Raw genomic sequence first — 115343 nt, forward strand, 5'->3', positions numbered from 1 at the left:
CGCAAGTGGCTTTAACATCTATCCACGCGAAGTGGAAGAGGTATTATACGAGCACCCTGCAGTTCAGGAAGCGGCAGTTGTTGGGGTGAAGGATTCCTATCGCGGGGAAACAGTGAAGGCTTTTATTGTATTAAAAGAAGGAGCACAAACATCTGAAGATGAGCTGAATAAATATATGAGGGAGCGAATTGCCTCATTTAAAGTACCGCGAATATATGAGTTCCGTAAAGAATTGCCAAAATCGGCAATTGGCAAAATTTTAAGAAGAGAATTGAAAGAGAATGGAACAGAAGAAGGGAGATAGTGGGGATGAACATCATCGTCTTGCTTTCCATCGTTGTGGAGGCAAATCAGCCAATCACGATTGAAAACGGGCAGATTTTGGACAAAAACATAAAAGAAGCAATTAATCCACCAGATGAGGCTGCACTTGAAGAGGCATTACTGCTGAAAGAGACTTATGGAGGAAGTATTACCATTATAGCAGTACATCATCAGGATGCAGAGAAGCATCTTAGAAGAGCACTTGCAATGGGGGCAGATAGCGCACTTCTTATACAGACAGAAGGAAGCTTGGAGCCGTCTTCCATTGCCAAAATCATTGCCCAGAACATAAAGGACCTATCATTTGACCTAATCCTAGCAGGCGATTTCTCCACTAATGGAGGGTCTGGACAAGTGGGACCAAGAGTCGCAGCCATTTTAGAGCTGCCTATCATAACAAAGGCAGAAAGAATCGAATTAGATAAAGGGGCTGTATTTGTCACAAAGGAAAGCAACGGTGATTTAGAGACATACAAAGGCTCGTTCCCTGTTTTGCTAACAATTCCACAAGGACTGCATAAACCGCGATTGCCAAAACTCGCAAACATTATGAAGGCTAAACAAAAGCCATTAGAAAAAAGAACCGCTTCATTAGAACAGACTGATATCCAGTCACATAGCTTTCATTTTCCGGTTGCTGACAGAAAAAGGATCATACTGCAAGGTGAGCTGCCCGAACAGGTGAGTGAATTGGCCAAACTGATGAAAGAGCATATACAAGAGTGACGGGAGGGGAAGTATAATGGATGGGAAAATTGTTATTATCGCAGAAAAAAGACGGGAAAAACTTCATCCTGTCACATTGGAATGTATAGAAGCAGCTAAGGAAATTTCAGGTACTGGCGAAATCATTGTCCTCGTTTTTGGGGATGAGGAAGAAGAGGAATTGGCTGAAAACCTTTTATATCAAGATGCAGACAGAGTCCTGTATATGAAAAACAGCCGCCTATCACGATTAGAGTCAGAAAGCTTGCTTCCATTAATCCAGCAAACAGTTGAAGCGGAGCAGCCTTCCTTCCTGCTGTTTGGCCAAACAGATTTAGGTAAAAATCTTGCTGCAGCTTTATCAGAAAAAATCAACCTTCCTCTTGTGTCCAATATAGTGGAAGTAGAAAAAACAAACGCATTATTAGTCACTAGGCAAATTCTTTCTGGCAATGTCCTAGAAAAGGTAGAAACAAACACACCTTGCATTCTCAGCATAAAGCAAAAGGCTTGGAAAGCAAATAACAGGCTTCAAGAGAAAAAGGGGAAATTAGAAACAATCCATCCGACTGTTAAGCAACCTTCCTTTTCCTTAGTCAGGCTTGAGAAAAAACATACTGGAAAGGAAGAACTGGCAAATGCTAAAGTAATTGCAGCTGCAGGAAGAGGCGTGCAAAATGAGAAAGGCTACAGCCTTGTTCAGGAGCTTGCAAAAACTTTAAAAGGAACAGTTGGAGTGTCCCGCGGAGCTGTTGAAATTGGAGTTTGTGATGCCGCTAATCAAATTGGGCAAACAGGAGAGACGGTTGCACCAAAGATGTATATTGCGTGTGGAATATCTGGAGCCATCCAGCATCTTGTTGGTGTAACAGCTGCTGAAATGATTATTGCTATTAATAACGATGCGGAAGCACCGATTTTTCAAAACGCGGATTACGGAATTATTGGGGATGTTTTTGAAGTTCTGCCCTTATTGAAGAAAGAGCTAGATTTATTATAGAGATGCAAGCGCTGGTTAAAAGGTCTGAATAGATGCTGAAGCAGATGGGAAAAATGATGGACGAAACAAATTATTAGCATCATCATGCAAACGGTGGTATACTTTGGTTTATTATCAGGTATAACACTACTTAGGAGGCATATAAATGGCTATATCACATGCAACAGATCAAAACTTTTCAGAAGAAACAGGTTCAGGCGTAGTCCTTGCAGACTTTTGGGCACCTTGGTGCGGACCATGTAAAATGATTGCACCAGTATTAGAAGAATTGGATACAGAAATTGGCGATAAAGTTAAAATCGTAAAAATCGATGTTGACGAAAACCAAGAATCTGCTTCTAAATTCGGCGTAATGAGCATCCCAACATTGTTGGTATTCAAAGACGGAGAAGTTGTCGATAAAGTTGTCGGCTTCCAACCTAAAGAAGCTCTTTCTGAACTATTGGCAAAACACGTTTAATGCAAAAACAACCCCTGGGACCTTCCTTGGGGTTCTTTTTTTTTGAATTCAGCACTCCTTTTGGAAAAATCCTCATTCCCTTCCTTCAAATTACAAACGCTCATAGTTGCCGAATTCAAGCTTCTGCCCTATCATATATAATAGTACTTATGTTCTGTATTAACAGGTGCGTTCAGGGAGGGACTGCAATGAACGATACGATAAAAAACAAACTGATGCTTTTGCCTTATCAGCCAGGATGCTATTTAATGAAGGACAGACAAGGAACGATCATTTATGTAGGAAAAGCAAAGGTGCTAAAAAACCGCGTCCGCTCGTATTTCACTGGCTCTCATGACGGGAAAACCTTAAGGCTAGTCAATGAAATTGAAGACTTTGAATATATTATCACCTCCTCTAATATAGAGGCACTTATCCTTGAAATTAACTTAATTAAAAAGCATGACCCAAAATACAATATTATGCTTAAGGATGATAAGACCTACCCTTTTATTAAGCTGACTGCGGAAAGACATCCACGATTAATTACGACACGCAATGTAAAAAAGGATAAAGGCAAGTACTTTGGACCATATCCGAATGTACAGGCAGCGAATGAAACGAAAAAGCTGTTAGACCGCATTTATCCGCTGCGCAAGTGCACGACACTGCCTGATAGGGTATGTCTTTATTATCATTTAGGACAATGTCTTGCACCATGTGTAAATGAAGTGCCGAAGGAAGAATATCGAAGAATGGTCGATGAGATTACGAAGTTCCTTAATGGCGGGTATAAAGACATAAAAAAAGAGCTCACAGAAAAAATGACAGCAGCAGCAGAGGAGCTTGATTTCGAACGAGCAAAGGAATTCAGAGATCAGATTGCTAATATTGAAGCTACAATGGAAAAACAGAAAATGATGATGACAGATCTTGTTGATAGAGATGTATTTGGATATGCAGTAGACAAAGGCTGGATGTGTGTTCAAGTCTTTTTCATCAGACAAGGAAAGCTGATTGAGCGTGATGTAAGCATGTTCCCCATTTATCAAGAGCCGGAAGAGGAAATGCTCACATACTTCGGACAGTTTTATTCTAAGGCTAATCATTTCAAGCCGAAGGAAATTCTTATCCCAGATTCTGTTCAAGGAGAATTAGTGGAGGAACTGCTTGATGTGAAGGTTATCAAACCGCAGAGAGGACAAAAAAAGGATCTTGTTCTCTTAGCAAATAAAAATGCTAAAAACGCCCTGCATGAGAAATTTGCTCTAATTGATAGGGATGAGGACCGCACAATAAAGGCAGTCGAAAATTTAGGCAGGCAGATGGGAATTTATACACCACATCGTATTGAAGCATTTGATAACAGTAATATTCAAGGGACAAATCCCGTTTCTGCGATGATTGCTTTCGTAGATGGAAAACCTGCGAAAAAGGATTATCGAAAATATAAGATTAAGACTGTTCAAGGACCAGATGATTATGAATCAATGCGCGAGGTTGTCCGAAGAAGATATCAGCGTGTATTAAAAGATGGGCTGCCAATGCCAGATTTAATTTTAGTTGATGGAGGAAAAGGTCATATTGAAGCAGTAAGAGAAATTCTCCTTGATGAGCTGGCACTCGACATTCCAGTTGCAGGCTTGGCTAAAGATGATAAGCATAGAACTTCCCAGCTTCTTTACGGCAATCCGCTCGAAATCATACCACTGGAAAGAAATAGTCAGGAATTTTATTTGCTCCAACGCATTCAGGATGAAGTCCACCGTTTTGCAATCAGCTTTCACCGCCAAATCCGTTCAAAAAATGCTTTCCAATCTATGCTTGATGATATTTCAGGTATTGGAGAAAAGCGACGCAAGCTGCTGTTGAAAACGTTTGGGTCTGTCAAAAAAATGAAGGAGGCATCCATTGCTGAATTCACAGCCATTGGAATTCCTGCTGCTGTTGCCGAGGAGCTTATAGAAAAATTAAAAGACTGATTGTATTTTTATGCAAAAAAACAAAAAACATTATTGTTAACTTAAAAACGGTATGCTATAATGATGGCAACTTATAACTTAATAAGTGAAGGTAGAGGTGCGAGCTTCAATAGTAATAATTCGGAGAAGAATGAGCTTCCGTGAAGAATTATGAAAGGGAAAATCGCCGAAGTGAAGGGATAACTCATCATTCCTTTGCTGGTTTTGCATTGAATAAATGTAAGACTGTCAAAACAAGGAACTGTTTTGGAGAGCTATCTCGCTGTTTGTGCACATTTAGTATGTATTTACCTGCACGGCAATGAGATGTTCTCATTGCCTTTTTTGTTGTTTCTTTTAAGAAATAAGGCAATAGAACAAAACTTCTAAGAGGAAAAGGGGAATAGCTGTGGGATTAGTAGTACAAAAATTTGGCGGAACATCTGTAGGCAGTGCTGAAAGAATCAAGCATGTTGCGGAAAGAGTAATCGAAGAAAAAAATCGTGGAAATGATGTCGTTGTTGTCGTTTCGGCAATGGGAAAAACAACAGACTCATTAGTGAAGCTTGCTGGTGAAATAACAGATACGCCGAGCAAACGTGAAATGGACGTGCTTTTGACAACAGGCGAACAAATCACAATTAGCTTACTGGCGATGGCTTTAAACGAAAAAAATGTTGAGGCAATTTCATTCACAGGCTGGCAAGCAGGAATGGAAACAGAAGCGGTACATGGAAATGCCCGCATTTTAAATATAAAAACTGAAAGAATCGAAGAGCATTTGATGGATGGAAAGGTTGTTATTGTCGCAGGCTTCCAAGGAATTACAGAAGGTGGAGACATCACAACACTTGGCCGCGGCGGCTCTGATACAACAGCGGTTGCACTTGCTGCAGCACTTAAAGCAGATAAATGTGATATTTATACAGATGTTACTGGTGTATATACAACAGATCCACGCTATGTGAAAGAAGCACGTAAGCTGCTTTCCATTTCATATGACGAAATGCTTGAGTTGGCAAACTTGGGTGCAGGGGTGCTTCATCCACGTGCAGTAGAATATGCGAAAAACTACCAAATGCCGCTTGTCGTTCGTTCAAGCATGGAACAAGAAGAAGGAACTATCATCGAGGAGGAAGTATCAATGGAACAAAATTTAGTAGTGCGCGGAGTAGCATTTGAAGATAATATTACGAGTGTAACGGTGTTTGGCTTGAAAAACTCATTAACAAGTCTTTCAACAATCTTCTCAACATTGGCATCCAATCACATCAATGTCGATATTATCATCCAAAGCTTGACAGAAAGCCAAGCAACAAATCTGTCTTTCTCTATTAAAGACAGTGATTTGAATGAAACAGTTAAAGTGCTTGAGGAAAATAAGGCAGTACTAGGCTACGATAAAGTCGCTTCAGAGCAAGGTCTTGCGAAAGTTTCAATCGTTGGTTCTGGCATGATTTCAAACCCAGGTGTAGCAGCAGACATGTTTAAAGTTCTAGCAGAACAAGACATAGTTATTAAAATGGTAAGCACATCAGAAATCAAAGTTTCTACAGTTATTGAAAAAGGCAATATGGTGAAGGCTGTTGAAACACTTCATGATGCATTTGACTTGAGCAACCTGCCTGTGATAAATGCTTAATAACATAACAGAATAAGATTTCTAAATGATAGGATTATACTTAAATTCACATATAAAAAACGCTGTTGAATGTACAACAGCGTTTTTTATATTATTCTTGGAAGAACTTCTTTCATATATCCTGTGTTCCACTTTCCCTTGGAGCCAAAATATAGCGAGAATATACCTCGGTTCCCGTTTTTAATTCCTCATCCATTAATTCAAAAACATCAAGAACCTTTACTAGCTTCCAGCATACTGTTTCCTCATACTGATTTTTATAATCGTGTTCCGCTTCTTGTCCTAGTTTTTTACCAAGCAAAGTAGCATCTTCAGATGATTCTGCCTTAACTAATAGATGGCTTTCCTCATACGTTTCAGTTGAGTTGTCATAATTCTCGTCTACTTGTTTTGGCTCCCCATTATGAACAGATTCATACAGAAGTGCAACGACAAACCACTTTTTGTTAGACATTTTCGGACCTCCTCTAAGTCACAAGTGATTTTATCTTTATTTTACATGGGATATATCGCTGCACAACAAGTATTAAGAAAATTGCAGGTGAATGTAATTGTTAGAAAAATAGCGTCCCAATAAAAAAGCGTGAAATTCAATGAAGAATTCACGCAGAAGTCTGTATCGTACTATCGGTTTTTATTATGCAGGGTCTTTACTATCCCAGCGGACTGTAATCGTGATTTTTTTACCGCGGCGTTTTGGATCTTCAAACGCTTCTGCAACTACTTCTCGTATTTGTTCATGCTGCTGTGCTAAATAGCCTGCTTCGAGCTGAAACGTGCATTTCCCTTTTTCCTTAAGCCTTTTCTCAATTAAAGGGCTTGAGAGAGCATATTCCATTTCGTTTTTATTTGCTTTAACAATTTCGAGATGACCCCAGCCTGCTTTTTCAAAGTAAGCAGCTGCCTCTTCCAAGTGTTCCAGTGGAAATGTTCGGGCAATTCTTTTGCCGGCCCAATATAAGATGTCAGGAGTGTCTCTCCCAAGCAAGTCAGGTATTAGAATTTCACGCAGCAATTCGTATCCGTATGCAGGTACTGTAAGAGAGTCTTCCTCCACTTTCGTTATTTGTTCTTCCGTTGTAATCTCGCTCAATTGTCTCTCTCCTCTTTCTACAATTCTATAAATATATGTTAATAAATTCTGTATATGCTTCGTAATTTCGACAAAAAATATATCGCTTTAATAGTATACTGTAAAATCCGGAAAAAAACATAGCAATAAGGGAATAATAACAGGAAAATCAGGTCTATTTTATTAGTTCTGTATGGCAAAATAACACATGATAGATAGCTTTTCGTTTCTTAGAAAAATTTAAGTGGAAAAAAGCTCAGGTCCTTCTGGCATCTGGTCTATTAGCTTCTTTTATTTTTCCTGTACGCACTTGTTTCTATGCTAGAAAATAAAGTAGAAATTTTTCCAAGAGCAAAATCATATAATAAAAAAGGATAAATAAATCTAGAATAAATGTATCCGTTTTCTTGACCGAGATTTTTATTGGGGGTACAATGAAATTGTCACAGAATTGTAAGTTTTCTATCTTGTAATCGCTTTTATGAGTAAAAAGAACTATTTCATCATTTGGGGGGGAAAAGTATGGCAAAAAATCGAGAGTTTCTGTTCAGAAGATTACATTCTTTACTGGGGGTCATACCAGTAGGTGTATTTTTGATACAGCACTTGGTTGTTAACCACTTTGCTACAAAGGGACCGGAATCATTTAATAAGGCAGCAGGCTTTATGGAGCAATTGCCATTTCGTTACTTTTTGGAAATTTTCGTGATTTTTTTACCAATCATTTATCATGCTGTATACGGTATTTATATTGCTATTACAGCCAAGAACAATACAAAAAACTATGGGTATTTCCGAAATTGGATGTTTTATATCCAAAGGATCACTGGAATTGTGACATTGATATTCATTGTATGGCATGTTTGGGAAACACGGGTAGCGGCTCAAATGGGGAAAGAGGTCAATTATAACATGATGGAGGAAATCTTAGGGAATCCTTGGATGTTTGCCTTCTATTTAGTTGGTATTGTCTCTACTATCTTCCATTTCTCTAATGGTTTATGGTCATTCTGTGTCAGCTGGGGTATTACTGTTACACCTAAATCTCAAAGAATCAGTACATACGTTACGATTGGAATATTTATTGTTTTAACAACAATTGGCGTTAGGGCACTTTTAGCTTTTGTATAAAGTTTTAGATTAATAGAGCAATAGATTAAGGGAGTGGAATAAATGAGTAAAGGGAAAGTAATCATTGTAGGCGGCGGTTTAGCAGGACTAATGGCCACAATTAAAGTAGCGGAAACTGGGACACCTGTTGAATTGTTTTCCCTTGTGCCTGTTAAGCGTTCCCATTCTGTTTGTGCACAAGGCGGCATAAATGGTGCGGTAAACACGAAAGGAGAAGGAGATTCTCCTTGGGAGCATTTTGATGACACAGTATATGGCGGAGATTTCTTAGCAAACCAGCCGCCAGTTAAAGCAATGGCAGAAGCTGCACCTGGAATTATCCATTTGCTTGACCGTATGGGCGTTATGTTCAACAGAACACCAGAAGGTTTGCTGGATTTTCGACGCTTTGGAGGAACGCAATACCACCGAACAGCATTTGCTGGAGCAACAACAGGCCAGCAGCTTTTGTATGCATTAGATGAACAGGTGCGCAGATACGAGGTAGATGGACTAGTTGTCAAGTATGAAGGCTGGGAATTTCTTGGGGCAGTTCTTGATGATGACGGTGTTTGCCGCGGTATTAAAGCACAGGATTTGAAAACAATGGAAATCAAAGCCTTTCCTGGTGATGCTGTCATCATGGCAACAGGCGGGCCTGGTATTATCTTTGGAAAATCGACGAACTCTGTTATTAATACAGGTTCAGCTGCCGCAATTGCTTATCAGCAGGGCGCTTATTATGCAAATGGTGAGTTTATTCAAATTCACCCGACAGCTATTCCTGGTGATGACAAGCTGCGCTTAATGAGTGAATCAGCTCGTGGTGAAGGTGGAAGGGTTTGGACATATAAAGATGGGAAACCATGGTACTTCCTTGAAGAAAAATACCCTGCCTACGGCAATCTAGTGCCAAGGGATATTGCAACAAGGGAAATTTTCCATGTGTGTGTAGATCAAAAGCTTGGTATTAATGGCGAAAACATGGTGTATTTGGACTTGTCCCATAAGAATCCAAAGGAGCTAGACATTAAACTAGGCGGTATTATAGAAATTTATGAAAAGTTCATGGGAGACGACCCACGTAAAGTGCCGATGAAGATTTTCCCTGCCGTTCATTATTCTATGGGTGGATTATGGGTCGATTATGATCAAATGACAAATATTCCTGGCTTGTTTGCAGCTGGAGAATGTGATTATTCACAGCATGGTGCAAACCGTCTAGGAGCAAACAGCTTGCTGTCTGCTATTTATGGCGGGATGGTTGTTGGTCCGAATGCAGTTAAGTACATCAATGGTTTAAGCAAAAGCGCTGATGACCTATCATCCGTTCTGTTTGATAAGGCAATACAGGAAGAGCAAGGAAAATGGACTGACATCATGAAGCTTGATGGAACAGAAAATGCTTATGTATTGCATAAAGAATTAGGAGAATGGATGACAGATAATGTCACAGTTGTTCGCTATAATGACAAACTTCAGGAAACGGACAACAAAATCCAAGAATTACTGGAACGCTATCAAAACATCAATATTAATGATACGGCGAAATGGAGCAACCAAGGAGCGGTCTTTACTCGTCAGCTTCAAAATATGCTGCAACTGGCAAGGGTTATAACAATTGGAGCATATAATCGTAATGAAAGCCGCGGTGCTCATTATAAGCCTGATTTTCCAGACAGAAATGATGAAGACTTCTTAAAAACAACTATGGCCAAGTTCGTATCAGAGAAGGAAGCGCCAAGCTTCCATTATGATGAGGTTGATACATCACTTATCAAGCCTAGAAAGCGGGATTATTCGAAACAAAAAGAAGGAGTGAAATAAGATGGGGGAAGCAAGTACGGTTACATTTCTGATTACAAGGCAAGATGATCCTGATACAGCACCATATGCAGAAGAGTTTAAATTGCCTTATAGACCAAATATGAATGTCATTTCTGCCTTAATGGAAATACGAAGAAACCCGGTTAACAGCAAAGGCGAAAAAACAACTCCTATCTCTTGGGATATGAACTGCTTGGAGGAAGTATGCGGTGCTTGCTCAATGGTCATTAATGGCAAGCCAAGACAGTCATGCACAGCGTTAGTAGATCAGCTGGAGCAGCCAATCCGCTTGGAGCCAATGCGCACATTCCCAGTTGTCAGAGACCTGCAGGTTGACAGAACTCGTATGTTTGACAGCTTGAAAAAGGTAAAGGCTTGGATACCAATCGATGGAACTTATGACCTTGGACCAGGACCAAGAATGCCTGAGAAGAAAAGACAATGGGCATACGAATTATCTAAATGCATGACATGCGGCGTCTGCCTAGAAGCTTGTCCTAATGTTAACAGCAAATCAGACTTTATGGGACCAGCCCCATTATCTCAAGTACGACTCTTTAATGCTCATCCAACAGGAGCAATGAACAAGTCTGACAGACTTGAGGAAATTATGGGAGATGGCGGTCTTGCGAATTGCGGTAACTCGCAAAACTGTGTTCAATCATGTCCGAAAGGCATACCATTGACAACATCAATTGCAGCACTGAACAGAGATACTACCTTTGAAGCATTCAAAAGCTTTTTTGGCAGTGACAGTGTTTAATAAAAAGGAGATGGCTGATAAAGACAGCTATCTCCTTTTCCTATCCTTAATGTTGCAAAAAGGAGGACGAAATGCAAAAGAAAAACATCTTCCTTGAGATGTTTTTTATTTGTATATTATGGCAGGTGAACTGATTTTATATGGGTTAGCTTCCAATAAACAGGAGTTCCCTCAGCTGTAATTATCTCTATAATATTATTGGAAATATTTTTTACTAATCCAATCTTGTCAGGCGAATCTCCGAGATCAAATACAAGTAATTGGTCAGTATATTTTTTTAATTGCTCTTCAAAAGTGCGGGCTAAAGGTATATTGGAGGGGACAATGGGAAGATTCGCATTATTCAATGTGTATGGTGTTAAATTAGAAGTGTATGGAATAAGCCATTTGATATGATGCATGGAAATAAGAATAGTTTTAAAAACTGGAGAATAAAAAACAATATAGTCATTTAAAATATTAGTGATATAGCCATGAATAGACTTATTGCCAGTAACGAATAATTCTATAAATTGTCCCTTTGCATTATTTAAAATTTTACGATAGGAAATGTTTTCATTATCATCCTGAAATGGCAAATCTCCATTAGATGTATCAATGGTGAATTCTGTTTCTCCTTTTAGCGATTTCTTTATAGTATGAACATGGTTAAGTGGAATATAAAGGTACTTTTCTCCATCGTAAATCACGATAATATCCAGGCCATTGTCCAAAAGAATTCCAGAAAACACAGTTTTTCCTGATATTTCAACCTTTACATACTCATTTTTCAATTTTTTAAAGCTATCCATCTTTTCACTTCCTTAAAAAAGCAAGTAATTAAAATACACTAATCATTTCTTTGTTTTTCTTAGACGTTCTTCCCTGATTTTCTTGTACATATATTCTGCATGTTTCATTAAGGAAAAATATTGTTTCTCAAGTGCAAGTTTCTGGTCTTTTGCATCAATAATCTGTGTTTTTATTTCTGTTTTTGTATTAATTTCATTGTTTAATGGCACTTCTGGATTTTCCGTTTCCATTTTATCTAGTTCCGGTTGCTTTTTTTTGCTTCTTAAAGAGGATCCTAAGGGATTAAGGGGGTGCTTAAAGACACTATCACTTAGGTTATTGTTCTCCTTTTGTTTCACTTCTTTTTTCGGAGAAACTTGATCACTTTCGGCTTTAGGAGATTTATCCAAAGTATCAGCACTTCCTTTGTATTTTTGTGTTAAAACATCTGTCAAAAAGTCATGGAGAGTATCATCTTGCTTCTTACCCTTGCTTGCTGGTATATCGGCAAAAACATTGTTTGTTTCACGAACTTCACTTTTAATATGGTCTGAGTTCTTTATGACCGCACCTGGATCTCCTGTGACTATAGTATTTTTCATTATCCCCATCATAGAATCATCAGTTATTGTTTCTGCTTTAGAATCAGAGACAGTATCTACAAGAGGGTCTATGTCAGAATCAGAGACAGTATCTACAAGAGGGTTCGTGTCAGAATCAGAGATTGTTTCTACAAAAGGGTTCGTGTCAGAATCAGAGATCGTTTCTACAAGAGGGTTCGTGTCAGAATCAGAGATTGTATCTACAAGAGGGTTCGTGTCAGAATCAGGGATCGTTTCTACAAGAGGGTTCATGCTAAAATCGTAGACCTCGCTTTTAGCTGGTTCCATACTGTCCTTATAGTCAGCATTATCTCTTGTTTCTGTGTCAGAACCTGTAGCAGATTCCTTAATCAATTCGCTGCTTTCCGTAATTTCTTCTAAATTTGCTTTAGAATCAGAGGAATTATCTTCATTATTAGACGATTGCTCCTGCTTAGAATCGGAATGATCATTTTCATGCAGGCCATTAAAGATATTTATTATCGAGGTTTTAAGGATATACATTTGTTCTTCCTTATTAATTAAAATCAAGAAGTCCTCGGTAACTTTACTTAGCATTCCTTTAAAAACCTGATTGGAATTACAGGTAATTGTCACCCAGCTGTATCTCAACTCCTCTAATAAAGCATTCAAATCTTTTTTTGTCTCAAGTGGAAATTCTAAGGATAATGGATTATTGTCTTTAGCATTCTTTGTAATAGCATGAATCTGGTCTAATGCAAAATAATAGATTTTCCCATTCATTTCAAGCATCAAATGATCTTCTTTGACATCGAGTAATGTGCCTTCCACATATTGGTCTTTGTCTAGGAAAAGCCTTATCTTGAATCTTTTTAGTCTATCAAGTGCATTGGAAAAAGTGAATTCTCCCAAAAGAACCACCTCCTAAATGATAGTCGCTTCTTCTAAAAAAGAAGCGACTAATCATAATGATTATTTTTCACTGCTCTTTTCTTCTGTTTTTTCTTCCTTCTTATCATCCTTCTTTTCTTCTTGTTTCTCAGATTCCTCTTTCTGCGGCTTTTCAATTTTAAGTCCATAGCTGATATTGTGGATGTGGAAAGTGGCGATTCTGATAATTTCTTCATGATGAACAATTGTAATATGCTCTAAATTAATGTCGTCCAATACGCCTTCGACGGACTCCTTACCACCGCGATTGATCTTAACCCAATTGTATTTTAAGCTTTCCATTACTTCAAAAAGCGTTGGAGCAGTTACAAATTCAAATACTTCAGGTATTTCAAGTTCAAATGGAAGGCCTTTTTTTGTGTTTTCTGTCAAACTTTTAATGTGGTGTGTTAAATAATAAACGACACCATCTGCTTCAGTAAGAATAGTGAAATGGTCTTCGCTAACCGCTAGTAATTTCCCGACGCGGGATTCAGGACCTCCTCTATCCACTTTAATTGTTTTACCTACTAATGTCTGTAATACTTCTTTATTCATCTCCAAATAACCTCCTAGTTATGTTTTCCTTGTATGTATATGTGTCGGGGGAAGACAACGTACTATGTTACCTGCCTATTTATGTAAATGCGTTTTTTTAGTGCGTGTATCAATAGTTTTTCTTTAGATAATTTTCCTGGTGTTGGACAAACGTATATTTTCATGTATGAAAGGAAAATTCCGAACAAAAAGAATGACGAATCCATAAAATGTAACAAAAAAAGGAAAGCGGTGAACTTTGTGGGGGACATTAAAAAGACTTTTTGTGATAGTTTAAAGAAATGGAAAGAAGGAATAACTATTTCATTAGAGATTAACATTAATAAAAAATTGGATAGTCAAGAAGAAAACAAGGACGCTCTTTTGGTTAAAGCAGACGACCAAAAAGACGACAAAAAGCATGATGATAAAAAGGACGATATAAAAGACGACAACAAAAAGCATGATGATAAAAAAGACGATCAAAAAGACGACGAAAAGCATGACGATCAAAAAGACGATCAAAAAGACGACGAAAAGCATGATGATAAAAAAGACGATCAAAAAGACGACAACAAAAAGCATGATGATAACAAAGAAGGTAAAAAAGACGACAACAAAAAGCATGATGGTAAAAAAGAAGGTAAAAAAGACGACAAGAAGCATGATGGTAAAAAAGAAGGTAAAAAAGACGACAAGAAGCATGATGGTAAAAAAGAAGGTAAAAAAGACGACAAGAAGCATGATGGTAAAAAAGAAGGTAAAAAAGACGACGAGAAGCATGATGGTAAAAAAGAAGGTAAAAAAGACGACAAAAAGCATGATGATAAAAAAGAAGGTAAAAAAGATGACAAGAAGCATGAGAAAAAGGATAGCAAAGATGACGACAAGAAAGGGACGCATAAAAAATAAGTATTACTTTGTATAGGTTTTGTCAATCTGCATAGCAGAAAAAAACTGGGATATAGTCTAACTATATTCTGATTTTTTTTGTGTGTGAAGAAATATTATAGTGTTTCTGCTATTTATTGATTGATTATTATTAGTGGTACTTTGTATTCTTTCTGATTTCCTTATAAAAAACAATATATAGTTTAAAAGTACTATGTTATTCTAATATTATTGGCAAATTTTACGAAAGTAAAAGACGCAAAGCCACGGGCCTAATGTGAAAGCAATGGCAGCCGGGTTGCCGAGACAAAAGCTTGTCTTGATTAATAAATTACTCCTTTCCTTTAAGTTTGCCAAAGTTAGAACTAGGAGTGGTTATATTGGAAGTCAGGGTTGTTATAGCAGACGACTCTTTATTTATGAGAATTTACATAAAAAATTTATTAAAAAACAGCAAATTCAAAGTCATAGGGGAAGCCTCTGATGGATGTGAGGCTGTGACTATTTACAAAGAGCTTAAGCCGGACATACTACTCCTTGATTTAACGATGGAATGTATGGACGGTATGACAGCATTGCAGAGAATTATGGAATTTGACCCATGTGCCAGAGTTGTTATCTGTTCGGCAATGGGACAAAGCAGGAATGTCATTGCTGCCCTTTCATACGGCGCAAAGGATTTCATCGTTAAGCCTAATTTTGATAGGATTCTGCTTACATTAAATAAGATATTTTAAGTATAAGGATGCCGCTTTTGGCATCCTTTTCCTTATACATAAAATTGTGTTTAGGGTAAGTGTCACGCTTTTAGCCGATTCTCATACAATACGTTGTAGTACTTTATAAAGAAATGGGGACTGTATGCGATGCCAACTTCCTATATGGACTATACGAAACCAGATGTCAGCTATTTTTCAGACGTGAATAAAAACCGTCTAAATACTCGCAATGCTGATAACTATATCAACCGATTAGGCAGGGATGTCTTAAACACTCTCGGTGAGGTTTCTTTATTAGATATTTATTTAAGCAACGGAAGGGTAGTCGAACCACATTATCATCAAAACGCGGCAGAGCTTGTTTACTGCATCTCTGGGTCTGCAGTCGTTTCCTTGATTAATCCTTTCACAAACAAAGTATCCAATATTCCCATAAGGCCAGGCCAAGTGGCCAACATCCCTCAAGGCTGGTGGCACTGGGAAATAGCCTCGGAAGATAAAACCCATTTGCTTGCCATCTTTGATGCCCCGTACCCTGAGTATATATTTGGTTCTGATATTCTTGCTAAAACACCAGTCGAAGTGCTCGCACACACGTATTGTCTTGACCCCGACCAACTGAAAAAAACCCTTGCTCCGCTGAAAAATGAAACCATTGTGATAGGACCTACAGATGAATGTTTGCATAAGCAGCAAAGGCAACAATCTACTTCTGACTATCATTATGGCCGAAATAATCCATACAGCACGCAGCAGCCATTCTATCCATATGGCTACTACTGAGCAAATCTACAAATAAGAAAAGTAATGCCTTACCTGCAATGGAAAGGGATACACAGTAAAAATGAAGCAGCCATTTCTAGAAAAAAACGCAGTCCATTTTCAGGAAATACAGTCACTACAACGCTTTTTCTCACATAATATATTCAGACTATAATATATACCCATCCCATAGTTCATAGCTGGCAAAGGCAAGGAGGGTTACACTACTTGAAGGAGAATGAATTTACTCACAAGCCATTATTAACAAAAAGGGAAAGAGAAGTATTTGAACTCTTGGTTCAAGACAAAACGACCAAGGAAATCGCGAGTGATTTGTTCATCAGCGAAAAAACAGTTCGCAACCATATTTCTAATGCGATGCAAAAGCTGGGCGTAAAGGGGCGTTCACAGGCTGTTGTAGAACTCCTAAGAATGGGAGAACTAGAGCTATAATTTCCGAAAGGTGACTTTAAAAAAGCTTTCAGAATCCTGTCTATGGGAGGGAGGACTATGGCTTTTAAAGTCACCTTTTTCTATATTAAATAAGTTGAATATACGGCAGATTTTTAGACTGAGTGACAGCAGATAGTGCTGTCTTTTTTTAGTTGGAAGCTTCCAGAAAAGGCATTTTAGCCTATACGTTTACGATTTGCTCAATCTAGACTATAATTATTATTAAGTAATGTGGATGATAGATAAATTGGACAGATAATAGGAGATGTAGCAATGAATGTAGAAGAAAAAAACTCAAAAGAGTATTCAGATATGATAGCAATCATTGAGAAAGATATGAGATACATTTCTGGCATCATCAAACAGAAGGGCCGGGAAATTTTAAGCAATTATACAATTACACCGCCTCAATTTGTTGCATTGCAATGGCTTTTTGAAGATGGAGACATGACAATCGGTGAATTATCGAATAAAATGTATCTAGCCTTTAGTACGACAACTGATTTGGTGGACAGAATGGAAAAGAACGAATTGGTTCAGCGAGTAAAGGACCCTAATGACCGTCGTGTTGTACGTATTCATTTATTAGATGAAGGCAAAAGGCTGATTGATGAAGTAATCAAAAAAAGACAAATGTATTTACAGGAAGTTTTGGGTAATTACTCACTGGAAGAAGTTGCACATTTAAAAGACAACTTCATTAGATTGCATCAAGAAATGCGGGAAAAATGAGGCGGTAAGTTTGGAAAGACCAATTGGTGTTATTGATTCAGGTGTTGGCGGATTAACTGTTGCAAAAGAAATTATGAGACAGCTGCCTAACGAAAAAATCATTTATTTGGGAGATACGGCAAGATGTCCGTATGGACCAAGATCTGGGGAAGAAGTAAAAGCATTTACATGGGAATTGACGCGGTTTTTGCTGCGGAAAAATATTAAGATGCTTGTCATTGCTTGCAACACAGCAACTGCTGTCGCCCTCGAAGAGATAAGGGAGCAGCTATCTATTCCAGTCATCGGTGTGATTGTCCCTGGGGCAAGAACGGCGATTAAAGTGACAAGAAACAACTATATTGGCATGATTGGAACAATCGGAACAGTTAAAAGTAAAGCATACGAAAAGGCGCTGAAGCAGATAAACAAAAAGGTGCGTACAGAAAGTCTAGCATGTCCAAAATTTGTTCCTCTTGTGGAGAGTGGAGAATACGATGGGCCTGTCGCAAAACGCATCGTAAAACAAACTCTTGCTCCATTAAAAGGAATTGGTATTGATACACTTATACTGGGATGTACACATTACCCTCTTTTGGAAAAGGTTATCCGAGAGGAAATGGGGGACAAGGTTAAGGTGATCAGCTCTGGAGCAGAAACAGCTCGGGAAGTAAGCACCATACTTGCGCATAGTAATCAGCTTGCCTTGCCAGATGATAGTAATGAGCACGAGTTTTATACAACAGGCTCAAGCGATATTTTCGCAAGGATTGCTTCAGATTGGCTCCATGAAAAAGTGGAAGCGGTCGAGACAATTAAGCTGATATAAAAGACTAAGCATAAATTGCTTAGTCTTTTTTCTATGGATTTACTAATTAAAAAAATATTTTTGGAGAGCTCGGTCTAATTTTGGAAATAGCTCGTATATATATTAGTACAAACTGTCTTAGGAGTGATTAATGATGTCTAAGAATAAAAAGCTTACCATTTTGTCTGCTGCACTCGTATCAACTGTTATGCTATCTGGCTGTGGTTTATTTGGAGGAGAAAATGGCAAAGAAAATGTCGACCCACCGCAAACAACTACATATAGTGATAATGCGGCAGAGGAAACAGCTGCAAAGGCTGGGGAAGAGACAGCAGGTTCCATGCCAATTGAGTTATATTTAGTGGATAAAGATGGATTTGTTGTTCCGCAAACATTAAATATCCCGAAAACAAACAGTGTTGCAAAAGAAAGCCTTGAGTATTTAGTGAAGGATGGTCCTGTCACAGAAATGCTGCCGAACGGCTTCCAAGGAGTCTTGCCTGCAGGTACAGAGGTTTCTGTCAATATTAAGGATAAAGTAGCTACAGTCGATTTCTCGAAGGAGTTCAACGATTATGATGCGAGCGATGAGTCTAAAATCATGCAATCAGTCACATGGACATTAACACAGTTTGATTCCATTGATTCCGTTAAGCTGCAGGTTAATGGCAAGGAGCTTGCACAAATGCCTGTCAATAAAACGCCTATCCAAAGCGCCTTAACAAGAGAAATGGGTATTAACTTAGATACAAAGGATGTTGCTGATATTACTAACACTAAACCGCTAACTGTTTATTATGTGGGCGGAGAGGCTGGCGAATATTATTATGTTCCAGTAACAAAACGTGTCAGCAACGCGAAGGATAATAATATTGCTGCAGCAGTTGGCGAGCTTGCAGAAGGACCAGGAACTGGGTCTGCCTTGGCAACCTTCATGGAGCAAGACGTGAAGCTGTTGGACGATCCTGTTGTGGCAGATGGAAAGGTTACATTAAACTTCAATGAGTCGATCTATAATAGTGCAGACGGAGAGGAAAAAACCGTTTCTGATGATCTGTTAAACTCTCTTGTGCTTTCTTTGACAGAGCAGGAAGGTATTGAGAGTGTTGCCATCACAGTGAATGGCGAACAGGACCTTGTGAATGAGGAAGGCAAAAGCCTTACTGAGCCAGTATCACGTCCTGAAAAAGTTAATACTGGAAGCTTCTAATAGACAAAAGGCTGCACTATGCAGCCTTTTTTGTGTGTAAAGGAAGACATTTTATATATGATTGGACTGTCCAATTTTTTGATAGTAAAATGTAAGAAGAAGTAAATATGTCTACATAATTAAAAATGCACGCAGCAGGAAGTGGGAGCAAAATGAAAGAAATTATTATCGCAACGAAAAACCGAGGAAAAGCGAAAGAGTTTGTAGAGATGTTTGAGCCGCTTGGCTACGCTGTCAAAACATTGCTTGATTACCCGGAAATTGAGGATGTGGAAGAAACAGGCACAACCTTCGAAGAAAATGCAGTTTTAAAGGCTGAAACAGTGGCAAAGCTGTTAGGAAAGGTTGTTATTTCTGATGATTCCGGCTTAATGGTTGATGCACTTGAAGGCAGACCTGGCGTCTATTCTGCACGATATGCAGGAGAACAGAAGGATGATCAGGCAAATATGGATAAAGTGCTTGAAGAATTAAAAGGAGTTCCTGTGGAAAAACGAACAGCACGCTTTTGCTGCACATTAGCAATCGCCAATCCTGCAAGCGGGACACAGACGTTTACAGGCACTTGTGAAGGTGTAATATTAGAGGAGAGAAGAGGAGAATACGGCTTCGGTTATGATCCGATTTTCTTTGTAGTGGAAGAGGACAAGGCAATGGCAGAATTGCCGCCAGAGAAGAAAAACAGTATCAGTCACAGAGCGAATGCACTTAAAAAATTAAAGGAACAGCTTCCGCAAGTTCTGTAAGGAGAGTGTTGAACAATGAAGGTTCTAATCGTCAGTGATAGCCATGGCCTTGTCAATGAGCTGCAGGTGTTGAAGGAAAGGCATAAAGAAGAAGCAGAACTGTTCCTTCATTGTGGAGACTCTGAGCTCCCTATCGATGACAAAGCCATCTCTGGGTATGTCGTAGTTCAAGGAAACTGCGATTATTACGCAAAATATCCAGAAGAAACAATTCAAGAAGTGAACGGAAAAAAACTCCTGATGGTGCATGGCCATCTATATGGCGTCAAATCATCTGTCAGCAGACTGTTATACAGGGCAAAAGAAGTCGGCGCCCAAATTGCCTGCTTCGGACACAGCCATTATCTTGGTATGGAAATGATCGAAGATGTATTATTCATCAACCCAGGCAGCCTGCGTTTGCCAAGAGGAAGAATGGAAAAAACATATGTCATTCTATCCGTAGAAGACAAAACATTAAAAACAGAAGTGTACGATTTTGACAAAGGACTGCTTCCAGAATTGACAGCAGAGTTTCCTATTTAATAACTTTCTTGAAGAGAAAATAACTTAATTTTCTCTTCAAGAAAAAAAGTTTGAAAAAGATGTTGACTTTATATTGCCTAGAACATATAATAAATATTGTCCTGATGAGGACGTTAAAAAAACAAAAACATGTCCCAGTAGCTCAGCCGGATAGAGCATACGCCTTCTAAGCGTACGGTCGGGAGTTCGAATCTCTCCTGGGACGTCCCATAAAAAGCACTTGCAAATGTTGATTTAATCAATGCTTGTGAGTGCTTTTTTTTATGTTTTCAACGAATAACGAATAAAGAATAAAAATATTATTTACACATCTTTTATACATGAAGAGGATTAATGATTGATCAATATAAATCTTATGGACTTTTGTGAACACACAGGTTATGAAAGAGGCGAGAAATAAACGAACTTTGAGAAGAGAGGTATTTGTAATTAGTGGGAACACAAACTAAAAACTATATTTTGACTTGTCTCAGCCTCTTTAGACTTATCTATCGTTTTGTGATTGCGTATTATTTTTAAAGTGTATAAACAAAAAGATAAATGGTTACAATAAAATAGTAACAGTTTTTTGCACAACACTGTTAAATGCCTTACTCTTCGGAGTAGGGCTTTTTTTTATATTTGCCAAGACATTGCACTCATCAAAGCAAACATAGCTGCTTTCCCTGTCTAGAAATACTTTTCCAACCTCCTAAAACATGGTAACATCAAATTACCACAAAAAGGAGAATAATCATATGAAACATATAACAGCAGCTATCTACATCTCAGTAGGCTTTTTATTAGTATCTTTTAACAGCTTTGACGGCTTTTATCCTGTAGCAGGCTATAATTTTATTGTCTTTTTTATTTTTCTTTTAGGAATTGTTTATCTTGTTTCTGCTATTAAGGATTATTTGAGAAAACATTATTCAACAGAAGAGAGAAAAGGGTAGTTTTATTTTTAACGCTAGAGTATGACAAGTCCTAAAGGGAAGAAGGTATCTTCTGAATGGAACACCTAGTGATGTTAGAATCTCATTTTTCCTATTCACCAGTTTATGTATGACAGGTTCATATTAAACGAAAAAAAAGCATCCGATGGGTGCTTTTTTATCTTTGCGTCTTCAAAAAATATAAAAACCATACCGCATGATTTTGTTCATCCATCGCTGCTCTTTTAAATGATTCTTTAATAAAGTCATTGCTTGTGCTGTCAGCGATTGTTAAATAAAAATCTACGGTCTCCTGCTCGTCATGAAAAGCAAAATCAATACCTGAATGATAGTTATTAGGGCAAGTTTCTGTAATGACTGCTGAATGTTTTTGGCCTGTTAGCTGGGTGTAAATCGAGGAGAACACATTATAATGGTTGATTTCATCCTTACGTATTTCGCTGATAATTTGTCTTTCTCGTTTTGTCGGTGCTAATGTTTCCAGTTTTTTATAGCAGTGGATTGCAGCAAACTCACCATCTATTGCCTTTTCGATCTGTGCAGCGAGCTCCTTTGCACGCTGTTGATATAAACCATAATAATGATTCAAGTTATTCAGCTCCTAGCGGTTGTTATAGCTTACATTATGAAATTTATAAATATAAGGAACTTGTCTTATGTAAAAAAAGGAGCTCATGAAACGAGGAGTATTGATGAGGGTTTTCTTTTTTTCTTACTTTGCTGTTTTTAATGTGCGTACAAACTTAATGTTAGAACCTTTCACCTGCTTTTGAACTTTTTTAATCCCTTCTGTACCAACTACACTGCCAAGCATACTGATGACGATACTCGAACAAATCCATTGCAAAGTATAATAAATACCAGAACCGACTAGTATATCAAGAAGCATTATTCGCTTGATAACAGTACCCTCAACTACCACAACAAGAAATGTCTTTTCGGTCTTTTTTGCCAAATAGATCACATCCTTCCTATTAAGCTTATGTGCCTGTATGCTTGGTCTATTCAATAATAAATCATCACTTTTCATGCAGAGTGATGACCTAGTTTACTATTTTTTAGTTAAATGTAAATATATAACAGGAATTAACAAAAAAAGAAGGAAATATAAAACGAGAAGCTTTTTCATATTTTTAGAGAATGGGTGGGAACTGTTATGGAAATAAGGACATCAAGGCTGTTGATTCGTGAATTCAACAAAAGTGATTGGCCAAAAGTATATAGCTATACTTCAAACAGTGATGTCATGCATTACATCCCAGAAGGTGTAATGACAGAGGAGCAAACACAGCAATTTATACGTGATAATCAAGGCGAAAATGCGGAATATTTTGCTGTGATGCTAGCAGAGGAAAAGGAGCTAATAGGCCATATAGCGTTTTTTAAATATTTTGGAGTGCATACATATGAAATTGGGTGGGTGTTTCATCCTGATTTTTTTAATCAAGGCTATGCAACCGAAGCGGCAAATGCTGTTTTAGCCTATGGGTTTGAAAGTATGAAGCTCCATCGGATTATCGCCACATGTCAGCCTGAAAATGTTCCTTCTTACAGAGTGATGGAGAAAATTGGAATGAGAAGAGAAGGCTTTTTTAAAAAATGCATACCTGCAGGAGACAGTTGGTGGGATGAATATTATTACGCAGTATTAAAAGAGGAATGGGAGGGCAACTATTAAGGCTGGATGTTTAAAGGGGCTGCATAAACAAGCTCAAGGCTTAACGTGCATGTAACCCCTAGATCCACCAGTTACAATGGAAAGCTACTTACTCTGTGTTGCGCATTAAATAGTAAATGAGCAGCTTTTGAGTATTGCTTTTCAAGCTTGTATTGTCAAAACGGTGAGGCTCATGTGCTCCTTTATAATAAAAGTTATACTCTGTAGAAATGCCGTCATTATGGCCACGCTGTACATGAAGCTGGTTCCTTTGCATATCTTTCTTGATTTTCTTTAAGTCTGATTGAACTTTCTGCATGGTATGTTCAATGAGATTTACATAGACATTTTTGATTTTGAAGGATGTATCTTCAATCTTTTTGCGGTCATATTCGAGTACTGCTAATACAAGTGCTAGATACACGGATTGACTGATGATTTTGCGGTCGGACTCTAAAATAGCGTGCATCTCTCGAACGCTCCTATTCCGCTTTTTTTGCTGAAATAAGATTTTGGAATGGCACAAAGTGAATAGAGTGCTCCATCCCCTTTATCCGAAGCTCTTTTTTGACATAATCGATGAAAATAGTCGTTCCATATAGCGAATAAATCGATTCCTCAACCTTAATTCTGTATTCAAGTGACCAGTTGTATTCCATCGCTTCATGTATAAGCATGTCAGTATCAGTGGAGAAAGCTTTAGGTGATTCTGCTTTTGTCTCTTTTACCCCTTGTTTTGGCTGTTGCGGAAATACCATTGCAGTCCATTTTAATTTACTTTCTTTAATCATAACATCCATCTCCTTTTGTTCTTTTAATATATCAGAACAAACGTTCTTAATCAAGGTTGATTTGGAACGTTTGTTCGTATATAATATATGCAAGAAAGGAGTGAAATATTAGATGAATCGTCAGTTAGAAAGAGCACTCAAGGAAAATCGGGCAATCGAAATCATTTATTTGAGCGGAAATGAATGTTTCTCGAAGAGGACTATTCTTGTGCGGGAGTTGAAGGGAAGCTATATTAAGGCATATTGCCTGCAGAGAAAACAGCCAAGAATATTTAAGCTGGATTCTATCCTCGCTGTATCCTTTGCAGGCACAGACAGAAAAAACGCCTAAAAAAAATGCTTGGCCGTCATTTTTTTCTTGCGATGCGAAAGCCATTGTCGATATTTTCAAAACCAACATGAGGATAATATGACATCGCATCAGGAGCCGCGAGGAGAATAAGGGCGACTTCCTCTCCGATACGCTCTTTTAATAGCTGGAGTAAAGTTTTGCCGATGCCTTCCTTTTGATAGCTTTTATCGACTGCTAAATCAGATAGATAGCAGCAGTAGCTAAAATCCGTTACTGCCCTTGCTACCCCTACTAATTGAACCCCATTCCATGCCGTAAAAAGTATATCAGCATGATTAATCATTTTCTGTAGCCGCGGATAGTCATCTGTGGGACGAATAAGTTTTGATGCAAGAAATACCTGGGAAAGCTGTTCTGGTGTTATTTTTTCATTGTATTTGTATTCAATTACTGTTAGTGGATCCATATATTACCTCCTGCAGCTTTTTCTTTATTATAAAGTGAAAAAACCAGTTATCAGCAAAAAAATGATAAAATTTCTTCAATCGGCTGAAATATTATATCGATATAATAAATGTTTTGGTTCTCAAAGGTGAACTGTATGTAAATATACACTATCCTTATATGATGAAATCTCTTAAAACATCGTTTGTCAGTTTTTCTAATAAGTAATTTTAGATAGTAACGACAAAAAATAGGAAAAAAGGTTAGTGTAAACGGTTAAGAAATCGGTAAATGGTTATATTGAAGATATCAGCCCTATCGGTTTTGTAAAAAAGTTCACAAATTGTACACAAAAATGTTGGAAACGCTTACTGATTATAGTGTATACTATACATATAGTAAATTCTAACTATAAACAATTGCAGTGAAATATAGATGAAACAGATAGGAGACTATGTAAAGGAGAAGGAAAAGATGATTTTAAAAGAGTTAGCTAGAAACCGGAAATTAGTCATTAATTACTATAAAAATGGACTTTTACAAACATGCAAGGGCAGTGTAGAGTTGTTGAACCTTCACGAGCAAACATTAAACCTGAAGGATGAGAAAGAGAATATCCTCCAAATTAAATTATCATGGATTCATGACATTGCACCAACAGCTGGTTAAGTAAATCTAAAAATGGAACCGCTTTCCTTAGAGGGAGCGGTTTTTTTAAAAAAGGTTGTCAGGAAATCTGACAACTTCGTATACGGAGTTCACATTATCGTATTATAATGAATTATCCATGAAGTATTGTACTTGCTCGTACTGTGAAAAATTAGGAGTAAAAATTCAAGGGACCTGTTAAAAAAAATTTTTAGATTTTTACAAAGTACAGGCGTTATTTATTTATCAATATTGTAAGCGGTTACCATCACTTTGTTTTTGTTTGAATTATCGAACAATTCTTAAAAAGGGTGTTGACTCTTGTTTCAAATCGGCGTAAGATAACCTCAACAAAAGCAAAACAGAAAATAAAAAACACAGCTTAGAAAGCTATTGAAACCATTTGAAATACCGTTGTTAAGTAAGCTTATTACCTAAATAAAAGATAATGAAAAATACGATGATGAGGATAAGTAGTTCTTGATTTGGGATTCCACAGAGAGCCGGTGGTTGCTGAGAACCGGTGAAGCCGATCAAGAATGAACTCACCTCTGAGTGTTGGCTTGAAACACATTTGTGCAGTAGAGCTAACCGAGTGACACGCCACTCGTTACCAAAAAAGGAACGAACTGTTCATTGAGTGCATACATGTTTTATTGTATGAATGAGGGTGGTACCGTGGAAAAGCTAAAAAAAGCCTTTTCACCCCTTTTGTCTACTTAGTTAAGTAAACATTGGGGGTGTGAAGGCTTTTTTTATGATATAAATCCATTTAATTACTGGTGCTGCTGGCGAAATCATTGTAAAAATTAAATCACCTTAATAAGGAGGTTATATTGATGATACAGAAAACCGCCTTTGAAGAGACGAAGGCTCAAACAAAGCCATTAACAGGGGCAGATCTTTTACTGCAAGCTTTAGAGCAGGAAAATGTGGAGTATATTTTTGGCTATCCGGGAGGCGCGGTTCTTCCTATTTACGATAAAATATACGATTCAAAAATATTCCATGTCCTTCCGAGACATGAACAGGGCGGAATACATGCTGCTGAAGGCTATGCCCGCATATCTGGAAAACCAGGAGTAGTTATTGCCACATCAGGCCCTGGTGCCACAAATATCGTGACAGGACTTGCGGACGCGATGATGGATTCCTTGCCGCTCGTTGTTTTCACTGGACAGGTAGCGACAGGCGTTATTGGGACAGATGCATTTCAAGAGGCAGATATTCTTGGTATTACAACACCAATCACGAAATATAATTGTCAAATCAGAAGCTTGGAAGACATTCCAAGAATTGTAAAGGAAGCTTTCTTTATTGCAACAAGCGGAAGACCAGGGCCAGTATTGATTGACGTGCCTAAGGATATTGCTGCAACTGTGACAGAGGTGCCTCAAGAGCAAGAAGTGGACTTGCCGGGCTATCAGCCCACTACAAAGCCAAATTATTTGCAAATCCGTAAGCTGACAGAGGCTGTCAGTGCTGCTAAAAAACCAGTAATTCTGGCAGGAGCAGGGGTTATTTTCTCAAAGGCGTCAACTGAGTTGAAGGAATATGCAGAACAGCAGCAGATTCCTGTTGTGCATACATTGCTTGGCTTAGGTGGTCTTTCGGAGGATAACAGCTTGTTTGTCGGAATGGGCGGAATGCATGGCTGTTACGCGGCTAATATGGCATTGTATGAGTGTGATTTACTTGTAAATGTTGGTGCAAGATTTGATGACCGCTTAACAGGTAATTTGCAGCATTTTGCTCCAAATGCAATTAAGGCACATATTGATATCGATCCAGCTGAGATTGGCAAGATTATTCCGACCAAAATTCCAGTCGTAGCAGATGCGAAAGAAGCGTTGACAGAGTTAATCAATCAAAATGGAAAACGTTCCGAGCATGACGAATGGTTAAAAAAGATTGAAAATTGGAAAAACGAATACCCTTATTATTATGATGAAGATTCCGACAAGCTGAAGCCGCAGCAAATTCTTGAGCTTCTTCATACAAAAACAAATGGGGAAGCAATTGTAACAACAGACGTTGGACAGCATCAAATGTGGGCAGCACAATACTACCGCTTTAAGGATCCTAATAAATGGGTAACTTCAGGTGGATTAGGAACGATGGGGTTCGGCTTACCATCAAGCATCGGTGCACAAATTGCCGACAAGGATGCAACCGTTCTTTCCATTAGCGGTGATGGCGGTTTCCAAATGTGCAGCCAAGAATTAGCTCTTATCAGGGAGTTGAACTTGCCGATTAAAATCATCATTTTCAATAACCAAGCATTAGGAATGGTAAGGCAATGGCAGGAATTCTTTTACGAGTCACGCTTCTCTCACAGTAAGGAATCTGTGCAGCCGTCCTTTGTCAAGCTTGCAGAGGCATATGGCATTAAAGGCTATCAAATTTCTAATATTGAGGATGCAGACAAAATATTGGATGAAGTCCTTCATAACAGGGAGCCAGTTGTCCTAGACTTCCGTATTGATCCTAATGAAAATGTTTATCCGATGATTGCACCAGGCAAAGGTTTACATGAAATGGTGGGGATGAAACCATGAAAAGAATAATCAGTTTAACAGTCATGAATAAATCTGGTGTATTAAACCGGATTACCAATTTGTTTTCAAAAAGAAACTATAATATTGAAAGCATTTCGGTTGGTCATACGGAGCAAGAAGGTATATCCAGAATTACATGTGTTGTTCATGTAGAGAGTGAGAATGTCATCGAGCAGGTGACAAAGCAGCTCAATAAACAGGTCGACATTTTAAAGGTTGTGGATATTACTGACCAGGCAATTGTGGAAAGGGAGCTTGCCTTAATTAAGGTACTGGCAACACCAGCCACTAGAAATGAGCTGTACTCCTTAATTGAGCCTTTCCGAGCATCTGTAATTGATGTGAGCAAAGAAAGCTTAGTCATTCAGATTACTGGTGAAGCATCTAAGATAGAAGCATTCATTGAGCTGATAAGACCATACGGAATCAAAGAGATTGCGAGAACTGGCACCACCGCATTCCCGCGTGGGTCTCAGAAAAACTCTAGTCAAAGAAACCATTACTCTATTGTTTAATTAAATTTATATAAAAACAAATCTACTAAAAAGGGAGAAATTTAAAATGGCGAAAATGTACTATAACGGAGATGCAAGCTTAGGATACTTTGAAGGAAAAACGGTTGCTGTAATTGGATACGGATCACAAGGCCATGCACATGCACTAAATATGAAGGACAGCGGAGTAAATGTAATCATTGGTTTAAGACAAGGAAAATCATGGGATAAAGCAGCGGAAGACGGCTTTGATGTTTATTCAGTTGGAGAAGCGACAGCTAAAGCTGATGTAGTGATGATTTTGCTTCCGGATGAGCAGCAAACAAAGGTTTATAATGAAGAAATCAAGCCGAACCTAACTAGCCAAGCATTAATGTTTGCGCACGGCTTCAATATTCACTTCAGCCAAATCGTACCACCAAGCTCAAGTGACGTATTGTTAGTAGCTCCAAAAGGTCCTGGCCACTTAGTAAGAAGAACGTTTGAACAAGAAGCTGGCGTGCCTGCATTATTTGCAATCTACCAAGATGTTACGGGAGAAGCAAGAGAGCTTGCATTAGCATACGCAAAAGCAATCGGCGCATTGCGTGCAGGAGCTTTGGAAACAACGTTTAAAGAAGAAACAGAAACAGATTTGTTCGGTGAGCAGGCAGTATTATGTGGTGGCTTGACTGCACTTGTAAAAGCTGGCTTTGAAACATTGGTGGAAGCTGGTTACCAGCCTGAATTGGCATATTTCGAGTGTTTGCACGAGCTGAAATTAATCGTTGACTTAATGTATGAAGATGGAATGGCTGGCATGAGATACTCTATCTCTGATACTGCACAATGGGGCGATTTTGTAACAGGACCAAGAATCGTAACAGAAGATGTGAAGAAGGAAATGAAAGCAGTATTAACAGATATTCAAGAAGGCAAGTTCGCAAAAGGCTGGATTTTGGAAAACCAAGCGAACAGACCTGTCTTTAATGCAATCAATGCAAGAGAAAGTGAGCATTTAATCGAAACAGTCGGCAAAGAGCTTCGTTCTATGATGCCATTTGTAAAAAGCTCAAGGAAAAAAGAAGTTGTAGGCAGTGGCCAAAAATAAGACCTTTTATAAATAAACTACTATCTTATAAGCAGTAAAAAGGACGGTGCAGGAGTTAAATCCTGGGCCGTTCTCTAAAAATAAGCAATCGCAGGCTTACAGATGAGCATGGAGGTCATTAGTAAATGGAGAAAAAAATTGCCGTATTGCCTGGAGATGGCATCGGTCCAGAAATCATTAAAGGTGCAATCGATGTATTGCAGGTAATTGAAGCGAAATTTGACCACTCTTTTGAATATAATTATGCAAATATTGGCGGATCTGCTTTTGATGAGGAAGGAACACCTTTATCAGACAAAACGATTGCATTATGCAAATCGAGTGACGCGATTATGCTTGGCGCAGTTGGCGGGCCGAAATGGGATGCTCTTCCTGTTTCATCAAGACCTGAACAGGGGCTGCTTCGCATCAGGAAGGAGCTTAACCTTTTTGCAAATTTAAGGCCAACTAAATATTTTCCAAGCTTGGCACCTGCGTCTCCGCTGCGCCAAGAAGTTATCGAAAATGTTGATTTAATGATGGTTAGAGAGCTGACAGGCGGCATTTACTTCGGCACACCTAGTGAAAGAACGACAATTGGCGGAAAGGCTGGAGCTGTTGATACACTTCTGTATACAAAAGAAGAAATCAACCTCGTTTTGAAAAAAGCATTCGAAATCGCCAAAACTAGATCGAAGAAAGTAACTTCTGTCGATAAGGCAAATGTATTGGAATCAAGCAGACTGTGGAGAGAATGTGCTACTGAGATGGCGGTGCAATATCCGGATGTTAAACTAGAGCATATGCTTGTTGATAATGCGGCAATGCAGCTTATCAGCAATCCAAGACAGTTTGATGTAGTTGTCACAGAAAACATGTTTGGTGATATCTTAAGTGATGAGGCAAGTGTGTTGACAGGATCGCTTGGAATGCTCGCATCAGCAAGTATTTCTGAAGCAGGTCCATCGCTTTATGAACCAATACACGGTTCAGCTCCAGATATTGCTGGACAAAATATTGCCAATCCGCTGGCGACTATCCTGTCTGCAGCAATGATGCTTCGTATATCCTTTGAAATGGAACAGGAAGCACAATTAATAGAAAATGCAGTTGATGCAGTTTTAAATAAAGGCTATCGAACAAAGGATATCCTGTCTGCAGATACTACATTGCTTACTACTTCACAAATGGTTGAGCAGGTTAAAGCCGAAATGATGGCGGCGCTTGAAACAGTAGAAGCACGATAAATAGAGAGAAAACGAAAGAAAATTGGACAGATAAACAGGATAAATAATATATAGAAGAAAAAAGACAAAAGGAAGGGGAGGGCCATAATGGGCAAATCCATTATTGAAAAAATCTGGGAAAAGCATATTGTTCATCGCGAAGAGGGAAAGCCGGATCTCCTGTACATTGATCTTCATTTAGTGCATGAAGTGACATCCCCACAAGCATTCTCTGGGCTAAGAATGAAAAACCGCAAAGTCCGCCGCCCTGATCGTACCTTTGCAACAATGGATCATAATGTTCCAACAATCAATCGCTTTCAAGTGGATGATGAAGTAGCTTTAAATCAGATGACTACATTAGAAAAAAACTGTCTCGAGTTTAATGTTCCATTGGCAAATTTGGAGAGTCCAGAACAAGGAATTGTCCATGTCATTGGTCCGGAATTGGGATTAACACAGCCGGGAAAAACAATCGTTTGCGGTGACAGCCATACATCGACGCATGGTGCTTTTGGTGCATTGGCGTTTGGAATCGGAACTAGTGAGGTTGAGCATGTATTAGCAACACAGACTTTGTGGCAAACAAAACCCAAAACCTTGAAAATAGAAGTGAACGGTAATTTAGCAATGGGTGTTAACGCTAAGGATGTTATCTTGTATGTTCTTTCCAAGTATGGTGTCAATTTCGGAACAGGACATGTTATTGAATATACTGGTGACGTTATCAAACAATTGAGCATGGAAGAACGAATGACAATCTGCAATATGTCCATTGAAGGTGGCGCTAGAGCAGGGCTTGTGTGTCCAGATGAAACGACTTTCAGCTATATGCGCGGCAGAAAATATGCTCCTGAAAACTTTGAGGAAGCAGTTAAAGCATGGGGAGAAATCGTATCAGATGAGGACGCTGTCTATGATAAAGTGATCGAAATAGACGGCAATGACATTGCACCAATGGTCAGCTGGGGAACAAATCCATCAATGACAGCCAAGGTAGATGACAGTATTCCGACTGAAAATGATTTTGCGGACGAAACAGATCGTCGTGCCTTAAAGAGTGCTTTGCAATATATGGGGCTTAAAGAAGGACAGCAAATTAAAGATATCGCCATTCAGCATGTCTTTATCGGCTCTTGTACAAATTCAAGAATAGAAGATTTGCGCCAGGCTGCAAGTGTTATTAGCGGGCAAAAGGTGCATCCAGGTGTCCGTGCATTAGTTGTTCCAGGTTCCCAGCAGGTGAAAAAGAAAGCAGAACAAGAAGGTCTTGATAAATTATTTACAGAAGCAGGCTTCGAGTGGAGAGATGCGGGCTGCAGCATGTGCCTGAGTATGAATAATGATGTTGTTCCAAGCGGAGAACATTGTGCATCCACTTCAAACCGTAACTTTGAAGGCCGACAAGGGGCAGGTGCAAGAACACACTTAGTCAGCCCGGCAATGGCAGCAGCTGCGGCGCTTAATGGTCACTTTGTTGATATACGAAAAGGAAATGTAGCAGAACTTGTATAAGGAAAAGGAGGGGACGTCCCATGGGCGGTTTTAAGAAATTGGCCGGAAAGGCTGTGGCGATGGATCGTGTAAATGTGGACACAGATCAGATCATCCCTAAACAATTTTTGAAAAGAATTGAAAAAACAGGATTTGGACGCTTTGCATTTTATGATTGGCGATATAAAGAGAATGGTGAGCTTAATCCGGAGTTCGAATTGAATTTCCCAGAAAATCAAGGTGCGAATATTTTGATTGCAAACAAGAACTTTGGCTGTGGTTCATCAAGAGAGCATGCTCCTTGGGCACTAAATGATTATGGATTTCAAGCTGTTATTGCACCATCCTTCGCTGATATCTTTTATCAAAACTGCTTGAAAAATGGCATGCTTCCGATTGTTCTAGAAACTAGTGATGTTGAATATTTGTTAAAGGCAGCTAAAGTGCAGCCTTATAAACTTCATATTGATTTAGAGGAAGAAAAGGTAGAGGATGAAAGTGGCTTCTCAGTAAACTTTACAATCCATCCATACTGGAAAAAGATGCTTGTGAATGGATGGGATGAAATCCAAATTACCCTGCAATATGCGGATAGTATTAAAGAATATGAAAATAATATCAATACATTTGAATTAGTAAAATAACAAAGAAGAGGGTTTTCGAACCGTGAAATGCTTGTAATGTGCAGGGGAAAGCTGGACCACAAAGCATGATACGGAAGAAAGCTCCTTTTTCTTTTTAGAAATATTTAGCAATGTTGCAATGAAAACACCAACCGTGCTAAACTAGCAAAAAATAGAATAATTAGGGTGTTATGACATGAAAAAACGGGATTTGACCAAAAAGGGCAATATCATCCTTTTCCCTGATCTAGACCAAAGATACTTAGAAAGGGGCTTGGAGGCCGTCCAGAACAAAAACTTTCAAGAGGCTGTTTCCTGCTTTGAGAAGGCAATAGAAATTAACCCTGATAACAGTGAGATTAAAACAGGGCTCGTCCTAAGCTATTATGAGCTAGGCATGCTACAGGAATCAAAGAAAATGGCAAAAAGCATGCTAGAGGAAGGTCAAGGAGATTATCTTCAAGTTTTAGATTTATATATGATGATTCTTGTTCAGCTCCATGAATATGAGGAGATTGCGACAACGATCGAAGTACTCCTTGAGGACAAGCATATTCCGGCAGGGAAAATAGAGCATTTTTCCAAGCTGCTTGATTTCAGCAGGAAAATGGCTGCATTAAGTGGCACAATGGAAGAGGAGTATGCTGTTGAAGACTTTGGCGAAAGCGGTCTTGATTTGGCTTCCATCCAAGATCAAAATGAAATGCTGCTGCTTGCTGCAAAACTAGAAAAGGCAAATGTGCGGCAATACATAGACGAAGTAAAGGAATACATAGGAAATCCTCAGGCAAACCCGTTTTTCCAGTCAATGCTTTTAAATATTTTAAAAGAGCAAGAGTATGAACAGCAAGTACTCGTAAGGAAAATGGACAGGGAGATGAGCGTCGTTCCCAAAACCTTAGAGGATGTACGACTTCAGGAGCAAACGGTTGAAATTATAGCAATCCTGAAAGAAAAGCTGGAGCATCAGAATCCTGTTTTGCTCGAGAATATTGTAGCCCTGCTGGAACGCCATTTCTTTCTTCTTTATCCATTCACATTGGACGGGAAGAGCAGCGGTAGTTGGGCAGCTGCCTACCATTCTATCGTGCAGGATTACTATGGCATGCATGATGAAATGGGTGAGGATATAAGCGAGCTTTATCACGTTTCTGCTAGCGAAATAGAGACAGCAAAGGCGATAATTGCTAGTTTAGAGGAAATTTCTTATCCTAATATGTAGCTTGGATGTTGAAACAACTTGAACGTATGATATAATGTAATGGTTGCATTCGTAAAATGCGAGCGTGTATAACATTAGTAGATACCTGCTTTTAGTTATATAGAGCTGACATCTGCCGTTATTGGGGATGTCCGTATCAATATTCTCTATTAAAATAAAAGTACTATCTAAACAACTGTTAGAAGTATTGAAAAGTAGAATAGATTGTTGGAGGGAAATATAGTTATGTCAGCAAAATGGGAAGCATTAGAAGGGAACCGTGGTGTTCTTACAATTGAATTGGATGCTGAAAAGTTAAACGAAGGTTTAGACCTTGCATTCAAAAAAGTAGTTAAGCAAGTTAATATTCCTGGATTCCGTAAAGGGAAAATTCCTCGTGGAATGTTCGAACAACGCTTTGGTATCGAATCTTTATACCAAGATGCAATCGATATTCTATTGCCAGAAGCTTATGCTAACGCAATCGACGAAGCAGGCATCGAGCCAGTTGATCGTCCAGAAATCGATGTAGAGCAAATCGAAAAAGGAAAACCTGTTATCTTTAAAGCAACTGTAACGGTTAAACCAGAAGTTACTTTAGGCGATTACAAAGGTCTTGAAGTAGAAGCTGTTGACACAAACGTTACAGACGAAGATGTAGATGCAGAAATTAAAGCATTGCAAGAAAAACAAGCTGAACTTGTTGTTAAAGAAGAAGGAAAAGCTGAATTAGGCGATACAGTTGTTATCGACTTCGAAGGTTTCCAAGATGGAGTTGCTTTTGAAGGCGGAACTGCTGAAAACTTCTCTCTAGAACTTGGTTCAGGTCAATTTATTCCAGGATTCGAAGAGCAATTAGTTGGTCTTGCTTCTGGAGAAAGCAAAGAAGTAGAAGTATCATTCCCAGAGGAATACCATGCTGCTGAGCTAGCTGGAAAGCCTGCTACATTCAAAGTTACTGTTCAAGAAATCAAAGGCAAAGAACTTCCTGAATTAGATGATGAGTTTGCTAAAGATGTTGATGCTGAAGCAGAAACATTGGCAGAACTTAAAGAAAAAATCAAAACTCGTCTAGAAGCAGACAGAAAGCACCAAGCAGAACATGCTGTTCGTGACACAGTAGTAGAAAAAGCTGCTGCTAACGCTACAATCGATGTTCCATCTGCAATGGTTGACACAGAAATCGATCGCATGATGAACGAATTCGAACAACGTTTGCAAATGCAAGGTATGAACCTTGAGCTTTACTTCCAATTCTCTGGTCAAGATGAAGCAGCTCTTAAAGAGCAAATGCAAGAAGATGCAGCACAACGTGTTCGCGTTAACTTGACTCTTGAAGCAATTGTAAATGCAGAAAACATTACAGTTTCTGAAGAAGAAGTAACAGCTGAGCTAGACAAAATGGCAGAAATGTACAACATGGGCACAGATGCTATTAAACAAGCACTTGGTGGCGTTGAAAACCTACAAATGGATCTTAAAATCAGAAAAGCAATCGATTTCCTTGTAGAAAACAGCAAAACTGTTGCATAATAGAAGTAAGCAAAATAACTAAGGCGCGAAGTATCGTGCCTTAGTTTTATATTAGCGATTACCAACATATAATAAGATTTAAAGAGAGCTTGATTTCCCTTTTTTTCTTGTACAGGAATTCATACATATAAAAAGAGTGGTGTAACCAGACTTAAAGCAGGCAAAACTGGTTATGCTTAATAGAAGCACTTACGTTTTACCGCGATAGGATTATTTGGAAAGGTTCATCCAAGTTGTATCATTTCCTGTACAAACATCAATATGGTACAATGCAATACATAACTGTTGTAAAAAAAAGATAAATAGATGATTAACTTTTTAATCCGTGCGGTAAAACATATATATAAGAGTACTTAAGGGGTGAACATATGTTTAAATTTAATGATGAAAAAGGTCAATTAAAATGCTCCTTCTGTGGTAAAACTCAAGATCAAGTCCGCAAGCTTGTTGCAGGACCTGGCGTGTACATATGTGATGAATGTATTGAATTATGTACAGAGATAGTCGAAGAGGAGCTTGGCACAGAAGAAGAAGTGGAGTTCAAGGATGTACCAAAGCCGGCAGAAATCCGCGATATACTTGATGAGTATGTTATCGGACAGGAGCAAGCAAAAAAATCCTTGTCTGTAGCCGTTTATAATCACTATAAACGCATCAACTCAAACAGTAAAATCGATGATGTAGAATTATCAAAGAGTAATATTGCCATGATTGGACCAACAGGAAGCGGTAAAACGCTATTGGCACAAACACTTGCTAGAATCCTGAATGTTCCTTTTGCAATTGCTGATGCTACTTCATTAACTGAAGCAGGTTATGTTGGTGAGGATGTAGAGAACATTCTCTTGAAGTTAATTCAATCTGCTGACTATGATGTGGAAAAAGCGGAAAAAGGTATCATTTATATCGATGAAATCGATAAAGTGGCACGTAAATCAGAAAACCCGTCTATCACGAGAGATGTATCTGGTGAAGGTGTGCAGCAAGCATTGCTGAAAATCCTTGAAGGAACTGTTGCAAGTGTTCCGCCTCAAGGAGGAAGAAAACACCCGCATCAAGAATTTATCCAAATTGATACAACTAATATTCTTTTCATTTGCGGCGGTGCTTTTGACGGAATTGAACCGATTATCAAAAGACGTCTTGGTCAAAAGGTAATTGGATTTGGCGGAGAAACAAAAGTAGAAGAAGTCGAAGATAAAGACTTGCTTTCAAAGGTCCTTCCAGAAGACTTGCTGCGTTTTGGACTTATCCCGGAATTCATCGGTCGTCTTCCAGTTATTTCAAGCTTAGGACAGCTTGATGAAGAAGCGCTTGTTGAAATTTTGACAAAGCCAAAAAATGCTTTAGCGAAACAGTACAAAAAAATGCTTGAGCTTGATAATGTTGAATTGGAATTTGAAGACGATGCCTTAAAGGAAATTGCTAAAAAAGCAATTGAAAGAAAAACAGGTGCTCGTGGACTTCGTTCCATCATTGAAGGCATTATGCTTGATGTAATGTTCGATCTTCCTTCACGTGAAGATATCGTTAAATGCATTATCACTAAAGAAACAGTCGCGGATAACGCTGCTCCAAAGCTTGTTTTAGAAGATGGAACAGTTGTCGATAAAGAAACGAAAACATCTGCATAACAACAGTTAGCTTTAATAATTAGGGCTGGAATCATATTGATTCCAGCCCTTTGTTTTTGTCTTATAACACATACCTTTTGCTAAAGGTAAATACAAAATCCTAAAACATTCCATGATTTTTCCATGAAATATTGTTTATTCCAACTCTAGGAAGGAGATACTACTTTCTATCAGCAAGATTTAATTCAGGAGGTAATAATATGAGTTGGACAGAGATTGCTTTATTTGTACAACTATTCTTTGGCATCATAATTGGCCTGTATTTTTGGAACCTTTTAAAAAGTCAAAGAACACAGAAAGTATCAATTGATCGGGAATCAAAAAAGGAAATGGATCAACTGAGAAAAATGCGTTCGATCTCTTTGACTGCACCGTTATCTGAAAAGGTCAGGCCAACAAGCTTTGAAGATATAGTTGGACAAGAGGACGGCATAAAGGCATTAAAGGCAGCCCTTTGTGGTCCTAATCCTCAGCACGTCATCATATACGGGCCGCCTGGAGTTGGAAAGACAGCTGCAGCGAGACTAGTATTGGAAGAATCCAAACGAAATTCAAAATCACCCTTCAAAAAAACTTCCGTTTTTGTTGAGCTTGATGCAACAACAGCGAGATTTGATGAAAGGGGTATTGCAGATCCTCTTATTGGTTCTGTTCATGATCCAATTTACCAAGGTGCCGGTGCAATGGGACAAGCGGGTATTCCACAGCCTAAACAAGGCGCTGTCACAAATGCACACGGAGGAGTACTTTTTATTGATGAAATTGGGGAGCTTCACCCAACGCAAATGAACAAGCTGCTCAAGGTTTTGGAGGATAGGAAGGTATTTCTCGAAAGTGCTTATTACAATGAGGAAAACACGCAAATTCCAACACATATCCACGACATTTTCCAGAACGGACTGCCAGCAGATTTTAGGCTGATTGGTGCTACAACTCGGACGCCAAACGAGATTCCGCCAGCCATTCGTTCTAGATGCATGGAAGTCTTTTTCCGGGAATTAACAGCAGATGAAGTAGTGAAAATAGGGAAAAAGGCTGCCGATAAGGTGCGTTTGGATATCAGTGAACAAAGCTTAAACACGCTTGCTGAATATGCACGCAACGGGCGCGAAGCTGTCAACATCGTACAAATATCAGCTGGGCTGGCCATAAGCGAAGATCGTACATATATAAAAAATGATGAACTAGAATGGGTTATTCATTCAAGCCAGCTCTCTCCAAGAATGGAACGGAAAATCAATGATGAATCGCACGTAGGAATTGTGAATGGACTTGCAGTGCAAGGTCCGAATATGGGCGCACTTCTTGAAATTGAAGTTACGGCCATTCCAGCTGAAAAGGATAAAGGCTCTATTAATATTACGGGAATTGTGGAAGAAGAAAGCATTGGAGGCCAAGGAAAGTCAATAAGAAGAAAAAGTATGGCAAAGGGTTCAATCGAAAATGTCATTACAGTGCTTCGGTCTATGGGTGTTCCAGCAGATCAGTTTGACATCCATGTTAATTTTCCTGGCGGTGTACCAATTGATGGACCATCTGCCGGTATCTCCATGGCTTCAGGCATTTATTCAGCCATTTACAATCAACCGATTGACAGGAAGGTAGCCATGACTGGTGAAATAAGTATTCATGGTAAGGTAAAACCTGTCGGCGGTGTGTTTGCAAAGGTGAAAGCTGCTCAAAAAGCAGGAGTAGAGAAAGTGATTATCCCAGAGGAAAATATGCAGTCTGTTTTGAAAGAAATCACAGGAATTACGATTATTCCAGTGTCATCCTTCCAGCAAGTATTAGAGCTTGCTTTGTTGAAGGAAGGGGAAGCGATACCAGCTTCGATTGATATATCTAAAAAAGAAAGCGTATAAAAACAAAGAAGCAAGCCCTGCTTGCAGATGCTGGCATATAAATGCCAGCATCTGCTGTAGAGCTTTTTTCATTATGAAAAAGAAAAGGTATTGCTTGAATGTCAATTCATTTATAAGATGGCAAAGATGATTTATAATGTAGGCTAGAACTGGATGTTAATTCTTTTGCAGAAAGAGGACATAATACAGGCCATTTGTTAAAATAATAACATTATGGGATAAAAGAAAGCTTATAAGCAACACCACTCGTTAAATAAATGGTTTTAATAAGAATAAAAGAACATCGTATAGATGCTTGCAATTTAAAGTGAATAAAATAGGGAGTCAATTAGTTCTAATTCCTTTTTCTCTATAATAACCCTAGTTAATAGACACTTTTTCCTAAATAGGATAGAATTGTACAAAGTATGAAATGCGATGCTGGAGGTGCAACGTCATGGAGGAAAAAAAGAATACACTAGTACCCCTCCTGCCGCTTCGAGGATTACTTGTTTATCCAACAATGGTATTACACTTGGATGTTGGTAGAGAAAAATCGGTGCAGGCACTTGAAAAAGCAATGGTTGATGACCATCTGATTTTTCTAACAATGCAAAAAGATATTGATATTGATGATCCTGCTGAGGAAGAATTGTACAAAATCGGGACTTTGACTAAAGTTAAGCAGATGCTGAAGCTTCCAAACGGCACGATCCGCGTATTGGTGGAAGGGCTGAAAAGAGCCAAATTTATTGAATTGACAGAAGAAGACGGGTATTATGCCGCTACACTAGAAATAATGGAAGAGGATACTTCAAAGGATGTAGAAGATGAAGCGTTAATGAGAACAATGCTTCAGTATTTTGAGCAATACATAAAGATTTCCAAAAAAATCTCTAATGAAACGTATGCTACAGTTTCTGATATGGAAGAACCAGGGCGCATGGCGGATATTATTGCATCACATCTGCCAATAAAGCTAAAGGAAAAACAGAAAATACTGGAAACATTAGATAACAAGCAACGTATGAATCAAGTGATTGACATCATTCATAATGAAAAGGAAGTCTTAAGCCTAGAGAAGAAGATTGGGCAGCGTGTGAAGAAGTCCATGGAAAGAACGCAGAAGGAATATTACTTGCGTGAACAAATGAAAGCAATCCAAAAAGAGCTTGGTGATAAAGACGGTAAAAGCGGTGAAGTAAGCACGCTTGCCGAAAAAATTGAACAGGCAGGGATGCCGGAGCATGTTAAAGCCACTGCCTTAAAGGAACTGGATCGTTACGAGAAGATTCCTTCCACTTCTGCAGAGAGCTCTGTTATTCGTAATTATATTGATTGGCTGCTTGCATTGCCATGGAGCAATGCAACTGAAGATGACTTGAACATCAAAAAGGCTGAAAAAATATTGGATCAGGATCATTATGGTCTTGAAAAGGTCAAGGAGCGCGTGTTAGAGTATTTAGCAGTGCAAAGCTTAACTAATTCGCTTAAAGGACCAATCCTTTGTCTTGCTGGACCTCCAGGCGTAGGTAAAACAAGCTTAGCTCGTTCTATTGCCAAGTCACTTAACCGTAACTTTGTGCGTATTTCCCTTGGCGGAGTCAGAGATGAATCCGAAATAAGAGGACATAGAAGAACATATGTAGGAGCAATGCCTGGTCGCATCATTCAAGGAATGAAAAAGGCAGGTACTATCAACCCTGTATTCCTATTGGATGAAATCGACAAAATGTCCAATGATTTCAGAGGTGATCCATCTTCCGCAATGCTTGAGGTTTTGGACCCAGAACAAAATAGCAACTTCAGTGATCATTATATTGAAGAAACATATGATCTTTCCAATGTTATGTTTATTGCAACAGCAAATAACTTGGCAACAATTCCGGGACCGCTTCGTGATCGGATGGAGATTATCTCTATATCTGGATATACAGAGCTGGAGAAAATCCATATTGCTAAGGATCATTTATTGCTTAAGCAAATTAAAGACCATGGTTTGACTAAAGGGCAGCTGCAAATAAGAGAGGATGCCATCCAACAAATTGTTCGCCACTATACACGTGAAGCTGGAGTAAGAAGCTTGGAACGTCAAATTGCGACGATTTGCCGCAAAACCGCAAAAATGATTGTATCAGAAGAAAAGAAAAAAATAATTCTGACAAGCAAAAATGTGGAGGAATTCCTTGGTAAGCCGATTTTCCGATACGGTCAGGCTGAATTGGAGGATCAGGTCGGTGTTGCAACAGGGCTTGCTTACACAACTGTTGGCGGCGATACATTGCAAATTGAAGTAGCGTTGGCACCAGGAAAAGGGAAGCTTGTATTAACAGGGAAATTGGGAGATGTAATGAAGGAATCAGCACAGGCTGCTTTCAGTTATATCCGCTCCAAATCGGAGGAGCTTGGAATTGATCCGAAATTCCATGAAAAATTTGATATTCACATTCATGTACCAGAAGGAGCAGTTCCAAAGGATGGTCCTTCAGCAGGTATTACAATGGTAACAGCACTTGTATCTGCATTGTCTGGCAAGCCGATTAAAAGAGAAGTTGGCATGACAGGGGAAGTAACTTTGCGCGGCAGGGTTCTCCCTATCGGGGGTTTGAAGGAAAAATCACTGAGTGCACATCGTGCAGGCTTGACGACCATTATTGCACCAAAGGATAATGAAAAAGATTTAGATGATATACCAGAAAGTGTTCGCGAGGAACTGAACTTTATTCTTGTTTCTCATGTGGACGAAGTATTAAAACATGCTCTGAACGGAAGTGTAAATTCTTGAAAGTAAATAGTGCAGAAATAGTGATAAGTGCAGTAAAGCCGCATCAATATCCGGATACGGATATACCGGAATTCGCGTTAGCAGGAAGATCAAATGTTGGGAAGTCTTCGTTCATCAATAAGATGCTCGGAAGAAAGGCTCTTGCCCGCATTTCCTCCAAGCCAGGTAAAACGCAGACATTGAATTTTTATTTAATCAATGAAATCCTGCATTTCGTAGATGTTCCTGGTTACGGATACGCAAAGGTATCAAAAAAAGAGCGAGAAGCATGGGGTAGAATGATTGAAACGTATTTTACATCAAGAGAACAGCTTAAAGCTGTCGTCTTGATTACAGATTTACGGCATGCCCCTACTAAGGACGATGTCATGATGTATGAATTTTTAAAGCATTATGGCATTCCGGCAATTATTATTGCCACAAAGGCGGACAAGATTTCAAAATCGCAATGGCAAAAGCATTTGAAAGTAACAAGGGAAACATTAGATCTTAGTAAGGATGATCACCTTATTCTTTTCTCAAGCGAAACAGGTGAGGGAAAAGACAAGGTTTGGTCTTTGCTGCAGTATCTTGCGAAAAACTAAACAAAAAAAAGCTGAATCAACTGTGATTCAGCTTTTTTTTGTTTATAGAGAAAAGACAGCAATAATAGGGCTTTTTTCCGGGTAAGCTAACAGTAAAACATGCAGTAGGAGGAAGTTTCTTGTGACGAATGGAAATCCGATATCTATATTTGCACTTGGTGGATTAAATGAAATAGGAAAAAACATGTATGTAATAGAATATGATGATACAATCTTGGCGATTGACTGCGGTAATAAATTTCCTGATGAAAGTCTGCATGGAATTGATTTAATTATCCCTGATATCAGTTATTTAGTGGAGAATAAAGACAAGGTAAAGGGACTAATTGTCACACATGGACATGAGGATCATATCGGCGGTATTCCATATCTCCTTAAACAATTGAATGTTCCTGTCTATGGAACTAGGTTTACACTTGGGTTAATAGAGCTAAAGCTGAAGGAGCACGGACTTGTTCGGGATACGGAAATGATTGAAATTAACAATACTTCACAATTGCAATTCGGTGAGATTAAAGCCGAGTTTTTTAAGGTGAATCACAGTATTCCTGATTGCATAGGTATTGTGTTCCGTACTCCACAAGGAAATATTGTGCATACAGGAGATTTCAAATTTGATTTAACACCTGCTAATAAGGAAAACTCCGATATTCATAAAATGGCACAAATTGGGTCAAAAGGTGTGCTGCTGCTTATATCTGAAAGCACAAATGCAGAACGGCCTGGTCTTTCCCCTTCTGAGCAGTTAGTAGGGCGCCATATCCTTGAAGCGTTTCAAAAAGCAGACAGGAAAGTGATTTTATCAACATTTGCCTCGAATATTAACAGGGTACAGCAAGTAGTCGATGCAGCAATGGAGACGAATCGCAAGCTGGCGCTTCTTGGCAGGAGTATGCTTAATGTGGTGGAGGTAGCAATGGAGCGGGGGTATTTACAGGTACCTGAGGGCTTGCTTATTGATCAGGGCGAAATTGAGCTTTTTCCTCCTGAAAAGGTAGCGATACTTTGTACAGGCAGCCAAGGCGAACCATTAGCAGCCCTTGCCAGATTATCGACTGGAAATTTTCGAGGAGTTGAAGTTCTGCGAGGTGATACTGTTATTTTTGCAGCTGGCCCAATACCAGGAAATGAGCGATATGTTTCTCGTGTTGTTGATAATTTCTTTGCAATCGGTGCGAAGGTAATTTACGGATCCGGCACTACGTCAGGCATGCATGTATCTGGACATGGCTATCAAGAGGATTTAAAATTGATGCTCACATTAATGAAGCCGAAATATTTTATTCCGATCCACGGTGAGTACAGAATGCTCAATCAGCACCGCAATCTAGCCGAAGCAGTCGGTGTAGAAACAGGCAATACTTTTATTATCGGTAATGGCGATGTTGTCGACATTCAATCGGAAAAGGCTAGATTCACAAGAAAGGTTCATGCAGGCAATACCTACATCGACGGAATCGGAATAGGAGATGTCGGTGAAATTGTATTGAGAGACCGTAAACAGCTTTCAGAGGATGGAATGCTTGTCATTGTCCTGACAATGAGTAAGCAGGAAAAGAAACTAATAGCAGAACCAGATACCATCTCAAGAGGCTTTGTTTACGTTCGAGACGCTGAAGACCTTATTCGCTCCGTAAACAGTGTCATTAAAGAAGCGGTCTCCACTGTTGATGCAAGAGGCAGAAATCAGTGGGGTGCAATTAAGCAAGAAGTCAGAAAAGCGGCAGGGCAGTATATATTTCATCAAACAAAACGTAAACCGATGATTTTACCGATTATTATAGAAGTATAAAAGGATGAGACTCCTACAGCTAGTCTGCAGGAGTCTCATCCCTGTATTCAATAATCAATATCCTCTAGCTTTTAAGTGTCGGATTACTTCCATATATAAAACCTACTTTAAGCAGATTTTTCATTTCCGCTTAGAAAGCAAAAAATACCCGCCAATAAGCAAAAACAACAGTGGTGTAAGAAACTTAAGTGTTTCCTGCCCTACTTGAATGAAAGTAATCGAGTCTATAATATCTTCATAAAATAGCAGAAAACCTGCCAAAAGCAGAAACAGTACACCATTCATCAGCCCAGATCCTGCCTTTTGGTGGAAAAGAATAAATCCTAAGGCGATAATCAGCAGAAAAGTTCCTGTATCATTTGGCCAAATGGCTAGTTTATTGACAAGTTGAAAATGAAGGCCGAACCCAGTCAAAATCACCCCAGGCAATATCGAGCTATAATCCTTGCCTAAAAACCCTTGAAACAGAAACGCTAATCCAACGATTATAAGCAAGGTAGGCCAGGAATAAAAAGACTCAAAAGGAGTTACCTTCAGCACTTTAAGCAAAAAGTAAATTCCAAACCCAACTAGTGCAACACCAGTAAATAACTTATGAGATTTCATATTTCCTCCGTTTCCAGTAATACAAACTTGAATCCAAATGATATCTTTGTTAATGTACTTGAGTGGATAGCATTGCATATGCTATTAGGACAGTACATTTAACGAAATAAATTCCAAAAAAACAGCTGTTTTCATAGATAATTTTGGCATGTATGTATACACTATTACTAGTAAGTAAAGATAGTATAAAACTGACTTTGCCAATAATACTATATGTTAACATATCAATTCACAATTTGTTCACAATTATAGTCATATTTGTTGCACATTATCGTTTGTTTTTTGTTATAATAAATACATGTTTAGAATAATTATAAATAAAGAATCGGATTTTCATTGAAATCTTTGGGGGTATCAATTACTTATGCATATAGTTGTCGTTGGACTAAATTATAAAACGGCCCCAGTAGAAATTAGAGAACGTTTAACATTTGACTCTTCTGCACTCGGGGAAGCAATGAGTCAATTGCAAAAGAAAAAAAGCATTCTGGAAAATATCATCATTTCTACTTGTAATCGTACAGAAATTTATGCTGTTGTCGACCAATTGCATACTGGTCGTTACTATATAAAAGAGTTCTTATCTGAATGGTTTGAGATTGACCAAGCAGAATTTAGTCCATATATATTTATTTACGAACAGGATGGAGCAATGAACCATCTTTTTCAAGTTGCATGTGGTTTAAATTCTATGGTCGTAGGAGAAACTCAAATTCTTGGGCAGGTTCGTGCAAGTTTCCTAGAGGCACAAGCCATTGAGTCTTCAGGAACAGTATTTAATCAGCTATTTAAACAGGCTGTTACACTAGCTAAAAAAGCACATACAGAAACAGACATTGGAGCAAATGCCGTTTCTGTCAGCTATGCTGCTGTAGAATTAGCAAAAAAAATATTCGGTACATTAGACAATAAGAATGTGCTGATATTAGGTGCAGGGAAGATGGGCGAGCTTGCTATTCAAAATCTGTACAGCAATGGGGCGAAAAATGTAACGGTAATAAACCGGACATTTGAAAAGGCACAAAGCTTGGCAGAGCGTTTTGAAGGTCAGGCGAAATCCTTGAGCGAGCTGCAATGCGCATTAATTGATGCTGACATTCTAATCAGCTCAACAGGTGCTAGTTCGTTTGTAATCACGAAAAGCATGATGAATACAGTGGAAAAGATTCGCAAGGGAAAACCGTTATTTATGGTTGACATTGCTGTACCACGTGATTTAGATCCTGCACTTGCAGAATTAGATAGTGTATTCTTATATGATATTGACGATTTAGAAGGCATAGTCGAAGCAAACCTTCAAGAGCGCCAAAGAGAAGCAGCGAAAATTATGCTCATGATCGAACAGGAAATTGTCGAATTTAACGAATGGCTTCATTTGTTAGGAATCGTACCAGTCATTTCAGCACTTCGCGACAAAGCGTTAGCAATTCAAGGCGAAACGATGAAAAGCATCGAACGAAAGCTGCCGCATTTAAGTGACCGTGATAAAAAAGTCTTGAACAAACATACGAAAAGCATCATTAACCAAATGCTGAAGGATCCGATTCTTCATGCAAAAGAGCTTGCTTCTTCAGATAATCGCGAACAGGCAATGGAGCTATTCGTGAAAATATTCAACTTGGAGCAGGATGTCCAAACTCAAACAACAGTTGTGAAGGAAGAGAAAAAAGTAGTGTCTTCTTTACAGCCCAACTTTCAGGGCTAATTATTGACCTTAAAGCTAGATTGTTTAAAAGAGTTTTGGCATTATAGTATATGAAGTAACATTTTTCTCAAGGTTTTAACTGTTAAAGGGGAAACATATATGACAGATGCTTATTTAACTAGACTTCATGAATTTACGATTATTCTTTATGCAATATCTGTGCTCTTATACTTTTTTGATTTTATGCATAATAACCAGAAAGCCAATAGAGCAGCTTTCTGGTTACTTTCATTTGTATGGCTCTTGCAAACCGCCTTCCTGCTTATTTATATGGTGGATACGAAGCGGTTTCCTGTGCTTACAATCATGGAGGGGCTGTACTTTTATACATGGGTGCTTGTTTCCTTCTCGCTTTTAATCAACAAGCTTTTGAAAATTGATTTTATTGTCTTTTTTACAAATGTGCTCGGTTTTATCATTATGGCCATACATACATTTGCGCCAATCCGAGAGGGGACGGAGATTGCCACACAAGTAATTTCAGAGCTGCTCCTCATTCATATTACGGCAGCATTGCTTGCATACGGAGGTTTTTCGCTGTCGTTTATTTTTTCTCTTTTGTACTGTGTTCAATTTAATCTGTTGAAAAAGAAAATATGGGGAAAACGACTGAGGCGGATTCCTGATTTAACAAAATTGGAGAATATAGCTTACCTTTTTAACGTGTTCAGCGTTCCTTTATTGCTGATAGCTCTCATTCTCGGCATTCAATGGGCTAGTGTTCAGGCGCCAGGTTTTGTCTGGTATGACCCAAAAATACTGGGATCCTTTCTTGTCCTTTTTATTTACGGATGCTGTTTATATGCAAGAGTAACGCATAAACTAGTAGGGAAAGGCATTGCTTACTTCAATATTGCATGTTTCTTAATACTGTTGATTAATTTCTTTTTGGCAGGGAATTTTTCAACGTTTCACTATAAATAAATGCTACATAAAGCCGGTGAAATGCGGCTAAAAGTTTAAGCTGGAGGCATACGGATGCGAAAAATTATTGTCGGTTCAAGACGAAGCAAGTTAGCTATTACACAAACAACATGGGTTATTAATCAATTGAAAAAATTAGACCCATCCTATGAATTTGAAATTAAGGAAATGGTTACAAAAGGTGATGTTGTGTTAGATGTGACATTATCGAAGGTCGGCGGAAAAGGACTATTTGTTAAGGAAATTGAACAAGCAATGCTTGATAAAGAAATTGATATTGCGGTACACAGCATGAAGGACATGCCTGCTGTACTCCCACCAGGTTTAATCATCGGTTGTATTCCGCAAAGGGAGGACCACCGTGATGCGCTAATCAGCAAAGGTCATATCCCATTGAAGGACTTGAAGGAAGGTGCTGTTATTGGGACAAGCAGTCTCAGACGCGGTGCACAGCTATTAGCAGTAAGACCAGATTTGGAAATAAAATGGATTCGCGGCAATATCGATACAAGATTGAAGAAGCTAGAAACAGAAGATTATGATGCCATTATTCTCGCTGCGGCAGGACTTGCAAGAATGGGCTGGACAAGCGATGTTGTCACAGAATTTCTTGACCCTGAAACTTGTTTGCCGGCAGTTGGTCAAGGTGCATTATCCATTGAGTGCAGAGAAGATGATAAGGAAGTGCTTGAGCTATTGAGCAAGCTGTCATCAGAGGAAACGACGAAGACCGTTTATGCAGAAAGAGCCTTCTTAAACAAAATGGATGGCGGCTGCCAAGTTCCGATTGCAGGCTTTGCCCAAATGGTGGGCGATAAGGAGCTTACGTTGACAGCTCTTGTAACCTCTCCTGATGGCAAAACAGTATATAAAGAGGTACTAACAGGCACTAACCCAGTAGAGCTTGGTGAACAGGCCGCAGAACTGCTCACAGAGCGGGGAGCAAAGAAATTGATAGACAGCCTGAAAGATGAGAACATTATTGATGCATAACCCATTGCAAGGAAAAAGCATTCTGATACCGCGGGCGAGGAACCAAGCAGCAGCCCTTTCTGACAGGGTTAAGCTTTTAGGAGGAACACCTGTCGAAATTCCGCTGCTTGCCTTTCGCAGCCTGCCTTTGACTGAAAAAACCAAGGAGAAGCTTCTCGGAGGCGGATTTGCTTGGCTTGTGTTTACGAGCAGTAACGGAGTGAATGCTTTTTTTCAAGCTTGGGAGTTTAAAGCTCCAGAACATCTTAAAATAGCTGTCATTGGGGACAAAACTGCTGAAACATTGGCACACTATGGCTATAAAGCAGCATTCATTCCATCCTCCTTTGTTGCCGAAACGTTTGCAGAAGAATTTTCGCAGCAAGTGGCAAAACAGGAGGAAGTACTTATTGTGAAGGGAAGCTTGGCGAGAAATGTATTATACAGCTCCTTAAGGGAAGCTGGAATTGCCGCAGAAGAAGCAATTATCTATGAAACATATTTTCCTGAAAAGAGCGAATCACTGCTAGTCAAGGTCTTAAGAGAGCAGAAATTGGATGTGCTCCTGTTTACAAGCTCATCTACAGTGGAATATTTTATGGATGTGGTCCATACATATGCGCTTCAACAATCAGTTAAGACCTGTACAATTGGATGTATTGGCCCAATAACGAAGGAAAAGCTAAACGATTATGGTATAAATGTTGATATTTATCCCGACAATTTTACAGTAGACAGTATGCTTGATCGATTAGTTGAATTTTTACAAGAATAGGGGAGAACGAAATGTCATTACAATTTAAACGTCACCGTAGACTGCGTCAATCTGCAAGCATGAGAGCATTGGTAAGGGAAACTCATGTGCATGTGGACGATTTGATTTATCCTATTTTCATTGCAGAGGGTGAGAACATTAAACGGGAAATCTCATCAATGCCTGGAATTTATAATCTGTCCATTGACCGTTTGAAGGAAGAAATGGATGAAGTACAAAGCCTTGGCATTAAATCAGTCCTATTATTCGGCATTCCTTTAGAAAAGGATGAATGCGGTACACAGGCATTTCATGATCACGGCATTGTCCAAGAAGGAATTCGCTTCATCAAAAAGAATTATCCGGAGATTGTCATTATTGCTGATACATGCCTTTGCGAATATACAAGCCATGGACATTGCGGTATCGTGGAAGAAGGTCGTGTATTAAATGACGAATCATTGGAATTGCTTGTTAAAACAGCTGTAAGTCAAGCAGAAGCTGGTGCAGATATCATTGCTCCATCTAATATGATGGACGGTTTTGTAGCTGCTATCCGCAAGGGTCTTGATGAAGCAGGCTACATAGATACACCAATTATGTCATACGGAGTGAAGTATTCTTCCGCATTTTATGGACCATTCCGTGAAGCAGCGGACAGCACCCCGCAATTTGGAGACCGTAAAGCATATCAAATGGACCCTGCAAACCGTCTCGAAGCATTACGAGAAGCAGAATCAGATGCGGAAGAAGGGGCAGACTTTATGATTGTCAAACCTGGTATGCCGTATTTGGATATTGTTCGTGATATGAAAAATACCTTGAAGATGCCAATCGTTATTTACAATGTGAGCGGAGAATACAGCATGGTAAAAGCTGCTGCACAAAACGGCTGGATTGATGAAGAGCGTATTGTAATGGAAATGATGGTCAGCATGAAACGTGCCGGAGCAGATTTAATCATGACTTACTTTGCAAAAGATGTTGCACGCTGGTTGAAAGAACAATAAGAAAAGAGGGATAGCATGCGTTCATATGAAAAGTCAGAAAAAGCATTTAAGGAAGCAGTCGAATTAATGCCAGGCGGGGTTAACAGTCCTGTTCGCGCTTTTAAATCGGTAAAGCGGAATCCTGTGTTTATGGAATCAGGAAAAGGCTCTAAAATTTACGATATTGATGGCAATGAATACATTGATTATGTACTTTCATGGGGTCCCCTTATTTTAGGACATGCCAATGATCAAGTTGTGGAAGCAATTAAAAAGGTCGCAGAACAAGGGACAAGCTTTGGTGCACCGACTCTAATAGAAAATGAACTGGCCAAGCTTGTAAAAGAAAGAGTGCCAAGCATTGAGATTATTCGTATGGTATCCTCTGGAACAGAAGCTACAATGAGTGCAATCAGGCTTGCAAGAGGCTATACAGGCAGAAATAAAATTATTAAGTTTGAAGGCTGCTACCACGGCCATGGTGATTCTCTCTTGATAAAAGCAGGTTCAGGTGTTGCAACACTTGGCTTGCCAGATAGCCCAGGCGTTCCAGAAGGAGTTGCTGCCAACACGATCACGGTAGCGTACAATGACCTTGAAAGCATTAAATATGCCTTCGAAAGCTTTGGAGATGATATTGCTGGTATTATCGTTGAGCCAGTTGCAGGCAATATGGGGGTTGTACCGCCTAGAGATGGCTTCCTGCAAGGGCTGCGTGAGATTACAGAACAATACGGAGCATTACTGATCTTTGATGAGGTTATGACAGGCTTCCGCGTTGATTATGGCTGTGCACAAGGCTATTTCGGTATTACTCCTGATCTTACTTGTCTTGGAAAGGTTATTGGCGGAGGACTTCCTGTCGGCGCATATGGCGGAAAAGCAGAGATAATGAATCAAGTTGCTCCAAGTGGACCAATCTATCAAGCAGGAACATTATCAGGAAATCCGTTAGCGATGACAGCAGGCTTCCAGACATTGTCCCAGTTGACAACTGATAGCTATCAACAATTTATTCAAAAAGCAGATAAGCTAGAAGCAGGCTTGAAAGCAGCGGCAGAAAAATATGAAATTCCATTTACAGTTAACAGAGCAGGCTCTATGATTGGCTTCTTCTTCACAAATGAAGAGGTTGTTGATTATGACAGTGCAAAAACATCTAACTTAGACTATTTCGCTGCATTTTATAATGAAATGCTTGAGCAAGGTGTGTTCCTGCCTCCATCCCAATTTGAAGGCTTGTTCTTATCTACAGCTTTAAGTGATGAGGATATTGCACATACAATTAAAGCAGCAGAAATCGCATTTTCAAAATTAAAATGACTATGAAAAAAATCCAAAGTACCTGATAAAGGCTTTGGATTTTTTTTTTGTTTTTGCTGTTTTTCTAAATTCTTAAACTTTAACAGTAAAGAAGTATTCATAAAAGGGAAATGAAGTTCATAAATTGTAATTGACATAGTGATTAAACGTAAAAGGAATGAAGGGAGGAGTCGCTTTGTCTCAAGAAAATTCGTCTATTTTACGGTTTTCATTGGAAGAGTCAGTCTGGTTTCAAAAAGGACAGGAAGTAGATGATCTGCTTTCCATTTCACTGGACCCGAATATTACCATCCAAGAAAACGATCAGTATATTACCATTCAAGGATCATTAGAATTGACAGGTGAATACAATCGCACACAAAACCTCCAGTCTGAAGAAGAAGAGGTATTTAAGGCTCCGAAATTAGTTCATTCTGTTTTGGAAAGGGAAGAAGGGGTTTATGAGTTTTTACATCATTTCCCTATTGATATTACCATTCCGTTCTCACGCGTCCAAAGCGTCGATGATATCGAGGTGGAAATTGAAACATTTGATTATGTATTTCCAGAAAGAAGCTGCTTGAATCTTACTGCTGAATTATCAATTGCAGGCTTAACAACTGACGAGCATGATACTGTTGAAGAAGAGAATGATGAAGAATGGGCTGCATTTTATCCAGTGAGGGATGAAGAAGCAGACATTGCAGAGGAACAGCCTAATGCTTCACAACCAGTATATGAGTTTGTTGAACAGGAAGATGAGCTTGAGGCGTTATCTCGAGGTTATGGGCAAAGGCAGCCAGAAGAAGAGGAAGAGATAGAGATCACTGCTAGTTCCAGCACTGAGGAAGTGTCTTTTGGAGATCCAGAGGAAGAAATAGAGGCAGCGTCATACAGAGAAGCAGCAGAAGATGAGCCTGAACTTGTTGAAATTGAGGTGCCGCCGTTTCAAAGGATTAGTCCATTGATGGAAGAAGAAGAGCGAGTCTCTGCTGATTCAGGGTTACAAGAGTATGAGCCATTTGAATTAGAAGTGCGTAAAGCACCTCCTGAAAAAGAAGATGACTGGGAAGATGATGACATTTCACAGGTGCCACTATTTACAGAAGCAGATGTACAGGAGGAGCCACCCCCATTTCAGGCTGCACCTGTTGCGGACACTAGGCAGGAATTGAAGGTTTCCTTATTCAGAGCAGAGGAAGAAACCTACCCAGCAGAGGAGGTTTTTGATAAGCCAGTCCCTGAATCCTCTGAGCTAAAGCTTGATGAATCAACAGCAGAGTATGCAGAAAAAGACGAATCTTCTTCTGACGATGACAAAGGGACGAAGAAGAAAAAAGGCATTTTTGCTAAAAAGAAATCATTAACGTTCACTGAATTTTTTGCCCGAAAAGAAGAAGAAACACATACAAAGGTAAAGGTCTGCATCGTTCAGCAGGGAGATACGATTGAGAAGTTAAGTGAACGCTATAATGTCAATGTTCACACACTGTTGAAGGAAAACCATTTGGAAGTCAATCAGGATGTCGCAGAAGGGCAAGTATTATATATTCCTATTAAATTGGCAGAAAAATAAGTTTTGCAAAAGTGCTTGAAAAAGGGTAAAGCGAAGCCCCGTTATCATCATGCTGGAGATGAAGCAAATCTCTTTTTCGTCATAAGAAAGTGTGGGCGCATATGAGTGAAAAAAACACGATTAAAAAGTATACCCCCATTTTAGAACCGTATGGAGTCGAGCCTAATTTTGTGGAGGAGTTCGGCAGGATTGTAAAGATTTACTGCAATAAGGGCACATTTGCCCTTAAATCGATAGATCCACATAAAGGCTCTGACTTTATCCGTCATGTCCGAACATTATACCAAAAGGGATATAATCGAATTGTGCCGATATATCCAACGGTCGATGGAAGGTATGCAGTCTTGCATGATCATAAGCTGTATTATTTGATGCCATGGCTTCCAAATGAAGACAGGGAAAGCTATTTCAAAAAGCATCAGCAGATGTTCAGGGAATTGGCAAGGCTGCATATACTTTCATCTAAAGAAGTAAAGGTTGAAAAGGAAGACAGAGAAGAGCATTATGAAAATACACTCTTGGAACTAGAAAAGGAACAGGAGTTTCTGGATGGCTATATTGAGGAGTGTGAAAACACCGAATATATGTCCCCGTTCCAATGGATGTTTTGTATGTATTACCATGATGTTAGGCAAGCGCTGAAATATTCTGAAACAAAGCTGAAGGAATGGTATGAAGAAACGAAGGATGATGAGAAGGCAAGGGTTTCCATCATCCATGGAAAGATCTCACCAGAGCATTTTTTATATGATGAGAAAGGGTATGGGTATTTCACCAATTTTGAGAATGCCAAGTTTGGCTCCCCAAGCCATGACCTGCTCCCGTTTATCGCCAGATCCTTAAAGACAGCTCCGAAGCAGAATAACGATTGCTTAGAATGGATTTATACTTACTTCAATTATTATCCGCTTAGATCAGATGAGATGCTGCTTTTTTTAAGCTATCTGGCACATCCTGGTCCTGTGATTCGGATATGTGAGAAATATCATAAAAGCAATAAGAAAAAGAACGAGCGCAAATATGCGCAAAGCTTGTTAAAACAATATTGGCTCCTGAAGAATACCGAATATATCGTCATGCGGATTGACGAAATGGAACGGGAAAAAAAGGCACAGCAGGAGGCGCAAAAAGAGACCCAAGATTCATAAGATCTTGGGTCTTAAATTATTTCCAAGTAAATGGACAAGGCCAAAACAATTAACAGAGATAAAAAGAGTACATCGAAAGTGGTAGGCAATAGCATTGTCCGGACTCCTTGGAAAATGCAAAATGGAAGGATAAACCGCGCACATGCATTGCGAACCCCTTTAAGCCAAGGGGGATATGTGTATGGATTGAATTTTTTCTTCATAAGAATAAACCTCCTTTCAATCCTTATCCTAAATATATGGTGGCTTGAGCCTATTAAGTACTGTTTAATAGCTATACTTTCTTGCTCCAACAAAAAAAGGGGCTTCGTTTTGCTGGGCAAATGTATAAATTGAAAAAAATAAGGTTAACCTTATTGACGAAAATAACTTTTATTCGGTATTATCTATATAAATAAATAAAAAAGGCAATGACAGGGAGTAGTACAATGCTTAGTTGTTTTTTAGAGAGGAAATCACCTGCTGAAAGATTTCCATTCAACTATATTGGAAGGTAGCCCTCGAGCTTCTTTTGCGAACGGTTTAGCTCATTAGTGAAAGACGGACAGTATCCGATATCATCTTTGAAAGAGCCAATATTTTTATATTGGAAAAAAGGTGGTACCGCGAAAAACTCCCTTCGTCCTTTTATGACGAAGGGAGTTTTTTATTTGCCAAAAAAATTCAAGAATTTAAATAATTTCTTTTAGGAGGTTTATGGATATGGAAACAAATGAACTATCAATGCCAACGAAATATGATCCCCAATCCATTGAAAAAGGACGCTATGATTGGTGGCTGCAAGGTAAATTTTTTGAAGCGAAGTCAGATGAGGAAAAACAGCCTTATACGATCGTTATTCCTCCGCCGAACGTAACAGGAAAGCTTCACTTAGGCCATGCATGGGATACTACCCTGCAAGATATATTGACAAGAATGAAAAGGATGCAAGGCTATGATGTTCTTTGGCTGCCAGGAATGGACCATGCAGGAATCGCTACACAAGCAAAGGTAGAAGAAAAGCTCCGTGCCAACAATATTAGCAGATATGACTTAGGAAGAGAAAAATTTGTTGAAGAGACTTGGAAATGGAAGGAAGAATATGCTAGCCATATTCGTGAGCAATGGTCAAAGCTTGGACTTGGGCTAGACTATTCAAGAGAGCGATTCACCCTTGATGAAGGGCTGTCAAAGGCAGTTCGCGAAGTGTTTGTTTCCCTGTATAACAAAGGATTAATCTATCGCGGTGAATATATCATCAACTGGGATCCTGCTACAAAAACAGCTCTTTCTGATATCGAGGTTATTTACAAGGACGTTCAAGGTGCTTTCTATCATATGAAATATCCGCTTGCAGATGGTTCTGGCTATATTGAGGTTGCTACGACTCGTCCAGAAACAATGCTTGGAGATTCTGGTGTTGCTGTAAATCCTAAGGATGAAAGATATCAGCACTTAATCGGAAAAACAGTTATCCTGCCAATCGTTGGAAGAGAAATACCGATTGTAGCAGATGACTATGTAGAAATGGACTTTGGTTCTGGTGCAGTTAAAATGACACCTGCACATGACCCGAACGACTTTGAGGTAGGTAACCGTCATAATCTTGAACGCATTCTTGTTATGAACGAAGACGGAACAATGAATGAGCGTGCTGGCAAGTATGAAGGCATGGACCGCTTCGAATGCCGCAAGCAAATTGTCAAAGACCTTCAAGATGCAGGCGTTCTATTCAAAATTGAAGAGCATATGCATTCTGTTGGACATTCAGAGCGCAGCGGTGCAGTTGTAGAGCCATATCTTTCCACACAATGGTTCGTTAAAATGCAGCCATTGGCAGATGCAGCAATTGAATTGCAAAATAACGAAGAAGAGAAGGTTCAATTCGTTCCAAACCGCTTTGAAAATACGTATTTGCACTGGATGGAAAACATCCGTGACTGGTGTATTTCTCGTCAGCTTTGGTGGGGACATCGCATACCAGCTTGGTATCATAAAGAAACAGGCGAAGTATATGTAAACCACGAGGCTCCTAGCGATATCGAAAATTGGGAGCAAGATACAGATGTATTAGATACATGGTTCAGTTCAGCTTTATGGCCGTTCTCTACATTGGATTGGCCAGATACAGAAGCTGTTGACTTTAAACGTTATTATCCAACAGCAGCACTTGTAACAGGCTATGATATTATTTTCTTCTGGGTTTCTCGCATGATATTCCAAGGCTTGGAATTCACTGGGCAAAGACCATTTAATGATGTATTGATTCATGGACTTGTTCGTGACGAGCAAGGCAGAAAAATGAGTAAATCATTAGGCAACGGTGTTGATCCGATGGATGTTATCGCACAATACGGTGCTGACTCCTTGCGCTACTTCTTGTCTACTGGAAGCTCTCCAGGTCAAGATTTACGCTTCAGCATGGAAAAGGTTGAGTCCACTTGGAACTTCGCTAATAAAATTTGGAACGCATCTCGATTCGCACTTATGAATATGAACGGATTGACTTTTGAAGAAATCGACTTGTCTGGTGAGAAATCTGTTGCAGATAAATGGATCCTGACACGTTTGAATGAAACAATTGAAACAGTAACACGCCTGTCTGACCGTTATGAGTTTGGTGAAGTTGGCCGAATCCTTTATAACTTCATTTGGGATGATTTCTGTGACTGGTATATTGAAATGGCGAAGCTGCCTCTATACGGAGAGGACGAAGCTGCAAAGCTGACAACACGTTCTATACTTGCTTATGTATTGGACAATACAATGAGATTGCTGCATCCATTCATGCCATTCATCACAGAAGAAATCTGGCAAAACCTGCCGCATAAAGGTGAATCAATCACAACAGCAGCATGGCCGGAGGTTAATACTAGCTTTACTGATAACAAGGCTGCTAATGATATGAAGCTGCTTGTAGAAATCATTCGTTCTGTAAGAAACAGCCGTGCAGAAGTAAACACACCGATGAGCAAGAAAATTAACATTCTTCTTAAGTCACAGGATGATACGATTAAAGCAACATTGGCAGAAAATAAAGCCTATATTGAACGCTTCTGTAACCCAGAAGAATTAGAGATTGCAACAGATATTGTAATCCCTGATAAGGCAATGACTTCTGTTATTACTGGTGTAGAAATCATTCTTCCACTTGAAGGACTTATCAATATGGAAGAAGAAATCGCCCGTCTCACAAAAGAGCTTGATAAATGGACGAAAGAAGTAGACAGAGTTCAAAAGAAATTGAGCAATGAAGGCTTTGTGAAAAAGGCTCCAGAAAAAGTAATTACGGAAGAAAAAGCAAAAGAACAGGACTATCTGCAAAAGAAAGCAACTGTTGAAGCACGAATCAAAGAATTAAAGGGCGATGCATAATTACCCTAAAACTAGACGAACCCTTTACTTCCTGAGGGTTCGTCTTCCCTATTTAACGATAAATCAAAAAGAGGTGTATGAAATGTTTCAGACGTATGAAGAGGCATTGCAGTGGATACATGGCAGACTGCGCCTTGGCATCAAGCCTGGATTGACAAGAATGCATATTATGATGGAGAAGCTTGGTTTTCCGGAGAAAAAAATCAAGACAATTCATATCGGCGGTACAAATGGGAAAGGATCAACTGTTACCTATTTAAGAAGTATATTGGAAAGTGCTGGTTTAATGGTAGGAACCTTTACATCTCCTTATATTGAGCAATTTAATGAAAGAATCAGCATTAATGGTGTTCCAATAGCAGATGAAGAAATCACAAAGCTCGCTAATATCCTGTTCCCGATTGTAGAGGAAATGGACAAGGAGGAATTAGGAGGACCGACAGAATTCGAAATTATTACTGCCATGTCTTTTTATTATTTCGCTAATGTCCAAACACCAGATATAGTCTTATACGAAGTCGGCCTTGGCGGACGCTTTGATTCAACTAATATCATCAATCCCTTACTATCTATTATCACAAGCATTGGTCTTGACCATACTGCCATTTTAGGAGAAACATATGGTGAAATAGCTTTTGAAAAAGCAGGTATCATCAAGGAAAATACTCCAATTATTGCAGCAGTAAAGCAAGAGGAAGCTAAGGATGTAATTGTGAGAAGGGCTCAGGAGGAAAATGCTCCATATTATTTATTAGGAAAGCATTTTGAATTGGAGAACTATCAATCAAATGAAGATGGAGAAAGCTTTACATTTAAAACAGCGGCAACTAAACTTACTAATTTACAGATTGGCATGCTTGGGGAGCACCAGGTAGAGAATGCATCCTTAGCTGTCATGGCAGCATTGCTGCTAAAAGAAGAGCTGTGTTTAAGTGAAGAACATATTCAAAAAGGATTGCTTCATGCAAGGTGGACGGGCAGACTGGATGTCTTATCAAAGCATCCGTATGTGCTTGTTGACGGAGCGCATAACCAGGAAGGGATAGAGGCACTGGTTGAAGTTCTAGAGTCAAGATATAAAGACAAGAAGAAAAGCATTCTATTTGCTGCATTGTCTGACAAGAAAACGGATAAAATGATAGGGCAGCTTGATAAAGCGGCAGCTGACATAACATTCACAAGCTTTGATTTCCCGAGGGCAGCAACGGGAGAGGCTTTGTATACCGACAGTCATCATCCGAATAAATCGTTTACGAATGATTGGAAAAAAGCAATTACAGACAAGCTAGAAGCAATGAACGAAAGCGAAATGCTTGTAATAACAGGCTCCCTATATTTCTTATCAAATGTACTTGCATTCTTTAAGGAACAAAATTTAGGAGAAAAGTAACAGAATTTTTTACAAATTTTTATATATTATTACGCAAAAAAAATATAGTATAATATTAATAGGCAAAAAGTTTGAAATTTCGTAATAGGAAATAAATTAGCAGCATGAGCTACATGCATCTTTTATAGAGGAGAAATTAGGTGAAACACTTGGTTAAATCATCTACTAAAAAAATAATATGGGCAATTTGGATTATGCTTATCCCTGTAGGGCTATGGCTGACCTATCATCTTTTTCCACCAGACATAGCAGGGGAGTATGATGATTTGCTAGCGTTTTTAATTTTCATGGCCATTGTTGCGAGCATGCCGATGATCATCAATGGCGTCCCTGTTTTTTTCCTGCAGTGGGCAACCATTTCTGTTTTTTTAATATTCGGTTTATTTGTCGAGATGGTGCTTGTGCAAATAGCTCTGCTAACCTTGATGCTGCAAATGCGTCTTGATAAAAAGTCCCTATTTCGATTGCCGATGAACTCTGCGATGTTTTTACTTGTGTCATTTCTGAGCGGTGTTTTATATTATAGTCTCGGCGGGAGTCATGGAACAGATCTTCTGTTTCATATTGATACCTTTCTGCTTATTCTTTTTTACCCACTCATTTATTTTATATTAAATGCGTTTATCCTTTATTGTATTGACAGACTAGTATATAAGAGGAAAACAAGCTTCTTTACGAAAGACAGTATGTGGGAGTTTTTTACGACACTTATCACCTATCCTGTCGGCTTTGCATTGTACATTATGTATTTGGATATTGGCTTAATGGCACTTATTCTTATTGGAATTCCATTTATATGTCTATCTGTTGTGTTGAGACAGTATCACTCTAGCCAAACAATTAACAGCTACTTAAAGAAGATAGCTGAAATTGGTCATCAATTGTCTCAAACTTTGTTTGTGAAGGAAACGATTAATCTATTTATTGATAATATATTTGAGCTGATTAAGGTTGATGTCGTCTATGTAGACCAGGTCAACAGCAAAAATGAACTAGAATCAATTGCAAGAGTGGAAAAACAGAAGCGGCTTCCGATTTTCTCTGATGTGTTTAAGGAAAATGAAGGGATTATTGGCAGAGTCCTCGCAGCTAAAAAGCCGGCTGTCTTCCATAAACGGGAGGACTGGGAAGAACTGAACAAAGGGTTTATGCCAGATTATATTGAAAGTGTTTTGTGCATGCCAATCATTAAAAACAAATCAGTTATCGGCATTCTCCTGTTAGGAAGCGCACAGAAAAAGGCGTTTGCCCGTATGAAGCTGATGATATTAGATTTGCTATGCACTCAATTTGCAGTTGCGCTTGATAATGCACGATACTTCGAGAAAACAAAGGAAAACAGTGAGCGCTGTGCACTGACAAAGCTTTATAATTACCGCTACTTTGAGCAGCATTTAACAACTAAATTTGCGGAGATGAATCAAAACCTCATTAAAGGTTTAACTGTCATCATGCTTGATATTGATCATTTTAAATCTATTAATGACACTTATGGCCATCAGGCAGGCAATGAAATATTAATTGAATTTGCAGACAGGGTAGCGAGATTAATTGGCAAGCATGGCGTTGTAGCCAGATATGGGGGCGAGGAATTCGTGATTCTTCTTGAAGATACGACAATGGAGGAAGCACAAGAAATTGCCGAGTTTTTAAGGAAAATGATTGAAACTCGATCTTTCGCAATCAAACAAAATATGAATGAAAACGAAAGCGAATTGCAAGTTAACCTAACAGCATCATTAGGGCTTGCAAGTGCTCCTGAGCAAGCTGATGAAGCGATGGCATTAATCAGACATGCAGACAGAGCGCTTTATGTTGGAGCAAAACGAGCAGGCCGAAACCGAGTCGCTTGTTATATGAAATAGAACTTCTATTAATTAATATAGTTGTTCTTTTTTTTGTGTTTTTTACAGAATTCTATCCGGCCTATTAAAGGATTGGGAGGAAGGACCGATAACACAAAGGAATATACTGATTAACAGCCAGTAAATATTCCTGTAGAAAAGACTACCCTAGTAAAAAAGTCCCTGATATAATAAAGGTACTATTTTAATAGATTATTAGAAGCAAGAACGGAGTGAAAAAAATGAGGAGAGCGTCACGCTTCAGCAAGTTTTTTATATTATCAATGCTGTCATTGCTGTTAATTCCTTTAAATGCAAATGCGGCATCATCAGCTCCAACAGTTAACTTCACAATGACACCGTCACAGAGTGTAATTGTTAAACCGGCAAACAGCTCGGCACAAGGCAGCTTGGATATACGTTTATCTCCAGAAGGAAAAGCGACAAATGCGAACCGTTCTCCAATTGATGTTGCTTTTATTTTCGATAAATCAGGTTCCATGGATGAGCTTGGAAGAAACCCGTATAAATTTTTAAGTGCAAAAAATGCTATGTCGGAAGCAGCGGCTTATTTCAGTCAGGATCCGAATAAAAATGATCGATTTGCTCTTATCCCTTTTTCTTCAGATGTTGAAACAGATGAGGTTGTTACATTCCCTGTAGTGGCTACCCCAACTACAGATAATGTAAAAACAAACCTGCAGACAATCAACAGCAAGGCTAAGGACCTAACTGCTGTCGGCGGAACAAACTATACGCAATCCATCCAAAAGGCGATGAGTATGTTAACGACAGGGAATAGCACTTCCAAGAAGTACATCATTTTTATGACGGATGGAGAACCAACGTCTTCTAAAAACGTAGAAACATTTACGGACAGAGTATGCCAATATAAATATTTTTGCTATGACAAAAAAGTACAGGATACAGTCACATACACTATTTACACAAACAATACAGCAACTGCCGTTCGTTCTAACGGAGATGTTGTTTCTAACAGCTTAAACACAGTACAAGCAGCAATTAAATCACAAGTAAATGAACAGGTCGATGCACTTGCTGCTAATAATATTAAGCTGTATTCCATCGGATTTGGGACAAATAGTGAAGTAGATATGAGCTATTTAAGAAACCTATCGGAAAAAACGGGTGTAACAGCACAGCAAGCTTCAACAGATACCATTGCGAAAATCTTTGAAGACATTTCCCAAAAGGTTTCGACACCAACGATAACAACTACAGTTAAAATCAATATTTCTAAATATGCCAATACAGTTAAGCTAGCAGATAATGCAAATGCTACATTGGACAGCTCGGGTAATGTTGTCATTAAAAAGGATATTCTTTTCCCGATCAATCAAAGTGTTAATGAACCGATCGATGTGTCCCTGCCTTTGACATTTAGTGAAAAGGGGACATATACCTTTGATAATATAACGCTTGAATATACAGATCTAGACGGGAAAATGCAGCAAAAAACAACTTCTGCGACGATTACAGTAAAAGATGATGCACCTGCAGGCTTCCAGTCAAGTATGACATTATCAAAAGTCGTTAATGACTTAACCAGTTTAATCAAAACTAGTAATGCAAATGATAAGACGAATTATTTCAATGTCAATTATTCCTTAAAACCAACGAACCTTGTGAATAGCACGGTTACCGGAAAGTTAAAGGATTTAGTCATTGAACAGCCATTGCCTGCTGGTGTCAGCATCGTCCCTAAAGATAATGTGAAGCAAGAAACAAGAAACGGGCAGAATTACGCGATCATGACACTAAGTGATGTGTCCAATTACGCAAAAGGCAGCTTCTCACCATCAGAAATTACGGCTTCCATGCAGCTGAAGGTAGATTGGGCGGTCACCAATATGACGATGCCGCTTGCAACCTTGAACTATACAGATTCCCGTTTTTCATATGGCAGTAAAACAACCATTCCAGCTGCCAAAGATATGATAAACTTGAAGGTTCAGCTAAAGGAAAACACAGCGAATGTCTACACAGGTGATGCAGCAGGAACCATTGAAAAAAGAGACCAAGCGACAAATACGAAAAAAGCAAGCACACAAGATTTCAAGGAAGATTACGGTCTGCAAACTTTACCAGTAAAAGATATGGTTTATAAAGCAGGCACAAACAATCAAGCAATTGAAATCACTTATAATGATGACAGTAAATCATATTTATACTTCACACCAGATTATGATTTGACAGGAACATCAACAGGCACAAAATATGCTAGTGGAGCCAAAGCTTCAGAAGCAGTGGAAGCGAAGCTTATCCAAAAAGTAGCCGGTGATGATGTTGTTTATTCCTATAAAATTGATAATGGCAAGGATTCAACAGGCTGGGTTAAATTTGATCCAAATAAAGCTATTACAATAGACAAAATAGGTGAAAATAAGATTTATGTGAAGGCAGAAGGCGGATTTGCTAACAGCAAGGAAATTACCAAAACTATTACGATTGAGCATAAGATTCAATCAATTGAGGTAACGCCAAATCCGATAAATATTACAAAGGGAAGCACAGTAGATTTCACTGTTGCCATCAAACCAGATAATGCGACAAACAAAGACTTAGATATTAGTATTGGAGATACATCGATAGCTAGTATTCTTAATGGAAAGTACAGCATATATGGCGAGAAGCAAGGTAAAACAGAGCTTATTGTCAAAACAAGGGACGGTTCTAACCTTGAGGTAAGAATACCAGTTTCAGTCACAGATCCTTATATCGCGCTTGATGAGATTAAATTCACGAAACCAGCCTACCAGGTAGAGGTTGGCGAAGAGCTGCCAGTAACAGATAATTTGATATTTAATCCAAGCGATGCGACAGATAAGGATATCATTAGTGTTGTGGCTGATAAATCAGATAAAGTGGATGTCATTGAAAAAGGCGGAGAGTATTACCTGGTAGGTAAGGATGTCGGCTATTCAAATGTGACAGCAACAGCAGAGGAACAAAGAGATAAGAAAACGCCAAGTGCAACCACATTAATTGAAGTTGTTAAAGAAAAAGATACTGATGACGGCAATAATGGCGGGTCTGGAAACGGCACAGATGGTAAATGGTAATAGGAAAGAGGCTGGGACATAAGTATGTGAACCAGCGTAAAAACCGAACTATTGATTAAATAGTTCGGTTTTTTGTTTTTAGTTTAAATACAAAAAATTAGAAATTTTAGTGGAATGGAGCGGAGGCCACTCGACTACTAAGGGAAATAGAGGAAAGGATGAGACCCCGCAGGCGAAGACGAGGAGGCTCCATTCCTCCCCGCGGAAAGCGCGAGGCCGAGCGCGCAATGGAACGAACTAACTTTAACTCAAAAATCTATTTAGACACAACCTTCATTTTTAAAATTTAGTTGTAATTCTATTATTCGTGTTTAGAAAGCTTATCTTTTGTTTTGTCCCAGCCTCTTTTTTTTGGATAAAAAAAAGATGTCTTGTTAAGACATCTTCAAAGGCTTATTGTATAACAAAATCATCTGGTATAATCTGCAAGCGGTCAACGATCGGCAGTGCATCAATACCCTTTAACAATACGTCCTGGTCATAATCAACAATAAATCTAGACATGTAATTTTCACCAGAAAGGGGAACATTTTCAATGCTTTTAAACGCTCTATTTGCTCTAATAGCATTGATCTCCAGTGAATTTTTCGCGAAAATCCCGCCCTTAATATAAAAAAGTGAACCTACACCATATAATTCAGCATCCTTTTCTGTATAGAAGAATGCTTTTAATGGCTGGATGTTCTTTTCTTCTATCGGCAAGTACGGATAGCTTGGTTCGTTCATGTCGGAATAATTATTGAATTCATTCATCCGTGTTATTGTCAGTCTGTCTTTAGATAATAAAATCAGCTGGCCTTCTTCTGACTTGTTCGATTTGTTTGTGTATGGCAATCCAATAATATTAACGTTCGAAATAAAGCTTTCTGCGTTAGAGTAAACGACAGAATTAAAACGGACGATGTCATTTTCTCCATCTGCTTCACCTTTCTCATCGCCCTTGACAGTAAAGTCATCAAGGCTAATGATATTGCTGTTCAGATCCATATTGGTATTCAATGGTCTGATGCTGAGTGTTTTACCTGCGAAAATATCACCATTCAGCTTAACTCCATTCGATGCCAAGCTTGTGGTTGTGTCTGCATCTGATTCAATGACAACCTTGCCTGCAGCGACCAAGTCGGCCCAACCAGTAACATTGCCGCCGAAGTTAATGAGATGAAGATCTCCTGCTGTTTTAACGGATTGAAGGGAGATATTCTTATTGCTGACAATATACAGATTACCGTTAACGATTAAGTCCTTCTCAAATGTGATTGGATAGTTGCTGCTATTTATAACAACATCTCCATTAATTTGCACATTGTCTGTAAATGTGACAGGACCGGTTTTACTGTCAATCGTGAATCCATTTTCTAATCTCTCTAACGAATCTCCTACTACCGATTGTGGAACCTGTTGTGTATCTGTTTTGACAATATCGGTTTGTGCAGTCTTCGAGGTTACTTTACTGCTGATTTCATTCTTGAGAACCGCTGACAGATTAGTAACATCAGTCGTTGTTAAAACAGTTGTTGTTAAAGCATTATTGCTAAGCATCGTATTAATACGGTCTCTCAGTGTTTGATCATACTCAATGTTAATGAATTGACTGTCATGCTTTAAATCAGGTACGTCTTTCTTATAAAAATTATCTTCCTTTAACTTCTCAAGAATGGCTGCCCCAGTGCTATAGAAGTCTCCGTTTACAGAAGGCGGGAGAGAAGCAACTGTCCTCGATTTACCTGCACGATCCTGATAATTAGCATCCTTTGAAATGGTTAAATAGTTGGCAAAAGCATTTCCATTTATATTAGAGGAACCATTCAGGAAAAGTCCGCTATTCTTATCCTCTGAAGCAGATCCAGCAGCATATTTCAGAAAGCTTGGCAATGGCGATAAAATGATTTTTTTCTTTAAAGTACGAGTGACATCCCCTTCCTTTTCATTTGGGTTGTTTGTTACAAGTACAATTTCCAACACTCTTGTATAGTCGTAATTTCGATTAATGGAATAGGAGCTTGTATTTTTCTCCTTGGTTGATGCGCCACATGCTGTTTCTGCAGTATTTGGCTGTAAGTAAACGACTTCGTTGTTGCTTATATCTTCAATACTTAAACATTGAATCGAAGCATTATAATCTGGATTTTCAACAATATCATTCAGGCTTGGGATGAGCACATTGTTTTGCAGTTCTCCTTGAAAGGAGGAATTTACACGGTATGTGCCATCTGAATTTTTCGCCATATTTAAATTTAGTGTGTTGAGTCTTGTGGCAATGGAAGATGTAATTTCATCTAGTACCTTTTTGCTCTCAAAGGTAATGGTGATATCTGATTCCCTCGTTTCGACTCGCTTTGCTCCACTGATTGAAGAAGCGACAATGGCGAGACCAATCGTTGTAAATACAATCGACACAAGCAGAACAGTAAGCAACGCATTACCTTGTTCATTTAGTTTGTTCATATTATTTCTCCTTAAAAGCCAAACTGGCTTTTTAGTGTTAGTGGCTTGTTAAGTTTTTCGTTATTGATAACAAAGTCGACATATATGACGCCATGAAGGCATGTGTCACTATTTGTTTTATCTGTTTCGCTGCATTGCAGCTTTATCTCCGAATTGCTGAAATCTCCGTTGCTTTCCAATGCTTTGCCATCAATGGAAACAGAAGTAATGGTTTTACCATCCACTGTAGTTGGGACAAACTCAATTGATCTTGTTGTGGTTTTGTCTGTTTTCGCTTTGCTGTAAGAATAGAAAGTAGAGTTATCCTTTTGATTTTCCGTAATTGCAGTCTGTTCGGAATCAACGAGTTGAACACTTTTTCCCTGCATTTGTACATAATCAAAAGGGGTGCTGTTAAAGGAATTCATCATCATTGACACGGCATAGTCTGCATCATCACGAATCTGACCTTCAATTTGGATTTTATTAAAAAGATTTATTCCGGTATGGAAAACTCCATAAATAACTGGCAATACGATTGCTGTTATGGCAAGAACCGCAAGTACCTCCATCAAGGTAAGCCCTTTTTCATCTAAGATCTTCACTTTTAATTGCCCCCTCAACAGAAGTTGTATATTCTCGCTTATTGACTTTCCAATCAACTTTAACCGTTAAAGGGATGAAATAGTCTGTATACTTTTTGTCCAGCGTTGGAACAATAGAAACATGATAGGGAATATTATTAATCGTTACCGGGCTGCAGTCTGTAGGTGTAGCATCGCCCTTCCATATTAGCTTGTATTCGTTATTGCATATTTGTAAAGTTCCAGAGGATTTTTCATTTTTCTCTAACCGTTCTCTTATCGCTATAAATGAATTCGTTCCTGTAGACTGTTCCATAAACGTTAAAGCATTTCTGGCGACGTTTACTGCTGCAGTCTTTTTTTGATTAGAATTTGTATAGGAATAGGCTTGATTAAAAAAGTTCATTATACCTAATAAAATAATGCTCAATATTGTAAGGGAAACAAGTACCTCAATTAAAGTTAATCCTTTTGAACTAGATAATATCTTAAAAAATTTCATATATTCCCCTGCTTTCAAAATTACTAATCTTATTATACAATATTTATTAGTCGCAAAATGACTAAAAAAGTCGAAAAAGAGTGCTAAAGTATTGGAAAAATAGAAAAAACTGTAGATTTTTTAGGATTTAGGATATTGGTCTAAGGAGGTTTGCCATGATATCATATGTTCTAGCCCTTTTTTCCCTAATATTAATTGTGCCGATTGTGTATTTTCTGCCATTAGGGTTTACGAAAAAAGGAAAATGGTGGATTATTGGCGCAGCGCTGTTTACATCTGTTTGTGGCTTGTTGACACAAAAAGTTTTCGAATGGTGGCAAACAGTGCTTTTTATGTTGTTATTTTTAATTATATTTACTTATCTTTTCATTAAGAAATCCTCAGAGATGATGTTTGAGGCCGAAAATGACGAAGAAGAATGGGAAGACGAAATGGATTGGGAGCTGGCAACAGCAGAACAAGCAGTTCCGCAGAAAAATCGCTGGGAAATGGAAAGTAACAATGACTCCTTTTTAGTAGAAGAAGCTGAAGTGGAGCCAATAATTGCTGTGCAAAGTAATGCGTTAGAGGAGCAAGAGGAAATCATTCCTGCTATTTCTGTTGAGGAAGAATTTATGAAATCCGATTTTTCTGCTAAAGAAGATGTTAATAATATTGCAGAAGTGGACGAAATAATACTAGAGCAAAAAAATGAGCAAGAGGAGATTTCCGAAATAGATATTCTCCCAATACAAACAGAAAGTACATCTGACCAAGATAAACAGGCAGAAAGCTATTCATATATGGAAGAGCTTGAAAGGCTGATGTCTTCGGAAGAGACAGACGACTTGAACCTGCAACAGAGCAAGCAGCAAGAGCTGGAGGCAGGGCTTGCTGAATACGATATATCTTTACTGGAAGATATCGAGGAAGCAGCAGTAAGTCTTGAGGATGATGAACAAGCAGACAACAGTGAAGAGGAAAAGCTTGTCGACGAAGCTTGGACTGTTGCTGACAAGATCCAAGAACAGGAAGCAGCGAACCTTGTGGAGGATATAGAGTATTTGGAGCTGGAAGAAGTGGAAGCTCTGGCAGATGACATCGTGCCAGAGCAAGTCAAATCAGCAGAGCCAATGATTGAATTAATGGATGAAATTTTAGAAGACAACACAGAAGAAGCAAGCAATGAGCATCTTGAAGTTAATGAATTAGACAGTGTAACAGAGGAAGCGACAGCTTCGCCTAATCCTATATCACATCAAGTGATTAACAATACGCTTATGCAGTTGAAGCTGATGAAGAATAAGCTTGATAAGGAAGAGTACGAATCCATCTTGGTGAAATGCCTAACTGATACATTGCCATTACATGAATACTTTACAATATCTAATTTATTGATTGAACATTTCGTACAACAAAACGAGCACTCTAAGCTGGAGTCATTTTTTGCTCAATTGCAAACGAAATACGAACGAGAGCCAATCATCTTAGAACAGCTTAACTTTATGGAAAAGAACTACTTAAATAAATAATTATGTGAATAAGGTGAGGATATTTTATGAAAAACAGTGCACAAATTAAAGGATTGCCAATTATCAGCATTTCAAACGGACAGCAAGAAGGAAGGGTTCATTCTCTTATTGTTAACCCGGAAAAAGGATCTGTCGATTTCTTGACAATTGAACAGGAAGAATGGCAAGAGAGTGTTGATGCTATTCCTTTTAAAAAGGTAGTTGGTGTCGGTGAGTATGCAGTAACGATAGAAAGTGCTCATGCCATTATGGACTTAAATGAAATTCCTATTGCTAGTGAGCTAGTGAATAAACAAATCGGAATAATTGGTGCGAATGTTATCACTAGAAAAGGGGAGCTTATCGGCAAGGTGACCGAATTTTTGGTGGATGACGACAACGGCGGTGAAATTAAAGGATTGCTAGCAGATGTCAAAAATGAGGAAGTTTTGATCGATGCTGAGCTAGTTATGACATATGGTAAAGACATCATTGTTGTGAAAGAGGAAGCATCTGCGAGCCTTAAAGAGTCTGCTCCTAAAGAAGAAGCATTCACACAAGAAACAGTTGTAGAAGCAGAGGAATTAATAGAAGAGATTTCCGCTTCCTCCCTAAAGGATATGGAAGAGGCAGAGCGTCTTCAAGCATTAAAGGAAAAACAAGTAGAGCTATTGCTTAACAAGAAAGTAGTTAATGATATATACACAAATGAAGGCCAATTATTACTTGCTAAAGGAACTGTTCTGTCTTTAGAGGATATTGAAAATGCTCAACTAGCAGGACCAAGCGTAGTAATTGAACTTTCAATGAATGTGGAAGCTTAATAACAAAGGAGCAAACACTGCATGAAAAACATCCAAGCTGCAAAGCTATTTGCCGCAATTTTGTTCGCCACTTCCTTTATTTTTAGTTTTTCCCAGTTCGGGACAAAGGCTTACAGTAATCTTTTTCAGAGTAATGACGGATATGAAGAGCATACAACAATTGCTGGCATCGATGTTTCTGGGATCAACCAAAAGGAAGCCGTAAGTGCTTTAAGTGAAAAGCAGTCAGAATGGGAGAAAAACACGACGATTCAATTGAAATACAAGGAAAAGACCGTGGACTTTGATTTAAGTCAGTTTGTCTTTCAATTAAAGGATTCTGTTGCCTCCATCAAACAAGGGGCTGACAATAATGTAATCGTCTCCCTTGACTTGCAAGAGATGGAGAGTTTCCTTACATCTGTATCTGCTGAACTGACAAGTGATAATGCTTTTTATTTGTCTCGTTTAAACGATAGTTTAGTAGGAATGGCGGCAAGCTTGCAATCTGGCAATCAATTAATAGACTTAAATGAATACAGAATAAGCAAGGACGAAAAAGCTGCCAAATTATCGGAGGCTACCGTAGACACTGATGACCAGAAAAACAGTGTAAAAAAATGGGTCAAGCAGTTTCCTACATTAACGATAAAACCGCAAACAACAATTTCCTTGCTCGAGTGGATGAAGGAAAACAATGGAGAGGCCTATTCTGATAAGGTGCTGAGTATGGTGGCTACTGCGGTTCACACTACGATTCTGCCAACGAACTTCACCATTTCAGAAAGATATTTAAGCAATGCCCTGCCAGCTTTTGCTGAGCTAGGCTATGAAGCAAAAGTGAATAAAAATCAAAACATGGATTATCGTTTTTATAATCCAAATGAAGAGACATATACACTTTCATTTGAAATGGTTAATAGCAAGCTGTATGTAAGCTTAAATGGTGCGAATTTCTTGTATAACTATAAAGTGCTTTTATCTGACAAAGAGACATTTACGCCAAAAACAGTCCTTCAGTTTGACCCAAGCTTAAGTTTGAATGAAACAAGGGTTGTAGAAGAGGGAGCCGACGGACTTTATATAAAGGTATATCGAGAGTCTAAGAATGAAAATGGGGAAATTGTCAAAAAGGAACTAATTAGTGAAGATTTTTATGCACCAGTTAATAAGGCGATTGCACATAGTCTCCTTGTTGAGCAGGACGTGACAATTGATTCTGATGAAAACAGTACAGAAGAAGAGTCAGATAGTAATACAACGACAGATGCTGACTCAGGAGCAACAGAAACAGATGAAAGCACGTCAGACACAGAAGCTAGCAAAGACAAGACGACTGACAGCACAGAGGCTGACAAGGCGGCAACTGCAACAAATACTACGGAAGAAACTGCGGACAGCGGAACTACAAAATAATTTATAGGGAGGGATTTAGGATGAAACAAATTCGAAAACGACTTGGAGACTTGTTAGTGGAGGCTGGTTTGCTGACAGAGGAACAGCTTCAGCAGGCACTTACAGACAAGCATCCAGATCAAAGGCTTGGTGACAGTTTGCTTCAAAAGGGATTCATCACAGAGCAGCAGCTAATTGAAGTATTGGAATTACAGTTAGGCATTCCACACGTAAGCTTGTACCGTTATCCTTTTGACCCTAAATTATTTACGATTGTTTCAAAGGAAACAGCGAAAAGACAGCTGATTATCCCTCTGAAAAAGGATGGAGAAAAGCTGTATGTAGCAATGGCTGATCCGATGGACTTCTATACAATCGATGATTTGCGTCTGTCCACTGGCTTTCAAATAGAAACTGCGATCGCCTCAAAGGACGATATTTTGCGGGCGATAAATAAATACTACGATATGGATGAAGGCTTCGAGGAATTGCTGTCAGATCCGAATGAAATTGGTGAAAGCCAAACAGATGGGATGATGGAGCAGGATTCACCAATCGTAAGACTTGTAAATCAAATTTTAACGAATGCAGCAACATTAAAAGCAAGTGATATTCATATAGATCCACAGGAAACAAAGGTTGTTATCCGCTATCGTGTTGATGGGGTGCTTCGTGTCGAACGAGTGCTTCCAAAGCATATGCAAAGTGTATTGATTGCAAGACTTAAAATAATGGCCAATTTGGATATAACCGAACACCGAATTCCTCAAGATGGCAGAATCAAAATCAATTTAGACTTCCATCCAATTGATTTGCGTGTATCGACATTGCCAACAGTTTATGGAGAAAAGGTTGTTATGCGTCTTCTTGATTTAGGAAGTGCATTGAATGACTTAAACAAGCTTGGTTTTAATAAAGTTAATTTTGGGCGTTTTGTAGAAATGATCGAAAAGCCGACTGGAATTGTGTTAATAACAGGACCAACTGGTTCAGGTAAATCATCGACATTGTATGCGGCGCTTAATCGCTTAAACAGTGAGGAAGTCAATATTATTACGGTCGAGGATCCTGTTGAATATCAGTTGGAGGGCATTAACCAAATACAGGTTAACAGCAATGTCGGCATGACATTCGCAGCAGGTCTGCGCGCAATTCTTAGACAGGACCCGAATGTCATCATGGTTGGGGAAATACGGGATAAAGAAACAGCAGAAGTTTCTGTAAGAGCTTCACTGACAGGACATCTTGTCTTAAGCACCCTTCATACAAATGATTCTTTAGGCTCAATTACTCGCTTGCTGGACATGGGAGTGGAGCCGTTTTTGGTCGCATCCTCGCTAAGTGGCATTGTGGCACAGCGGCTTGTAAGAAAGGTATGCAGAGACTGTGGTGAGGTTCATCCGGCGTCAATAAGAGAAAAGGAAATCTTCGCAAAACGGGGATTAACTATTGATAAGGTTGCAAGAGGCCGAGGCTGTGCATCCTGCAATATGACAGGCTATAAAGGCCGTGTTGCCATCCATGAGGTGCTAGTTATAAATGATGACATGAAAAGTGTCATCATGAATGGAGAGTCCTTTATAAAGCTTCGTGAGCTTGCGATTAAAGCGAAAACGATTTTCCTGATTGATGATGGATTATTAAAAGTAAAACAAGGAATTACTACAACGGAAGAAGTGCTTCGTGTAGCTATCCCTGACTAGGAGGGACTAACGTGTATAACAATATCGACCATTTGCTTCGGGTCGGCTTCGAGCTGAAAGCTTCAGACATCCATTTGACGGTCGGCGTTCCTCCTGTCATGCGGATAAACGGAGAGCTAAGAAGATATGGTAAAGAAAGCCTAACCCCTGCAGATACAGAGAAAATGGCAAAAGAGATGATTCCAGAGGATTTATGGGAGGCGTTTAAGGAAAAAGGCGAGCTTGATTTTTCCTATAGCTTAACGGGCGTTTCCAGATTTCGTGTCAACACATATAAACAGAGAGCCTGCGTTGCTCTGGCGATTAGGGTTGTGCCGACATCAATTCCGAACTTGGATGATTTGCAGCTTCCGCAGATTTTGAAGAAAATCAGCGAAAAGCCGCAAGGACTCATATTAGTAACAGGACCGACGGGCAGCGGTAAATCAACAACACTTGCAGCGATGATTGCTTATATGAACGATACAATGAGAAAGCATATTATCACATTAGAAGACCCAATTGAGTATTTGCATAAGCATGGAAAATGCATCATTGACCAGCGAGAAGTCGGGTTTGACACGAACAACTTCGCAAATGGTTTGCGCGCATCCTTAAGACAGGATCCGGACGTTATTCTTGTTGGTGAGATGCGTGACTTAGAAACCATTCAAACGGCAATAACGGCAGCGGAAACAGGCCATTTAGTGCTTGGTACTCTTCATACATCAAGTGCTCCGGCAACAATTAACCGGATTATTGATGTATTTCCGCCTTCCCAGCAGGATCAAATTCGTATCCAGCTAGCATCTGTTCTTGTCAGTATTGTGTCACAACGGCTGTTTCCAACACCTGATAAATCAGGTAGGGTGTCTGCAACAGAGATTCTCATTAATAATGCAGCTGTCGCCAACCTGATTCGCAATGAAAAGATTCACCAAATCCTGAATATCATGCAGACATCAAGAGCCGCGGGCATGCACACATTAGAAAGCAATGTGAAGGAGCTTGTCCAAAAAGGTGCGATATTAAGAGAAGCAGCACTGCCATATTTACAGGAGGAGCAAAGCAATGGCTCGTTATAAATATGAAGGAAGAGACCGTAAAGGCAAGAAGACTGGCATCGTTACGGCACAGTCCAAACGTGAGGCGATGCTGCAGCTGAAGGAAAAAGGAATAAGAGTCATGGAAATGAACGAAATTCCAGAGACATTGCTCACAAAGGAGCTAACCCTTGGCAGTCCTGTGAAGCTGCAAGACTTTGTTATATATTTACGCCAATTTGCGACATTATTGAAAGCCGGTATTTCTGTTGTTGAATCGACTTCCATTTTGGCGCAGCAAACAGAAAGCAAAGGGCTTCGAAAAGCATTGCTTGCAGTTGAGCAGGATTTGCGTGACGGAAATCCTTTGTCACAAGCAGCGAGCAAGCACCGTAAAGTGTTTTCAAGCATGTTTGTCAACATGATCCGAGCAGGAGAAGCAAGTGGAAGCATGGACGAAACATTAGAAAGACTTGCCGTCCACTACGAAAGACAGCATTTTACAAAGCAAAAGATTGTGTCAGCGTTAACGTATCCGATTGCTATAGCCATCATCGCCATTGTCGTTGTTATCTTCCTGCTAGTAAGCATTGTGCCGACATTTGTGGATATGTTTAAGGATTTTGGCGGTGAATTGCCTGCAATCACCCAATTCGTCTTAAATGCAAGTGAATTTATGCAGGTATACTGGTGGCTGATTGTTTTATTAATGATTGCCTTTGTCGTCGGCATACTTGTCGTTCGAAATAATAAAGCATCAAAATACTATTTGGATTATTTCCTTTTACGTATACCAGTATTCGGGAAAATTTTGCAAAAGGCAGCACTGGCAAGGATGACACGAACACTAAGCTCCCTGTTTTCAAGCTCTGTGCCGATACTGCAGGCTATTGCGATTGTCGAAAGTGTTATAGAAAATGAAGTAATGTCAAAGGTGCTTATAAAGTCAAGAAGCGCATTGGAGCAAGGTCAATCACTGACAACGCCAATGAAGGCACACTGGGTCTTCCCGCCACTAGTAACACAAATGATTGCAATCGGTGAAGAAACAGGTTCTCTTGATGCAATGCTTTCAAAGGTTGCCGATTTCTATGAAAGAGAAGTCGAAAGCGCAACAGACAGACTGAAGTCCTTGATCGAGCCAATTATGATTGTCCTGCTTGCAGGCATCGTTGGAACTATTGTTACATCCATCATGGTACCTATGTTCGAAATATTCAACCACGTCCAATAAAAAAAATAGGACTTTTTCCTTAAAATAACTATATGCATAAATCTGCTTATCTAGTATAATAGCAATAGGTTGTACACAACCAAACAAAAAATACCTTTCTAAGAGGAGACAAATATAATGGGTCAATTATTAAAAAAACATATTAAAAATGAAAAGGGTCTAACGCTTATCGAGCTATTAGCAGTTATCGTTATCCTTGGTATCATCGCTGCGATCGCTATTCCTAGCATTGCGAATATTATTGAGAAATCTCGTTTTGACGCGATTAAAGCTGACGCTGTACAAATTTTGAATGGTGCACAGACTTATGTTTCTTCTAATGACATTGAGACAGGCAGTACTGATAATGAATTAAGCCCAGCTGATCTCGCTGATTATGTTGAAAATGTAACTACATTCACTGGAGAAAGTGCGTACAAAGTTATTGTTACTGATGCAGGGCTTGAATTCTCTGGTACTGGTAAAAAAGGTAATGTAACAGTTACATTTACAGATGCAACACTGACTGGGATAAACTCTGCTAAAAAAGATGGTAAAACAACCACAATTGATGAATAATCGAGGTAAAAAACTTTGATCTACCTACTAATCTTCCTATACGGAATAACACTAGGCTCCTTTTACAACGTCGTTGGGCTCAGGGTTCCATTGAAGAAATCAATTGTTAGGCCAAGATCGCATTGTTCCAATTGCGGGCATACATTAACACCGCTAGAATTAATACCTGTTTTAAGCTATATGTTGGTAAGGGGGAAATGCAGATGCTGCAAGGCATCGATTTCCCCCTTATATCCTATATTTGAGCTTTTGACAGGTGTTCTTTTTGTTTTATGCCCTATTTTTCTTGGCTGGGAAGCAGAGCTTTTTGTAGCGTGGACGTTCATCTCTTTATTGATGATCATCACTGTTTCCGATATAACCTATATGATTATTCCAGATAAGGTGCTGTTATTTTTCGGTACCTTGCTTTTGGCAGAAAGAGTGTTTATTCAGCTTGACCCATGGTGGGATAGCTTATTGGGAGCAGCTGTCGGCTTTGTCCTTTTATATGTGATTGCTGTCGTTAGCAAAGGCGGCATGGGTGGCGGAGATATTAAGCTGTTTGCTGTGATTGGGCTCGTCCTTGGCGTTAAGCTGGTCCTGCTTACTTTCTTCCTTTCCACCTTGTTTGGCACAGCAGGCGGCCTTATCGGCATGTATACAGGCAAGGTGAAAAAAAGCAAGCCAATTCCGTTCGGACCATTTATTGTGATCGGCGCGCTTGTCAGCTACTTTTATGGTAATGACCTAATTAATTGGTATATGAATGTATTTCTTTAAGGAGCAGGGATATGGCTATTCGATTTAATCTAGGAAAAAGTAAATTTGTCAATTTAACAGTAAAAGATCATGTCATCCGCTATGCAGAGTTAAAGAACGGGCATGAAACTGCTGTTCAAACCTGGGGCGAGCGCTTTTTGCCGGCAGGTTTGATTCATGATGGCGTGATCCAGGATGTGGAGACCTTTTCGATGATAATGGAAGAGTGCATACAAGAATGGAAAATTGCCAAAAAACAAGTCCGCTTCCTTGTTCCTGATTCATCTGTCGTTATTCGGAAGATTGCGATTCCAGAAGATGTAACACCTGATGAAATTAAAGGCTACTTATATATGGAATTAGGGACATCCATTCATTTGCCATTTGAGAATCCTGTTTTTGATTATCATTTGTTAAAGGAAAAAGACAAAAATAAAAAACAAATTATCTTATTTGCGGCCCCGGAAAATAATATCGCTGATTTAGCTGAGATTCTTGATGAAGTGAAGCTAAAGCCTGCGGTTGCTGATATTTCCGCGCTGGCTCTTTATCGCTACTATCACCATACAAACAAGACGCCAGAAAATGATGGAGTTATGATTATCGAAGTCGACTTAAAAACAGTTAATGTCAGTATTTTCGAAGATCATCATCCACTTTTCATGCGCCACTTAAACATTGAAGCAGACAATGAAAAATGGGTACAGGCAAGTAACGACCCAGGTCTCGTTTACACTGGTGATAATATGGATGTTTGGAATGGATTAGATGAGATATATAAAGAGCTGGAAAAAGTAATGAGCTTCTACCGCTATACTCTCAACAAGGGAGATAAGCAAGTAAAAAAAATGGTGATTACAGGAGACCACCCTTGGCTTTCTGGCATTATAGACCAATTAAAGGAAAGGTTTGATAATGCAGAGCAGATGAAGGGGTTCGGCCCGAGTTTGAATGATGAGCCTATACCAACAAGTATTCATGTCAACATTGGTTTAGGATTAAAAGAGGTGTAACCATGCTAGTAGAAATTAACCTCCTTCCTAAAAAAGAGCCGAAGAAATCGGCCATGCTCGTATGGGTCCTCGCAGCAGCTGGACTTGCAGCATTGCTTGCAGGCTTATTTTTTTGGCAGTACACCAATGACAAGAAAAAGTTGGATTCAGTCGAGGAAAGCCTTGTTCTTAACAATAAAATTGCAGAATCTTCACAAGCAAGCTTAAAAAATTATGAAGAGTCCGACTCTGCAAAGGACTTGAAAACGGCCATTACTTGGGCGGAGGAGCAAAAGGTCGATAATGTCTTTATACTAAAACAGCTTACGGCAATTCTACCTGATAGAGGCTTCATTCAAGAGCTGGAAGTGAGTGAAAAGCAAAAAGTCACGCTTAACGTCCAGTTCGACACAAAAAGTGCTGCAGCATACTATTTAAACTCTCTCCTGCAATATAGCTGGATTGATGAAGCTGTTCTAGTTGACAGCAAATCGACAGATATTTTAGAAGGCAAAGTGAGTGATCAAATAGACGAGGCCATAGAACGCCTTAAGGAAGGCGATATTGAGCCAAGATATTTTGCTACTTATGAAATAGTGTTTAATGCTGCAGGAATAAAAGCTGCAGAAAAGACAGATGAAGGGGAGGATTCCCCATGAGATTTAGCGAAAATAGATCGCTATTCCTGTTCCTGCTAAGTGCAGTAATTATATTAGGTGCAGGTGCTTATACGTATTATGCGTACTTGCAGCCACTTGCTACAAAGGTAAATACGAAGGAAACAGAGCTGCAGCTTGTAAAACAGCAGGTTTCCATTCTTGATTCGAAAATTAAAGCGGCAAAAGAAAGCACAAAAACCAGCACTGTTCAGCTCCAGCAGCAGGTGCCTGTTAAACGATTGCTTGAACAAGCCCTTTTGCAAATAGAAAAAGCAGAAATTATTTCAGACACAAATTTAATCGAAATAAAGCTGAATGGCACAGACTCGGATGAAACAGTTACGGAGGAAGATTTGACAACAGCTGATAAAGCGATTGATGATGCCAATAAGTCTGACAATGAAGCAAGTGACAAAAAGGCAGCAGACGCTGAAACAACGTTGCCAAACGGCATCAAAAAAACAACAATCAATATTTTAGGAGAGGCAAACACCTATTTCGACCTGGAGAAACTGTTAGAGCAGCTTCAGTCCTCTAAACGGATTATGGATATTGATTCGTTGAAAATCACTGGAACGAAGGAAGTCATGGAAGTAGAAGATAACGATCAGAAAATTGAGTTCGAGATGACTTTATCCATTTACTATTATCCAGAGCTGGAAGACTTGATCAATGACTTGCCGTCAATGGAAAGTCCAGCTTCAGCAGACAGGAAGAACCCATTTGCAGGGGTGTCTACAGAGGAAAATGACAAGTAAGAGATTAATTTCTAGATGGAATGATAAAGGCTTAACCCTTGTCGAGCTGCTTGCAGTCATTGTCATCATAGGTATTATTGCCGCAATTGCTGTTCCTTCTGTCATTAAGGTGATTCATGACATGAGAGACAAGTCCTTTGTTGCGAATGCATGGAATATGAAGGAAGCGGCCGATTTCTATATTAAAGAGGCAACAACAAGCGGAAATGGTGCCAATGAGCGCATTACTTATAAGGAGCTTGTTGATAATGGCTATATGAGTAAGTTCAATGATCCTGATACAGATAACATATTGCCTCCATCTGATGACAGCTATGTGACAATTTACAGTAATGAGACGATTGCTGTTTGCATAAAAGGAGAAAAACGAAATCTTTGCACGAATGAAGGCGAAGAACAAGCGATTCAGTATAAGGATTTAAAAACAAGTCTAATACTGTCTAATTAAAACTGAATTTGACGAAATCATTCTATAACAAGACGACAAAAGTCTTGTTATTTTTTTTTGCTAGTATGATAGGATGAACAAAACTAGTAAATGGAGGTAGGACGAGTGACAGAAAAGCCGGAGAACCGCAAAACGATTACTATTAAAATCAACGGAAATGACCGTCCATTCCAAAATAAGGAAACGAATAGGCAGTCTGCTGAACGAAAGGATAGTGAAGAAAGTAAGGCTGCAAATCCTCTGCCTGAAAAATCTGTTGAGGAGGTTGCGGCAGGAAGTGAAGCGATTGAAGATGAAAGCTTTGACTGGATTCTTCCAAATGAAGATGAGTCCGATGACATAAAGGAATTTCAATTGCAGCAAGCTCCAAACAAGAAGCAAAGCAAGCTTCCAAAAAAAATACAGAAAGGCAGCAAAAGAAATCTATCAAAGGGAATGGTTGCATCGATTTTTTTTGCTGTGTTTTTTGCGGTTGTATTAGGGACAGGCTTCGGTTTTGTGCTGCTGAAAATGGTTGATACAGATAAAACAGCAAATGCCGTCAATAATTCTGCAGCACCAACACAATCCTCGGGGACAGACAGCGATAAACAAGCTGCTGCTGGGACTGTTGCTGCTACAAAAGGGGAAATTAGTACGTTTGTTGTTCAGTATGGTGTCTATACGACAAAGGCGTCTGCAGATAGCGAATTTAACAAGCTTTCAGAAAAAGGAATAATTGCGCAAAAAGTGCCAGTAGACGGGAAAACAGCAATCTACTTAGGTGTAGCTGCTGAATTGGACAGTGCAAAAAACATGAAAACAGATAAAGAAGCAGACGGAGTAGCTTCTTCCCCGTATGCAAAGGAAATGATCTTTGCTGGCGGGGATGCAGGAAAGGTCAGTGAGGCAGAAAAGCAGTTTCTAGATGCAGCACCAGCAGTATACAGTGCCGCAAGCAATGCATTAACGAGTGCATATGCTGACGGTTCCATTTCAGACGATACGGTGAAAAAACTAGAAGAGCAGCAAAATGCGCTAGATAAATTAAAAATAAGCGACTTTAAAGACGGAGCAGTTAAGAAGGCAGCAGAAAATCTTGCAGCAGGGGTCTCTGGCGCTGCAGCACTTTCCCAAGACGGTGGTGCAGCCAAGCAAGAAGCGGTTCAAAAGGCACTTTTAGCTTTTTTGGCAAACTATGTCGAAATTGGCTCATAAACTTTATATTACCTGGGAAATAATAAAGGAAGCGTTTCGCTTCCTTATTTTTTTATTTTTATTGAGGATTTTGTAACATTTTGAAACTAAATACATGGTGTTTACGTCAGATTAAATAAGGAGAAGTAAAAGGGAATTTTCGATATATTTCTACAAATTACATACTATTACATTTCATTTACTATTTGTTAAAAAATTATCAATCAAAATTGTAACTGGTTGTATTCTTTGATAGGATAAGTTTGTATCTCCCATTATGAAATGTTAGGTTGGTGGAATTATGTTTAAGGAAAAAAACCTCATATTAGCCTCATCTTCTCCTCGACGAAAAGCGCTCCTTGAAGATCTTCATATATCTTTTGAAGTTTCCAGTAGTGATGCGGATGAAAGTTTTGATAAGTCCCTTGCACCTGAAGAGATAGTGATGGAGTTGGCCCGAAGAAAGGCAGATGCCGTACTAAAGGCGAATCCCAAAAGCTATTGTTTAGGTGCAGATACGATTGTATACCATAACGGAAATGTCCTTGGGAAACCCGCTTCCCGAGAAGAAGCATTTCAATCATTAAAGGGACTGTCCGGGGTTTGGCATGCTGTTTACACAGGTGTATCCATCGCGGCAGATGGAAAACATACCGTTTTTTATGAAAAAACTAATGTTCTATTCTGGGAATTGACAGATGAAGAAATAAACGCATATCTCGACACCGGGGAACCGTTTGATAAGGCTGGTGCCTATGGCATTCAAGGAGTTGGCAGACTTTTGGTGAAAGAAATCAAAGGAGATTATTTTACGGTGGTTGGACTGCCGATATCCAGGACTATCCGTGAATTACGGGCTCTTGGATTTAACATGCCTCATTAAATAGGTTAACTCCCCCATCTCCATTCTTCATAGAATAGGTGATAGGAGGATAATATAAGCATGGACTCTATTTTAATTAAGGATTTTCCGAAAGAGGAGCGTCCTAGAGAACGTTTCATGCAAATGGGTGCTGAAAGCTTAACCAATCAGGAGCTGATTGCCATTCTCATCCAAACAGGTTCAAAAGATGAATCGGCTTTGGCTGTTGCAAACAGACTGCTTCATCACTTCAATGGGCTGAGAACCTTGAAGGATGCAACATTGGATGAGCTAAAGGCAATCAAGGGTATTGGAACGGCGAAAGGACTACAGCTTTTGGCAGCATTAGAGCTTGGCGGACGTGTTACAAGGCTTGCCTTTAAGGACAGGTATGCAATTCGTTCTCCTGAGGATGCGGCCAAATACTTAATGGATGAAATGAGATTCCTGTCACAGGAGCATTTTATCTGCTTGTACCTCAATACAAAAAATATCGTCATGCATAAGCAGACAATTTTTATTGGCAGCTTGAATGCTAGTATCGTTCATCCGAGGGAAGTATATAAGGAAGCGATAAAGCGTTCAGCAGCTTCAGTTATCTGCCTGCACAACCATCCTTCTGGTGATCCCTCGCCAAGCAGGGAGGATGTGGAAGTAACAAAAAGGCTGGCAGAAAGCGGCAAGATCATCGGGATAGATTTACTCGATCATATCATTATTGGGGAAAATAAATTTGTAAGTTTAAAGGAGAAAGGATATATATGATACTGTTCTTTTATCCATATTTAAGATATAATAATGTTTATGATTTTTTTGCCTAAATATGTCTGAATATGACAAAAAATATATGATTATGATAACAAGGAGAAAATCTACCTGCTTAAAAATTAGCACTTAGTTTCAGAAAGGGAGATACATTATGTTTGGAATTGGAACAAGAGACCTTGGAATTGATTTAGGAACAGCAAACACACTAGTTTATGTGAAAGGGAAGGGCATTGTCGTAAGAGAACCATCTGTTGTTGCCCTGCAGACAGATACAAAAAGCATTGTTGCAGTTGGTAATGATGCGAAAAACATGATCGGTAGAACACCTGGAAATGTCGTTGCACTTCGACCAATGAAGGATGGGGTTATTGCTGATTACGAAACAACAGCTACTATGATGAAGTATTACATTAAGCAAGCTACGAAGAACAAAGGCTATTTCTCTGGTAAGCCTTATGTAATGGTTTGTGTGCCTTCAGGTATCACAGCAGTTGAAGAAAGAGCTGTAATTGACGCAACACGCCAGGCTGGTGCCCGTGATGCGTACACTATTGAAGAGCCGTTCGCTGCGGCAATTGGAGCTAACCTTCCTGTATGGGAACCAACAGGTAGCATGGTTGTTGACATTGGTGGGGGTACAACCGAAGTGGCAATCATTTCATTAGGCGGTATTGTTACAAGCCAATCAATCCGCATCGCTGGTGATGAAATGGATGATGCAATCGTAAACTATATTCGCAAGACGTATAACCTGATGATCGGGGAAAGAACTTCTGAAAGCATCAAAGTCGAAATCGGCAGTGCTGGAAGCCCTGGTGAAATAGAAAACATGGATATTCGCGGTAGAGACTTGTTAACAGGTCTTCCAAAAACAATCAAAATCACGGCGGAAGAAATAGCAATCGCTTTGAAAGATACAGTTGCGGCTATCGTAGATGCAGTGAAGGTTACATTGGAGAAAACTCCTCCTGAGCTTGCTGCAGATATCATGGACAGAGGTATCGTTCTTACGGGAGGCGGTGCACTTCTTCGCAATTTAGATAAGATTATCAGTGAAGAGACAAAAATGCCTGTCGTAATTGCAGAGGATCCTTTAGACTGTGTGGCAACTGGAACTGGGAAAGCCCTTGACCATATCCACCTGTTTAAAAATAAAGCAAAAGATTCACGATAATTCCTTTAGAGGTGTTTTGTCATGCCACAGTTTTTCATGAATAAACGATTAATTATTTTGCTTGTTAGCATTATTATTCTCGTGGCATTGATAGGGTTTTCCTTAAGCCGTTCCAAGCTTACCTGGCCGGAGCAGTTCATCAAGGACACTACCGGCTGGGTGCAAACCCTAGTTTCAAGGCCTGTCCATTATGTGGCAGGTGTCATTGATAATGTAAAAGACTTGCAAGATACATATCAAGAAAATAAAGAATTAAAAGCCAAAATTGAAGAATACGGACTTTTGAAAGCACAGGTTCAAGGCTTACAGAAGGATAATGAAGAGCTGCAGAAAATTGTTGATGAGTATCCTTCTTTAAATGATAAGAAGCTGCTGAAGGCAACGATTGTCAGCAGAGACCCTAATCAATGGAATGAATTGATTACAATCAACAGAGGCAAAAACGATGGTGTGGAAAAAGACATGGCAGTTATCACATCAGCTGGGCTAATCGGAAAGGTTAAATCCGTTAGCACAGGAACATCAACTGTCCAGCTATTGAGTTCAGAAGATCCAACAAACAGGATATCCGCTTATATTCAAAAGGATGAAAACAATAAAGAAAAAAACAAAAAGACGTCTGTTTTCGGCCTAATTGAAGATTATGATAAGGAATCAAAAAACCTAATTATGACATGGGAGGAAGTTCCTGACGGCCTTGAGGTGAAGAAGGGACAAATTGTCTCAACATCAGGCTTAGGAGGAGTTTTCCCGCCAGATTTGGCTATTGGTAAAGTAGTCAAGGTAGAATCAGATGAATATGGCTTAGCGAAAAAAGCTTATATTGAGCCAGCAGCAGATTTTTATGATATAGAGCATGTTCTTATTGTAAAAAGAGAAAGCAGCGAGGACGACGAATGAGAAAGTTTCTTATCGGCTGTCTGATTGCTTTCATGTTTATTCTCGAAAGCATTTTTGTAGAATTGCTGCCTGGAGATTTGTTTTCGAATCATATTTTAGTGCCGCACTTTTTGATTATTACCATTTTCTTTTTCTCCATTTATGCAAATCGTAATGCTGCTATTATTTATGCCTTTGTTTTTGGCTTGCTCGTTGACGTTGTGTATACAGAAGTGCTTGGGATATATTTCTTTGTGTTTCCCTTCACTATCTACATATGCAGTAAAATAATGAAGGTGCTGCACGCAAATTTGCTGGTGGTTTCCGTCATATCGTTACTAGGTATTACTATTTTAGAAATGATCGTGTATGAAATTAACTTTCTTATTCATTTGACAAGCATGGAATTTATTTATTTTCTCCAACTACGTCTTGTCCCAACATTGATATTGAACGCGATTTTTCTTTTAATTGCTGCATACCCTTATAAGCGTATTTTTGAAAAGTATGCTGGGGAAGGCAAGGATTGAGAACTGCATGCGAATGTTAATGAAATAACCCTTTTCCATAAAGTGTTTTTTTTGCTTTATGGGAAGGGATTTTTCTAGTATTGTCATCATTTTTCAATTCTTTGCTTTGTTTTAAAGAGGATTTTTATTTACTTTTGTCGAATATATAGCAGGAACAAGACTTTTTTTAGATAGACAGATAAGGATTATTCCTTTTTCTAGCAGAGGTGAACATCTTGAAATGAAAAGAAAGCAGTTAGTAACCATTAAGGGGACAAAAAGTGGCTTAAGCCTTCATCTCCATGATAACTGTTCCTATGAAGACATGATGAGGGAGCTTGAAGAAAAGCTCCGTGAAAGCTCAAGCATGCACGGGGAGAAACAGAACATTACGGTTAATGTTGAGCTTGGCAATAGATACATAACAGAGAATCAGAAAGAAGAGCTTGTCGAGGCGATTCAATCAAAAAAGAATCTCTCTGTCCAAGATATAAACAGCAATATTATTACAAAGTCAGAAGCGGAACAAATTGCGCAGGAAAACGAGATTGTATCCGTTGCTAGTATCGTTCGTTCTGGTCAGGTATTGGAGGTTCCAGGCGACTTATTGCTGATTGGTGATGTCAATCCTGGTGGTAAGGTAGTCGCAGGAGGCAATATTTATATAATGGGAAGCTTAAAAGGTGTGGCGCATGCAGGTGTGAATGGAAATGAGAAGGCGATTGTCGCTGCATCTGTTATGAGGCCGACACAGCTTCGCATCAATACATTAATAACGAGAGCGCCTGATGAGTATCCAGAAAAAGACAAGCGGGATATGGAATGCGCATATGTGGATAACAGTGAAATTATGATTGATAGATTACAAGTGTTAACACATCTAAGACCGAATTTGACAAAATTGGAAGGGGGACAAAATAATGGGTGAGGCTATCGTTGTAACGTCTGGAAAGGGTGGTGTCGGGAAAACCACCACGAGCGCTAATATCGGAACTGCTCTTGCATTGCAAGGGAAAAAAGTTTGTTTAATAGATACAGATATAGGTCTGCGTAACCTTGATGTGGTTATGGGACTTGAAAATAGAATTATTTATGATTTGGTGGATGTTGTGGAGGAAAGATGCAAAATTCATCAAGCGCTTGTTAAGGATAAACGATTTGATGATTTATTGTATTTGCTGCCTGCTGCACAAACAAGTGATAAAACAGCAGTGCATCCGAAGCAGATGAAGGAGCTTGTTCTTAAGCTAAAACAGGATTACGATTATATTATTATTGATTGCCCGGCAGGAATCGAACAAGGCTATAAAAATGCTGTTGCTGGTGCAGATAAAGCTATTGTTGTAACTACACCTGAAGTATCATCTGTCAGGGACGCCGACAGAGTTATTGGCCTTCTTGAAAAAGAAGATCATATCGAATCTCCGATGTTAGTTATTAACCGTATTAGAAATCATATGATGAAAAACGGCGACATGCTTGATATTGATGAAGTAACATCCCATCTATCCATCGGCTTGCTTGGAATCGTGGCAGATGATGATGAAGTAATAAAGGCTTCTAACAGCGGTGAACCAATTGCGCTTAATCCAAACAGCAAATCATCACTTGCATACCGAAACATTGCCAGAAGAATTCTAGGCGAAACAGTTCCGCTTCAACATTTAGAAGAGGAATCAAAAGGTATGTTTGCCCGTATAAAAATGTTCTTCGGAGCGAAATAAAAAAGCAGCTTATATTCATAAGCTGCTTTGCATTGCCGACAACTGGATAGGTTGTCGGCAGTTTTTTTATTTCCGCCAGAAAGTAGTACAGTCTGCTTTATCGGCAATATTAAATTCAATCATTTTTGCCAACAGAGAAAAATCGACTGGTTTTTCCCACTTAATGCGCACTAATTCTTTTGTGTGATCATAGCCTGACTCTTTAATATCATTGGAAAAACGTTCAATGACGACTTTTTCAGGAGCAACTGCTAAATGGTGTTTAGCAATGCTAAAGCCGATAATAAATGTTTCGTGATCTGTAAACATTGGCTGCTTCCATGCTATTTTTGCCACTAGATTTGGATAGTTTTCTGCAACCCAGCTTAAAACCTCTTCTGTCCGTTCCCGGTGCAGCGGGTTATCAATCTTCTCTAAATATTCTGCGAATGCTTCCATTAGTTCCTCCTGATAGAAATTAGCTATTTTTACAGCCCCTCCGCAGAACAGAGGGACAATCCTTTTATTATGATTTTATAAGGCGTTTACGAATATACAAGAAAAGGAAAACAATGATAGCAAGTGCAATGACTACATAAATAATATTAGAATAAATATCCATATATTCAACGATTGATTCCCATGATGAACCAACAGCAGCGCCGATACGAATCAGCACATAGTTCCAAATAAGCGTACCAAGTGTTGTTAATACAAGGAAGATACCGAAGTTCATTTTTGCCATTCCAGCAGGCAGAGAAATTAAACTTCTAATAAGCGGAATAAAACGACAGAAAAAAACAGTCCAGTAACCGTATTTGTCAAACCAGCCGTTTGCTTTATGTACATCTTCTTTAGTCAATCTAATAATATGTCCCCATCTATCTACTATACTCTCTATCTTTTCCATATTTAAAAGTGTTCCGATCCAATAAAGGATAACTGCACCCAAAACAGAACCTACTGTCGAAACAGCAACAACACCAAAAACAGTCATATCAGTATAGGTTGTCATGAAACCGCCGAATGTTAGGATGATTTCTGATGGGATGGGAGGAAAGATATTTTCTATTGTTATCAATAGTAATATTCCGATATAACCGAATTCCTCCATCGTGTTTGTAATCCAATTTTCCATAAAGACCTCCTTTTTGTTTTAACGATTATGTTAATTGCCCTTTCCCAAAAGGACAAATATTTTCCATAAACAGTATTACTTTAATAATAGCAAAAGTAGTGATGAAATTGCCAATATAAACAGGAGAATAAGGAAAGCACATAAATTTTGCAGGCTGTTGTCATACTTGTTTTGAATGATTCATAGAATAAGACTATTAGGACAAGGTATTGGGGAGGAGAGACTTTTGAGTTCACGTGCAGATGAAATCAGGAGAAGAATTGAAAAAAGAAAAAGAGAACGAGAAAGAATGCAGAAAAATGTGGAGAGAAGGATTCTTTGGAATGATGAAGAAGAATCTAACGACCACAATACCTTCCATTATGAAAATGACAATAAGGATGATTTTCATCCACTATTCCGCAAGGATTTATTCCTATTAAAAATACTAGGTGCAGCCGTTTTGTTTTTAGCAGTGGCAATTATCGTGAGAAATCAATCCCCTACCCTCCAAAAAGCAGAAACATCAATAAGACAAGCAATGAATCAAGAATTCAATTTTGCCTTTGTGTCTAATTGGTATGAGGATCAGTTTGGCAAGCCGCTTGCCTTCTTACCAACAAAGGCTGGTGAGGAAGAGCCTGCAGATGACAACCCATTACAGCAATATGCCCTATCTGCTTCTGGAAAAATTTTAGAAGATTTTGCTGATACAGGACAGCGGGTGGCAATTGAAACAGGCATTGATACGACAGTGCAGGCATTGAACGAAGGGACGGTTACATTTATAGGGGAGAAAGAGGGGTTTGGAAACACCGTGGTGATACAGCATAGTGATAAAAGCGAATCTTGGTATGGCAATCTGGAAGAGGTTGATGTAAGAATTTACGAAGCTGTCAAAAAAGGCACAAAGGTCGGTTTAGCTTCCGGCTATGGAACAAATGATACACTTGGCTTATTCTACTTTGCTATTAAAAAAGATGATGATTTTATCGATCCCATTCAGGTGATCGAGTTTGAATAAGTACCTACGTGTATTTCAATCAATTTATATTCATCCATTCTTATGGGCTGTTATTGGCATAGGCGTCATAACCGCCCATTTTTATGAATTATGCTTGCTTTTGCTTATCATTCTTGTGCATGAATTAGGGCATGCGCTCGCTGCAGCTCACTTTTCATGGAGAATTAAACGAATTGCCTTGCTTCCTTTCGGCGGTGTGGCAGAAATGGATGAGCATGGCAATAGACCGTTAAAAGAGGAAGCAATTGTAACGATTGCAGGACCGCTTCAGCATATATGGATGGTTGCATTAGGCTATATCGCTTATGAACAAGGGGTGATGTCGGAATACCTTTTTCATTCTTTTTTAGAATTTAATTTGATGATTTTTTGTTTTAATTTACTCCCTATTTGGCCGCTGGATGGGGGGAAGGTTTTGTTTTTATTTTTATCTTTAAAGAAGTCCTTTCCGGCTGCCCATAAAATAACACTGCTTTTGTCCTTAACTGTTACCCTTTTGTTTTTAGGTGCAATCCTTTTATATATGCCAACAAATCTTAATGCATGGATTATTTTGCTGTTTTTGTGGTTCTCGCTGTTTTATGAGTGGAAGCAAAGGCGCTATATATTTCTCCGATTTTTACTGGAGAGATATTATGGAAAAACAAATGAACTCAGAAAGCTAATGCCGATAGAGGTCAAAGAAGAGGAGCTTTTGTTTCATGTTTTAGAACGATTTCATCGTGGCTGCAAGCATCCAATCGTATTGAAAAAGGGAAAAGTGAACCACTCCTTAGATGAGAATGAAGTGCTTCACGCTTATTTCGCAGAAAAGCTTGTGACCGCTAAAATTAGTGATTTACTGTACCGGTGAGTGGGTGAGATGTCAGGATTCCAGACATCTCTTTATGCTGTCTTTCTTTCCTGATTAAAAATCAGGTACAATAGAAGAATCATGGAACAAAAAGGATGAATGTGTTTGGAAAAGATGTTAGTAAATATGAAATCCAGAGAGAAGCGGTTTGCTTATCTCTTCAATAATAAATTAGAAAGACTGTATATCGAGCAGCCCCAGCAGAAGTCTGCTGTTGGCAATATATATGTAGGAATTGTTACAAAGGTGGCACCTGGTATGAATGCTGCTTTTGTTGATATCGGCGAAGTCAAAAACTGCTATTTGCCAAAGGATAAGCTAGCTTCCTATTCGGCTGATGACAGCTCCTTTAATGAAAAGAAAAACAGAAGTATATCGACATATATAAAACAAGGGGAAAAGGTACTTGTCCAGGTTGTCAAGGATGCAACAGGGACAAAGGGTCCTAAGCTGACAGGGATTGTCGAGCTCCAGAAGGATAATCTTGTGTATATGCCTTACGGGAGGTATATTGCTGTCTCCAAAAAGCTGGCTGACCAAAAACTACAACAGCAATTGCGCTCCGTCGGAAAAAAACTCACAGCTCAATCAGAAGGACTTATCTTTCGGACAAGCGCTGCAAATGCAAGTGAAGCAGAACTTACAGCAGAAGTAGACGAATTGCGGCAGAAGTATACCGAATTATTAAGACAAGCTGCCACTGCAAAAAAACCAGCATTGCTTTTAGCAAATAATGATTACGAACGAGAGCTGTTTCGCATTTTGGAAAAGATGGAATCAGGTGAGGTTTTTGTTGATACACAGGAGGAAGCTAAAGGCTGGAGCAGTGTCTTTCCTAAGCTAACCTTTCACTATTATGCTGATAACAAAAATCTTTTTTCCTTCTTTGCTGTTGAAAAGGACATTGAGGATGCCTTAAAAAGAATCGTTTGGCTTGAAAAGGGAGCGTATCTGATTATTGATGAAACGGAAGCAGCGACCATTATTGATGTGAATACAGGTAAGTATGAAGGCAAGCATAATTTGGAGCAAACTGCTTTTGATACGAATCGGTATGCAGCACTTGAAGCGGCCAGACAGCTTAAAGTAAGAGATTTATCGGGAATTATCTTAATTGATTTTATCGACATGCCAAAGGAGCATGAAAGAAAAATCGAAGAAATTATGAAAAAAGAGCTGCAAAAGGACAGCAGGCAAACAAAGGTTATTGGCTTTACTGCACTCGGTATTCTCCAAATCACCCGCAAAAAAACGGTCGTGCCGCTCTCACAAGCTGTTAAAACAAAATGCCCAGTTTGTGACGGCACTGGTGCTGTAATGAGCGCTGAAAGTATGGCTTTTAAGCTAGAGCGGGAACTATGGGAATATGAAAGAAGTGACCACGATTTAATAGAAGTAGAGGCACAGCGTGAGGTAATCAAGGTTTTCTCAGGAAAAGATAAGCAGCATTTAAAGCGGCTCGAAGAAATACTTGGCATGCAAATCACCTTGCACGAAAGGGACTTTGCGATTCCCGACTATCATATTAAGTATATTGGCCAAAAAAATAATAGCTAAGAGAAACCAAAACGATTGATTGACAGTATCCTGAAATCGTGTTAGTATTTTAATGTTGTTTGTAGCACCCGCTACTACAACCGCACAGAACAGGTTACATAAGTCTTTGGTTAACAAAGCGCCTGTGATTGGCGAGTCTTAGTATAACAAGGAGGTGCATTTTAATGTACGCAATTATTGAAACAGGCGGAAAGCAAATCAAAGTTGAAGAAGGTCAAGCTATCTACATTGAGAAATTAAACAGTGAAGCTGGCGAGACAGTTACTTTCGACCGCGTTCTTTTCGTTGGCGGAGAAAATGTAAAAGTAGGAAGCCCAGTTGTTGAAGGAGCTACTGTTACAGCTAAAGTTGAAAAACAAGGCCGTCAAAAGAAAATCATCGTTTTCAAATACAAAGCGAAGAAAAACTATCATAAAAAGCAAGGTCATCGTCAACCGTACACAAAAGTTGTTATTGAAAAAATCAACGCGTAAGGTGTTTGTATGATCGACATAACGATTAACAAAACAGATTCAGGCGTTATTGAATCATTTACAATAAGCGGTCATGCCTTGTTTGCTAATCATGGGAATGATATTGTCTGTGCTGGTGTTTCAGCTGTCTCCATCGGAGCGATTAACGCAGTTATATCCATTACAGGCATCACACCTGATATAGAGCAAGGCAAAGATGGCGGATTTTTGAGCTGTGGCATACCTGCAAATCTTCCTGCTGAAACTCGTGAAAGAATTCAACTTCTTTTAGAGGGGATGGTCGTTTCCTTGGAGACGATTGAACGGGACTATGGCAAGCATGTTGCAATCAAGTATAATTAAATAGGAGGTGGAACGAATGTTAAGATTAGATCTTCAGTTTTTTGCATCGAAAAAAGGGGTAGGTTCTACAAAGAACGGACGTGACTCCATTTCTAAACGTTTAGGAGCTAAACGTGCAGATGGTCAATTAGTAACTGGTGGAAGCATTCTTTACCGTCAACGCGGTACAAAAATCTATCCAGGAGTTAACGTTGGTCGTGGTGGCGATGATACACTATTCGCAAAAGTTGACGGAATCGTTAAATTTGAGCGTCTAGGCCGTGATCGCAAACAAGTTAGCGTATACCCAGTAGCACAAGAAGCATAAGTTTCTTATGAAAAGGCTGGCTCTTTTGGAGTCAGTCTTTTATTTTATTTAGTTTTTCAGCACTTAGACAGACAGCATGTATGCTTTCTGTCTAAGTGCTGAAAGAAAAGATTTGCATTTTTTTGCTATATTTTTACGTGTCGTTTCATTTTTTGTTATACTTACATACGAGAAGTCTTCTGACACTAAATAACCGTGTAGGAGTACGATAATGAACAGAGACCGGGATACAATTGAATTTTTAAGACATGTACGCCATGATTGGCTAAATAAAATCCAACTTATCAAAGGGAATATGGCATTAAACAAAACAGAGCGCGTTGAGGAAATCATTGATGACATCATTTTGGAAGCACAGCAGGAGGCAAGGCTTTCTAATTTGGAGCTTCCTGCGTTTGCGGCTAAAATTTTGACGTCCAATTGGGAAAGCTATTCATTTCGTTTGGAATATGAAGTGCTTAATGAACAAAAGTGTCATTGTATAGAAGACTTTGCACTGACTGACTGGACGAGCCGATTTTTTTCCGTATTGGATAAAAGCATCAAAAAATACCATGATAATAATCTTTCCGTGTCAATCGAGCCACAATTAACGGAAACTCGATTGTTTTTTGATTTTAGCGGAATAATAGAAGAGAAAAAGCTGCTTATCGATTTCCTGCAGGAGAAGCTGAAAGATGGTTTTCTTGTGGAAAAAAGTGATATCTCTGATGAGGAATTAACGGTCGAGCTACTAATAAAGCAGCATAAGGATAACAATTAATTGTATTTCGATTCATAGGCGAGGAAGAAGCCTATTTTAGGAGGAAGTTGTAATATGTTTGTTGATCAGGTCAAGATTTACGTGAAAGGCGGCGACGGCGGCAATGGAATGGTTGCCTTTCGCAGAGAGAAATATGTTCCAAAAGGCGGACCAGCTGGCGGAGATGGCGGTAACGGAGCAGATGTAGTCTTTGAAGTAGAAGAAGGCTTACGGACATTAATGGATTTCCGCTACAAGCGCCACTTTAAGGCACCGCGCGGAGAGCACGGCATGTCTAAGAACCAGCACGGTAGGAATGCGAAGGACATGATTGTCAAAGTTCCTCCGGGCACTGTTGTGACAGATGCGGTAACAGGAGAAACGATTGCAGATTTAACACAGCATGGTCAGCAGGCAGTAATCGCTAAAGCTGGTCGCGGCGGACGTGGAAATTCCCGTTTTGCTAGCCCATCGAATCCTGCTCCAGAACTTTCTGAAAACGGTGAGCCAGGCCAAGAGCGCGAAGTGACATTAGAGCTTAAAGTATTGGCAGATGTCGGCCTTGTTGGTTTCCCAAGTGTAGGTAAATCAACGCTTCTTTCTGTTGTGTCTGCAGCGAAGCCTAAAATTGCTGATTATCATTTCACGACAATCGTTCCAAACTTAGGAATGGTAGAAACAGAGGATAGCAGAAGCTTTGTAATGGCAGATTTGCCAGGACTAATTGAAGGTGCGCACTCTGGTGTCGGATTAGGTCATCAGTTCCTACGCCATATTGAACGTACAAGAGTTATCGTCCATGTTATTGATATGGCTGCAATCGAAGGCAGAGATCCTTTCGAAGATTATATTACGATCAATAAGGAGCTACAAGAGTACAATATGCGCCTTCTTGAAAGACCGCAAATCATTGTTGCTAATAAAATGGACATGCCAGATGCAGAGGAGAACTTGAAGGTCTTCAAAGAAAAGCTGGAAGAAGATTATCCTATTTTCCCTGTGTCTGCGATAACAAGAACAGGCTTAAGAGATTTGTTGTTTGCCATAGCAGATAAATTGGAAACAACACCTGAGTTCCCGCTTGAGGAAGTGCAAGAAGAGGCTGGAGTTCACCGTGTGCTTTACAAGCATGAAGCGGATGAGCGTCAATTCTTTATCTCAAGAGACTCTGACGGAAGCTTTGTTCTGACAGGTGAAGGAATTGAAAAGCTGTTCAAGATGACTGACTTCTCAAGAGATGAGTCTGTGAAAAGATTTGCTCGTCAAATGAGGGGTATGGGAATAGATGAAGAGTTAAGACAACGTGGTGCAAAAGATGGGGACATCGTAAAATTAATGGAATATGAATTTGAGTTCATTGATTAATCTTGCTTAAAGGATGTTTCTCTCTCCTTTTATGGCAAGTCTAAGCCATAAACTAAATTTGCTAAACTTTCATGGGGTTTTCCCATGGAAGTTTCACTTTAGCTTAAAAAGAGGGTGAGCGAATGAAACAGAATAAATTGGACCAGCGTTTTTTTCTAGTCCGTGAGGATGTTCTTTCAGAGGCAATGAAAAAAACATTGGAAGCAAAGGAATTGCTGGAACGAGGAAAAGCAGAGTCTGTTTTTGATGCGGTTCAAAAGGTTGATTTAAGCAGAAGTGCTTTTTATAAATACAGAGATACGATTTTTCCATTTCATACTGTTGTAAAGGAGCGCCTGATTACTTTATTCTTTTATATTGAGGACAGGTCTGGTACGCTTTCTAAATTGCTGAATGTCGTAGCATCAGGTGGCTGCAATGTTTTGACCATTCACCAAACCATTCCATTGCAGGGACGGGCGAACGTAACCCTTTCCTTAAATACAGCAGAAATGGAAATCTCTATTGATGCATTACTTGAAAGGCTGCGCATGCTTGAGTTTGTAGAGAAAGTAGAAGTTTTAAGCTCAGGAGCATAATGTGCTCCCTTTTCTTTTAGAAGAGAATTCAGAATTATACATAAATAGCGTTTTAGTTGGAGGAGAAGGAAAGTGAAAGTAGGGTATCTAGGACCGAAAGCAACATTTACAAATATTGCAGTAAATAAATTGTTTCCAGATGCGGAGAAGCTTCCGTTTATGACTATTCCCAATTGCATGGATGCTGTCATGCAAGGGGAAGTGGAGGCTGCGCTTGTTCCTGTTGAGAATACATTAGAGGGTTCTGTTAACATTACACTAGATTATTTAATTCATGAGGTGGACCTGCCAATTAAAGGGGAGATAACTGTTCCAATCAAACAACATTTGATGGTGCATCCAAATTTTAAAGATAGCTGGAAAGAAGCAGAAACGGTATACAGCCATTCCCATGCTATTGCTCAATGTCACCGATTCCTTCATACTGAATGGAATGGAATTAGATGTGAAAATACCACTTCCACAGCAAGAGCTGCTCAATTTATAAAGGAAAATCCAGAGCTTAAGGCGGCTTCTATTGGAAATGAACTAACGGCTAATGAATATGGTTTAGAAATTGTTAAAAGGAATATTCATGATTTTGATAATAACCATACGCGTTTTATTATCATTTCCAAAAATAACATTGCCTATCAGCCGAATGAATGCAAGCTTGTTGGTCACAAAACGAGCTTAATGGTTACACTTCCTGCTGATGAATCTGGAGCACTTCATCAAGTGTTGTCCGCATTTGCGTGGAGGAAGCTTAACCTCGTTAAAATAGAATCACGACCAACAAAAACTGGTCTTGGCAATTATTTCTTCATTATCGATATAGATCGTGAGCTTGATGATGTATTAATTCCAGGTGCGATGTCAGAGCTTGAAGCAATTGGTTGTGAAGTAAAACTGCTGGGATCATATCCTTTTTATACGGATGCGAAATAAAAAAAGGCGCCTAATTAATATTAGGCACCTTTTTTGTATAAGTCTGTTAAAAAAGCAACACTCAGTCATCCAATCCTATCAAAAACCCGGCGTTTCTTAGAGCAGCTTCTGCTTCTGTCAGGGCAGATTGGGAATTTGCAGTTAATGTATGTAAATGAATGCCTGATGTTAGTTGTGATAAATAAACTGCATTGGTACTTTGGATTTTTTTCATAAACTGCTGTACTTCTTTACGATTGGACACAAGAATAGATGCCGTCAAGTCACCGTAAACAGGATGTTCAATTTTTACATCCTTGACAGTTACTCCGTAATCGACAATTAAAAGAAGCTCTTCCTCTGTTTTTTCTGGAGCATGGTTACAGGCGATTATTTTTTCAAAAAGCTCAGGCTTTGATTGCTGCAAATATAAATATCCTTGACTTGTGGCAATAATCGGCTCATTTTTCGCCTTAAGCAGGGTAATGTCGCCAACAATTATCTGCCTGCTGACATTTGTAAGCTTTGATAGCTCACTGCCTGTATATGGTCGGCTATTCTCTTTCAGCAAGGATAATATATAGCTCCTTCTTTCTTCTCCGAGCATTTTTTTTTCTTCCATAAAACTCCTCCTTAACAATCCATTCAAGGATGCCCTGATCTCATATATGGTTAGAGCTTTTTTATCCTGTTTTCATACCTTGTCCTATTTTACCAAACTAATCGCTTTAGTCGCCAATAATTTCGATTTTAATGGTGAGTCCATACAGATAAAAGTAAGTTACTATATAAGAACATTTAGCGAGCAGTACATAAATCTTGTGAAAACAGCATAAATTTTTTTGAAGAACGATAACACTTTTTCTACAACAACATAGACTATATGGACATATGCATAGGAGGGAATCTATAGTGAAAATCCATATCGTACAAAAGGGGGATACTCTTTGGGAAATCGCCAAAAAATACGGCGTTAATTTCGAAGAGTTAAAGATGTTAAATTCCCAGCTAAGTAATCCAGATATGATTATGCCCGGTATGAAAGTTAAAGTTCCTACTGCTGGCGGCAGTATAAAAAAAGAAGCGCCAATAGCAGGAATTAAAAAAGAACAACCAATTTATAAAGAGCAACCAATCATCAAAGAAAAACCGATCGTAAAAGAGCAGCCAAAAAAAGAGATGCCTAAGAAGGAAATGCCGAAAAAAGAAAAACCACATACTCCAAAAATGCCTAAACCAATCATTCCTGAAATTGATATCCACAATTACTATTCCATGAACATGACAAATGTAGATATAGATGTTAAAGAAAAGCCAGTGCCACAAAAGCCAGTAGCAGAAAAGCCTGTACCGCAAAAGCCAGTAGCAGAAAAGCCTGTTAATATCGCTCCAATTGTAAAGGAAGAGCCAAAGCAAGAGGTTTGTCCACCGATTATTCCGTATCAACCATATTGTTATGAGGTATCACCGATGATGCCAGGCTCAGGCTTCCCGCCAGGCGTATGCATTCCAGAAGGTGTGCCAATGGAAACATATCCGATGGATCACACATATCAGGCACCAATGGTTATGCCTGCACATGGGCATGGAGTAAAGCATAAATGGGAAGAATCTTCCTCATCGTACAATACTCCATTTACTCCTAGCACACAGCCATTCCAGCATGCACAAGTAAGCCCGATGCATGGTCATATGGAGATGCCTGTTCAGCAGCAGCCGTTCCAGAATTATGGTCATATGCCAATGCATACTTCTTATGATATGAACGAATCATCTGATTACACAAATGTTGCACCTGCAGCCTATACTGCTCCAGCACAAATGCAAATGCCGCAGCTTCCATTCAAAGAAGATTGTGGTTGTGGAGGACCTGCTGTGCCATTTCCAAGTCATACTCATTCTGCACCAATGGGAATGCAGCAAGGCTTCGACCCAGGAATGGGAGGTCAGATGGCGTTTGGAGGCAATCCAGGAGCAATGGGAATGCAGCAAGGCTTTGACCCGGGAATGGGAGGCCAAATGCCATTCGGAGGCAATCCAGGAGCAATGGGAATGCAGCAAGGCTTTGACCCGGGAATGGGAGGCCAAATGCCATTCGGAGGCAATCCGGGAGCAATGGGAATGCAGCAAGGCTTTGACCCGGGAATGGGAGGCCAAATGCCATTCGGAGGCAATCCGGGAGCAATGGGAATGCAGGAAGGCTTTAACCCAGGAATGGGAGGCCAAATGCCATTTGGAGGCAATCCGGGAGCAATGGGAATGCAACAAGGCTTTAATCCAGGAATGGGAGGCCAGATGCCATTCGGAGGCAATCCAGGAGCAATGGGAATGCAGCAAGGCTTTGACCCAGGAATGGGAGGCCAAGCGCCATTCACCTATCCAGGAGGAGAACCATTCGGTCCGGGGGCAATGGGAATGCAGGAAGGCTTTAATCCAGAAATGGGCGGTATGCCTATGACTGGCGGTCCAGGATATCCTGGAGGTGGTGGAATGCCTTATATGCAGGAGCCTCCATATCCACAAGGGGCAGCAGGAAATGTGCCAATGCAATTCCCGATGGATGACATGGGTGGAATGCAAGGAATGCCGTTTGATGGAATGATGGGCGGCAGTCCTGGAACACGCGACTTTCATGCTGCGCCAATTATGGGTCCAGGAGGAAATGCTCCAATTTTTGCACCTCCATTCCATGGAAACGGGCAGCCTCCATTAGTGCACCCATATGGAATTAATGAAGTGACACCATTTGGAATGCCTCGTTATCTAGACGAAAGCAGTGACTATGAAATTTAACAACAGAGGAGACGATAATTCAGTCTATCGTCTCCTCTCTTTATTACAAACGAAGCTGCCATACCCAGTTAAAGAGCTAAAGCGAATCCGTAAGCAAGTTTATCTAGTTATAACAGACTATAATTGGCTAATATTAAAGGAGTTTCCAAGCTATAAAAAATTAAAAATTCAAGAGGCATTTACGAATTCCCTTCATTATGAGGGGTTTCAAGCAACGTATCGCTTTTTTTCCTTTGATCAGGACCCAATTATTATAGATAATTGCATCTATGGATGCATCGAGTACATACCTGGAAGCCTTAAACCTTTCTCTTACGGAGAAAAGGAAAGCAGACAGGAGGCCTTAGTCTTATTAGGGCAATATTACGAATGCACAGAAAAGCTCGTTGATGCCTATCAATATGTTTTGCCTCATTTTGATATTTATGAGAAGTGGACGGAAAGAAGTAAGCAGTTTAAGGCAAATTTACCTGTTGCAGCTCCATTTATAAAAAAAAATTTGTTGCAGGAATTGACCAGCTGGATGGACTGGACACTTTACCAATTAGAAAAAGAAAAAGCTAATATGGCGAATGAAAAAAAGGTAATCTTGCATGGAGATGTTGCACATCATAATTTTATCCGTGGTTTAAATGGACATTTATATTTAATTGATTTCGACCTTATTAGTATTGGCCCAAGAAGTATGGATTATTTGCAATTTGCCAATCGTATTTTACCGGTTATTGGTTGGTCCCATTCTCAGCTTCAAAAAATGAATTTGCTACAGCCATTTCTACACGAAAGGTCTTTTTTAATTGGATTAGCCTTTCCGACAGATATACTGCGTGAATGGAATCGGCTTATTAGGCAGAATAAGATGGAAAATGACTTAGCTAGAGAGCATGTTGTGGAGCTGACAGAGCAACAATTTTCTAAAAGGAGAAAATTTGTCTATAAAATGATGAAATTAACCGATTAGAGATTGTTAACATGTATGCCTATACTTTCTTAGCATGAAAGGCTTCCCTTTTGAAAAAAATAATGTAGAGCATATTTGCTCAAAACGAAAGATAAAGGGGAGTTTGCATTGATGAAGTGGAATAAGGCAGCAGCTCCATTAACGCTAACTTTCATGCTGTTGGCAGGCTGCGGTAATACAAATCAAGACCTGGACAATGACGGTAAAGCTGAATCTATGCCACTCGGCTATTATTCAAATGAGCGCCATGAACAAGAAAGCACAGGAAATGCAAGGGTATTAGGAAATCAAGATAATGATGGACCGCTAACGGAGGCACTCGACCATACATTCGGAAGTGAGGGCAAACAAAACCGTGCTGATACAAGCAATAATCTAAATGCCCGTACTGAAAATATCGGAAATCGAGTAGATGTTTATGATACAGAGCTGGCAGATAAGATTAATAAGGCCGTTTTAAAAGTAAATAACGTGAAAGATGTGCGTACATTAGTATATGAAGACAATGTGTTAGTTGCATTGGAAGTGGATAACAGAGCAACAAGTAAGAACACAAGATCTGCTGTACGGAAGGAAATTGATAGCTATATAAATGGGAAAGAAGCATCTATTGTAACAGATAAAGGGATTTTCCTTAATATAGACAGTATTAATAAAGGAATCCGAAAACGTCTTCCAGAAAAAACAATTGATATAAATAAGCGGGACATTATAAGTAAAGCTAACCGTTCCAATAATTTATAAAAAAATTGAAACAAAGTATGGAAGTATAAGCAAGACCCAAATTATTATGCAGGATTTTAGTGAGAATTCGCGTAATAGTTTGGGTTCTTTTTTTGATTTTGGATCTATTTATGATTATAAACCTTAGTGGAAATGGAAATAGGCAACACAAATCTGTCTGTTGAAAATGCATTGTTCTATCCATATATATTGATAATTAACGCTTTGAAATGTTCTTAATTAAAAACAAAAACAACGAATATAAACACTGTGTGCGTATGGTTTGTTCGATATAATGAAAAAAATACAAAGATTTTCCTTTCCATAAAGATGATATTGCTTTATAATGAAGTAAATATTCGTTATAGAGAACGTGTGAAGCATACATAATGGAGGGGAAAATGGTGAAGGTACTTGTGACTGGGGGAGCCAGTAATAGCATGGCAGTTAAGGTAATGGAAAAGCTTACAGCGAGTGGAATGAAGGTAGTGCTGGCAGATAATCGTGAATGGGATTTGGATACAAATCTAAATGGAATGGCTAGCTATTATAAAACGGATCTAGACAAGAGAGAGCTTACTTCCATTTTCACACAGGAAAAGATAGATATTGTATTGCATCTGAAACATGAGCTTATTACTTCTAATGCTATGAAAGATTCATTTGATCAGTCAGAAGTAAATATTGCAACAACGATAAATGTGCTAGAGGCTTGTGTGGAAGCTAAAGTAAAAAAGGTGATTTTTCCAAGTGCCATTTCTGTTTACGGAAATGAAACCGAAGAGGCTGTTGAAGACAACTTTTTAGATCCAGCTCTTTTTGAAGGCTTATCGAAAAAGATGGAAGAGAAGTATGTCATGCACTATCATAAGCTATATTCTTTACCTTTTACGATCTTGAGATTTGCAGATATATATGGCATTCAAACAGAAGGATTCATTGCAGATAATTTGGAAAAGGCAATAGATGGACAGGCTCCTGTTATTTATGGTGATGGAAAACAGCTTCGAAACTTTGTTTATATTGATGATGCCGTGGATGCTATTCTTGCTTCCTTGACAAAGGGGGATAATGAAATAATTAATATTGCTTCACAAAGTATGTACAGTTTACAAGAAGCAGCAGAAATGATAGGAGATTCAGCTGGAAATCTGCATCCGATTTTTAAGGATTCACAAGGCGAGCTTGCTTCCTCTTGTTCAGTTTCTGTTGCAAAGGCAAAGGAAATATTGGGTTGGAAAGCAGATATATCATTGCGTGAGGGGCTTGAAAAGGCAATGCAGCAATTTAGATTAAAAAAGCATTCTTAATAGTTTGTTTATCTATTTTGGAATTTTGTGAGCATGATTTTAGATATTCTGGTGAGACTAATAGGGAATTTAAGTTTTTCTAGTAAGCTGAAGAGGTGATTCATAATGAAAACCAGATTCCTTTTATTGTTCTCTATTCTTCTTATCATTCTATTATCTGCGTATCCGGCTAGGGAGAATGTAGCCAATGCACAATCTCCGAAGAAGTTCGCTGTTTTGCTGCAAAGAGTATATTTAGATGGAGATATAAGTGAAGAGTGTATAGAGGAAACGATATGGTCGATGGAAGATTTCTGGTCCAAATATGAGAACTGGCAACTGGTGAATATGGATAGTCACCAATTTGTTTTTAAGCAGGAAATGGATGATATTTCACCATTACTTAAAGCAAATGGCTATTTCGGAGTCTCAGATGAAGGCGTTCTAGGTGTTTACAACGGTAAACCGAATAAGTCGAACATTATCCAATCCTTTTTCCAAATAGACTTAGAGAAGCTGGAATCCACGCAGCAAAAAAGTTTGCAAAACGGTATTCCAATCAAAAACAAGAATCGTTATGTCGAAGTTCTCGAGACATTTAAAAGTCTCGATACCAATAATCTAGCGAACTGATACCTCTAGTCACTTTTTTAGGCAATTGAAAAGAAAAGCGAATTTTCGATTGCCTGAGCCCAAATATTCTTATTAAAAAACCATTTGTAGCAGTAAATGGTTTTTTATTATGTTTATTTTTTCTTAATTTTTAGAAAATATCTTATATGGTAGTTTTTCTTTAATATATGCTAAAATAGTCTTTATAGCTTTTATAAGGGAGCGAACAGGATTTGTACGAATATATTAAAGGGAAAATTGAATATATCGGACCTGAATACATAGTGGTCGAAAATAATGATATCGGTTATCAGATAAAAACACCGAATCCTTTCTCTTTTTCGTCTATGGCAAAGCAGAATATTATTGTTTATACGTATCATTATGTAAGAGAAGATATGATAAGCTTATACGGTTTTCGCTCACAGGATGAAAAGACATTATTTACAAAGCTGCTCAATGTATCGGGAATAGGGCCGAAGGGAGCACTTGCTATTTTGGCTTCAGGTGAGCCGGATCAAGTGATTTCTGCAATAGAAAATGAGGATGAAGCATTTTTAGTGAAGTTCCCTGGCGTCGGCAAAAAGACAGCAAGGCAAATGATACTCGACTTGAAAGGAAAACTGTCAGACATTATGCCAGATTTCTTTCCTGATTTATTCAATGTGGATGAAGTGGAGCAGAAAAAAGCTGGTGCCACACAATTGGATGAAGCAATTCTAGCATTAACCGCACTCGGTTACTCGGATAGAGAGGTTAAAAAGGTCGTTCCCCAGCTGAAGAAGGAACAGCTTACGACAGACGAGTATATTAAGCTTGCGTTAAAACTGCTTCTCAAAATTTAATTAGGTATCTTTTAAGGAGAGGAGTGGATTATGTTGGATGACCGCATCGTATCTGGAGAAGCCGACTCATTGGAAGTTTCCTTCGAGCAGAGTTTGCGTCCCCTTCGATTAAAAGAGTATATCGGCCAGGATAAAGTGAAAGATAATCTGGAAGTGTTCATAGAAGCGGCAAAATTTAGGGAAGAAGCCCTTGACCATGTCCTGTTGTATGGACCTCCAGGATTAGGGAAAACAACCTTGGCGACGATTATTGCAAATGAAATGGGCGTAAATATCAGGACGACTGCCGGGCCGGCAATTGAAAGGCCAGGTGATTTGGCCGCCATCCTCACTGCATTGGAGCCTGGAGATGTTCTTTTCATTGATGAGATTCACAGACTTCCCCGTTCCATTGAGGAAGTACTTTATCCTGCAATGGAGGACTATTGCTTAGATATTGTGATTGGCAAAGGTCCAAGTGCAAGGTCTGTCCGTCTTGACCTGCCGCCATTTACATTAGTTGGAGCGACAACAAGAGCAGGATCTGTGTCTGCACCACTTAGAGATCGATTCGGTGTCTTGAGCAGGCTGGAGTATTATAATGAGAATCAGTTAACAAATATTGTTGTCCGCACAGCCCAAGTGCTAAACGTCGATATCGAGGACGGCGCAGCTTTGGAAATTGCCAGAAGATCAAGAGGGACACCAAGGATTGCGAACCGTTTGCTGAGAAGGGTAAGGGATTTTGCTCAAGTTAAAGGGAATGGTAGCATCACGGATAAACTCGCACATGATTCTTTGGAACTTTTGCAAGTTGACCGTTTAGGTTTAGACCATATTGACCATAAATTATTAATAGGCATGATTCATAAATTTAGAGGCGGGCCTGTCGGATTAGAGACAATTGCTGCAACAATTGGTGAGGAGGCACATACGATTGAAGATGTATATGAGCCATATTTACTGCAGATTGGATTTTTGCAGAGAACACCGCGTGGAAGGATTGTCACTGATTTAGGCTACGAGCATTTAAATATAGAAAAAGAGATGTAAGAATGCATAGGAGGGCAAATTGCCCTGTTATGCTTCCAACTAGAGTATATAAGTTCTTAAAAGAGAGATAAGGTGAATTAAAGTGAAAGTAGATTTATTTGATTTTCATCTGCCTGAAGAGTTGATTGCCCAAGTTCCTTTAAAGGACAGAACAAGCAGCAGACTTATGGTAGTGGATAAGGAAACAGGCAGCTTGGAGCACCGTACATTCAAGGATATTATTGAATACATAAACCCAGGCGACTGCCTTGTTCTTAATGATACGAGAGTTCTTCCTGCAAGATTGCATGGTGAAAAAGAAGATACTGGTGCACATATTGAGGTGCTCCTGCTTAAGCAGCAAGAAGGCGAGCAATGGGAAACATTGGTAAAGCCTGCAAAGCGTGTGAAGAAGGGAGCCATTATTTCCTTTGGAGCTGGTAAACTGAAGGCAGTATGTAAAGAAGAGCTAGAGCATGGGGGGAGAATTCTGGAATTTTTGTATGACGGAATTTTTTATGAAATCCTCGATGAGCTTGGCGAAATGCCTCTGCCGCCATACATAAAGGAAACATTGGATGATCAGGACAGATATCAAACCGTTTATGCAAAGGAAAGAGGCTCTGCTGCTGCTCCGACTGCTGGTCTTCATTTTACAGAGGAGCTGCTTGAGGAATTAAAAGCAAAAGGAGTTCATATTGCCTTTATCACATTACATGTTGGCCTTGGCACTTTCCGCCCAGTAAATGTGGAGGATATTGATAAGCATGAGATGCATGCTGAATTTTATCAGCTTACTACTGGCACTGCCAAGTTATTGAATAAGGTGAGAGAAGAAGGCGGTCGTATTTTATCTGTCGGCACTACATCGACTCGCACATTAGAGACAATTGCTAGTGCGAATGACGGCAAGTTTGTGGAAAGTAACGGCTGGACGAGCATATTTATTTATCCTGGCTATGAATTTAAAGGGATTGATGGAATGATAACGAATTTCCATTTGCCGAAATCAACACTTATTATGCTTGTAAGTGCCCTTTCAAGCAGAGAGAACATTCTTCATGCCTATGAAACTGCCGTGAAAGAACGTTACCGTTTCTTTAGCTTTGGAGATGCTATGTTTATCAGATAATACCTTTTATAAGGCGATTGCATTTTTTTAATAAAGGAGATTATACATTGACTGCAATACGTTACGAATTAATTAAGACATGTAAACAAACAGGAGCACGGCTGGGTATCGTACATACTCCGCATGGTTCCTTTGAAACACCTGCGTTCATGCCTGTTGGAACATTGGCGACAGTAAAAACGATGGCTCCAGAGGATTTAAAAACAATGGGTGCCAATATCATTTTGAGCAACACGTATCATTTATGGCTTCGTCCAGGACATGAAATTGTGAAAGAAGCAGGCGGCCTGCATAAGTTCATGAACTGGGATAAGGCTATTTTAACAGATTCAGGCGGCTTCCAAGTCTTCTCATTGAGCGATTTCCGCAAAATTCAAGAAGAGGGTGTCCATTTTAGAAATCACTTGAATGGGGATAAGCTGTTCCTCTCTCCTGAGAAAGCGATGGAAATTCAAAATGCACTTGGTTCAGACATCATGATGGCATTTGATGAATGTCCGCCGTACCCTGCAGAATATGACTATATGAAAGCATCTGTTGAGCGTACGTCCAGATGGGCTGAGCGCTGTCTTAAAGCACATGGCAGACCAGAGGATCAAGGTTTGTTTGGTATTATTCAAGGTGGAGAATACGAAGAACTTCGTAAGCAAAGTGCACGAGATCTTGTTTCATTGGACTTCCCAGGCTATGCAGTCGGAGGGCTTTCTGTTGGAGAACCGAAAGATGTCATGAACAGAGTGCTCGAGTTTACAACACCATTAATGCCTGATAATAAGCCTCGTTATTTAATGGGAGTAGGTTCACCGGATTCTTTAATAGATGGTGCTATCAGAGGGATTGATATGTTTGACTGTGTGCTTCCGACACGAATTGCCCGCAATGGTACATGCATGACGAGCGAAGGCAGACTTGTTGTGAAAAACGCGAAATATGCAAGAGATTTCGGACCGCTTGATCCGGATTGTGATTGCTATACATGTAAAAACTACAGCCGTGCATACATCCGTCATTTAATTAAATGTGACGAAACGTTCGGAATTAGACTTACATCTTACCATAATCTCTATTTTCTGTTAAACTTAATGGAGAATGTCAGACAAGCGATTCGCGAAGATCGATTGGGGGACTTCAAAGAAGAGTTTTTTGAGCGCTACGGTTTTAATAAGCCAAATGCTAAAAACTTTTAAATAGAGGATTTTGAAAGGAGGGGAAATATATGCAAAACATTATGGGGTTATTACCATTTATTTTAATGTTTGTTCTGTTTTACTTTTTGCTTATCCGTCCGCAGCAAAAGCGTCAAAAATCGGTTAGGCAAATGCAGAGTGATCTGAAAAAAGGGGACAAGATTGTCACGATTGGCGGACTTCACGCTACTGTCGATGCAATCGACGAAGGCACTATCGTTCTTAAGTCGCCAGACGGCAGCCGTCTGACTTTTGACCGCAATGCTGTTCGTGAAGTTGTTGAATCTTCTTCCAGCACTGTTCTGGATAAGGCATAATTAAAAAAAGCTGGTAGCAAAAATTTGCTGCCAGCTTTTTTGTTTGCGAAATTAAGATTTTGATAAGTTAACCCCTAAAATACCGCCCATCATGGCAATCAGAGTATAGCATACGTGATAAATGAATTGCTCGAAAGTGAATAGCTGATCCAATCCTAAAAAGCTGAACAAGAACACAATTACGAAGTAAATCAGACCAGTTAATCCACCAAGAAACCAGCCCTTCTGCTTACCTTTTCCACCAGAGATAAACCCTCCTGCAAACAGTGCGATAAAGGAAACGGCGGTAATTATGTACTGCAAGGATCCTTCCTGGAGGGAGGTGAATCTAAGCAACATGGAAAAGACGATACTGCTTGTAATAAATAGGGTAAAGATCGCAATCAGGCCGTATAATACGGCACTGCCGACGTTTTTGCTTTCTTCGATCTTAAACCTCTCCTTTCATCCATTTTCTTTAGTAGATCATGAATAGTTTCATACTAGTACAAGCATATTCGCCAACCTGCCTAAATAGAATCAAGAATTTGTGAATATCCGAATAAAAACATTTTAGAGGAGGAAACTAAAATAGTTATATTATCGTAAAAAAATGTTGTTTGGGAGGGACGTTAATGGAGGAATATATCATCATTTTGCTGAGGACCTTATTGCTTTACGCTATCATCGTCCTCGTTTTTCGGATGATGGGCAAACGGGAGATTGGGGAATTAAGCATACTTGATCTTGTCGTATATATAATGATTGCAGAAATTGCCGTTGCAGCGATTGAAGATATTAAAACAGAGCTTGTTCCGACCATTTTGCCGATATTTATCCTGCTGCTAATTCAAATAGGTCTGGCAGCCCTGTCCCTAAAAAGTAAAAGCGTCCGTGATTTAATTGATGGAAAGCCTACCATCATTATTAACAAAGGTAAAATCGACGAAAAGGCCATGAAAAGCCAGCGATACAATATGGACGATTTACTGCTGCAGCTTCGGGAAAAGGATGTGCGCAATGTTGCAGATGTTGAATTTGCGATATTAGAAACATCAGGTAAGCTGTCTGTGTTTGAAAAGGAACCAAGTAAATCAGGATTTACAATTCCGTTAATTATTGATGGCGTCATCCAGAAGACAAGCCTGGAGGAAGTGGAAAAAACGGAAGCGTGGTTGAGGCAGGAGTTAAGAAAACAAGGGCATACGAAGCTTGAGAGCATCTCCTTTTGCAGCTTTCAGGATGGTAAGTTTTATATTGATTATATAGACAAAAAATGAGGTAGAGCATCACTCTAGCCTCATTTTCCTGTTAATATTGGTCCTATCCAGGGGATTCGTCTAATGTCTTCTTTTTTGAGGAGCTTAAATACAAAAAGCAAAATTAAATACAACAGACTGATAATAATCGTATCAGTAGATACCATTAATACTAGGCTGTCTGTCCATGCCCATTTTGCTAAAACAGTTCCCGTGTAGCCGACAACAAATATGACGGCAATCATTTTGGCATAGTCTTTAACATAGATAGAAAAGCCAATTGATTTGGCGATTGTTGCGAAATGAAGCATTGTTACAAGCACAAACCCAACAATTAGCGCAATTGCCACACCATAAATTCCAAATTCTGGTCTGCTTGCAAGGAGCAGGATTACACCTGTTTTCACAGCAGCGCCAATAAAGCTGTTAATCATAGCAGCTCTTGCTAAATTTAATGCTTGCAGGGCTGCTTGAAGAGGGCCTTGGTAGTAATTTAAGATAAAAAAGGGTGCCATTAACAAGATGAAGGTTGTTCCTTTCGTGCTGCCATACATTACTGTCATTAACGGTTCAGCTAATACATAAATCACAATGACAGCTAGTCCCCCTGTCATAAAGGTAAATCTTAATGCCTGTTGCAGTAAATAGTCGATTTTATGCTTCTGTCCGCTCGCATTTGCTTCACTTATAGCAGGTACTAGTGAGGTGGAAAGGGATTGTGTAAAAAACGAAGGAAGCATAAGCAATGGCAAAGCGAATCCTGTTAACACCCCATACTGCTTTGTTGCATTAATTGCAGTCAGACCGGCTAATGCCAGACTTTGCGCTACAACGATAGGCTCTAGAAACCATGCCACACTTCCGATCATCCTGCTGCCTGTTGTCGGCAAGGCAATTTCCATAAGCTCTTGAAATGTGTTTTTTCCCTTCATCATATACTGCAAAAACTTGTTCCGAAGAGAAAAACCCTTTTTCCATTTGAAGGAAGTTAGCAAGTAGAGCAGGGAAGCCAATTCGCCAATAACACCTGCAAGCATCGCTCCTGCTGCTGCGTATTCAATTCCCATCGGCAAAAAAGCCTTTGTAAGGACTGCAATAAGAGTAATGCGGATAACTTGTTCAATCACCTGCGAAACAGCTGCAGGCTTCATTGTTTGCTTACCTTGAAAATAACCTCTTAATACAGATGAGACAGCAATGATAGGAATGATTGGTGCAATTGCCATCATCGGTATTAATGTTCTGCTGTCATTAAATAATGTTTCTGCCAAAAATGGAGCAAGCAAATATAAGAGTGGTGTAAAAACCAATGCTAGTCCAAGTGTTGTCGACAAAGCTACGACAAGAATTGATTTGACTTTGCGATGGTTTCCTTCCGCATATGCTTCTGCTACATTTTTTGAAATGGCTACAGGCAGTCCAAGCTGTGTGATGGTCACGACTAAAATTAATGTGGGATATACCATCATGTAAAGCCCGACTCCATCCTCCCCGATAAACCGGGCAATGACGATGCGATTGATGAAACCTAATACTCTTGTGATGAGCCCTGCTGCTAGCAGTATAATGGTGCCTTGTAAAAACTTAGACATTCTATTTCCCTGCCTTCTCAAATAACGAATAATGCTATACAATTAACTATATGCATCCATGTGGACAAAGCATGACAAGTATATAAATGAATTTCAGAAAAGAGCAGGCTTATAAATAAGGGGGAACGCTGCCATTACGTTAATGGTAAAAAGGTGTTTATGATACGAGATAAAGGACCATCATGTTAAAGGAGCTGTTATAAAAGATGCCATCAGAGCATTTATATGATCATTTTCGCCATCAAGTAAAGCCAGCGCTAAAGAGCAAGCTGGAGGAGTTCCATCTGTTAGGCTATGACACGATAGATGAGGGTGAATTATGGTTCTTCTTAACAAAGAAGAAGTGGAAGAAGCCGTCAAGCGATTACAGGATTGCAGAAATCGTCCAGGATGTAATGAATGTTAAGGTTGTAGACTTTATGAATTTTGCGACATTGGAAGCTTATAAGGCAGATGACTATTTTGCAACGCTAACAGAAGAGGAGAAAAAGGAGCTGCTTAAGTAGATTCCTACCTGCTAATTGTGAAGTTTTTGTGAAGACAATGGATAATTTTTAGAACAAATTGACAGCAATCATAAACTGTTTCATAATGTTTTATTATAGAAGAAGAATATTTCACTATCTCTATCTATTTGTATGCAAAAATGATTTTTAGAATATTGCTTGCCGTCCTGCTAGAGCTGTAAGGATGGCTTAAGCTTGTCAAGGGTGTGTCTCGAATGCTTTAACATGCACCTTTAAGAACCAAGGAGGAAAAATACATAATGGTAAAGCGGAGCAGAATAGTTGCCTTCCTATTAATTGTAGTCGTTTTTGCAGGGTTAATGGGAGGAACAACAAATAATATTTTAAAGGATATTAAACTTGGCCTCGATCTCCAAGGGGGGTTTGAGGTTCTTTATGAAGTGGCACCAATTGACAAAAGCCAGAAGATCAATGAGGACATTCTCAACAGTACGGCTAAAGCACTCGATAAAAGGATTAACGTTCTTGGTGTAAGTGAACCAATTATCCAAATCGAAGGGAAGGACCGCGTCCGCGTCCAGCTTGCAGGTGTAACGGACCAAAATAAGGCAAGGGAGCTTTTATCAACAGAAGCAAACCTGTCATTCCGTGATATTAATGATAAAGAGCTGATGGACGGTTCTGATTTAGTCGAAGGCGGAGCTGACCAGGCTTTTGATCAAAACGGAAAGCCGAGTGTTACTCTTAAGCTTAAAAGTGCAGAAAAGTTTAAAGATGTAACAACAAAAGTGCTTGGAAATCCGCTCGTCATTTGGCTTGATTATGAAGATGGCGATTCCTATGCAGCTGAAGCTGCAAAAGCTGATCCAAAATTCTTATCTAACCCGATGGTTAGCAATGTATTAAATACAGATACGGTTTCGATTACAGGAAACTTCACAGTACAGGAAGCTAAAACATTAGCTGACTTGCTGAACGCAGGGGCACTTCCTGTTAAATTAACGGAAGTATACTCTACAAGTGTTGGAGCACAGTTTGGTGATGAAGCACTGAAAGATACAGTATTTGCAGGTATTGTCGGTGTTGGACTTGTCTTCTTATTCATGCTGTTCTACTATCGTTTACCAGGTCTTATTGCGGTTATTACTCTTTCTGTGTTTGTGTATTTGAACCTGCTCGTTCTTGACTTGATGAACGGGGTGCTGACACTGCCGGGAATCGCCGCGATTATACTCGGTGTAGGGATGGCGGTAGATGCGAATATTATCACATATGAACGGATTAAGGATGAGCTTAAAGTTGGAAAAACCCTGAAATCGGCATTCCAAGCAGGTAACAAAAACTCGATTTCAACTATTATTGACGCTAACCTGACAACCATTCTTGCTTCTATCATTTTGTTCGCATATGGTACAAGCTCTGTCAGAGGATTTGCGACATTGCTGATTGTCAGCATCCTTGTGAGCTTTATCACGGCTGTTTACGGAACAAGATTGTTACTTGGACTTATCGTTAACAGCAAAGCTTTCAATAAAAAGCCGTCATGGTTTGGTGTAAATAAAAAGGATATTAAACATATTGGCGAAAACTATGACACACTTACATTGCCGACAAAGTTTGATCGTATTGACTTTGTAAAATACAAAAATATTTTCTTTACTGTTTCAAGTGTGCTCGTTGTTGCTGGTATCATCGTAATTGCTGTATTCAGACTTAATCTTGGTATCGACTTCTCAGCAGGTTCAAGGGTTGAAATTACCTCAGATAAAGCCCTAACGACTGCAGCGGTGCAAGCTGATTTGGATGCACTAAATATACAGGCTGAGGATATTACCCTTTCAGGAGATAATAATGAAAAAGCGGCAATCCGCATAAAAGGTGATTTGAGCCAAAAGAAAGTGGCTGAATTAAAAACGGCTATGCATGATAAATACGGTACCGATCCGAATATCAGCACTGTTTCGCCTACAGTCGGAAAAGAATTAGCGAAAAACGCTTTTATTGCCATCATCTTGGCATCATTAGGTATCATTCTTTATGTAACGATACGCTTTGAAATATATATGGCAATGGCTGCCATCATTGCATTGCTTCATGATGCATTCTTTATTATTGTAATCTTCAGCTTCACACGTCTTGAAGTGGATATTACCTTTATCGCGGCAGTGCTGACAATTGTCGGTTATTCTATCAATGACACGATTGTTACATTTGACCGTATCCGTGAAAACCTTGTGAAGAAGAAAAGAATCAAAACAGCACAGGAAATCAAGGATATTATTAACACAAGTATTCGCCAAACGTTCACACGCTCAATCAATACGGTTGTTACAGTTGTTATCTGTGTAATTGCCCTGCTGATTTTCGGAAGCGAGTCTATCAGAAACTTCTCATTAGCATTATTGATTGGTTTAATTGGCGGAGCATATTCTTCTATCTTCATCGCCTCTCAATTATGGTATGTATGGAAGAAGAAAGAGCTTAAGAAAAAAGGCGTTCTGATTACTGTGAAAGAAAAACGAAAAAACTCAGATGAGCCACAAGTATAATGAATAAACAGGACCTTTTAAGAGGTCCTGTTTTTTTTGTGGTTTTTACTCTTTAAAAAAACATGTTTTGAAGAATTGTTATTAAGGGAAAGTTAGCTAGAAGAACTATTTTTTTGGAGGTATTTATGAAAATACAGTGGAATTTATTATTTGGAATTATTTTTGCCGTTATTGTGGCAGTATTTGCCGTTATTAATGTCGATTCCGTTACGGTCAACTATTTATTCGGAAAAGGACAATGGCCGCTTATCCTTGTTATCCTGATTTCTGTTTTACTTGGCGGCTTAATGATTGGCTCTGCCGGCTTAATTAGAATTTATTCACTGCAAAGAAAGTGGAAGGCTGCCGTTAAGGAAAAAGAAGCCTTGCAATTACGAGTTCAGGAGCTCGAACAATTTGAACCTGGCAGCACAGAATCGGTTGATCCAATTTCTATACCATCCAAATAATCATTATGTTAAAAAGCTTATGCCTTTTACGCGTAAGCTTTTTCTGTGTTATTTAGTAATGGGAGCGCCTCATTCTTCCACTATCAAACATTGAAAGGAACACCTCTAACTTGTATAATGATAGATTGAGGTGATATGATGCTGCATTCAAAAACTAGATGGATTGTAGAAGACAAAGATAAGAAAGATGCTGCAATACTTGCAGACCAGTTGAAAATCACACCTCTTGTAGCAAGTTTACTAGTAAACAGAGGATATGATAACCGCGAAAAAGCGGAGAACTTTTTATACAGCATAGACAATTTTCATGACCCATTCCTAATGAAGGGGATGGATATAGCAGTCAAACGAATAAAGGAAGCAATCGAAAAAAGAGAACCAATTCTCATCTTTGGTGATTACGATGCGGATGGTGTAACAAGCACTACGGTCATGATGAAAACGTTGCAGGATATGGGAGCAGATGTGCAATTTTATATCCCCAACCGTTTCACAGAAGGCTATGGTCCTAATGAAGGGGCATTCCGGTATGCGGCAAGTATTGGTATTAAACTGATTATAACAGTGGATACCGGCATAGCAGCAGTGAAGGAAGCAGATGTTGCTAAAGAGCTAGGAATTGATTATATCGTAACAGATCACCATGAACCAGGCCCTGTGCTGCCTGATGCAATGGCCATTATTCATCCAAGACTTGAGGGAAGTGATTATCCGTTTCATGAGCTTGCAGGTGTCGGTGTTGCTTTAAAGGTTGCTCATGCACTGTACGGAGAGCTTCCTGAACAGCTTCTGCAATTTGCTGCTATTGGGACGATTGCCGATCTGGTTTCTCTGACAGGGGAAAACAGAGCTATTGCTAAGCTTGGAATTAAGAAGTTGAAGCAAACAACCAATACTGGCTTGAAGGCATTGCTGAAGCAGATGAATACAGAAGCAAGTGGGATAGATGAAGAAACAATCGGCTTTATGATTGCACCGCGCATTAATGCAGTCGGCAGATTAGACAGTGCAGATCCTGCAGTTGAGCTGCTGTTAACAGATGACCCTGACATGGCCGCATCTCTTGCTGAAGAAATGGAAGCGACAAATAAGGAAAGACAAGCAATTGTTAACCAAATTACAGAAGAAGCGATGGAACAGGTAGAATCCTTATATCCGCTTAAAGATAACAGGGTGCTTATCGTTGGAAAAGAGGGCTGGAATCCTGGTGTAGTTGGTATCGTTGCTTCAAGACTTGTAGAGAAGTACTACAGGCCGACAATCGTGCTTGGTTTTGACCAGGAAAAAGGAATTGCAAAAGGATCTGCCCGCAGTATTGCCGGTTTTGATTTGTATCAGAATCTATCAACGTGCAGAGAGCTTCTGCCTCACTTCGGAGGACATCCAATGGCTGCGGGTATGACATTAGCGAGTGAGGATGTAGAGGAGCTCAGAGAACGTCTCAATAGTCTTGCATTTGAACAGCTTAAGCCGGAAGATTTAATTCCACTCACAGCGGTTGATATGAAAATTGACTTAAAGGAGGCGCATTTAAGTGCCATTGAAGAAATGCAGCTGCTTGCGCCATTTGGGGTTGATAATGCCAAGCCGCGTGTTGTAATTGAGCATGTTGAAATTGGCACAATAAGAAAAATAGGGGCAAACCAAAATCATCTTAAGCTGCAATTTGTCCAGGAAGAAAGTAACTTGGATGGCATAGGCTTTGGAATCGGTGAACTATATGACCATATATCACCAAGTGCAAAGCTTTCTGTATTAGGACAGCTTTCCATTAACGAATGGAATAATATTAAAAAACCGCAGTTATTCATTCAGGATATTGCTGTAAACCATTGGCAGCTTTTTGATTATCGAGGAATTCGTAATATGGAGAAGCTTGAAGCGGCCATTCCAGCAGATAGTGCGACATGGATTTTCTTTAATAAAGAGTCCGTAACGGAGGAATTGGTAAAGCTAATCAAGGATTATAAAATAATTGAAAATCTGGATGACGCAGCATCCTTTCAAACAGATAATCGCATACTAGTATTGGCAGACTTTCCGAGCAATAAAGAGATTGTACAGCAATTATTATCAAGCTCCGCTCCAGAGCGGATTTATGCAAGCTTTTATAAGCAGGATAGCGACTTTTTCAGCACAATGCCGACAAGAGATCATTTTAAATGGTATTATTCCTTTCTTGCCAAACAAAATGGTTTTGACCTTAAAAGATATGGTGGAGAGCTGGCAAAACGGCAAGGTTGGAGTAAAGAAACAATTGTTTTTATGTCAAAGGTGTTTTTTGAGCTGAATTTTGTTACAATGAAGGATGGGTTTATTTCGCTGAATAAGAATAGCAATAGAAGGGATTTAACAGAGTCTCCTTCTTTTCAACAGAAACAAGCACAATTTTCGCTCGAAAATGAATTAATATACTCGTCTTATGAGCAATTAAAGAATTGGTTTGATCTTATTCTTCAGAAATCCGTTAAGAATGAGGAGGAAGTGCAAGAATGGATTTAAAACAGTACGTAACAATTGTGGAAGATTGGCCAAAACCAGGCATTCGTTTCAAAGATATCACTACACTTATGGATAATGGTGAAGCATATAGATACGCAACAAACCAGATTGTAGAGTATGCGAAAGAAAAGGAAATCGATATTGTTGTCGGACCAGAAGCACGCGGCTTTATTATCGGCTGTCCTGTCGCTTATTCTTTAGGCGTGGGCTTTGCACCAGTTCGTAAGGAAGGAAAGCTGCCAAGAGAAACAATCAAAGTTTCTTACGGTCTAGAATACGGCAAGGATGTTTTGACAATCCATAAGGATGCA

Annotated in this window: 113 protein-coding genes, 1 tRNA gene, 1 pseudogene, 2 riboswitches and 3 other annotated features (2 of these 120 only partly in view); of the genes and pseudogenes, 95 read left to right on the forward strand and 20 right to left on the reverse strand. The window is 39.2% G+C overall.

Annotated elements, in window-relative coordinates:
- The 6 genes from EM808_RS05685 to EM808_RS05710 form a co-directional block, all read left to right on the forward strand.
- Positions 1 to 304 carry the end of a long-chain-fatty-acid--CoA ligase gene (locus tag EM808_RS05685; RefSeq protein WP_191965075.1) on the forward strand. The gene continues 1379 nt to the left of window position 1, outside the view, so 304 of the gene's 1683 nt are visible here — the last part of the coding sequence; its start codon lies off the left edge, out of view; the stop codon is at positions 302 to 304.
- Positions 305 to 309: 5 nt separating this feature from the next.
- Positions 310 to 1050, forward strand: coding sequence for an electron transfer flavoprotein subunit beta/FixA family protein (locus tag EM808_RS05690; protein WP_127737122.1), 741 nt, complete (start codon positions 310 to 312; stop codon positions 1048 to 1050).
- A gap of 16 nt (positions 1051 to 1066) precedes the next feature.
- A complete protein-coding gene (locus EM808_RS05695; protein ID WP_127737124.1) occupies positions 1067 to 2029 on the forward strand; it encodes an electron transfer flavoprotein subunit alpha/FixB family protein in 963 nt (320 codons plus the stop codon).
- 145 nt (positions 2030 to 2174) lie between these two features.
- Positions 2175 to 2489 carry a thioredoxin gene (gene trxA, locus EM808_RS05700; RefSeq protein WP_127737126.1) on the forward strand — a complete coding sequence of 105 codons (315 nt, stop codon included), beginning with the start codon at positions 2175 to 2177 and terminating at the stop codon, positions 2487 to 2489.
- A gap of 188 nt (positions 2490 to 2677) precedes the next feature.
- Positions 2678 to 4450 carry an excinuclease ABC subunit UvrC gene (gene uvrC / locus EM808_RS05705; RefSeq protein ID WP_127737128.1) on the forward strand — a complete coding sequence of 591 codons (1773 nt, stop codon included), beginning with the start codon at positions 2678 to 2680 and terminating at the stop codon, positions 4448 to 4450.
- Positions 4451 to 4534: 84 nt separating this feature from the next.
- Positions 4535 to 4715, forward strand: a riboswitch (Lysine riboswitch).
- 123 nt (positions 4716 to 4838) lie between these two features.
- Entirely contained in the window at positions 4839 to 6071 is a 1233-nt protein-coding gene (locus tag EM808_RS05710) for an aspartate kinase (RefSeq protein WP_127737130.1), read from the forward strand.
- A gap of 112 nt (positions 6072 to 6183) precedes the next feature.
- Here EM808_RS05710 and EM808_RS05715 read toward each other — a convergent pair whose 3' ends face one another.
- Together EM808_RS05715 and EM808_RS05720 are read right to left on the reverse strand one after the other, a co-directional pair.
- Positions 6184 to 6525 (reverse strand): DUF4288 domain-containing protein, encoded by a 342-nt coding sequence (locus EM808_RS05715; RefSeq protein ID WP_127737132.1) that lies wholly within the window; start codon positions 6523 to 6525, stop codon positions 6184 to 6186.
- 183 nt (positions 6526 to 6708) lie between these two features.
- On the reverse strand, positions 6709 to 7164 hold the full coding sequence (locus tag EM808_RS05720) for a YslB family protein (protein WP_127737134.1): 456 nt from the start codon (positions 7162 to 7164) through the stop codon (positions 6709 to 6711).
- Positions 7165 to 7665: 501 nt separating this feature from the next.
- Between EM808_RS05720 and EM808_RS05725 the strand changes: the two genes are divergently transcribed.
- The 3 genes from EM808_RS05725 to sdhB are packed head-to-tail and all read left to right on the forward strand — an operon-like array spanning position 7666 to position 10843.
- Positions 7666 to 8274 carry a succinate dehydrogenase cytochrome b558 subunit gene (locus EM808_RS05725; protein WP_127737136.1) on the forward strand — a complete coding sequence of 203 codons (609 nt, stop codon included), beginning with the start codon at positions 7666 to 7668 and terminating at the stop codon, positions 8272 to 8274.
- Between the two features lie 42 nt (positions 8275 to 8316).
- Positions 8317 to 10080 (forward strand): succinate dehydrogenase flavoprotein subunit, encoded by a 1764-nt coding sequence (gene sdhA / locus EM808_RS05730; RefSeq protein WP_127737138.1) that lies wholly within the window; start codon positions 8317 to 8319, stop codon positions 10078 to 10080.
- 1 nt (position 10081) lies between these two features.
- On the forward strand, positions 10082 to 10843 hold the full coding sequence (sdhB, locus tag EM808_RS05735) for a succinate dehydrogenase iron-sulfur subunit (RefSeq protein ID WP_127737141.1): 762 nt from the start codon (positions 10082 to 10084) through the stop codon (positions 10841 to 10843).
- Positions 10844 to 10959: 116 nt separating this feature from the next.
- Here sdhB and EM808_RS05740 read toward each other — a convergent pair whose 3' ends face one another.
- From EM808_RS05740 to EM808_RS05750, 3 genes are read right to left on the reverse strand one after another with little or no spacing between them, the layout of a single operon-like run.
- Positions 10960 to 11634 carry a DUF2642 domain-containing protein gene (locus EM808_RS05740; RefSeq protein WP_127737143.1) on the reverse strand — a complete coding sequence of 225 codons (675 nt, stop codon included), beginning with the start codon at positions 11632 to 11634 and terminating at the stop codon, positions 10960 to 10962.
- A gap of 42 nt (positions 11635 to 11676) precedes the next feature.
- Entirely contained in the window at positions 11677 to 13089 is a 1413-nt protein-coding gene (locus EM808_RS05745) for a DUF2642 domain-containing protein (protein ID WP_164849583.1), read from the reverse strand.
- Between the two features lie 60 nt (positions 13090 to 13149).
- Positions 13150 to 13665 carry a hypothetical protein gene (locus tag EM808_RS05750; RefSeq protein ID WP_127737147.1) on the reverse strand — a complete coding sequence of 172 codons (516 nt, stop codon included), beginning with the start codon at positions 13663 to 13665 and terminating at the stop codon, positions 13150 to 13152.
- Between the two features lie 240 nt (positions 13666 to 13905).
- Between EM808_RS05750 and EM808_RS05755 the strand changes: the two genes are divergently transcribed.
- The 11 genes from EM808_RS05755 (at position 13906) to EM808_RS05805 (ending at position 21404) form a co-directional block, all read left to right on the forward strand.
- Complete coding sequence (locus tag EM808_RS05755) at positions 13906 to 14556, forward strand: hypothetical protein (RefSeq protein ID WP_127737149.1); 651 nt, start codon at positions 13906 to 13908, stop codon at positions 14554 to 14556.
- A 202-nt stretch (positions 14557 to 14758) separates the two neighbouring features.
- A riboswitch (cyclic di-GMP riboswitch) is annotated at positions 14759 to 14841 on the forward strand.
- Between the two features lie 74 nt (positions 14842 to 14915).
- The gene (locus tag EM808_RS05760; protein WP_127737151.1) at positions 14916 to 15272 is read left to right on the forward strand and encodes a response regulator; all 357 of its coding nucleotides are present in this window, start codon (positions 14916 to 14918) and stop codon (positions 15270 to 15272) included.
- A 129-nt stretch (positions 15273 to 15401) separates the two neighbouring features.
- Entirely contained in the window at positions 15402 to 16037 is a 636-nt protein-coding gene (locus EM808_RS05765) for a cupin domain-containing protein (RefSeq protein WP_127737153.1), read from the forward strand.
- 207 nt (positions 16038 to 16244) lie between these two features.
- Positions 16245 to 16469, forward strand: a complete 225-nt coding sequence (gene gerE / locus EM808_RS05770) for a spore germination transcription factor GerE (protein ID WP_016201768.1) — start codon at positions 16245 to 16247, stop codon at positions 16467 to 16469.
- Between the two features lie 273 nt (positions 16470 to 16742).
- Positions 16743 to 17201, forward strand: coding sequence for a MarR family winged helix-turn-helix transcriptional regulator (locus EM808_RS05775; RefSeq protein WP_127737155.1), 459 nt, complete (start codon positions 16743 to 16745; stop codon positions 17199 to 17201).
- A 10-nt stretch (positions 17202 to 17211) separates the two neighbouring features.
- Positions 17212 to 18009: a glutamate racemase gene (racE, locus tag EM808_RS05780; RefSeq protein WP_127737157.1), complete on the forward strand. Its 798-nt coding sequence runs from the start codon at positions 17212 to 17214 to the stop codon at positions 18007 to 18009.
- Positions 18010 to 18142: 133 nt separating this feature from the next.
- Positions 18143 to 19198 carry a GerMN domain-containing protein gene (locus tag EM808_RS05785; RefSeq protein WP_127737159.1) on the forward strand — a complete coding sequence of 352 codons (1056 nt, stop codon included), beginning with the start codon at positions 18143 to 18145 and terminating at the stop codon, positions 19196 to 19198.
- A gap of 152 nt (positions 19199 to 19350) precedes the next feature.
- Positions 19351 to 19944: an XTP/dITP diphosphatase gene (locus EM808_RS05790; RefSeq protein WP_127737161.1), complete on the forward strand. Its 594-nt coding sequence runs from the start codon at positions 19351 to 19353 to the stop codon at positions 19942 to 19944.
- Between the two features lie 15 nt (positions 19945 to 19959).
- Positions 19960 to 20469 (forward strand): metallophosphoesterase family protein, encoded by a 510-nt coding sequence (locus EM808_RS05795; protein ID WP_127737163.1) that lies wholly within the window; start codon positions 19960 to 19962, stop codon positions 20467 to 20469.
- A 131-nt stretch (positions 20470 to 20600) separates the two neighbouring features.
- Positions 20601 to 20674, forward strand: a tRNA-Arg gene (locus tag EM808_RS05800).
- A 532-nt stretch (positions 20675 to 21206) separates the two neighbouring features.
- The gene (locus tag EM808_RS05805; protein WP_127737165.1) at positions 21207 to 21404 is read left to right on the forward strand and encodes a hypothetical protein; all 198 of its coding nucleotides are present in this window, start codon (positions 21207 to 21209) and stop codon (positions 21402 to 21404) included.
- Positions 21405 to 21561: 157 nt separating this feature from the next.
- Here the strand turns inward: EM808_RS05805 and EM808_RS05810 are convergent, their stop codons facing one another.
- Both EM808_RS05810 and EM808_RS05815 read right to left on the reverse strand, forming a co-directional pair.
- Positions 21562 to 22002 (reverse strand): ferritin family protein, encoded by a 441-nt coding sequence (locus EM808_RS05810; protein ID WP_127737167.1) that lies wholly within the window; start codon positions 22000 to 22002, stop codon positions 21562 to 21564.
- Between the two features lie 114 nt (positions 22003 to 22116).
- Positions 22117 to 22359, reverse strand: a complete 243-nt coding sequence (locus EM808_RS05815; RefSeq protein ID WP_127737169.1) for a hypothetical protein — start codon at positions 22357 to 22359, stop codon at positions 22117 to 22119.
- Between the two features lie 201 nt (positions 22360 to 22560).
- Between EM808_RS05815 and EM808_RS05820 the strand changes: the two genes are divergently transcribed.
- Entirely contained in the window at positions 22561 to 23082 is a 522-nt protein-coding gene (locus EM808_RS05820; RefSeq protein WP_127737171.1) for a GNAT family N-acetyltransferase, read from the forward strand.
- Between the two features lie 88 nt (positions 23083 to 23170).
- Here EM808_RS05820 and EM808_RS05825 read toward each other — a convergent pair whose 3' ends face one another.
- Positions 23171 to 23530 (reverse strand): hypothetical protein, encoded by a 360-nt coding sequence (locus EM808_RS05825; protein ID WP_127737173.1) that lies wholly within the window; start codon positions 23528 to 23530, stop codon positions 23171 to 23173.
- 13 nt (positions 23531 to 23543) lie between these two features.
- A complete protein-coding gene (locus EM808_RS05830; protein WP_127737175.1) occupies positions 23544 to 23852 on the reverse strand; it encodes a YolD-like family protein in 309 nt (102 codons plus the stop codon).
- Positions 23853 to 23964: 112 nt separating this feature from the next.
- On the opposite strand from EM808_RS05830, the gene EM808_RS05835 reads away from it, so the two are divergent.
- Positions 23965 to 24183, forward strand: coding sequence for a WYL domain-containing protein (locus EM808_RS05835; RefSeq protein WP_127737177.1), 219 nt, complete (start codon positions 23965 to 23967; stop codon positions 24181 to 24183).
- 16 nt (positions 24184 to 24199) lie between these two features.
- On the opposite strand, the gene EM808_RS05840 is transcribed toward EM808_RS05835, so the two are convergent.
- Positions 24200 to 24610, reverse strand: coding sequence for a GNAT family N-acetyltransferase (locus EM808_RS05840; RefSeq protein ID WP_127737179.1), 411 nt, complete (start codon positions 24608 to 24610; stop codon positions 24200 to 24202).
- Positions 24611 to 25023: 413 nt separating this feature from the next.
- Here EM808_RS05840 and EM808_RS05845 point away from each other — a divergent pair, with 413 nt between their 5' ends.
- From EM808_RS05845 to EM808_RS05910, 14 genes are all read left to right on the forward strand, one after another.
- The gene (locus EM808_RS05845) at positions 25024 to 25257 is read left to right on the forward strand and encodes a YolD-like family protein (RefSeq protein ID WP_259347156.1); all 234 of its coding nucleotides are present in this window, start codon (positions 25024 to 25026) and stop codon (positions 25255 to 25257) included.
- A gap of 430 nt (positions 25258 to 25687) precedes the next feature.
- Positions 25688 to 25949: a binding site (T-box leader), on the forward strand.
- Positions 25950 to 26075: 126 nt separating this feature from the next.
- A complete protein-coding gene (ilvB, locus tag EM808_RS05850; protein ID WP_127737183.1) occupies positions 26076 to 27794 on the forward strand; it encodes an acetolactate synthase large subunit in 1719 nt (572 codons plus the stop codon).
- Positions 27791 to 28309 (forward strand): acetolactate synthase small subunit, encoded by a 519-nt coding sequence (gene ilvN, locus EM808_RS05855; protein ID WP_127737185.1) that lies wholly within the window; start codon positions 27791 to 27793, stop codon positions 28307 to 28309. The genes ilvB and ilvN overlap by 4 nt, the downstream gene beginning before the upstream one ends.
- 46 nt (positions 28310 to 28355) lie before the next feature.
- Entirely contained in the window at positions 28356 to 29378 is a 1023-nt protein-coding gene (ilvC, locus tag EM808_RS05860; protein ID WP_127737187.1) for a ketol-acid reductoisomerase, read from the forward strand.
- Positions 29379 to 29503: 125 nt separating this feature from the next.
- A complete protein-coding gene (leuB, locus tag EM808_RS05865) occupies positions 29504 to 30604 on the forward strand; it encodes a 3-isopropylmalate dehydrogenase (protein WP_127737189.1) in 1101 nt (366 codons plus the stop codon).
- A gap of 87 nt (positions 30605 to 30691) precedes the next feature.
- Positions 30692 to 32098, forward strand: a complete 1407-nt coding sequence (leuC, locus tag EM808_RS05870; RefSeq protein ID WP_127737191.1) for a 3-isopropylmalate dehydratase large subunit — start codon at positions 30692 to 30694, stop codon at positions 32096 to 32098.
- A gap of 20 nt (positions 32099 to 32118) precedes the next feature.
- On the forward strand, positions 32119 to 32721 hold the full coding sequence (leuD, locus tag EM808_RS05875; protein WP_127737193.1) for a 3-isopropylmalate dehydratase small subunit: 603 nt from the start codon (positions 32119 to 32121) through the stop codon (positions 32719 to 32721).
- 175 nt (positions 32722 to 32896) lie between these two features.
- Entirely contained in the window at positions 32897 to 33922 is a 1026-nt protein-coding gene (locus EM808_RS05880) for a tetratricopeptide repeat protein (protein WP_127737196.1), read from the forward strand.
- Positions 33923 to 34147: 225 nt separating this feature from the next.
- Entirely contained in the window at positions 34148 to 35434 is a 1287-nt protein-coding gene (gene tig / locus EM808_RS05885) for a trigger factor (protein ID WP_127737198.1), read from the forward strand.
- Positions 35435 to 35802: 368 nt separating this feature from the next.
- On the forward strand, positions 35803 to 37068 hold the full coding sequence (clpX, locus tag EM808_RS05890) for an ATP-dependent protease ATP-binding subunit ClpX (protein ID WP_127737200.1): 1266 nt from the start codon (positions 35803 to 35805) through the stop codon (positions 37066 to 37068).
- Between the two features lie 200 nt (positions 37069 to 37268).
- The gene (lonB, locus tag EM808_RS05895) at positions 37269 to 38930 is read left to right on the forward strand and encodes an ATP-dependent protease LonB (RefSeq protein ID WP_127737202.1); all 1662 of its coding nucleotides are present in this window, start codon (positions 37269 to 37271) and stop codon (positions 38928 to 38930) included.
- Between the two features lie 436 nt (positions 38931 to 39366).
- A complete protein-coding gene (gene lon / locus EM808_RS05900) occupies positions 39367 to 41694 on the forward strand; it encodes an endopeptidase La (RefSeq protein ID WP_127737204.1) in 2328 nt (775 codons plus the stop codon).
- Positions 41691 to 42278 (forward strand): ribosome biogenesis GTP-binding protein YihA/YsxC, encoded by a 588-nt coding sequence (yihA, locus tag EM808_RS05905; protein WP_127737206.1) that lies wholly within the window; start codon positions 41691 to 41693, stop codon positions 42276 to 42278. The genes lon and yihA overlap by 4 nt, the downstream gene beginning before the upstream one ends.
- A 184-nt stretch (positions 42279 to 42462) precedes the next feature.
- Entirely contained in the window at positions 42463 to 44070 is a 1608-nt protein-coding gene (locus EM808_RS05910; RefSeq protein ID WP_127737900.1) for a ribonuclease J, read from the forward strand.
- A gap of 120 nt (positions 44071 to 44190) precedes the next feature.
- Here the strand turns inward: EM808_RS05910 and EM808_RS05915 are convergent, their stop codons facing one another.
- A complete protein-coding gene (locus tag EM808_RS05915) occupies positions 44191 to 44676 on the reverse strand; it encodes a LiaI-LiaF-like domain-containing protein (RefSeq protein ID WP_127737208.1) in 486 nt (161 codons plus the stop codon).
- A 364-nt stretch (positions 44677 to 45040) separates the two neighbouring features.
- On the opposite strand from EM808_RS05915, the gene hemA reads away from it, so the two are divergent.
- The 8 genes from hemA (at position 45041) to ysxE (ending at position 54046) form a co-directional block, all read left to right on the forward strand.
- Entirely contained in the window at positions 45041 to 46381 is a 1341-nt protein-coding gene (gene hemA / locus EM808_RS05920; protein ID WP_127737210.1) for a glutamyl-tRNA reductase, read from the forward strand.
- A 99-nt stretch (positions 46382 to 46480) separates the two neighbouring features.
- A complete protein-coding gene (locus EM808_RS05925; RefSeq protein ID WP_127737212.1) occupies positions 46481 to 47305 on the forward strand; it encodes a cytochrome C assembly family protein in 825 nt (274 codons plus the stop codon).
- 54 nt (positions 47306 to 47359) lie between these two features.
- Complete coding sequence (gene hemC, locus EM808_RS05930; RefSeq protein ID WP_127737214.1) at positions 47360 to 48298, forward strand: hydroxymethylbilane synthase; 939 nt, start codon at positions 47360 to 47362, stop codon at positions 48296 to 48298.
- Positions 48291 to 49052 carry a uroporphyrinogen-III synthase gene (locus tag EM808_RS05935; protein WP_164849584.1) on the forward strand — a complete coding sequence of 254 codons (762 nt, stop codon included), beginning with the start codon at positions 48291 to 48293 and terminating at the stop codon, positions 49050 to 49052. The genes hemC and EM808_RS05935 overlap by 8 nt, the downstream gene beginning before the upstream one ends.
- 11 nt (positions 49053 to 49063) lie before the next feature.
- The gene (gene hemB / locus EM808_RS05940) at positions 49064 to 50041 is read left to right on the forward strand and encodes a porphobilinogen synthase (RefSeq protein WP_127737218.1); all 978 of its coding nucleotides are present in this window, start codon (positions 49064 to 49066) and stop codon (positions 50039 to 50041) included.
- A gap of 15 nt (positions 50042 to 50056) precedes the next feature.
- The gene (gene hemL, locus EM808_RS05945) at positions 50057 to 51343 is read left to right on the forward strand and encodes a glutamate-1-semialdehyde 2,1-aminomutase (RefSeq protein WP_127737220.1); all 1287 of its coding nucleotides are present in this window, start codon (positions 50057 to 50059) and stop codon (positions 51341 to 51343) included.
- Positions 51344 to 51518: 175 nt separating this feature from the next.
- On the forward strand, positions 51519 to 52898 hold the full coding sequence (gene spoVID, locus EM808_RS05950) for a stage VI sporulation protein D (protein ID WP_235856572.1): 1380 nt from the start codon (positions 51519 to 51521) through the stop codon (positions 52896 to 52898).
- Between the two features lie 101 nt (positions 52899 to 52999).
- Positions 53000 to 54046, forward strand: coding sequence for a spore coat protein YsxE (ysxE, locus tag EM808_RS05955; protein ID WP_127737225.1), 1047 nt, complete (start codon positions 53000 to 53002; stop codon positions 54044 to 54046).
- A gap of 11 nt (positions 54047 to 54057) precedes the next feature.
- On the opposite strand, the gene EM808_RS05960 is transcribed toward ysxE, so the two are convergent.
- A complete protein-coding gene (locus tag EM808_RS05960; RefSeq protein WP_127737227.1) occupies positions 54058 to 54249 on the reverse strand; it encodes a hypothetical protein in 192 nt (63 codons plus the stop codon).
- A 198-nt stretch (positions 54250 to 54447) separates the two neighbouring features.
- Positions 54448 to 54676, forward strand: a binding site (T-box leader).
- Positions 54677 to 54748: 72 nt separating this feature from the next.
- On the opposite strand from EM808_RS05960, the gene EM808_RS05965 reads away from it, so the two are divergent.
- The 4 genes from EM808_RS05965 to EM808_RS05980 all read left to right on the forward strand — a co-directional run bounded on the left by EM808_RS05965 (position 54749) and on the right by EM808_RS05980 (position 63717).
- Positions 54749 to 57400 (forward strand): valine--tRNA ligase, encoded by a 2652-nt coding sequence (locus tag EM808_RS05965; protein WP_127737229.1) that lies wholly within the window; start codon positions 54749 to 54751, stop codon positions 57398 to 57400.
- 82 nt (positions 57401 to 57482) lie between these two features.
- Positions 57483 to 58790, forward strand: a complete 1308-nt coding sequence (locus EM808_RS05970; protein WP_127737231.1) for a bifunctional folylpolyglutamate synthase/dihydrofolate synthase — start codon at positions 57483 to 57485, stop codon at positions 58788 to 58790.
- A gap of 140 nt (positions 58791 to 58930) precedes the next feature.
- Positions 58931 to 60655 carry a sensor domain-containing diguanylate cyclase gene (locus EM808_RS05975; protein WP_235856573.1) on the forward strand — a complete coding sequence of 575 codons (1725 nt, stop codon included), beginning with the start codon at positions 58931 to 58933 and terminating at the stop codon, positions 60653 to 60655.
- 221 nt (positions 60656 to 60876) lie between these two features.
- Positions 60877 to 63717, forward strand: a complete 2841-nt coding sequence (locus EM808_RS05980; RefSeq protein ID WP_127737233.1) for a vWA domain-containing protein — start codon at positions 60877 to 60879, stop codon at positions 63715 to 63717.
- A 393-nt stretch (positions 63718 to 64110) separates the two neighbouring features.
- On the opposite strand, the gene EM808_RS05985 is transcribed toward EM808_RS05980, so the two are convergent.
- From EM808_RS05985 to EM808_RS05995, 3 genes are read right to left on the reverse strand one after another with little or no spacing between them, the layout of a single operon-like run.
- Complete coding sequence (locus tag EM808_RS05985; protein ID WP_127737235.1) at positions 64111 to 66162, reverse strand: hypothetical protein; 2052 nt, start codon at positions 66160 to 66162, stop codon at positions 64111 to 64113.
- An 11-nt stretch (positions 66163 to 66173) separates the two neighbouring features.
- Complete coding sequence (locus EM808_RS05990; RefSeq protein ID WP_127737237.1) at positions 66174 to 66746, reverse strand: PulJ/GspJ family protein; 573 nt, start codon at positions 66744 to 66746, stop codon at positions 66174 to 66176.
- Positions 66730 to 67227 (reverse strand): type IV pilus modification PilV family protein, encoded by a 498-nt coding sequence (locus tag EM808_RS05995; RefSeq protein WP_127737239.1) that lies wholly within the window; start codon positions 67225 to 67227, stop codon positions 66730 to 66732. Before EM808_RS05995 ends, EM808_RS05990 begins: the two co-directional genes overlap by 17 nt.
- 155 nt (positions 67228 to 67382) lie before the next feature.
- Here EM808_RS05995 and EM808_RS06000 point away from each other — a divergent pair, with 155 nt between their 5' ends.
- The 20 genes from EM808_RS06000 to minD all read left to right on the forward strand — a co-directional run bounded on the left by EM808_RS06000 (position 67383) and on the right by minD (position 86122).
- A complete protein-coding gene (locus tag EM808_RS06000) occupies positions 67383 to 68738 on the forward strand; it encodes a hypothetical protein (RefSeq protein ID WP_127737241.1) in 1356 nt (451 codons plus the stop codon).
- A gap of 26 nt (positions 68739 to 68764) precedes the next feature.
- Complete coding sequence (locus EM808_RS06005; protein ID WP_127737243.1) at positions 68765 to 69541, forward strand: PRC-barrel domain-containing protein; 777 nt, start codon at positions 68765 to 68767, stop codon at positions 69539 to 69541.
- 21 nt (positions 69542 to 69562) lie between these two features.
- A complete protein-coding gene (locus EM808_RS06010) occupies positions 69563 to 70936 on the forward strand; it encodes a G5 domain-containing protein (protein ID WP_127737245.1) in 1374 nt (457 codons plus the stop codon).
- Between the two features lie 20 nt (positions 70937 to 70956).
- The gene (locus tag EM808_RS06015; RefSeq protein ID WP_127737247.1) at positions 70957 to 72618 is read left to right on the forward strand and encodes a GspE/PulE family protein; all 1662 of its coding nucleotides are present in this window, start codon (positions 70957 to 70959) and stop codon (positions 72616 to 72618) included.
- Positions 72619 to 72629: 11 nt separating this feature from the next.
- Complete coding sequence (locus EM808_RS06020) at positions 72630 to 73682, forward strand: type IV pilus twitching motility protein PilT (RefSeq protein ID WP_127737249.1); 1053 nt, start codon at positions 72630 to 72632, stop codon at positions 73680 to 73682.
- Complete coding sequence (locus EM808_RS06025; RefSeq protein ID WP_127737251.1) at positions 73669 to 74874, forward strand: type II secretion system F family protein; 1206 nt, start codon at positions 73669 to 73671, stop codon at positions 74872 to 74874. The genes EM808_RS06020 and EM808_RS06025 overlap by 14 nt, the downstream gene beginning before the upstream one ends.
- 117 nt (positions 74875 to 74991) lie before the next feature.
- The gene (locus EM808_RS06030; RefSeq protein WP_127737253.1) at positions 74992 to 75432 is read left to right on the forward strand and encodes a prepilin-type N-terminal cleavage/methylation domain-containing protein; all 441 of its coding nucleotides are present in this window, start codon (positions 74992 to 74994) and stop codon (positions 75430 to 75432) included.
- A gap of 18 nt (positions 75433 to 75450) precedes the next feature.
- Complete coding sequence (locus EM808_RS06035; protein ID WP_396898115.1) at positions 75451 to 76194, forward strand: prepilin peptidase; 744 nt, start codon at positions 75451 to 75453, stop codon at positions 76192 to 76194.
- Between the two features lie 11 nt (positions 76195 to 76205).
- Positions 76206 to 77186, forward strand: coding sequence for a type IV pilus biogenesis protein PilM (gene pilM / locus EM808_RS06040; protein ID WP_127737257.1), 981 nt, complete (start codon positions 76206 to 76208; stop codon positions 77184 to 77186).
- Positions 77187 to 77188: 2 nt separating this feature from the next.
- On the forward strand, positions 77189 to 77824 hold the full coding sequence (locus EM808_RS06045) for a fimbrial assembly protein (protein ID WP_127737259.1): 636 nt from the start codon (positions 77189 to 77191) through the stop codon (positions 77822 to 77824).
- On the forward strand, positions 77821 to 78582 hold the full coding sequence (locus EM808_RS06050; RefSeq protein WP_127737261.1) for a pilus assembly protein PilO: 762 nt from the start codon (positions 77821 to 77823) through the stop codon (positions 78580 to 78582). Before EM808_RS06045 ends, EM808_RS06050 begins: the two co-directional genes overlap by 4 nt.
- The gene (locus tag EM808_RS06055; RefSeq protein WP_127737263.1) at positions 78572 to 79030 is read left to right on the forward strand and encodes a prepilin-type N-terminal cleavage/methylation domain-containing protein; all 459 of its coding nucleotides are present in this window, start codon (positions 78572 to 78574) and stop codon (positions 79028 to 79030) included. Before EM808_RS06050 ends, EM808_RS06055 begins: the two co-directional genes overlap by 11 nt.
- Positions 79031 to 79135: 105 nt before the next feature.
- Complete coding sequence (locus tag EM808_RS06060; protein ID WP_127737265.1) at positions 79136 to 80227, forward strand: hypothetical protein; 1092 nt, start codon at positions 79136 to 79138, stop codon at positions 80225 to 80227.
- A 280-nt stretch (positions 80228 to 80507) separates the two neighbouring features.
- Positions 80508 to 81089: a Maf family protein gene (locus EM808_RS06065; RefSeq protein ID WP_127737267.1), complete on the forward strand. Its 582-nt coding sequence runs from the start codon at positions 80508 to 80510 to the stop codon at positions 81087 to 81089.
- A 60-nt stretch (positions 81090 to 81149) separates the two neighbouring features.
- Entirely contained in the window at positions 81150 to 81833 is a 684-nt protein-coding gene (radC, locus tag EM808_RS06070) for a RadC family protein (protein ID WP_127737269.1), read from the forward strand.
- A 154-nt stretch (positions 81834 to 81987) separates the two neighbouring features.
- Positions 81988 to 83010 (forward strand): rod shape-determining protein, encoded by a 1023-nt coding sequence (locus EM808_RS06075; RefSeq protein ID WP_127737271.1) that lies wholly within the window; start codon positions 81988 to 81990, stop codon positions 83008 to 83010.
- A 21-nt stretch (positions 83011 to 83031) separates the two neighbouring features.
- On the forward strand, positions 83032 to 83910 hold the full coding sequence (gene mreC / locus EM808_RS06080; protein ID WP_127737273.1) for a rod shape-determining protein MreC: 879 nt from the start codon (positions 83032 to 83034) through the stop codon (positions 83908 to 83910).
- The gene (gene mreD / locus EM808_RS06085; RefSeq protein WP_127737275.1) at positions 83907 to 84419 is read left to right on the forward strand and encodes a rod shape-determining protein MreD; all 513 of its coding nucleotides are present in this window, start codon (positions 83907 to 83909) and stop codon (positions 84417 to 84419) included. Before mreC ends, mreD begins: the two co-directional genes overlap by 4 nt.
- Before the next feature lie 220 nt (positions 84420 to 84639).
- Complete coding sequence (gene minC, locus EM808_RS06090) at positions 84640 to 85326, forward strand: septum site-determining protein MinC (protein WP_127737277.1); 687 nt, start codon at positions 84640 to 84642, stop codon at positions 85324 to 85326.
- A complete protein-coding gene (gene minD / locus EM808_RS06095) occupies positions 85319 to 86122 on the forward strand; it encodes a septum site-determining protein MinD (RefSeq protein ID WP_127737279.1) in 804 nt (267 codons plus the stop codon). The genes minC and minD overlap by 8 nt, the downstream gene beginning before the upstream one ends.
- Positions 86123 to 86188: 66 nt before the next feature.
- Here minD and EM808_RS06100 read toward each other — a convergent pair whose 3' ends face one another.
- Together EM808_RS06100 and EM808_RS06105 are read right to left on the reverse strand one after the other, a co-directional pair.
- A complete protein-coding gene (locus tag EM808_RS06100; protein ID WP_127737281.1) occupies positions 86189 to 86560 on the reverse strand; it encodes an iron chaperone in 372 nt (123 codons plus the stop codon).
- Between the two features lie 67 nt (positions 86561 to 86627).
- Positions 86628 to 87239, reverse strand: a complete 612-nt coding sequence (locus EM808_RS06105; RefSeq protein ID WP_127737283.1) for a DedA family protein — start codon at positions 87237 to 87239, stop codon at positions 86628 to 86630.
- A 226-nt stretch (positions 87240 to 87465) separates the two neighbouring features.
- On the opposite strand from EM808_RS06105, the gene EM808_RS06110 reads away from it, so the two are divergent.
- The 10 genes from EM808_RS06110 to pheA all read left to right on the forward strand — a co-directional run bounded on the left by EM808_RS06110 (position 87466) and on the right by pheA (position 95386).
- The gene (locus EM808_RS06110) at positions 87466 to 88242 is read left to right on the forward strand and encodes a M23 family metallopeptidase (protein WP_127737285.1); all 777 of its coding nucleotides are present in this window, start codon (positions 87466 to 87468) and stop codon (positions 88240 to 88242) included.
- Positions 88235 to 89095, forward strand: a complete 861-nt coding sequence (locus EM808_RS06115; RefSeq protein WP_127737287.1) for a M50 family metallopeptidase — start codon at positions 88235 to 88237, stop codon at positions 89093 to 89095. The genes EM808_RS06110 and EM808_RS06115 overlap by 8 nt, the downstream gene beginning before the upstream one ends.
- A gap of 114 nt (positions 89096 to 89209) precedes the next feature.
- The gene (locus EM808_RS06120; RefSeq protein WP_235856585.1) at positions 89210 to 90652 is read left to right on the forward strand and encodes an Rne/Rng family ribonuclease; all 1443 of its coding nucleotides are present in this window, start codon (positions 89210 to 89212) and stop codon (positions 90650 to 90652) included.
- A 68-nt stretch (positions 90653 to 90720) separates the two neighbouring features.
- Positions 90721 to 90801: a sequence feature (ribosomal protein L21 leader region), on the forward strand.
- Positions 90802 to 90816: 15 nt separating this feature from the next.
- The gene (gene rplU / locus EM808_RS06125; RefSeq protein ID WP_127737291.1) at positions 90817 to 91125 is read left to right on the forward strand and encodes a 50S ribosomal protein L21; all 309 of its coding nucleotides are present in this window, start codon (positions 90817 to 90819) and stop codon (positions 91123 to 91125) included.
- Positions 91126 to 91134: 9 nt separating this feature from the next.
- On the forward strand, positions 91135 to 91467 hold the full coding sequence (locus tag EM808_RS06130; protein WP_127737294.1) for a ribosomal-processing cysteine protease Prp: 333 nt from the start codon (positions 91135 to 91137) through the stop codon (positions 91465 to 91467).
- A 16-nt stretch (positions 91468 to 91483) separates the two neighbouring features.
- Positions 91484 to 91774, forward strand: coding sequence for a 50S ribosomal protein L27 (rpmA, locus tag EM808_RS06135; protein WP_016201696.1), 291 nt, complete (start codon positions 91484 to 91486; stop codon positions 91772 to 91774).
- 211 nt (positions 91775 to 91985) lie between these two features.
- Positions 91986 to 92537 (forward strand): Spo0B C-terminal domain-containing protein, encoded by a 552-nt coding sequence (locus tag EM808_RS06140; RefSeq protein ID WP_127737296.1) that lies wholly within the window; start codon positions 91986 to 91988, stop codon positions 92535 to 92537.
- Between the two features lie 54 nt (positions 92538 to 92591).
- Positions 92592 to 93881: a GTPase ObgE gene (gene obgE, locus EM808_RS06145; protein ID WP_127737298.1), complete on the forward strand. Its 1290-nt coding sequence runs from the start codon at positions 92592 to 92594 to the stop codon at positions 93879 to 93881.
- Between the two features lie 122 nt (positions 93882 to 94003).
- On the forward strand, positions 94004 to 94459 hold the full coding sequence (locus EM808_RS06150) for an ACT domain-containing protein (protein ID WP_127737300.1): 456 nt from the start codon (positions 94004 to 94006) through the stop codon (positions 94457 to 94459).
- Between the two features lie 72 nt (positions 94460 to 94531).
- The gene (gene pheA / locus EM808_RS06155) at positions 94532 to 95386 is read left to right on the forward strand and encodes a prephenate dehydratase (protein ID WP_127737302.1); all 855 of its coding nucleotides are present in this window, start codon (positions 94532 to 94534) and stop codon (positions 95384 to 95386) included.
- A gap of 61 nt (positions 95387 to 95447) precedes the next feature.
- Here the strand turns inward: pheA and EM808_RS06160 are convergent, their stop codons facing one another.
- Positions 95448 to 95987 carry a transcription repressor NadR gene (locus tag EM808_RS06160; RefSeq protein WP_127737304.1) on the reverse strand — a complete coding sequence of 180 codons (540 nt, stop codon included), beginning with the start codon at positions 95985 to 95987 and terminating at the stop codon, positions 95448 to 95450.
- 290 nt (positions 95988 to 96277) lie between these two features.
- Here EM808_RS06160 and safA point away from each other — a divergent pair.
- From safA to yajC, 10 genes and pseudogenes are all read left to right on the forward strand, one after another.
- Positions 96278 to 96650 (forward strand): annotated as a pseudogene (gene safA, locus EM808_RS29745) (SafA/ExsA family spore coat assembly protein); the annotation flags it as partial.
- A gap of 1497 nt (positions 96651 to 98147) precedes the next feature.
- Entirely contained in the window at positions 98148 to 99119 is a 972-nt protein-coding gene (locus EM808_RS06170) for a phosphotransferase (RefSeq protein WP_127737309.1), read from the forward strand.
- A 111-nt stretch (positions 99120 to 99230) separates the two neighbouring features.
- Positions 99231 to 99863, forward strand: a complete 633-nt coding sequence (locus EM808_RS06175; RefSeq protein WP_127737311.1) for a YhcN/YlaJ family sporulation lipoprotein — start codon at positions 99231 to 99233, stop codon at positions 99861 to 99863.
- Between the two features lie 380 nt (positions 99864 to 100243).
- Positions 100244 to 101152 (forward strand): NAD-dependent epimerase/dehydratase family protein, encoded by a 909-nt coding sequence (locus EM808_RS06180; RefSeq protein ID WP_164849585.1) that lies wholly within the window; start codon positions 100244 to 100246, stop codon positions 101150 to 101152.
- A gap of 105 nt (positions 101153 to 101257) precedes the next feature.
- Entirely contained in the window at positions 101258 to 101764 is a 507-nt protein-coding gene (locus tag EM808_RS06185; protein ID WP_127737315.1) for an intercompartmental signaling factor BofC, read from the forward strand.
- A 212-nt stretch (positions 101765 to 101976) separates the two neighbouring features.
- Positions 101977 to 102588, forward strand: coding sequence for a Holliday junction branch migration protein RuvA (ruvA, locus tag EM808_RS06190; RefSeq protein WP_127737317.1), 612 nt, complete (start codon positions 101977 to 101979; stop codon positions 102586 to 102588).
- Between the two features lie 33 nt (positions 102589 to 102621).
- Complete coding sequence (gene ruvB / locus EM808_RS06195; protein WP_127737902.1) at positions 102622 to 103620, forward strand: Holliday junction branch migration DNA helicase RuvB; 999 nt, start codon at positions 102622 to 102624, stop codon at positions 103618 to 103620.
- An 82-nt stretch (positions 103621 to 103702) separates the two neighbouring features.
- Positions 103703 to 104731 carry a tRNA preQ1(34) S-adenosylmethionine ribosyltransferase-isomerase QueA gene (queA, locus tag EM808_RS06200; protein ID WP_127737319.1) on the forward strand — a complete coding sequence of 343 codons (1029 nt, stop codon included), beginning with the start codon at positions 103703 to 103705 and terminating at the stop codon, positions 104729 to 104731.
- A gap of 47 nt (positions 104732 to 104778) precedes the next feature.
- Positions 104779 to 105918, forward strand: a complete 1140-nt coding sequence (gene tgt / locus EM808_RS06205; protein ID WP_127737321.1) for a tRNA guanosine(34) transglycosylase Tgt — start codon at positions 104779 to 104781, stop codon at positions 105916 to 105918.
- A 29-nt stretch (positions 105919 to 105947) separates the two neighbouring features.
- Positions 105948 to 106235, forward strand: coding sequence for a preprotein translocase subunit YajC (yajC, locus tag EM808_RS06210; protein ID WP_127737322.1), 288 nt, complete (start codon positions 105948 to 105950; stop codon positions 106233 to 106235).
- Positions 106236 to 106286: 51 nt separating this feature from the next.
- Here the strand turns inward: yajC and EM808_RS06215 are convergent, their stop codons facing one another.
- Positions 106287 to 106622, reverse strand: a complete 336-nt coding sequence (locus EM808_RS06215; protein ID WP_225314690.1) for a TIGR04086 family membrane protein — start codon at positions 106620 to 106622, stop codon at positions 106287 to 106289.
- Here EM808_RS06215 and EM808_RS29055 point away from each other — a divergent pair.
- Both EM808_RS29055 and EM808_RS06220 read left to right on the forward strand, forming a co-directional pair.
- Positions 106573 to 106710: a hypothetical protein gene (locus EM808_RS29055; protein ID WP_225314663.1), complete on the forward strand. Its 138-nt coding sequence runs from the start codon at positions 106573 to 106575 to the stop codon at positions 106708 to 106710. The two genes, EM808_RS06215 and EM808_RS29055, sit on opposite strands and share 50 nt — an antisense overlap.
- Before the next feature lie 139 nt (positions 106711 to 106849).
- Positions 106850 to 107494, forward strand: a complete 645-nt coding sequence (locus tag EM808_RS06220) for a DUF421 domain-containing protein (protein ID WP_127737324.1) — start codon at positions 106850 to 106852, stop codon at positions 107492 to 107494.
- A gap of 20 nt (positions 107495 to 107514) precedes the next feature.
- On the opposite strand, the gene spoVB is transcribed toward EM808_RS06220, so the two are convergent.
- The gene (gene spoVB, locus EM808_RS06225) at positions 107515 to 109065 is read right to left on the reverse strand and encodes a stage V sporulation protein B (RefSeq protein WP_127737325.1); all 1551 of its coding nucleotides are present in this window, start codon (positions 109063 to 109065) and stop codon (positions 107515 to 107517) included.
- A 206-nt stretch (positions 109066 to 109271) separates the two neighbouring features.
- Here spoVB and EM808_RS06230 point away from each other — a divergent pair, with 206 nt between their 5' ends.
- The 5 genes from EM808_RS06230 to EM808_RS06250 form a co-directional block, all read left to right on the forward strand.
- Positions 109272 to 109571 (forward strand): post-transcriptional regulator, encoded by a 300-nt coding sequence (locus EM808_RS06230; RefSeq protein ID WP_127737326.1) that lies wholly within the window; start codon positions 109272 to 109274, stop codon positions 109569 to 109571.
- 260 nt (positions 109572 to 109831) lie between these two features.
- Positions 109832 to 112081 carry a protein translocase subunit SecDF gene (gene secDF / locus EM808_RS06235; protein ID WP_127737327.1) on the forward strand — a complete coding sequence of 750 codons (2250 nt, stop codon included), beginning with the start codon at positions 109832 to 109834 and terminating at the stop codon, positions 112079 to 112081.
- A 125-nt stretch (positions 112082 to 112206) separates the two neighbouring features.
- Positions 112207 to 112530: a LapA family protein gene (locus EM808_RS06240; RefSeq protein ID WP_127737328.1), complete on the forward strand. Its 324-nt coding sequence runs from the start codon at positions 112207 to 112209 to the stop codon at positions 112528 to 112530.
- A 138-nt stretch (positions 112531 to 112668) separates the two neighbouring features.
- Positions 112669 to 115032 (forward strand): single-stranded-DNA-specific exonuclease RecJ, encoded by a 2364-nt coding sequence (gene recJ / locus EM808_RS06245; protein ID WP_127737329.1) that lies wholly within the window; start codon positions 112669 to 112671, stop codon positions 115030 to 115032.
- Positions 115023 to 115343, forward strand: partial view of an adenine phosphoribosyltransferase gene (locus EM808_RS06250; RefSeq protein ID WP_127737330.1) — the 5' portion only. Its footprint extends 192 nt past the window's final position; the window shows 321 of its 513 coding nt (coding positions 1-321); it begins with the start codon at positions 115023 to 115025; its stop codon lies beyond the right edge, outside the window. Before recJ ends, EM808_RS06250 begins: the two co-directional genes overlap by 10 nt.

It is taken from the genome of Niallia taxi, from assembly GCF_004005475.1.
Taxonomy (GTDB): Bacteria; Bacillota; Bacilli; order Bacillales; family Cytobacillaceae; genus Niallia; species Niallia taxi.

Coding starts and splice junctions, on each gene's coding strand:
- EM808_RS05690 (WP_127737122.1), top strand. CDS start 310: ATGAACATCATCGTCTTGCTTTCCATCGTTGTGGAGGCAAATCAGCCA.
- EM808_RS05695 (WP_127737124.1), top strand. CDS start 1,067: ATGGATGGGAAAATTGTTATTATCGCAGAAAAAAGACGGGAAAAACTT.
- trxA (WP_127737126.1), top strand. CDS start 2,175: ATGGCTATATCACATGCAACAGATCAAAACTTTTCAGAAGAAACAGGT.
- uvrC (WP_127737128.1), top strand. CDS start 2,678: ATGAACGATACGATAAAAAACAAACTGATGCTTTTGCCTTATCAGCCA.
- EM808_RS05715 (WP_127737132.1), bottom strand. CDS start 6,525: ATGTCTAACAAAAAGTGGTTTGTCGTTGCACTTCTGTATGAATCTGTT.
- EM808_RS05725 (WP_127737136.1), top strand. CDS start 7,666: ATGGCAAAAAATCGAGAGTTTCTGTTCAGAAGATTACATTCTTTACTG.
- sdhA (WP_127737138.1), top strand. CDS start 8,317: ATGAGTAAAGGGAAAGTAATCATTGTAGGCGGCGGTTTAGCAGGACTA.
- sdhB (WP_127737141.1), top strand. CDS start 10,082: ATGGGGGAAGCAAGTACGGTTACATTTCTGATTACAAGGCAAGATGAT.
- EM808_RS05740 (WP_127737143.1), bottom strand. CDS start 11,634: ATGGATAGCTTTAAAAAATTGAAAAATGAGTATGTAAAGGTTGAAATA.
- EM808_RS05750 (WP_127737147.1), bottom strand. CDS start 13,665: ATGAATAAAGAAGTATTACAGACATTAGTAGGTAAAACAATTAAAGTG.
- EM808_RS05765 (WP_127737153.1), top strand. CDS start 15,402: ATGCCAACTTCCTATATGGACTATACGAAACCAGATGTCAGCTATTTT.
- EM808_RS05775 (WP_127737155.1), top strand. CDS start 16,743: ATGAATGTAGAAGAAAAAAACTCAAAAGAGTATTCAGATATGATAGCA.
- EM808_RS05785 (WP_127737159.1), top strand. CDS start 18,143: ATGTCTAAGAATAAAAAGCTTACCATTTTGTCTGCTGCACTCGTATCA.
- EM808_RS05790 (WP_127737161.1), top strand. CDS start 19,351: ATGAAAGAAATTATTATCGCAACGAAAAACCGAGGAAAAGCGAAAGAG.
- EM808_RS05795 (WP_127737163.1), top strand. CDS start 19,960: ATGAAGGTTCTAATCGTCAGTGATAGCCATGGCCTTGTCAATGAGCTG.
- EM808_RS05805 (WP_127737165.1), top strand. CDS start 21,207: ATGAAACATATAACAGCAGCTATCTACATCTCAGTAGGCTTTTTATTA.
- EM808_RS05820 (WP_127737171.1), top strand. CDS start 22,561: ATGGAAATAAGGACATCAAGGCTGTTGATTCGTGAATTCAACAAAAGT.
- EM808_RS05825 (WP_127737173.1), bottom strand. CDS start 23,530: ATGCACGCTATTTTAGAGTCCGACCGCAAAATCATCAGTCAATCCGTG.
- EM808_RS05830 (WP_127737175.1), bottom strand. CDS start 23,852: ATGATTAAAGAAAGTAAATTAAAATGGACTGCAATGGTATTTCCGCAA.
- EM808_RS05835 (WP_127737177.1), top strand. CDS start 23,965: ATGAATCGTCAGTTAGAAAGAGCACTCAAGGAAAATCGGGCAATCGAA.
- EM808_RS05840 (WP_127737179.1), bottom strand. CDS start 24,610: ATGGATCCACTAACAGTAATTGAATACAAATACAATGAAAAAATAACA.
- EM808_RS05845 (WP_259347156.1), top strand. CDS start 25,024: ATGAAACAGATAGGAGACTATGTAAAGGAGAAGGAAAAGATGATTTTA.
- ilvB (WP_127737183.1), top strand. CDS start 26,076: ATGATACAGAAAACCGCCTTTGAAGAGACGAAGGCTCAAACAAAGCCA.
- ilvN (WP_127737185.1), top strand. CDS start 27,791: ATGAAAAGAATAATCAGTTTAACAGTCATGAATAAATCTGGTGTATTA.
- ilvC (WP_127737187.1), top strand. CDS start 28,356: ATGGCGAAAATGTACTATAACGGAGATGCAAGCTTAGGATACTTTGAA.
- leuB (WP_127737189.1), top strand. CDS start 29,504: ATGGAGAAAAAAATTGCCGTATTGCCTGGAGATGGCATCGGTCCAGAA.
- leuC (WP_127737191.1), top strand. CDS start 30,692: ATGGGCAAATCCATTATTGAAAAAATCTGGGAAAAGCATATTGTTCAT.
- leuD (WP_127737193.1), top strand. CDS start 32,119: ATGGGCGGTTTTAAGAAATTGGCCGGAAAGGCTGTGGCGATGGATCGT.
- EM808_RS05880 (WP_127737196.1), top strand. CDS start 32,897: ATGAAAAAACGGGATTTGACCAAAAAGGGCAATATCATCCTTTTCCCT.
- tig (WP_127737198.1), top strand. CDS start 34,148: ATGTCAGCAAAATGGGAAGCATTAGAAGGGAACCGTGGTGTTCTTACA.
- clpX (WP_127737200.1), top strand. CDS start 35,803: ATGTTTAAATTTAATGATGAAAAAGGTCAATTAAAATGCTCCTTCTGT.
- lonB (WP_127737202.1), top strand. CDS start 37,269: ATGAGTTGGACAGAGATTGCTTTATTTGTACAACTATTCTTTGGCATC.
- lon (WP_127737204.1), top strand. CDS start 39,367: ATGGAGGAAAAAAAGAATACACTAGTACCCCTCCTGCCGCTTCGAGGA.
- EM808_RS05910 (WP_127737900.1), top strand. CDS start 42,463: ATGTATGTAATAGAATATGATGATACAATCTTGGCGATTGACTGCGGT.
- EM808_RS05915 (WP_127737208.1), bottom strand. CDS start 44,676: ATGAAATCTCATAAGTTATTTACTGGTGTTGCACTAGTTGGGTTTGGA.
- hemA (WP_127737210.1), top strand. CDS start 45,041: ATGCATATAGTTGTCGTTGGACTAAATTATAAAACGGCCCCAGTAGAA.
- EM808_RS05925 (WP_127737212.1), top strand. CDS start 46,481: ATGACAGATGCTTATTTAACTAGACTTCATGAATTTACGATTATTCTT.
- hemC (WP_127737214.1), top strand. CDS start 47,360: ATGCGAAAAATTATTGTCGGTTCAAGACGAAGCAAGTTAGCTATTACA.
- EM808_RS05935 (WP_164849584.1), top strand. CDS start 48,291: ATGCATAACCCATTGCAAGGAAAAAGCATTCTGATACCGCGGGCGAGG.
- hemB (WP_127737218.1), top strand. CDS start 49,064: ATGTCATTACAATTTAAACGTCACCGTAGACTGCGTCAATCTGCAAGC.
- hemL (WP_127737220.1), top strand. CDS start 50,057: ATGCGTTCATATGAAAAGTCAGAAAAAGCATTTAAGGAAGCAGTCGAA.
- ysxE (WP_127737225.1), top strand. CDS start 53,000: ATGAGTGAAAAAAACACGATTAAAAAGTATACCCCCATTTTAGAACCG.
- EM808_RS05960 (WP_127737227.1), bottom strand. CDS start 54,249: ATGAAGAAAAAATTCAATCCATACACATATCCCCCTTGGCTTAAAGGG.
- EM808_RS05965 (WP_127737229.1), top strand. CDS start 54,749: ATGGAAACAAATGAACTATCAATGCCAACGAAATATGATCCCCAATCC.
- EM808_RS05970 (WP_127737231.1), top strand. CDS start 57,483: ATGTTTCAGACGTATGAAGAGGCATTGCAGTGGATACATGGCAGACTG.
- EM808_RS05980 (WP_127737233.1), top strand. CDS start 60,877: ATGAGGAGAGCGTCACGCTTCAGCAAGTTTTTTATATTATCAATGCTG.
- EM808_RS05985 (WP_127737235.1), bottom strand. CDS start 66,162: ATGAACAAACTAAATGAACAAGGTAATGCGTTGCTTACTGTTCTGCTT.
- EM808_RS05995 (WP_127737239.1), bottom strand. CDS start 67,227: ATGAAATTTTTTAAGATATTATCTAGTTCAAAAGGATTAACTTTAATT.
- EM808_RS06000 (WP_127737241.1), top strand. CDS start 67,383: ATGATATCATATGTTCTAGCCCTTTTTTCCCTAATATTAATTGTGCCG.
- EM808_RS06005 (WP_127737243.1), top strand. CDS start 68,765: ATGAAAAACAGTGCACAAATTAAAGGATTGCCAATTATCAGCATTTCA.
- EM808_RS06010 (WP_127737245.1), top strand. CDS start 69,563: ATGAAAAACATCCAAGCTGCAAAGCTATTTGCCGCAATTTTGTTCGCC.
- EM808_RS06015 (WP_127737247.1), top strand. CDS start 70,957: ATGAAACAAATTCGAAAACGACTTGGAGACTTGTTAGTGGAGGCTGGT.
- EM808_RS06025 (WP_127737251.1), top strand. CDS start 73,669: ATGGCTCGTTATAAATATGAAGGAAGAGACCGTAAAGGCAAGAAGACT.
- EM808_RS06030 (WP_127737253.1), top strand. CDS start 74,992: ATGGGTCAATTATTAAAAAAACATATTAAAAATGAAAAGGGTCTAACG.
- pilM (WP_127737257.1), top strand. CDS start 76,206: ATGGCTATTCGATTTAATCTAGGAAAAAGTAAATTTGTCAATTTAACA.
- EM808_RS06045 (WP_127737259.1), top strand. CDS start 77,189: ATGCTAGTAGAAATTAACCTCCTTCCTAAAAAAGAGCCGAAGAAATCG.
- EM808_RS06050 (WP_127737261.1), top strand. CDS start 77,821: ATGAGATTTAGCGAAAATAGATCGCTATTCCTGTTCCTGCTAAGTGCA.
- EM808_RS06055 (WP_127737263.1), top strand. CDS start 78,572: ATGACAAGTAAGAGATTAATTTCTAGATGGAATGATAAAGGCTTAACC.
- EM808_RS06065 (WP_127737267.1), top strand. CDS start 80,508: ATGTTTAAGGAAAAAAACCTCATATTAGCCTCATCTTCTCCTCGACGA.
- radC (WP_127737269.1), top strand. CDS start 81,150: ATGGACTCTATTTTAATTAAGGATTTTCCGAAAGAGGAGCGTCCTAGA.
- EM808_RS06075 (WP_127737271.1), top strand. CDS start 81,988: ATGTTTGGAATTGGAACAAGAGACCTTGGAATTGATTTAGGAACAGCA.
- mreC (WP_127737273.1), top strand. CDS start 83,032: ATGCCACAGTTTTTCATGAATAAACGATTAATTATTTTGCTTGTTAGC.
- mreD (WP_127737275.1), top strand. CDS start 83,907: ATGAGAAAGTTTCTTATCGGCTGTCTGATTGCTTTCATGTTTATTCTC.
- minC (WP_127737277.1), top strand. CDS start 84,640: ATGAAAAGAAAGCAGTTAGTAACCATTAAGGGGACAAAAAGTGGCTTA.
- minD (WP_127737279.1), top strand. CDS start 85,319: ATGGGTGAGGCTATCGTTGTAACGTCTGGAAAGGGTGGTGTCGGGAAA.
- EM808_RS06100 (WP_127737281.1), bottom strand. CDS start 86,560: ATGGAAGCATTCGCAGAATATTTAGAGAAGATTGATAACCCGCTGCAC.
- EM808_RS06105 (WP_127737283.1), bottom strand. CDS start 87,239: ATGGAAAATTGGATTACAAACACGATGGAGGAATTCGGTTATATCGGA.
- EM808_RS06120 (WP_235856585.1), top strand. CDS start 89,210: ATGTTAGTAAATATGAAATCCAGAGAGAAGCGGTTTGCTTATCTCTTC.
- rplU (WP_127737291.1), top strand. CDS start 90,817: ATGTACGCAATTATTGAAACAGGCGGAAAGCAAATCAAAGTTGAAGAA.
- EM808_RS06130 (WP_127737294.1), top strand. CDS start 91,135: ATGATCGACATAACGATTAACAAAACAGATTCAGGCGTTATTGAATCA.
- rpmA (WP_016201696.1), top strand. CDS start 91,484: ATGTTAAGATTAGATCTTCAGTTTTTTGCATCGAAAAAAGGGGTAGGT.
- EM808_RS06140 (WP_127737296.1), top strand. CDS start 91,986: ATGAACAGAGACCGGGATACAATTGAATTTTTAAGACATGTACGCCAT.
- obgE (WP_127737298.1), top strand. CDS start 92,592: ATGTTTGTTGATCAGGTCAAGATTTACGTGAAAGGCGGCGACGGCGGC.
- EM808_RS06150 (WP_127737300.1), top strand. CDS start 94,004: ATGAAACAGAATAAATTGGACCAGCGTTTTTTTCTAGTCCGTGAGGAT.
- EM808_RS06160 (WP_127737304.1), bottom strand. CDS start 95,987: ATGGAAGAAAAAAAAATGCTCGGAGAAGAAAGAAGGAGCTATATATTA.
- EM808_RS06170 (WP_127737309.1), top strand. CDS start 98,148: ATGAAATTTAACAACAGAGGAGACGATAATTCAGTCTATCGTCTCCTC.
- EM808_RS06175 (WP_127737311.1), top strand. CDS start 99,231: ATGAAGTGGAATAAGGCAGCAGCTCCATTAACGCTAACTTTCATGCTG.
- EM808_RS06180 (WP_164849585.1), top strand. CDS start 100,244: ATGGTGAAGGTACTTGTGACTGGGGGAGCCAGTAATAGCATGGCAGTT.
- EM808_RS06185 (WP_127737315.1), top strand. CDS start 101,258: ATGAAAACCAGATTCCTTTTATTGTTCTCTATTCTTCTTATCATTCTA.
- yajC (WP_127737322.1), top strand. CDS start 105,948: ATGCAAAACATTATGGGGTTATTACCATTTATTTTAATGTTTGTTCTG.
- EM808_RS29055 (WP_225314663.1), top strand. CDS start 106,573: ATGGAAAAGACGATACTGCTTGTAATAAATAGGGTAAAGATCGCAATC.
- EM808_RS06220 (WP_127737324.1), top strand. CDS start 106,850: ATGGAGGAATATATCATCATTTTGCTGAGGACCTTATTGCTTTACGCT.
- spoVB (WP_127737325.1), bottom strand. CDS start 109,065: ATGTCTAAGTTTTTACAAGGCACCATTATACTGCTAGCAGCAGGGCTC.
- EM808_RS06230 (WP_127737326.1), top strand. CDS start 109,272: ATGCCATCAGAGCATTTATATGATCATTTTCGCCATCAAGTAAAGCCA.
- secDF (WP_127737327.1), top strand. CDS start 109,832: ATGGTAAAGCGGAGCAGAATAGTTGCCTTCCTATTAATTGTAGTCGTT.
- EM808_RS06240 (WP_127737328.1), top strand. CDS start 112,207: ATGAAAATACAGTGGAATTTATTATTTGGAATTATTTTTGCCGTTATT.
- recJ (WP_127737329.1), top strand. CDS start 112,669: ATGCTGCATTCAAAAACTAGATGGATTGTAGAAGACAAAGATAAGAAA.